The organism is Streptomyces pilosus, assembly GCF_014649835.1.
GTDB lineage: Bacteria > Actinomycetota > Actinomycetes > Streptomycetales > Streptomycetaceae > Streptomyces > Streptomyces pilosus.
The window spans coordinates 1-115,343 of record NZ_BMTU01000017.1 but is presented as its reverse complement, the minus strand read 5'-3'; the positions used below and the strand labels follow the sequence as shown (position 1 = coordinate 115,343).

93 protein-coding genes, 2 pseudogenes and 1 CRISPR repeat array (1 of these 96 running past the window's edge) are annotated in these 115,343 nt (G+C 71.7%); of the genes and pseudogenes, 25 read left to right on the top strand and 70 right to left on the bottom strand.

What is annotated here, in order from left to right; genetic code table 11:
* From cas5e to IE118_RS30200, 10 genes are all read right to left on the bottom strand, one after another.
* Positions 1 to 513, bottom strand: partial view of a type I-E CRISPR-associated protein Cas5/CasD gene (gene cas5e / locus IE118_RS30245; RefSeq protein WP_189561281.1) — the 5' portion only. Its footprint begins 222 nt before the window's first position; 513 of the gene's 735 nt are visible here — the first part of the coding sequence; the start codon lies at positions 511 to 513; its stop codon lies beyond the left edge, outside the window.
* Entirely contained in the window at positions 510 to 1,706 is a 1,197-nt protein-coding gene (gene cas7e / locus IE118_RS30240) for a type I-E CRISPR-associated protein Cas7/Cse4/CasC (RefSeq protein WP_189561280.1), read from the bottom strand. Before cas7e ends, cas5e begins: the two co-directional genes overlap by 4 nt.
* The gene (gene casB / locus IE118_RS30235) at positions 1,703 to 2,377 is read right to left on the bottom strand and encodes a type I-E CRISPR-associated protein Cse2/CasB (RefSeq protein WP_189561279.1); all 675 of its coding nucleotides are present in this window, start codon (positions 2,375 to 2,377) and stop codon (positions 1,703 to 1,705) included. The genes cas7e and casB overlap by 4 nt, the downstream gene beginning before the upstream one ends.
* Positions 2,374 to 4,164, bottom strand: coding sequence for a type I-E CRISPR-associated protein Cse1/CasA (casA, locus tag IE118_RS30230; protein WP_189561278.1), 1,791 nt, complete (start codon positions 4,162 to 4,164; stop codon positions 2,374 to 2,376). Before casA ends, casB begins: the two co-directional genes overlap by 4 nt.
* On the bottom strand, positions 4,148 to 7,009 hold the full coding sequence (cas3, locus tag IE118_RS30225) for a CRISPR-associated helicase Cas3' (protein WP_434100247.1): 2,862 nt from the start codon (positions 7,007 to 7,009) through the stop codon (positions 4,148 to 4,150). Before cas3 ends, casA begins: the two co-directional genes overlap by 17 nt.
* A 285-nt stretch (positions 7,010 to 7,294) precedes the next feature.
* A CRISPR array of direct repeats spans positions 7,295 to 8,788; the repeat unit is 29 nt; unit sequence CTGCTCCCCGCACCCGCGGGGATGGTCCC.
* Positions 8,789 to 9,067: 279 nt separating this feature from the next.
* Complete coding sequence (locus tag IE118_RS30220) at positions 9,068 to 9,616, bottom strand: hypothetical protein (protein ID WP_189561276.1); 549 nt, start codon at positions 9,614 to 9,616, stop codon at positions 9,068 to 9,070.
* Positions 9,617 to 9,745: 129 nt separating this feature from the next.
* Positions 9,746 to 10,027 (bottom strand): DUF6233 domain-containing protein, encoded by a 282-nt coding sequence (locus IE118_RS30215; protein WP_189561275.1) that lies wholly within the window; start codon positions 10,025 to 10,027, stop codon positions 9,746 to 9,748.
* Between the two features lie 492 nt (positions 10,028 to 10,519).
* Positions 10,520 to 10,978, bottom strand: coding sequence for a hypothetical protein (locus IE118_RS34835; protein WP_189561274.1), 459 nt, complete (start codon positions 10,976 to 10,978; stop codon positions 10,520 to 10,522).
* A 328-nt stretch (positions 10,979 to 11,306) separates the two neighbouring features.
* Complete coding sequence (locus IE118_RS30205) at positions 11,307 to 11,666, bottom strand: NUDIX domain-containing protein (protein ID WP_229847008.1); 360 nt, start codon at positions 11,664 to 11,666, stop codon at positions 11,307 to 11,309.
* A gap of 31 nt (positions 11,667 to 11,697) precedes the next feature.
* Positions 11,698 to 12,765, bottom strand: a complete 1,068-nt coding sequence (locus IE118_RS30200; RefSeq protein WP_189561273.1) for a carbamoyltransferase C-terminal domain-containing protein — start codon at positions 12,763 to 12,765, stop codon at positions 11,698 to 11,700.
* Between the two features lie 1,110 nt (positions 12,766 to 13,875).
* Between IE118_RS30200 and IE118_RS30195 the strand changes: the two genes are divergently transcribed.
* Positions 13,876 to 15,564 (top strand): pentapeptide repeat-containing protein, encoded by a 1,689-nt coding sequence (locus IE118_RS30195; RefSeq protein ID WP_373303249.1) that lies wholly within the window; start codon positions 13,876 to 13,878, stop codon positions 15,562 to 15,564.
* 519 nt (positions 15,565 to 16,083) lie between these two features.
* Here IE118_RS30195 and IE118_RS30190 read toward each other — a convergent pair.
* On the bottom strand, positions 16,084 to 16,299 hold the full coding sequence (locus IE118_RS30190; RefSeq protein WP_189561271.1) for a hypothetical protein: 216 nt from the start codon (positions 16,297 to 16,299) through the stop codon (positions 16,084 to 16,086).
* Positions 16,300 to 16,914: 615 nt separating this feature from the next.
* Here IE118_RS30190 and IE118_RS30185 point away from each other — a divergent pair.
* The 3 genes from IE118_RS30185 (at position 16,915) to tpg (IE118_RS30175) (ending at position 21,399) form a co-directional block, all read left to right on the top strand.
* On the top strand, positions 16,915 to 18,384 hold the full coding sequence (locus IE118_RS30185; protein ID WP_189561270.1) for a hypothetical protein: 1,470 nt from the start codon (positions 16,915 to 16,917) through the stop codon (positions 18,382 to 18,384).
* Positions 18,385 to 18,519: 135 nt separating this feature from the next.
* Positions 18,520 to 20,829 (top strand): telomere-associated protein Tap, encoded by a 2,310-nt coding sequence (gene tap / locus IE118_RS30180; RefSeq protein ID WP_189561269.1) that lies wholly within the window; start codon positions 18,520 to 18,522, stop codon positions 20,827 to 20,829.
* A 12-nt stretch (positions 20,830 to 20,841) separates the two neighbouring features.
* Positions 20,842 to 21,399: a telomere-protecting terminal protein Tpg gene (gene tpg, locus IE118_RS30175; protein WP_189561268.1), complete on the top strand. Its 558-nt coding sequence runs from the start codon at positions 20,842 to 20,844 to the stop codon at positions 21,397 to 21,399.
* A gap of 243 nt (positions 21,400 to 21,642) precedes the next feature.
* Here the strand turns inward: tpg (IE118_RS30175) and IE118_RS30170 are convergent, their stop codons facing one another.
* The 4 genes from IE118_RS30170 to IE118_RS30155 all read right to left on the bottom strand — a co-directional run bounded on the left by IE118_RS30170 (position 21,643) and on the right by IE118_RS30155 (position 24,355).
* Positions 21,643 to 22,344, bottom strand: a complete 702-nt coding sequence (locus IE118_RS30170) for an Imm49 family immunity protein (RefSeq protein WP_229847007.1) — start codon at positions 22,342 to 22,344, stop codon at positions 21,643 to 21,645.
* 22 nt (positions 22,345 to 22,366) lie between these two features.
* The gene (locus IE118_RS30165) at positions 22,367 to 22,537 is read right to left on the bottom strand and encodes a hypothetical protein (RefSeq protein WP_229847006.1); all 171 of its coding nucleotides are present in this window, start codon (positions 22,535 to 22,537) and stop codon (positions 22,367 to 22,369) included.
* Between the two features lie 138 nt (positions 22,538 to 22,675).
* Entirely contained in the window at positions 22,676 to 23,680 is a 1,005-nt protein-coding gene (locus IE118_RS30160) for a MerR family transcriptional regulator (protein WP_189561266.1), read from the bottom strand.
* 3 nt (positions 23,681 to 23,683) lie between these two features.
* Complete coding sequence (locus tag IE118_RS30155) at positions 23,684 to 24,355, bottom strand: HEAT repeat domain-containing protein (protein ID WP_189561265.1); 672 nt, start codon at positions 24,353 to 24,355, stop codon at positions 23,684 to 23,686.
* A gap of 201 nt (positions 24,356 to 24,556) precedes the next feature.
* Between IE118_RS30155 and IE118_RS30150 the strand changes: the two genes are divergently transcribed.
* Positions 24,557 to 24,970 carry an ATP dependent DNA ligase gene (locus IE118_RS30150; RefSeq protein WP_229847005.1) on the top strand — a complete coding sequence of 138 codons (414 nt, stop codon included), beginning with the start codon at positions 24,557 to 24,559 and terminating at the stop codon, positions 24,968 to 24,970.
* Positions 24,971 to 25,013: 43 nt separating this feature from the next.
* On the opposite strand, the gene IE118_RS30145 is transcribed toward IE118_RS30150, so the two are convergent.
* From IE118_RS30145 to IE118_RS34785, 3 genes are all read right to left on the bottom strand, one after another.
* A protein-coding gene (locus IE118_RS30145) for an IS5 family transposase (protein ID WP_268248982.1) occupies positions 25,014 to 25,873 on the bottom strand; the annotation gives its coding sequence in 2 pieces (ribosomal slippage) (positions 25,014 to 25,528 and positions 25,528 to 25,873; 861 coding nt in all).
* A gap of 95 nt (positions 25,874 to 25,968) precedes the next feature.
* Positions 25,969 to 26,412 (bottom strand): ankyrin repeat domain-containing protein, encoded by a 444-nt coding sequence (locus IE118_RS30140; RefSeq protein WP_189561264.1) that lies wholly within the window; start codon positions 26,410 to 26,412, stop codon positions 25,969 to 25,971.
* 39 nt (positions 26,413 to 26,451) lie between these two features.
* Positions 26,452 to 27,222, bottom strand: coding sequence for an IS5 family transposase (locus tag IE118_RS34785; RefSeq protein ID WP_373303247.1), 771 nt, complete (start codon positions 27,220 to 27,222; stop codon positions 26,452 to 26,454).
* A gap of 77 nt (positions 27,223 to 27,299) precedes the next feature.
* Here IE118_RS34785 and IE118_RS30130 point away from each other — a divergent pair, with 77 nt between their 5' ends.
* Entirely contained in the window at positions 27,300 to 27,926 is a 627-nt protein-coding gene (locus IE118_RS30130) for a DUF4291 domain-containing protein (RefSeq protein WP_189561263.1), read from the top strand.
* 736 nt (positions 27,927 to 28,662) lie between these two features.
* Here IE118_RS30130 and trxB read toward each other — a convergent pair.
* The 3 genes from trxB to IE118_RS30115 form a co-directional block, all read right to left on the bottom strand.
* Positions 28,663 to 29,622 carry a thioredoxin-disulfide reductase gene (gene trxB, locus IE118_RS30125; protein WP_189561262.1) on the bottom strand — a complete coding sequence of 320 codons (960 nt, stop codon included), beginning with the start codon at positions 29,620 to 29,622 and terminating at the stop codon, positions 28,663 to 28,665.
* A 64-nt stretch (positions 29,623 to 29,686) separates the two neighbouring features.
* Positions 29,687 to 31,213: an FAD-binding oxidoreductase gene (locus IE118_RS30120; RefSeq protein WP_189561261.1), complete on the bottom strand. Its 1,527-nt coding sequence runs from the start codon at positions 31,211 to 31,213 to the stop codon at positions 29,687 to 29,689.
* Between the two features lie 312 nt (positions 31,214 to 31,525).
* Entirely contained in the window at positions 31,526 to 32,446 is a 921-nt protein-coding gene (locus IE118_RS30115; RefSeq protein ID WP_189561260.1) for a 2OG-Fe(II) oxygenase family protein, read from the bottom strand.
* Positions 32,447 to 33,099: 653 nt separating this feature from the next.
* On the opposite strand from IE118_RS30115, the gene IE118_RS30110 reads away from it, so the two are divergent.
* Positions 33,100 to 34,392, top strand: coding sequence for an ATP-grasp domain-containing protein (locus IE118_RS30110; protein WP_189561259.1), 1,293 nt, complete (start codon positions 33,100 to 33,102; stop codon positions 34,390 to 34,392).
* 870 nt (positions 34,393 to 35,262) lie between these two features.
* Here IE118_RS30110 and IE118_RS30105 read toward each other — a convergent pair.
* Together IE118_RS30105 and IE118_RS30100 are read right to left on the bottom strand one after the other, a co-directional pair.
* Positions 35,263 to 35,901, bottom strand: coding sequence for a mycothiol-dependent nitroreductase Rv2466c family protein (locus IE118_RS30105; RefSeq protein ID WP_189561258.1), 639 nt, complete (start codon positions 35,899 to 35,901; stop codon positions 35,263 to 35,265).
* Positions 35,902 to 36,060: 159 nt separating this feature from the next.
* On the bottom strand, positions 36,061 to 36,516 hold the full coding sequence (locus tag IE118_RS30100) for a GNAT family N-acetyltransferase (protein ID WP_229847004.1): 456 nt from the start codon (positions 36,514 to 36,516) through the stop codon (positions 36,061 to 36,063).
* Positions 36,517 to 36,651: 135 nt separating this feature from the next.
* Here IE118_RS30100 and IE118_RS30095 point away from each other — a divergent pair, with 135 nt between their 5' ends.
* The 9 genes from IE118_RS30095 (at position 36,652) to IE118_RS30055 (ending at position 50,001) form a co-directional block, all read left to right on the top strand.
* A complete protein-coding gene (locus IE118_RS30095) occupies positions 36,652 to 37,629 on the top strand; it encodes an NADPH:quinone reductase (RefSeq protein WP_189561257.1) in 978 nt (325 codons plus the stop codon).
* A 227-nt stretch (positions 37,630 to 37,856) separates the two neighbouring features.
* Positions 37,857 to 38,411: an SRPBCC family protein gene (locus IE118_RS30090; protein ID WP_189561256.1), complete on the top strand. Its 555-nt coding sequence runs from the start codon at positions 37,857 to 37,859 to the stop codon at positions 38,409 to 38,411.
* A 130-nt stretch (positions 38,412 to 38,541) separates the two neighbouring features.
* Complete coding sequence (locus tag IE118_RS30085; RefSeq protein WP_189561255.1) at positions 38,542 to 40,110, top strand: class I adenylate-forming enzyme family protein; 1,569 nt, start codon at positions 38,542 to 38,544, stop codon at positions 40,108 to 40,110.
* Between the two features lie 352 nt (positions 40,111 to 40,462).
* The gene (locus IE118_RS30080) at positions 40,463 to 42,442 is read left to right on the top strand and encodes an FAD/NAD(P)-binding protein (protein ID WP_189561254.1); all 1,980 of its coding nucleotides are present in this window, start codon (positions 40,463 to 40,465) and stop codon (positions 42,440 to 42,442) included.
* Positions 42,439 to 43,839 (top strand): nitrosuccinate lyase, encoded by a 1,401-nt coding sequence (locus IE118_RS30075; protein ID WP_189561253.1) that lies wholly within the window; start codon positions 42,439 to 42,441, stop codon positions 43,837 to 43,839. Before IE118_RS30080 ends, IE118_RS30075 begins: the two co-directional genes overlap by 4 nt.
* A 76-nt stretch (positions 43,840 to 43,915) precedes the next feature.
* On the top strand, positions 43,916 to 45,295 hold the full coding sequence (locus tag IE118_RS30070; protein WP_189561252.1) for an MFS transporter: 1,380 nt from the start codon (positions 43,916 to 43,918) through the stop codon (positions 45,293 to 45,295).
* Positions 45,285 to 47,402: a molybdopterin oxidoreductase family protein gene (locus IE118_RS30065; RefSeq protein ID WP_189561251.1), complete on the top strand. Its 2,118-nt coding sequence runs from the start codon at positions 45,285 to 45,287 to the stop codon at positions 47,400 to 47,402. Before IE118_RS30070 ends, IE118_RS30065 begins: the two co-directional genes overlap by 11 nt.
* A complete protein-coding gene (locus IE118_RS30060) occupies positions 47,399 to 48,781 on the top strand; it encodes an FAD-dependent oxidoreductase (RefSeq protein ID WP_189561250.1) in 1,383 nt (460 codons plus the stop codon). The genes IE118_RS30065 and IE118_RS30060 overlap by 4 nt, the downstream gene beginning before the upstream one ends.
* Entirely contained in the window at positions 48,778 to 50,001 is a 1,224-nt protein-coding gene (locus tag IE118_RS30055) for an FAD-dependent oxidoreductase (protein ID WP_229847003.1), read from the top strand. The genes IE118_RS30060 and IE118_RS30055 overlap by 4 nt, the downstream gene beginning before the upstream one ends.
* A 667-nt stretch (positions 50,002 to 50,668) precedes the next feature.
* Here IE118_RS30055 and IE118_RS30050 read toward each other — a convergent pair.
* The 33 genes from IE118_RS30050 to IE118_RS29890 all read right to left on the bottom strand — a co-directional run bounded on the left by IE118_RS30050 (position 50,669) and on the right by IE118_RS29890 (position 87,508).
* Positions 50,669 to 51,253 carry an NADPH-dependent FMN reductase gene (locus tag IE118_RS30050; protein WP_189561249.1) on the bottom strand — a complete coding sequence of 195 codons (585 nt, stop codon included), beginning with the start codon at positions 51,251 to 51,253 and terminating at the stop codon, positions 50,669 to 50,671.
* Between the two features lie 168 nt (positions 51,254 to 51,421).
* Positions 51,422 to 51,586 (bottom strand): hypothetical protein, encoded by a 165-nt coding sequence (locus tag IE118_RS30045; RefSeq protein ID WP_189561248.1) that lies wholly within the window; start codon positions 51,584 to 51,586, stop codon positions 51,422 to 51,424.
* A gap of 50 nt (positions 51,587 to 51,636) precedes the next feature.
* On the bottom strand, positions 51,637 to 53,265 hold the full coding sequence (locus IE118_RS30040; RefSeq protein WP_189561247.1) for a class I adenylate-forming enzyme family protein: 1,629 nt from the start codon (positions 53,263 to 53,265) through the stop codon (positions 51,637 to 51,639).
* Positions 53,266 to 53,438: 173 nt separating this feature from the next.
* Positions 53,439 to 54,083 (bottom strand): NAD(P)H-dependent oxidoreductase, encoded by a 645-nt coding sequence (locus IE118_RS30035; protein WP_189561246.1) that lies wholly within the window; start codon positions 54,081 to 54,083, stop codon positions 53,439 to 53,441.
* Between the two features lie 186 nt (positions 54,084 to 54,269).
* The gene (locus tag IE118_RS30030) at positions 54,270 to 54,653 is read right to left on the bottom strand and encodes a YybH family protein (protein WP_189561245.1); all 384 of its coding nucleotides are present in this window, start codon (positions 54,651 to 54,653) and stop codon (positions 54,270 to 54,272) included.
* 18 nt (positions 54,654 to 54,671) lie between these two features.
* A complete protein-coding gene (locus IE118_RS30025; RefSeq protein WP_189561244.1) occupies positions 54,672 to 55,286 on the bottom strand; it encodes a flavodoxin family protein in 615 nt (204 codons plus the stop codon).
* 116 nt (positions 55,287 to 55,402) lie between these two features.
* Positions 55,403 to 56,548 (bottom strand): MFS transporter, encoded by a 1,146-nt coding sequence (locus IE118_RS30020; protein ID WP_189561243.1) that lies wholly within the window; start codon positions 56,546 to 56,548, stop codon positions 55,403 to 55,405.
* A 426-nt stretch (positions 56,549 to 56,974) separates the two neighbouring features.
* Positions 56,975 to 58,459: an MFS transporter gene (locus IE118_RS30015; RefSeq protein WP_189561242.1), complete on the bottom strand. Its 1,485-nt coding sequence runs from the start codon at positions 58,457 to 58,459 to the stop codon at positions 56,975 to 56,977.
* Between the two features lie 97 nt (positions 58,460 to 58,556).
* On the bottom strand, positions 58,557 to 59,042 hold the full coding sequence (locus IE118_RS30010) for an RrF2 family transcriptional regulator (RefSeq protein WP_221345343.1): 486 nt from the start codon (positions 59,040 to 59,042) through the stop codon (positions 58,557 to 58,559).
* Between the two features lie 88 nt (positions 59,043 to 59,130).
* Positions 59,131 to 60,741 carry an FAD-dependent oxidoreductase gene (locus IE118_RS30005; protein WP_189561241.1) on the bottom strand — a complete coding sequence of 537 codons (1,611 nt, stop codon included), beginning with the start codon at positions 60,739 to 60,741 and terminating at the stop codon, positions 59,131 to 59,133.
* 5 nt (positions 60,742 to 60,746) lie between these two features.
* Positions 60,747 to 61,550, bottom strand: a complete 804-nt coding sequence (locus IE118_RS30000) for an arylamine N-acetyltransferase family protein (protein WP_189561240.1) — start codon at positions 61,548 to 61,550, stop codon at positions 60,747 to 60,749.
* Between the two features lie 10 nt (positions 61,551 to 61,560).
* Positions 61,561 to 62,616 (bottom strand): 3-oxoacyl-ACP synthase III family protein, encoded by a 1,056-nt coding sequence (locus IE118_RS29995; protein WP_229847002.1) that lies wholly within the window; start codon positions 62,614 to 62,616, stop codon positions 61,561 to 61,563.
* Between the two features lie 292 nt (positions 62,617 to 62,908).
* Positions 62,909 to 64,831, bottom strand: coding sequence for an anthranilate synthase family protein (locus IE118_RS29990; protein ID WP_189561239.1), 1,923 nt, complete (start codon positions 64,829 to 64,831; stop codon positions 62,909 to 62,911).
* Entirely contained in the window at positions 64,828 to 65,451 is a 624-nt protein-coding gene (locus tag IE118_RS29985; RefSeq protein WP_189561238.1) for an isochorismatase family protein, read from the bottom strand. The genes IE118_RS29990 and IE118_RS29985 overlap by 4 nt, the downstream gene beginning before the upstream one ends.
* A gap of 119 nt (positions 65,452 to 65,570) precedes the next feature.
* Positions 65,571 to 66,353, bottom strand: a complete 783-nt coding sequence (locus tag IE118_RS29980; RefSeq protein ID WP_189561237.1) for a 2,3-dihydro-2,3-dihydroxybenzoate dehydrogenase — start codon at positions 66,351 to 66,353, stop codon at positions 65,571 to 65,573.
* Between the two features lie 56 nt (positions 66,354 to 66,409).
* Positions 66,410 to 67,579, bottom strand: a complete 1,170-nt coding sequence (locus tag IE118_RS29975) for a 3-deoxy-7-phosphoheptulonate synthase (protein WP_189561236.1) — start codon at positions 67,577 to 67,579, stop codon at positions 66,410 to 66,412.
* Positions 67,580 to 67,727: 148 nt separating this feature from the next.
* Entirely contained in the window at positions 67,728 to 69,362 is a 1,635-nt protein-coding gene (locus IE118_RS29970) for a carboxylesterase/lipase family protein (protein ID WP_189561235.1), read from the bottom strand.
* A 264-nt stretch (positions 69,363 to 69,626) separates the two neighbouring features.
* Positions 69,627 to 70,847: an IS701 family transposase gene (locus IE118_RS29965; protein WP_229847001.1), complete on the bottom strand. Its 1,221-nt coding sequence runs from the start codon at positions 70,845 to 70,847 to the stop codon at positions 69,627 to 69,629.
* A 276-nt stretch (positions 70,848 to 71,123) separates the two neighbouring features.
* Positions 71,124 to 71,315, bottom strand: a complete 192-nt coding sequence (locus IE118_RS29960; RefSeq protein ID WP_189561234.1) for a hypothetical protein — start codon at positions 71,313 to 71,315, stop codon at positions 71,124 to 71,126.
* A 400-nt stretch (positions 71,316 to 71,715) separates the two neighbouring features.
* Positions 71,716 to 75,480, bottom strand: coding sequence for an AMP-binding protein (locus IE118_RS29955; RefSeq protein ID WP_189561233.1), 3,765 nt, complete (start codon positions 75,478 to 75,480; stop codon positions 71,716 to 71,718).
* Complete coding sequence (locus IE118_RS29950; protein WP_189561232.1) at positions 75,477 to 76,415, bottom strand: helix-turn-helix domain-containing protein; 939 nt, start codon at positions 76,413 to 76,415, stop codon at positions 75,477 to 75,479. Before IE118_RS29950 ends, IE118_RS29955 begins: the two co-directional genes overlap by 4 nt.
* 169 nt (positions 76,416 to 76,584) lie before the next feature.
* Positions 76,585 to 76,977, bottom strand: coding sequence for a hypothetical protein (locus IE118_RS29945; RefSeq protein WP_189561231.1), 393 nt, complete (start codon positions 76,975 to 76,977; stop codon positions 76,585 to 76,587).
* Entirely contained in the window at positions 76,905 to 77,201 is a 297-nt protein-coding gene (locus IE118_RS29940; RefSeq protein ID WP_189561230.1) for a hypothetical protein, read from the bottom strand. Before IE118_RS29940 ends, IE118_RS29945 begins: the two co-directional genes overlap by 73 nt.
* A 280-nt stretch (positions 77,202 to 77,481) precedes the next feature.
* A complete protein-coding gene (locus tag IE118_RS29935) occupies positions 77,482 to 78,459 on the bottom strand; it encodes a transaldolase family protein (RefSeq protein ID WP_189561229.1) in 978 nt (325 codons plus the stop codon).
* On the bottom strand, positions 78,456 to 78,620 hold the full coding sequence (locus IE118_RS29930) for a hypothetical protein (RefSeq protein WP_189561228.1): 165 nt from the start codon (positions 78,618 to 78,620) through the stop codon (positions 78,456 to 78,458). The genes IE118_RS29935 and IE118_RS29930 overlap by 4 nt, the downstream gene beginning before the upstream one ends.
* On the bottom strand, positions 78,617 to 79,825 hold the full coding sequence (locus IE118_RS29925) for an IS701 family transposase (RefSeq protein WP_189561227.1): 1,209 nt from the start codon (positions 79,823 to 79,825) through the stop codon (positions 78,617 to 78,619). The genes IE118_RS29930 and IE118_RS29925 overlap by 4 nt, the downstream gene beginning before the upstream one ends.
* A 74-nt stretch (positions 79,826 to 79,899) precedes the next feature.
* A complete protein-coding gene (locus IE118_RS29920) occupies positions 79,900 to 81,006 on the bottom strand; it encodes a 3-dehydroquinate synthase family protein (RefSeq protein WP_221345344.1) in 1,107 nt (368 codons plus the stop codon).
* Positions 81,007 to 81,014: 8 nt separating this feature from the next.
* Positions 81,015 to 82,202 carry a chorismate synthase gene (gene aroC / locus IE118_RS29915; RefSeq protein WP_189561225.1) on the bottom strand — a complete coding sequence of 396 codons (1,188 nt, stop codon included), beginning with the start codon at positions 82,200 to 82,202 and terminating at the stop codon, positions 81,015 to 81,017.
* A 104-nt stretch (positions 82,203 to 82,306) separates the two neighbouring features.
* Positions 82,307 to 83,119 carry a class II aldolase/adducin family protein gene (locus IE118_RS29910; RefSeq protein ID WP_189561224.1) on the bottom strand — a complete coding sequence of 271 codons (813 nt, stop codon included), beginning with the start codon at positions 83,117 to 83,119 and terminating at the stop codon, positions 82,307 to 82,309.
* A gap of 92 nt (positions 83,120 to 83,211) precedes the next feature.
* A complete protein-coding gene (locus IE118_RS29905; RefSeq protein ID WP_189561223.1) occupies positions 83,212 to 84,750 on the bottom strand; it encodes an FAD/NAD(P)-binding protein in 1,539 nt (512 codons plus the stop codon).
* Positions 84,751 to 85,086: 336 nt separating this feature from the next.
* Positions 85,087 to 85,431, bottom strand: coding sequence for a LysR family transcriptional regulator (locus IE118_RS29900; RefSeq protein ID WP_189561222.1), 345 nt, complete (start codon positions 85,429 to 85,431; stop codon positions 85,087 to 85,089).
* An 89-nt stretch (positions 85,432 to 85,520) separates the two neighbouring features.
* Entirely contained in the window at positions 85,521 to 85,898 is a 378-nt protein-coding gene (locus IE118_RS29895) for an AMP-binding enzyme (protein ID WP_189561221.1), read from the bottom strand.
* On the bottom strand, positions 85,895 to 87,508 hold the full coding sequence (locus IE118_RS29890) for a class I adenylate-forming enzyme family protein (RefSeq protein WP_189561220.1): 1,614 nt from the start codon (positions 87,506 to 87,508) through the stop codon (positions 85,895 to 85,897). Before IE118_RS29890 ends, IE118_RS29895 begins: the two co-directional genes overlap by 4 nt.
* 203 nt (positions 87,509 to 87,711) lie before the next feature.
* Between IE118_RS29890 and IE118_RS29885 the strand changes: the two genes are divergently transcribed.
* Positions 87,712 to 88,227, top strand: a complete 516-nt coding sequence (locus tag IE118_RS29885; protein ID WP_229847000.1) for a shikimate kinase — start codon at positions 87,712 to 87,714, stop codon at positions 88,225 to 88,227.
* A 151-nt stretch (positions 88,228 to 88,378) separates the two neighbouring features.
* On the opposite strand, the gene IE118_RS29880 is transcribed toward IE118_RS29885, so the two are convergent.
* A complete protein-coding gene (locus IE118_RS29880; protein ID WP_189561218.1) occupies positions 88,379 to 89,059 on the bottom strand; it encodes a ScbR family autoregulator-binding transcription factor in 681 nt (226 codons plus the stop codon).
* Between the two features lie 171 nt (positions 89,060 to 89,230).
* Here IE118_RS29880 and IE118_RS29875 point away from each other — a divergent pair, with 171 nt between their 5' ends.
* Positions 89,231 to 90,217: a ScbA/BarX family gamma-butyrolactone biosynthesis protein gene (locus tag IE118_RS29875; protein WP_308431857.1), complete on the top strand. Its 987-nt coding sequence runs from the start codon at positions 89,231 to 89,233 to the stop codon at positions 90,215 to 90,217.
* Positions 90,218 to 90,649: 432 nt separating this feature from the next.
* Here IE118_RS29875 and IE118_RS29870 read toward each other — a convergent pair whose 3' ends face one another.
* From IE118_RS29870 to IE118_RS29845, 6 genes and pseudogenes are all read right to left on the bottom strand, one after another.
* A complete protein-coding gene (locus tag IE118_RS29870) occupies positions 90,650 to 91,414 on the bottom strand; it encodes an SDR family NAD(P)-dependent oxidoreductase (RefSeq protein WP_189561216.1) in 765 nt (254 codons plus the stop codon).
* A 188-nt stretch (positions 91,415 to 91,602) separates the two neighbouring features.
* Entirely contained in the window at positions 91,603 to 92,826 is a 1,224-nt protein-coding gene (locus IE118_RS29865; RefSeq protein WP_189561215.1) for an acyl-CoA dehydrogenase family protein, read from the bottom strand.
* A 32-nt stretch (positions 92,827 to 92,858) separates the two neighbouring features.
* A complete protein-coding gene (locus IE118_RS29860) occupies positions 92,859 to 94,355 on the bottom strand; it encodes an FAD-binding oxidoreductase (protein ID WP_189561214.1) in 1,497 nt (498 codons plus the stop codon).
* Positions 94,356 to 95,270: 915 nt separating this feature from the next.
* Positions 95,271 to 95,525: a replication-relaxation family protein gene (locus IE118_RS29855; RefSeq protein WP_189561213.1), complete on the bottom strand. Its 255-nt coding sequence runs from the start codon at positions 95,523 to 95,525 to the stop codon at positions 95,271 to 95,273.
* 129 nt (positions 95,526 to 95,654) lie between these two features.
* A pseudogene (locus IE118_RS29850) lies at positions 95,655 to 96,047 on the bottom strand (replication-relaxation family protein); the annotation flags it as partial.
* A gap of 380 nt (positions 96,048 to 96,427) precedes the next feature.
* Positions 96,428 to 97,429 carry a helix-turn-helix transcriptional regulator gene (locus IE118_RS29845; protein WP_189561212.1) on the bottom strand — a complete coding sequence of 334 codons (1,002 nt, stop codon included), beginning with the start codon at positions 97,427 to 97,429 and terminating at the stop codon, positions 96,428 to 96,430.
* A 169-nt stretch (positions 97,430 to 97,598) separates the two neighbouring features.
* Here IE118_RS29845 and IE118_RS29840 point away from each other — a divergent pair, with 169 nt between their 5' ends.
* From IE118_RS29840 to IE118_RS29835, 3 genes are all read left to right on the top strand, one after another.
* A complete protein-coding gene (locus IE118_RS29840) occupies positions 97,599 to 98,024 on the top strand; it encodes a hypothetical protein (RefSeq protein ID WP_189561211.1) in 426 nt (141 codons plus the stop codon).
* Positions 98,025 to 98,140: 116 nt separating this feature from the next.
* Positions 98,141 to 98,275, top strand: a complete 135-nt coding sequence (locus IE118_RS34540; RefSeq protein WP_268248981.1) for a hypothetical protein — start codon at positions 98,141 to 98,143, stop codon at positions 98,273 to 98,275.
* Between the two features lie 61 nt (positions 98,276 to 98,336).
* A complete protein-coding gene (locus tag IE118_RS29835) occupies positions 98,337 to 98,903 on the top strand; it encodes a helix-turn-helix transcriptional regulator (RefSeq protein ID WP_189561210.1) in 567 nt (188 codons plus the stop codon).
* On the opposite strand, the gene IE118_RS29830 is transcribed toward IE118_RS29835, so the two are convergent.
* The 3 genes from IE118_RS29830 to IE118_RS29820 form a co-directional block, all read right to left on the bottom strand.
* A complete protein-coding gene (locus IE118_RS29830; RefSeq protein ID WP_268248980.1) occupies positions 98,881 to 100,464 on the bottom strand; it encodes an ABC-F family ATP-binding cassette domain-containing protein in 1,584 nt (527 codons plus the stop codon). The two genes, IE118_RS29835 and IE118_RS29830, sit on opposite strands and share 23 nt — an antisense overlap.
* 65 nt (positions 100,465 to 100,529) lie before the next feature.
* Positions 100,530 to 101,792 carry an MFS transporter gene (locus IE118_RS29825; RefSeq protein WP_189561208.1) on the bottom strand — a complete coding sequence of 421 codons (1,263 nt, stop codon included), beginning with the start codon at positions 101,790 to 101,792 and terminating at the stop codon, positions 100,530 to 100,532.
* Positions 101,793 to 101,832: 40 nt separating this feature from the next.
* The gene (locus tag IE118_RS29820; RefSeq protein WP_189561207.1) at positions 101,833 to 103,695 is read right to left on the bottom strand and encodes a YcaO-like family protein; all 1,863 of its coding nucleotides are present in this window, start codon (positions 103,693 to 103,695) and stop codon (positions 101,833 to 101,835) included.
* 444 nt (positions 103,696 to 104,139) lie between these two features.
* On the opposite strand from IE118_RS29820, the gene IE118_RS29815 reads away from it, so the two are divergent.
* From IE118_RS29815 to tpg (IE118_RS34220), 3 genes and pseudogenes are all read left to right on the top strand, one after another.
* Positions 104,140 to 105,852, top strand: coding sequence for an MBL fold metallo-hydrolase (locus IE118_RS29815; protein ID WP_189561206.1), 1,713 nt, complete (start codon positions 104,140 to 104,142; stop codon positions 105,850 to 105,852).
* A gap of 218 nt (positions 105,853 to 106,070) precedes the next feature.
* Positions 106,071 to 107,675, top strand: coding sequence for a multinuclear nonheme iron-dependent oxidase (locus tag IE118_RS29810; RefSeq protein WP_189561205.1), 1,605 nt, complete (start codon positions 106,071 to 106,073; stop codon positions 107,673 to 107,675).
* A gap of 11 nt (positions 107,676 to 107,686) precedes the next feature.
* A pseudogene (tpg, locus tag IE118_RS34220) lies at positions 107,687 to 107,968 on the top strand (telomere-protecting terminal protein Tpg); the annotation flags it as partial.
* Positions 107,969 to 108,631: 663 nt separating this feature from the next.
* On the opposite strand, the gene IE118_RS29805 reads toward tpg (IE118_RS34220), so the two are convergent.
* Together IE118_RS29805 and IE118_RS29800 are read right to left on the bottom strand one after the other, a co-directional pair.
* The gene (locus tag IE118_RS29805; protein WP_189561204.1) at positions 108,632 to 109,591 is read right to left on the bottom strand and encodes a replication-relaxation family protein; all 960 of its coding nucleotides are present in this window, start codon (positions 109,589 to 109,591) and stop codon (positions 108,632 to 108,634) included.
* Between the two features lie 427 nt (positions 109,592 to 110,018).
* Positions 110,019 to 112,124 (bottom strand): tetratricopeptide repeat protein, encoded by a 2,106-nt coding sequence (locus tag IE118_RS29800; protein ID WP_229846997.1) that lies wholly within the window; start codon positions 112,122 to 112,124, stop codon positions 110,019 to 110,021.
* Positions 112,125 to 112,837: 713 nt separating this feature from the next.
* Here IE118_RS29800 and IE118_RS29795 point away from each other — a divergent pair.
* A complete protein-coding gene (locus IE118_RS29795; RefSeq protein ID WP_308431856.1) occupies positions 112,838 to 113,152 on the top strand; it encodes a hypothetical protein in 315 nt (104 codons plus the stop codon).
* A gap of 47 nt (positions 113,153 to 113,199) precedes the next feature.
* Here IE118_RS29795 and IE118_RS29790 read toward each other — a convergent pair whose 3' ends face one another.
* Both IE118_RS29790 and IE118_RS29785 read right to left on the bottom strand, forming a co-directional pair.
* Positions 113,200 to 113,748, bottom strand: coding sequence for a hypothetical protein (locus IE118_RS29790; RefSeq protein ID WP_189561203.1), 549 nt, complete (start codon positions 113,746 to 113,748; stop codon positions 113,200 to 113,202).
* Between the two features lie 524 nt (positions 113,749 to 114,272).
* On the bottom strand, positions 114,273 to 114,773 hold the full coding sequence (locus IE118_RS29785; protein ID WP_189561202.1) for a hypothetical protein: 501 nt from the start codon (positions 114,771 to 114,773) through the stop codon (positions 114,273 to 114,275).
* Positions 114,774 to 115,343: the final 570 nt, after the last annotated feature.

Sequence of the window (115,343 nt, the reverse complement as noted above, 5' to 3'; positions counted from 1 at the left end):
CTGGTGACGTCTGCGGTACCAGGGGGAGGCCTGCCAGGGCACGCTCGCCATGACGTCCTCGAGGCGGGCTTCCTCGTACAGTCCGAGGTCGACCGGTTCGGAGGGCGGGCACGAACGCCGGCCGAGATAGGGCGGGTACACCGGTGTGCGCAGGGCGTCGCGCAGACCGGTGAGCAGTGCGTGGTCGCCCTCGACGGCGGCGACGAAGACGGCGTCGGCGAGGTAGAACCGCTCGGACAGGGGCATGGACGCGCCGGTCACCGCGTGGTGGGCGGTGTGGAAGTCCCGGATGCGGGTGCCGGGCTGATCCATGCGGACGGCGAACCGGAGCGCGGCCAGCGGGGCGAGGCGCGTGTCGTCGCCGCGCTCGATGCCGGCCGCTGCAGCGAGCAGGCCGATGACGCCGCTCTTGGTCGGGGCCGATTCGGTGGTGCGGCGGGTGAAACGGGAGGAGGCCCCCCAGGACTGCAGGGGGCCTGCCAGGCGGAGGGCGAGCACGCTCGTGCGGCTCATGCGGGCTTCTCCAGGCGTTCCGCGACGGCCTGGCCGACCGCGGCGGCGAGTTCGCTCAGCGTGCCGGCCTCGGTACCGAGATCGGCAAGCTTCTGCGTGGCGGGACCGACACGCAGAACCCAGGTGAGGGTGGTCTGCGGGTCGCCGTAGGCCCGCTCGACATCGGAGGCGTAGGCGGCGAGCCGGTCCGCGGCCTCGCGCAGGTGCCCGCCCCCGTCGCTGCGGACCGGGTCTTCGAAGGCGGCGACGCAGCTGATCGGCCGGGTGGTGCGAAGCTTGACGACCACGGCGTCGGGCTCGGTGTGATGCCCGAAGGTGTTGATCTTCCCCGTGGGCAGGGAGGAGACAAATGCTTGCACGAACGCTTCGACGGCGCGGCGTACCGGCTCGGTGGGCGGCTCCTCGTCACGCAGGCCCTGGCCGAGGTTGGCGGCGAGCTGGTGCACACCGAGGGCGGCGTAGCGGTAGAGGGTGGCGGAGTTGAAGTCGACGGTGCCGATCATGCCGGCGCCGGTCTCCTCGTCGGTGTTCTCGTCGTCGACGGCGGTGTAGTAGTCGGACTCGTTATCAACTCGGTGGACGCTGAGGGCGTGTGCGACCTGCACGGCGGCGTCGACGTTGATGTCGGCGACGTCGGCGACCATCCGGCCGAAAAGGGCGATGTCCACGGAGTGACGCGTGTCCGCGAGCTCCCGGGCCCGGGCCTTGTTCTCCTTGGTCTTGAAGAACGCCGTGATGTCGGCGGCACCGTCGAGAGCGAGGCGGGCCAGGCCGTCGAGCTGCCGGGAGCTCAGGAAGACCAGGTACTTGCTCTCGGGGGCGGGGGAGGGGCTCCCGTCCTTCTTCGCTTGGTCGGCCTTCCGCTTGGGAACCTCGGTCTTGAAACCGGCGGCCTTGACCGTCTCGTCGGCGAGCCTGAGCGCCGTCTCCTGCTCGAGGGAATCATCGAGCCCGGTGATCCGGTCGGCCAGGAGTTCCACGATCTTCTTGGTCCGCACGCCCAGCTCGGCGGGGTCGAGCAGATGCTCGTCCTTGAAGTAGGTTCGGATGGCCCGCTTCCACGCCTGGCTGGAGACCCGGGCGCGAGGGACTCCACCGTAGACGGCCGTCTTGGGCGCGCCCGTGTCGTCCCGGTTGAGATTGCTGGGCGGGACGGTCTGCAGGGCGTGCACGTCCAGGAAAATGCGGTTCACGAGGCGTCCTTGTCGGTGTCCGGGCTGATGTTCTCGTCGGAGGCCGGCCGAGGCCGCCGCTGCTCGTGGAAGGAGCGGCCCCATCGGCGGCGGACGGCGGCGGGGCCGTCAGGCCACTGCCAGAGGTAGAGCTGGCCGGCGAGGAGGGCGTAGTCGAGCGGGATGTCCTCGCGTCGCAGCAGCGCGACGATGTCGCGCAGCCGCTGGGTGAGGGAGACGAGGTCGGGGGCGGTACCCGCGCGGACCAGGCGCTTGCGGACGGGTTCGTCGACGCCGTCCGCCGGCATCAGACGCCGGACCGCAGCTCCCAGGCCACCCGGCCGCTCCCGGGTGTGCCGACGGTGCATCGGTGCGCCGCGCGACTGCTGGTGGAAAGCCCACAGGGTGAGGGCCGCGTGCAGCGCGTTCTCGGCACACACCAACTCCTGCTCGCCCAGCGTCCGCGTTCCCGCTGCCGAAGTGTGGAGCCCGTCGGTGTCGATCAGGTTCCACAGGTCGGGCATCTCACCCGCCTCACGACCTGCGCCGCGACGCAGGCGGGCCAGAGCGGCGACGGCTTGGGACCTGTCGTTGAGGTAGCCCTCCTGCCAGGAGCCGATGAGCGTGGCGGTGAGCTCCGCGACCCGCTGGTGGACCGGAGCTGCAGCGGGCGGGGCGGATGCGGATGTCATACGTACACCTCCGGGTCGGTCGGGACGTCATCGGTTTCCGGCAGACCGGCCGGTCCCGGCGTGTGCGGACCGTCGCCGCCGGAGGTGGCGTCTCCTTCGTCGGAGCCCGGGGAGCCCGGGGAGCCCGGGGAGCCAGGAGAACCGGGAGAGCCGGGGTCGCCCAGCGCTTTGGCCAGTCGCCCCCTAAACCACACGTCGGCCAGGCTCGCGTTCAGCCAGTGGGTGCCGCCCTTGTTGTCGATGTGCGTCCGGCCTTCCCAGGCCGCGTCACCCGCAGCGGCGATGAGGCGGTCACCGACACGTCCCACTATCTGCCGTACCTGGCGCTGCCACGTGTGCCGGTGCTCGAAGGGATCGACAGCCTCCGCCATGGCGGACAGCCAGTCGCGGTACGGATGGTCCAGCGAGTCGAACCCTTCGGCACGGGCCGCGGACTTCGGCCCCTCCTCCTCGGATCCGGTAGCTCGGGCCAAGTCGGCCGCGAGGTCACCCAGGGCCCGCACCGCCCGGTCGGCGTCCTCCGCCGCGGAGATGGCCTGTTGGGCGTACGTGGGGTCCTGCGCGTGCAGTAGGACGACCGGCATCACCAAGCGGTCATCGACTACCTCGTCGACCACGGACTGCTGGGTTCCGTATCTGACGCCCGCAACCCGGGCACGGACGAGGAAACGGCGGGAGAGGTGGCCTTCGGTCACCAGCCGTGCGACCCACTCAAGGATCCGCGGCCGCAGACGAGAGGGTCCCTCGGTGCCGCCGGTTTCCTCCAGCCGGTCGGCAAGGAGCGCGGCGATACCCCGCCAGGCCGAACGGGCCGGATCACGTTCCAGAGGCAGGTACACACGTGACTGCCCCAGCTTCTTCTCCTGCGCGGGACTGCGCCGCCACGGAGTCATCGGCTCGAGGCGGTGCATGTTCCGCCAGGCGAGCGGATCACCGTAACCGAGGACGACTCCGTGGACGCCCTCCACGTTGTGGTGCAGGCGTACCCGGCGCGACTGCCAGGTGTACAGGTCACGCAGACCGGTCGCGGAACGCCCGTCGGAGCCCGGACCGCAGGGCTCGCGGCGCCAGGCCGGCCGGTCGTCGGGGGAGAAGTCGAGCTCTTCGGTGTCCGCCGCCACGAGGTTGAGCAGCAGGGTCTTGCGCAGTGTGTCGCCCTCCACGAAGACGCCACCCAGCCCGCCCGCCCAGCCGGTACCGAGCGGATACACCTTGCCGCCCTTGACCCGGTCGTCGTCGACCATGCCGGACTTGATGCCGGAGGTGTCGTAAGCGTGGACGTGGACGACCCAGCGGGCGGCCTCGGCGAAGCTCAGTCGGCTCACGTCCGGTAACCGCGCGCTGAAGAACGGCTCACCGGCAGGCACGTCGGCCACGATCCGGTTGAGGGAGAAGACCTCGTCCTTCGCCGTGCGCAGGCCGGGGGTCTGGAGGAACGGTGTGACCGGGTGGAGAAGGTCGAACCGCTCGCGGTGCTCCTCCAGGTAGGCCCCAACGGAAGCGAAACAGTCCGGATCCTCCCACAGCTCCGCCCACTCCTCGATGTCGCCCGGGCCGTCCAGGGCGTCGTGAGCGACTGCCAGCAGGAGACGGACCAGGGCGAATTCCTGGGTCGCCAGATCACCCAACACGCGCCGCAGCTCACCGGCTTGGGCAAAGACCTGATCCAGCGACAGCTCATCCTGGGAGCCGTCACTGCGCAGTACCTGGATCCACGGCCGGCTGGTCAGATCGAAGGACAGCACCTCGCCCGTACCGGCACCAGGTAATTCAGTCGTCTGCGTCACGGGTCACCTCAAGACCGTCTTCAGGGCTGTACCGGAGCGAGAATCCTGCCAGCCGGGTCTGACAGTCCTCGTCGAGAGCGAGAATCAGCTGGTCGGACAGCCAAGGGCTGTCCTTGCCCTGCCACTTGCGTAGATACAGCTGCTCCAGTTCCTCGATGGCCTGGTCCATGGTCTCGCCGGAAAACTGCAGGGGGAGCCGCAGTCCGCAGCTCGCGGCGGTACGGGCCGCGAATGGCGTCGGCGTCGCGTCCTGCGGAAGCTCGACGCCGGCGCGTGGCCGCATCCTGCGGTCCGGCTTGAGCCATGGCAGGGTCGCGAGGCTTCCGTCATCGCGCCTCTGTACGACAACGACCTCCAGGCTGTCCCGGCTGTCGCGGACCTGAGCACGCCCGGTGGGGGTGTCGTCTGTGTCTCCCACCCCGGCGGCCACCCAGCCGAATAGCGGGCGCCCCGGTTTGCCGACGTCCCCCAGACGGAACACCGCAGCACGACCGGCCTGGTCGTCGCGGTGCCGCTCGAACTGCTCGCCAGCCTCCTTCATCACCTCTTGCCAGTCCTTCGGCCCGACCGGCCCTTCCCCGTACGCACTCTGCACGAGCGGGCTGATGTCCGCCGGGAGCTCCACCGGCCGCTGGGTCCCGCCCTCGAGGTGAGGACGCAGTACCGCGGCCGATCGCAGCAGGGCGTACCGTCCGTAGACCGCAACCGACCCCCGCGCCGGAACGGGTACGTCCGCCGTCCATTCCACCCCGGTCACCAGGCAGCGCGCGGTCCGCAGTCGTGCAGGCCGCCTTTCCTGGTCCTGCCCGCGTTGGTGCCGGTGCAGGCGACCCATGCGCTGCAGCAGCAGGTCGACGGGGCACAGGTCGCTGACCAGCAGGTCGAAGTCGACGTCCAGGGACTGCTCGGCGACCTGGCTGGCCACCACGATGTGCCGGCCCGTGGGCCTGGCGTCCGTCTTCTCCGGAGGCCCGAAGAGACGGAGCAGTGTGCTGTCCTTGTCTGCCCGGTCGAGATCGACGAAGCACGAGTGGGCGACGGTCACGCTCTCAGCGCCGAACCTGTCGCGCAGGGCCCGAGCTGTCGTCAGTACTCGCCTGACCGTGTTCCGGACCACCAGGACGCACCCACCGTCGGCCAGCTCGTCCTCCAGCCGACCGGCGAGGACGTCCAAATCGTCGGAGAGGCGCTCCACCTGCACGGTTGTCGATCGGGCTGATGCCCGCGGGCGGCGGACCTGTGGTGTCCCTCCTGGAGGGACGGCGGTCAGCAGGGGGTAGGCGTCCGGCGTGCCCTCATCCCACTGGGTCTCCGCAACGGCCTGGCCGGCGTAGGCCTCGACGAGCTCACGTCTGCGCGAGGCCGGCAGGGTGGCGGACAGCACTACTACCGGCACCCGGTACGCACCCAGCCAGGAGAGCACGCGGTCCAGGTACACACTCATGTACGTGTCGTAGGCGTGTGCCTCGTCGATGACGACGACCTTCCCGGCAACAGCGAGATGACGGAGCGCCAGGTGCCTGCTCTTCAGCCCGGCGAACAGCAACTGGTCGATGGTGCCCGCGACGAACGAGGCCAGCATGGCCTTCTTGCGGCCACGCAGCCAGGCATGTGCCACGAGCTCGGAACTGGCGCGGTGCCGTTCGTCCAACTTCTGCCTCGACGCAGGCGTCGTTTCGTCCACGCCAACGGCGGCAACCCGTCCCGTACGGGCCATCAAGCCGGCGAAGTCCTCGTTGAGAGCCGCTTTGGAATGGGCCAGATGCACTGAGTGGCGTGTGTCCGCCACGCCTGGCAACCGGTTCAGCCAGTCGAGCAGGCGGGGAAACATGGCGTTGCCGGTGGCCATGGTGGGGAGAGCGAAGAACACCCCACCCGCACCCGAGCGTGCGGCGAAGATCTCGGCAACAGCGAGCGCCGCCTCCGTCTTCCCCTCACCCATCGGTGCCTCGACGATCATCAGACCGGGCGTCTCCATCTCCCGGGCGAGTTCCACAGCCGCTTCCTGAACAGGACGCACTTGCGCCCCAGCAGGCAGCGCGAAGCGAGACGTGAACAGCTCCGGGGCACTTGCGTCCGGCTCTTCGGCCCGCCAGGGGGCGGGCAGGTCCAGCCCTTGCCAGGCAGCTGCGAGACGGAGCTGGTCGTTGTCTGACGCGCCCTCGGGGAAGTACGGAAAGAGGTCCGGGTTGCTGGCGATCCAATCGGAGACGATGACCAGCGCGGCAAGAAGCACTTGCACTGGCTGCGGCAACCTGACCCGCCGCCATTCATCCAGCCTCTCGGTCACACCGAAACGTTCGGCGCAGGCATCCAGCAACTCGGTCTGCACCTGCCGCCAGACGCGGCTGCTCACACCAGGAGTGCGCAACAATTCCTCATGTCCGTACAGGGTCTTGATCTGTCCGTGCTCGGGCGGCACTCCGTGATGCCCGCCCACAGCTACCGTGAACTGACCGGTCCGAGCAGACGCCCACCCGTGTCGTTCCTCCAGCCATTCCCCCAGCAGAACCTGCCCTGCCAGACCGTGCGGCGCGATCCGGCGATCCGGCCCCATCGCCTTCGCTGAGCGCATCTCCAGCCCTCGGTCGCGCATCGTGCTAGCGAGCTGATCCACCTGGCAGGCGAACGCCGGAGTGGCCTTGCCGATGTCATGCACTCCGGCGAGCCATACGGCGAGGGCACGGCCGTCCGGCTCGCCGTGCGGCAACGCCTCGGCGACCAGCCTCCGTACCCCTATGGGGAGCCACTGGTCCCACAACAGGCCGGCCACTGCGGCACTGTCCTCCATATGCCGCCACAACGGCAACCAGCTGTCGCTACGGCAATCGTGCTTGGCCCACACGGACCGAGCCGACTCCCCAAGCCGACTCAACAGATCCGGACGAGCACTCCCCCCAACGCTCATGTGCGATTCATACAGGGAAAGGTCGGCTCCGCACGCCAATATGAGCAGATAGGACTGTTCGCAGAAGAAGCTGCGTCCCCAAGACGTATGATGATCGGCTTGCTGTTGAACTGGTGAGAGATGCCCTACGAGATTAATTGCCGCTACATGTCCCATTTGTCGAAATCTGCAAACGTTACTGTAAGTGCGCTGCGGCGGCGATAAACATGCAGGTCAAACAGTCTGCTCCCCGCACCCGCGGGGATGGTCCCTCGGCAGCGATATACGCGACCATCGCCTCATCCTGCTCCCCGCACCCGCGGGGATGGTCCCTGATCCCTGGGCGACAGCAGCGCTAGTTGCGCACTGCTCCCCGCACCCGCGGGGATGGTCCCTTCGCACGCCGCGTGCGCCGGGCCGCCGAGCCCTGCTCCCCGCACCCGCGGGGATGGTCCCTCATCGCCGCCCACGTCGATCGTTGCGGACGCCTGCTCCCCGCACCCGCGGGGATGGTCCCCCCCATTTCGGCGGTGATGATGATGACGATGACTGCTCCCCGCACCCGCGGGGATGGTCCTGCCACTTGGGGAGCGCCCGGACCACCGACACCCTGCTCCCCGCACCCGCGGGGATGGTCCCGCGAGGCGGTATGGAAAAGGGAGAGGGGTGCTCTGCTCCCCGCACCCGCGGGGATGGTCCCGCCGGCCGGACCGGTAGCGGGACCGAGCGGCCCTGCTCCCCGCACCCGCGGGGATGGTCCCGCCCGCATCGTCCGCGTCCTCATCGAGACACGCTGCTCCCCGCACCCGCGGGGATGGTCCCCGGTCCGCGGACTGGCCAGCGGGCAGCGTGTACTGCTCCCCGCACCCGCGGGGATGGTCCCGCCCCGACCACGCGGCCCGACCTGCGGCGGCTCTGCTCCCCGCACCCGCGGGGATGGTCCCTCATGACGTTCTGGCGCGTCCTGCGTGACCGGCTGCTCCCCGCACCCGCGGGGATGGTCCATACACCTCCAGGCGGCCGTCGACCTTGCGGGTCTGCTCCCCGCACCCGCGGGGATGGTCCCATCCGTTCGAGGTTGGCCCGGACCGCCGGATTCTGCTCCCCGCACCCGCGGGGATGGTCCCCATCCAGACCACCGGCGGACCCGCAGACGCCTCTGCTCCCCGCACCCGCGGGGATGGTCCCGCCTCGTACTCGAACGCCGTGTACCGGCGGGACTGCTCCCCGCACCCGCGGGGATGGTCCCCAGGCGCAGCTACGGATGTGGTGGGTGGGCGGCTGCTCCCCGCACCCGCGGGGATGGTCCCTACCCGCACCCGTCCGACCAGATCATCGGCACCTGCTCCCCGCACCCGCGGGGATGGTCCCCCCGATTCCGAAGACACCGTGAAAGAAGTGAACTGCTCCCCGCACCCGCGGGGATGGTCCCGCGGGCGTGGGCGGCTGCTCAGGCCCTGTGGTCTGCTCCCCGCACCCGCGGGGGTGGTCCCAGGGACGCACCGGTAGCGAGGGTGGACGAGGCCTGCTCCCCGCACCCGCGGGGATGGTCCCATGCCGCAGCGCGCGCATAGGCCGCTGTCTTTCTGCTCCCCGCACCCGCGGGGATGGTCCCGCCCCGGAGGCGATGCCACCGCCGGCCACGTTCTGCTCCCCGCACCCGCGGGGATGGTCCCTTGGCTTCCTCGACCTCTGCCCCGAGTGGTACCTGCTCCCCGCACCCGCGGGGATGGTCCCCCCGAGACCGGCCAGTACGACGAGGAGGCCAAGGCCGCCGGCGACGACCCGGCCCCCGCGGACTGCGACCTGGAGGTCGGCGTGCTCGCGCAGATGGGTGATGTCGTCGATCGGGTGACCGTAGGCGCGGGTGGCGAGCTGCTCCGGCTGCGATCGATCACCCTGAGTACGCCACGCCGCATCGGCTACGTGTACCAGGAGACCATCGAAAATCCTGCGGTCTGGCCGCTAAGCGACCCTCCGACCTCGCTACGTGGGTCGGAGGGTCTGTCCGTGCTGCTACGTCAGGTCCCCCAACGTGGCCAAGCGTGCCTCGCTGACGTGCTCTCGTGGTGCGCCAGTTTCCGTCTTCCACTGCACCCACTCTTCAATGGTGTGGCTTCGAAAGTAGATCGAGTTGTCGCTGGCGCTCATGAAGGAGTATGGGCGCGTGTTACGCGTTCGTTCCCGTTCCCGATACTCCAGGCGTTCTGCCTGCAAGTTGCGTAGCGCCTGGGGAAACTCCAGCACCAGCTGCTCGCCAGGGCCCACACGGTCTTGCAACACTTCCTTCTCCTCGTCGTCAACCGTCACGCGGGCCACGACGTCGACAGCAACATGCGTGCCACGACGCGATAGGACGTATCGGCCTGGCGCAACCCAGCCCCCCTCCCACTTAACGTCATGCTGTTCGACACTGCGTTGCTCATGACGTGAAGCGATGTCGTTCGCTTCGTTGGCGTGCTGGTTCGCCACCTCGGCGAGGCTGTTCGCTTCGCGGGCTATTCGGTTGGACTCGGCGCTCTTCTCGTTGGCCTCATCGGCGTGTTTGTTGGCGGTGGCGGCCAATTTGTTCGCCTTCTTGGCATGCGAGAGACCTCTCCAACTTGTGAGAAAGGCTGCGACCCCCGCGACCCCGCCGACTGCTCCCGCCACCTCGCCCCAATCTGTTCCCATGCCGTGCAGCGTAGCGACGGTTCAGTCGAGGTAGCCCAGCTCCATGTCCGGCTGGCACGTCGAGCGCGCCCGGTCCCCGGCTGCGAGGGCACGCCGCGCTTCCCCGCTCACGCCCCGGCTGCGCTTGCCCGCGTTCCAGCAGCCGCCGACGTGCACCTGCACCGCCGGGGAGTCCTTGTTCAGGACCTGCTCCAGCAGCCACTTCGGTGGCGGCGGCCGGTGCTCGCGCCCGTGCTGCTCCTCGCGCTCCGCTACTCCCAGGCGATCGCCTCGCGCGCCTCGGCGAGGGCGTAGGCGAGCCACGTCTCCAACGCAGTCCGTGGAACGGCTGGCCAACCCGACGTTCGCCCGCCCGGACGCGGACTGCGCCCTGTGCAACGGCACCCGCTGAGAACCCCATGCCCCGTGCCCTTTACTGATGTGCGGTGAACCTTCCGCTCTCGTCTCGTGCCGCGCCGTGCCAGCCTTTGCCCGGACGAACCGCGTGGGCTGCTTCGGACGGCCCGGTGTGCGTCCGATGGCGCTGAGGCCCCAGCGCGACATCGCATTGCGTGCGGTGCCGGTGGCCGACTCGCCCTGGTACCCGAGGTGGTCGGCAACCTGGCTGATCGTCCCCCCTCGTACGGGCGGCGGGCGTAGACGTCGATGCGTCCATGTGCCACAGGGGCAGACGGCCGCCCAGGGCGTGGAGTTGGGGTTCGGGCAGGTGACCGATCTTCCACAGCAGGCTCCACCCGGTTGGCGACACGACCAGGTGGTGGGTGTCGGCGAGGTAGGCGCGGACCGTGTCCAGAGTCAGACAGCGGTCGTCGCGGACGGCATCAGCGGGGGGACGCGGTCGTCGAAGGTGGTGAAGCTGTCGCGAGAACCCGCGATCGAGTATACGTCGTGGGCCAGTCCGTGCGCCTGGCGCTGCAGCCACTCCTCGGGCGGGGTGACGGAGTCGGCGCTCAGCGGTGTGGGGCGGATGACTACGGAGACGGGCTGAGCGGCGATCTCGTCTGCTTCAGGGCCGGTGCCATACCGCCAGGCGAGTTTCGGGGCGTCGCCCTTGGTCGTGCCGGTGGCGCACAGGATGCCGATGGGCCGGTGCGGATGCGTGGAGGGCCTCGGCGAGTGCGCGGCCTTGGGGGTGAGGTTGTCGAGGTCGACCCCGCAGCCGAGAACGAAAAGCCGCCCCCGCCCCGCACACAGGCCGACACGTGGACCATGAACTACCAGGCCGCCCGCCAGCTCTACGAGCGCGAGGGACACCTGATGGCGGGGTGGACGCGGGCCGGGTCGAAGGCCGCGGCCGCGAGTGCGCCGCCGGCAGCCCGTGAGCGTGTTCGATCTCGTTGTCAGCGGGCCACTGCCGCAGGACGCCATCGACGTCGCAGAGTACGGCGGCATACGGCATCGACGTGTGGGGCGGGCGGTGCTGAGTCATGCCCACAGTCTGCTGTCCCGCGCAGGGCGGGGAAGACTCATCCGGCCAGGACGAGAGGGCGCATGGATGCACCGTGTGCGAGGACGCCGGTGAGCAGGTCGGCGAGACAGAGCGGGTAGATGGTCTCGGCCGTGGCCCGCAGTTCGGCGAGGTTCACCAGCGGTGTTCGCGGATGTTGTCGGGCTGCGATGCCCGGGCCGGGTCGACGTCGGCTGCGGAGACTCGGGTGAGGAAGTACTTCTCCACCTGGCGTACCTCACGGCCGCCAACGAGGTGGTCCTTGCTGCGCTCCGCGAGCTGCGCCCCCAGTTCGACCGCCTTCTCGCCGATACCGAATTCTTCACCCAGCTCGCGGAACGTCGCCGTGGCGTGGTCTTCCCCCTCCTCCAGTGAGCCGCCGGGCGTCGCCCAAAAGCCGCCGCTCTCGTCGTAGCGCAGCAGCAGGACGCGATCGTCGGCGTCGAGGACGACGGCTCGGGCGGCTTCCCTCAGCGGCGGAGTGGAGGTCGTCATGCCCTCCAGTGTGGCAGTCCCCGAAGGCAGGTCAGGACCGCTCGACCAGGTACTCGCCCACGCATGCCGCATCCAAATCGCAGGCCTGGAACGTGGCGAGCGCGTGGGCTGGAGTCTCGACGATGGGCTCACGGTCGTTGAAGGACGTGTGCAGCACGACCGGCACTCCAGTGAGCTGGTGGAAGTGCTCGATCAGTTCCCCGTATGTGGGCGCAGCGGCCGGGTCGACGGTCTGGACGCGTGCGGTGCCATCGACGTGCACGACTCCGGCGATCCTGTCGACGTGGTCGGGGCGGACGGGCGGGGCCAGGAGCATGAACGGGCTGGGCACGTCCAGGTCGAACCAGGTGCTGGCGTGATCGGCGAGGATGGCCGGCGCGAATGGCCGAAATGGCTCGCGGTGCTTGATCCTCTGGTTGAGGGCGTCGGAACTGGCGGTGGTGCGGGGATCAGCGAGGATGCTGCGGGCCCCCAGCGCGCGGGGCCCGAGCTCGCTGCCGCCCTGGAACCATCCGATGATCTTCCCGTCGGCGATCATCTGGGCGGCTGTTCGGGCGATGTCGCTCTCGCGGCGCCATGTGAACGGTGTGCGGCGCCGCTCGACCAGGCCGGAACAGAGGTCGCGGCGCAGGGCCTGCCCGATCTCCTCGGACGTGTAGTCGCGGCCGAAGTAGTCGCTGGACAGCGGCCGCCTGGGCAGTTCGCCGGTGAGGCGGTGCCAGGCGTACAGGGCGCAGCCGAGGGGTTGGCCGCGGTCGGATGCGGCGGGTGGGGCGAAGTAGCCCGGGGCACGCTCGACGCGGGCGAGGAGCCACAGTGCGGAGTGCGGGGCAGTGCGGCGGCCGGTGCACCGCCAGCGCTTCAACTCCACCAGGTCGGCGTGCTCGTTCAGCTTGCCCTTGGCGGCCTTCACGCCGCGCCTCGTAAGACGGGCGCGGCGGACGTTGGCGCCGATGAAGGGGCTGAAGAGCGTCAGGAAGATGCCCCGCTTGGTCTTTTTCCTGTGCAGTTCCGATCTGGGCCTGGTCGTGGTGGACGAGCAGCACCGCTTCGGCGTGGAACAGCGCGACGGGTCGAACATCACCAGGACGTCCCCCACTCCGTTGCCCGGAGCGTACTGCTGCTGCCCCGCAATGTCCCTTGCTACTAGCCGACTTGCGGGCCTTGCCGGGGTTGCTCTACGTTTCTGCCCCAGCAGGCGCCACCGCCAAGGCGTCACGATGCTGTCCTCCGGGTGAAGCCAGTGCTTCGCCCAGGAAAGCGGGGCTTCTCAGAGTCCCGGAGTGGCGCGCGTCATCACCGCGTGCCACGTCTGCCGGTGCACGGCTCGTTGAGAAGTGCACGAATCAAGCAGTACCCGTAGTACCCGAAGGTCATTGACCTCAACGAATTCCCGCGCGTCGACACCGGGTGGGGCACGGTCTGGCAGGCGCCGTGTTTGCACGACAGGCACGACGTCTGTCCTTCGTTGAGGTTCGTCGCACCGCTGCCGTGGCGGTGCCCCTCCCTGAAGGCGACGTGACGCACGAGGGGAGTCTGAAGTTGTTGGATACGCAGACAGCAGCGCTGGCCGGGTGCGCAGTCCTGCTCACGGTCGTGGTCGTGATCGCTGGGAAGGTGATCGCGCTGGGTATCGCGTTGCGCCGGACCAGAGGGCCGGACCGACCCGAGATCATCCGCGCACTGAGGGATCTCTTCGACAGGCGCCGGTGACGTCAGTGCTGCCACACGTCGGGGCCCGTCGGCCACCCGGCGTGACCGGCCCGCCTGCCTCTCGCGGGCATGTTCGCGACTTGGGTCCCGGTCCCCGACGCTGGCCGTCATCGTCGAGCCTGGACCGTTCCCGTCCCCAGGGCGTCCATACGGGCACCTGACACCGTGGAGCCGCCGCACCATGAGCACATCCGAACCACCAACCTGGCCGCACTGCGCACACGGCGCAGACCCTGCTGTCGACCCTGTCGGCTGCCGCGGCATCCACGCACCCGGCTACACCGCGTGCCTCGCCCACCTAGCCGGCGCCGACCGCGACGCTTACCTAACCAGCCTGACTCCTGGCGCCAGGATCGACCACCGGGGCACCACCTTCACTGCATCCCTACTCACCGACCTACTCAACGCCCTCAGTGACCCCGCAACCGGTACCGCCCGCTTAGGCAACGCTTGGTTCAGGTCGGCGACCTTCGAAGGCCAAGCCACGTTCCGTCGGGTGACCTTCGAGGGCCAAGCCTGGTTCAATTCGGCGACCTTCGAGCGCGACGCCAGGTTCAATTCGGCGACCTTCAAGGGCCCCGCCGGGTTCGAAGGGGCGACCTTTGCGGGCAACGTCTGGTTCGAATCGGCCATTTTCGAGGGCGACGCCTTGTTCGAGTCGGCGACGTTCGAAGGCGACAAAGCCCTGTTCGACCGGGCGACCTTCAAGAGCCACGCCGGGTTCAGCCAGACGACCTTTAGGGGACAAGCCGAGTTCAGCCAGGCGACCTTCAAGGACAGCGCCTTGTTCGACGAGGCGACGTTCAAGGTGGGCAGCGCGGGGTTCGGCTCGGCGACCTTCGAAGCGGCAACGTTTGAGAACCGCGCGGAGTTCGGCCTGACGACCTTCGAGGGCATCGCCCTGTTCAACTCGGCGACCTTTGAGGGCGACGCTGGGTTCCTTATGGCGATCTTCATGGATATCGCTGGGTTTCTCTCGGCGACCTTTGAGGGCGACGTCTTGTTCATGGATGCGACCTTCAAGGGCAACACCTGGTTCGACTCGGCGACCTGCAAGGGCGACGCCTGGTTCAAGTCGACGACCTTCGAGGCAGCTGACCAGCTAGGACCGATGGCGTGTGCTGGACGGGTTGTGTTGTCCGGTACGACGTTCGGCGGGCCGGTGACCCTCTCGTTCGCTGTGCGCCGTCTGGAGTGCCGTCGCACCCGCTGGTCGTCGACAGCGGAGATCCGCCTGCGCTATGCCACGGTGGACTTCGCTCATGCCGTGTTCGAGTACCCCCTCACGATCGCGGCCGAGCCGGATCCGTTCGTGCTCAACGACGGCCGACAGCTCGCCGAAGATCTCTTTCCGGGTGCGTACGACCCCGGGGTGCGGATGGCGTCGCTGCGCGGGGTGGACGCGGCCCATCTGGTCCTGGCTGACCTCGATCTGCGGCAATGTTTGTTTACCGGCACGGTCCACCTGGACCAGATCCGCCTGGAGGGGGCCTGCACTTTCAACACCGCACCGCCCGCCGTGCACTGGAGGCGCTGGCCGCCCGTGCGGTTCACCGAGCGCCGCGTCCTGGCCGAGGAACACCACTGGCGCGCCAGCCAGCCGGGGGCAGTGCAGGGCTGGGTCCTCGGCACCGGGCGGGCTGGGCCGCTGCAACTGGCTCCGGTATACCGGGCGCTGCGCAAGGCCTTCGAGGACGGAAAGCACGAGCCAGGGGCGGCGGACTTCTACTACGGCGAGATGGAGATGCGCCGCCACGCCGACGACATTCCCCGCAGTGAACGGGGGCTACTGACCGCCTACTGGGCGCTGTCCGGCTACGGCCTGCGCGCCTCCCGGGCCCTGGCCTGGCTCGGGACGGCCATGCTCCTGACCATCATCCTGCTGATGGCCTTCGGCCTCGCCCAGGACACCCCGAAGCAGACCGCGACCGGCACCGTCCCGGCCGGCGGGGGCAAGGTCACCTTCGAGATCGACAAGGACGATCCCCAGAACCCCACCGGCAACCGGTTCACCAGCAAACGCTTCGAAAAGGCCCTGAACGTCACGCTGAACTCGGTCGTCTTCCGCTCCTCCGGCCAGGACCTGACCACCGCTGGCACTTACATCGAGATGACCTCTCGCCTGACCGAACCTGTTCTCCTCGGCCTGGCCGTCCTAGCCATCCGCAATCGCGTCAAACGCTGACAGCCCTGCCCCCACCAAGCGGAACTCTGCGAACGATCCGACCGACCCAATCACCTGCCTTACTTACCTGCACCGCCCTCATGCCTTTGACCAGCGTGGAAGCCTCTCGCTCCTAGATTTAGACGGGGTGGCCCCCTCCGGTTCTGGGGTGGCTGCCAACTGGGCTTCTGCGGTCGAGGTTTCCGGGGTGATGGCGATGTTCTCGCCGGGCTTACGGCGACGGGGCGGCAGGCTCAACGACCGTCGGGGTGGGGGAGGAGCCGGACGGTCCGGCCGACGCTGAGGGCGTGGCGGAGGGAGGAGACGCGCTGGAGTCCCGCTCAGGCGGCACCCCTGGTGCTCCCTGCTTCTCGACTGGCCTGCTGGGTGGGATCGCCTGCGGATGAGTCTGGGGCAGGCGTCGCTGTCTGGCTCGGCGCGGGTGGCTGCGCCGTCCGTTCCGGGCTGTCGGCGTCGGACTGCTGCTCGTCCTCAGGCGCCGGGGTGTCCGCAGAAGCGGGCGGCTTGCTGCCGCCTGACTCACCGGAGGGGGCTGTCAGGGCTGCCTGCTGGAGGGGCGTGCCGTTCCGTGTTCTCGTCCGGTGTCCGGGCCTCGGGCACGGTGACCTGCTGCCCGGGGTAGATCACGTCCGGGTCGGCGGTGGCGGGCGAACCGTCCGGCTGCGGCTTGCCCCGGCTGGCATCGGTCGGTCTCGTGGTCGGGGCGACCACGAGACCGACCACGGCTCCGGACACGGTCGGGCGCGCCTGAGTCCGCGACCGGGCGCGGGAGTTGGCGGCAGCGGGCTGAACGGTCGCGCAGGGCGAAGTCGCCGGCGGGTCGGAGGCGCTCTCAGAGGTCGGTAGGGCAGGTCGGTTGCGCAGACTCTGCCAGTTGCGCAGCCTCACGGCGGACGTGCGCATTCTGCTGTACGCAATCGCATGAGCACGCCGATTGCGCAGGACCTCACCCTCATTGCGCAGAGGTCTGCGCAATGAGGGTGCCCTGCGGTGCGCAGCCGCGATTGCGCAGCCGTCCGCACCACCGTGATGGGTCTCGTAGTTGGGGTGGTGAGGATCGTGGTCGGTGCGACCATGAGACCGACCACGGCAGCTCACGGCGCGTGTTGCCCGATCGTGACCGGTGGTGGGGTCTGGTGGTCGGCCGTCTGGTCGGGGGCGCCCGATGAGCTGACGGCATGGGATCTTGTCCATCACTTTCCACCCAGCGACCCTGGTCATCCTCCGTCGCTACGGTGGCCGCAGGACCTCAGCGCCGGCGCGCTTGTGGTGCGTGGAGGAGCACGGTGAGCCGCTTTGTGGTGCGTGGAGGAGCACGGTGAGCCGCTTTGTGATGCGTGGAGGCGTCCGGTGAGCCGCTTCGGCGCGGGGATCCGGCGCGGGGTGATGGCAGCCGATCAGTTTACCCAGATCGCCAACCGCCTTTTCCGCGACGCCAAGTTGTCATACAAGGCGAAGGGGATCTTCGGCTGCATCTCCACGCACCGCGACGGCTGGCAGGTCACCATCACCGGTCTGGCCGCCGTGGGCCCTGACGGGAAGGAAGCCGTCCGTATCGCCGTGAGGGAGCTGGAGCGCTGCGGCTACCTCATCCGGGAACGCCTGCGCCGCGCGGACGGCACACTCGGCGAGATCGTCTACTCCATCACCGACCGCCCCGCCACGCTCGACGCAGACCTGCCTCAAGCCCTCCCCGCCGTCGCAGTCCCGGACCTCGATGACGGCAGCGGCTTCCCCGGCGGGATCCGGCGCGGGGTGATGGCGGCCGATCAGTTCACCCAGATCGCCAACGGCCTGTTCCGTGACGGCCGGCTGTCGTTCAAGGCGAAGGGACTCTTCGGCTACGTCTCCACACACCGCGATGGCTGGCGCATGACCGTCGCCGACTTGGCGCGCCGCGGCCGCGACGGCGAGGCAGCCGTCACAAGCGGGCTGAAGGAGCTGGAAAAGCACGGCTTCCTGCTGCGCGAACGCCTGCGCAACCCCGACGGCACCCTCGGCCCGGCCGCGTACTGCATCACCGACCTGCCCGCCATACAAAACAGCAGGTCACAACCAGAGTCCGGTTATCCACCAGTGGATAAACCAACGTTGGCTCATCGCCCTACTAAGAACACCATGAGTAAGAAGACCAACAAGCAGAACACCAGACCCCTCCCTCCATGCGCCCACGACACCGCCACGCGCATCCCCGGACGGACGGACCAGCCACACCCGCCGACCGCTCCCGCGCCCGCTCCACCGGCCGATGAGATGCACCCGGGGATCCGGCTGCTGCTGCAGATCGCAGCGAGCCGTCCCGAACTGCTGCTGACGGGCAAGGCACTGACCGACCAGGGCCGCGTGATCACCGTCATGCTGGAAGCCGGCTGGAGCGCCGAGCAGCTGCGCCACGTCATCACCGACCGACCCCTTCCCAGCCCGGTGCGCACCTCGGTCGGTGCGATCATCGCCGCCCGGCTGCGCGCCGCCCAGGCCTATCCGCCGCCCGCCACCACGGCCGGCCACCCGGATCCGCTCCGGCCAACTGAGCCGCTCACAGAGCCGGCCACCGAGCAGTCGTGGGCGGAGCGCTCCTCGACCAAGGCGGCCGCCCGCACCGTCAATGAGGCCCTCACCTACCGGGCGCTCGTCGAGTGCGCCGGATGCGGGGTCCCTACAACCGCACCCGGCGAAGACCTCTGCCCGACCTGCCTGGGCTGGCCACCGTGTCGCACCTGCCCCGGCCCCACCCCCCGCCGCGCCCATCCGGACGGCGACGGCCGCTGCACCACCTGCGCTACCGCACTGACCCACTCCGTCCAGGTGAGCACCTCGTAATGAGCCCGCTCTGCTCACGACACAGAGACAGTCCCGCCGCTCCGCCCTGCCGCTGCCGTATTAGTACGCGATCCGTACGGAAAAAGTGCGCTATCTGTACGATTCAAGGGGTAGGGTGCTGGCCGGAGGTGTTTCATGTCGGAGTTGTTCGAGGCGGTCGACGCACTGGTTGCGTCCCGTGCTCCGCTGCCGTCGGCGCAGGAGCGCAAGCGGCTGCGTCAGGCTCATGGGCTGACGCTGGAGGAGGTGGCCGCTGCGCTGAAGGTGCGTCGGGCGACGGTGTCCGGCTGGGAGTCGTTGAAGAAGACGGTCGAGCCGCGGGGTCCGGAGCGTGAGGCGTATGCGCGGCTGCTGAACAAGCTCGCTGACCTCTACCCCGCGTCGCCCCCGGTCAGGGAGGGGACAGTCGCCCCGGCGGTGCTGGACACTTTCACCGCCGCGCCCGCTCCGACGGAAGCACAGACTCCGCCCACCGGCCCGGCGCCCGATACTGCGACCACGACGGCAACCGAGAACACCCGAATCAACCCGGGCCCTCCTCCTGCTGCTCTGGCTGCCACGCCTGCACCCGAGAACCCTCAGATCAACCCGGGCCCTCCTCCTGCTGCTCTGGCGACCGCGCCTGCTTCGACGCGCACCACCGGGAGCACGTCGACGTCGCGCCGCCCCAGTGCACGCAAGGCGGCCCCGGCCGGCGGCCCGGCGGGTGGCTCCGACCCGCGCTTTGAGAACGGGCCCCTGGCGGTCGTCGACGTCGACACCGACGGCCAGGTCCTGGCGTACTGCACCGGCGGCCTGGTCCTGGACGTGCCCGCCACGTCCCTGCCGGCTCTTGTGGAGTGGACGCTGCAGGAGGCCAGGCTGGGGCAGCCGAGGCTGTCCGGTCCGGGCAAGGACGCCGACCCGCTGCTGGTGCTGACCGAGGCCGCGCTCGAGCGCTACGGCCTGCCCGTGGCCCTCACCGATGAGGAGCGCCTCGCCGGGCGCCTGCCGGAGGGCCACAAAGTCATCAAGCAGCTGTCCCGCGCCGACTGGAAGCTGACCAAGCGCGGGCTTGGACCGTGGGCGCGGATCTACCGCCCCGCACAGGGTTCGGAGCGGGCCTGCGTGCAGCTGTGCATTCCCTCCTGGCATGCGCTCGATGCCCGGCACTGGGGCAACGCCGCCCAGCTTCCGCCGGCGGACCTCGCCCGCGTCCTGGGCGTCTACGCCTCCCGCGTGATGACGCCGCGCGGCTCCACCGCCGTGACGGGCCTGGAGCTGATGACGGCGCTGCACCCGCCGACCCGCGCCTCCGAGCCCGACGCCGACGGCCGCCGGCACTCCGAGCGCAACCCCGGCTCGCTGGGCAAGGAGCCGGTGGACTGCGCACCGTGCGAGGCCCCCGACGGGCACCCGCTGCTGGCGGACCTGCCGCGCTTCCACGTCCGCGGCCCCGACGAGAAGCTGTTCGAGGAGGCGTACGACTGGGCGCGGCCGATGACGGATGCCGAGTGCACCCTGCGGCACCTGGTCGGGATCGACGTGAACATGGCCTTCGCCGCCGGAGCCAACGGCCTGATCGTCGGCCTCGGCGCACCCACCCACGTCACCACCCCGGTCTTCGACCCGAAGCTGCCCGGCTCCTGGCTGGTCGACCTCTCCCACGTCGACCTGTCCAGCGTGAAGGTCGGCAAGGAGTGGGTGGAGCTGGAAGGCGACTTGCTGCCCAGCCCGTTCACGCCGAAGGGCGAGCGTCCCGAGGGTCCGGCCTGGTACGCCACGCCGACGGTCGCCTACGCCCAGGAGCTGGGCTACGAGGTCCGCCCGCTGGAGGCATACGTGAGGTACGACAACGGCCGTTATCTGGACGGTTGGTATCAGCGGCTGCGGGACGCCTACCTCGCCACGATGGCTGACCTCGGCGTCACCGCGGACATGGCGCCGGCGGACTTCCTGGCGGCGATGGACGGCTACAAGTGCCGTGACCCGCAGCTGGCGATCGTGGCCGCGGCGATCAAGGCCACGGTCAAGGGCGGCCTGGGCAAGCTGCGGGAGCGCCCCCGCGGGGAGGGCTGGCGGCCCGGGCAGCCGTGGCGGGCCCTGGCCCGCCCGACGTGGCGGCCGGACATCCGAGCTGCGGTCATCTCCCGCACCCGCATCAACCTGCACCGCAAGATCGTCAAGCATGCGGCGTTCACCGGCCAGTACCCGGTGGCGGTCTTGTCCGACTGCGTCGTCTACGCCGCGAATGGACCGAGCCCGCTGGACTTCCTGCCCTACCGGGAGGACAAGCCGCTGCCTGGCGGCTTCAAGCTCGGCATCAACCCCGGCCTGGTCAAGCACGAGGGCACCCAGAGCCTCCTGTGGGGCGAAGAAGTTCGTGAGCGGTTCAACGCCCCGGACCTCAACCTCGCCCGGTACATCAAGGACGGCACCGTCACCGACGTCGACCACGGAGAGTAGGAGAAGGTCACGATGAGCCTGTTCGGGGACGGCCTGGAAGCCGCGGTGCAGAAATCCTTCACCCGCCCGGCGCCCAAGAGCGCACCCGCCCAGATGCGCTACCTGGTCAAGCAGCTCAAGGGCACCCGCGCGGTCGCCCAGATGTTGCGGATCTCCCAGCGCACCGTCGAACGGTACGTGAAGGACCAGATCAAAAAGCCCCGCCCGGACCTCGCCGCACGCCTGGAACGCGAGGTGAAAAGGCGCTGGCAGCCGCAGGTCCGCGCCCGGGCCCGGCAGAGAGCGGCCACCACCGGCGGCATCGTCATCGACACCCGCGCACGCCTCGGCTACACCGCCCCCATCGGATCGACGGACGAGTCCCGCATCCGGCACCTGACCGTCGCCCTGCCCCCGCAACACGCCGCCCGCCTCCTCGACGCCCAGCAAGCCGGCGCAGGCGACCAGCAGCTCCAGCAGATCGCCGCCGACGCGCTGCGCGAGGTGTACTTCCAAGACGGCGGCCGCCGCGCCGGAAGCCTGGACGAAGTTCGCTTCACCGACATCGAACACCTCGAGTTCGAGCTGTAGCCGCCCCGAACACCACGCGCGCCCCGGACCGTATCGGTCCGGGGCGCGCTCGCCTATCCACCTCCGAGACCGCTGGCCGTAACAGGTCGCCGACGGCGGCCCCGCGCCGACCGAGCGTTCCATGAGTGGCATCCGCGAGATTGAAGCCACTCATTCCTAGTGGCGGGTGCGACTGGCCAGCAGGTCCTCGTGCAGTGCGACAGGCTCGAACACGTTCCCAGACGGATCCAAACGACAGCTTCGTCAGTGCTGCGGGGTGCGCAGAAGGGAGTCGGGCAGGTAAGCCGACCTGATGCCCAGCTGCCATCCATGCGCGAGGGATGCGAGCGCGGCCACTGCGGCGGTTCTGACCGGCAACAGGGTCCGCGGCATCGGGTCGGTGCCCACGCCAGCGCGGTGCTCCAGAAGCCGTACTGCCGGGGCCTGCTCGAAGGCGGATTGGTCGTCGTCCAGCAGGACACGCAGCAGCCGCTGGTCCGCGTCCACGGCGCCGACCGCGTCGAGCCGTTCGGTGGCGCGGAGCCGCGCTTCGGTGTCGGGCTTGGCCAGCGGGACGGGGCCGGGAAGGGCACCGGGGTAACGCCCCTGCACGATGGTCAGGTACTCGCACAGCGCGTCCATCTCGGCGAGGTCGGCTGGGGCGGAGACAGACTCCCGCTTCGAGTAGGGGACTCCGTCACGGATGGCGGGAGCGTAGTCCTTGCGCAGCAGCGGACCGATGACCCAGCTGCGATCCCATACGAGGCCGCTGATTACGCACAGGGCGAAGGCCCTGACCCAGGTCTGGGCGGTGGTAGCCGGAGACGCCGGTTCCCAGGTCTCTTCGTAGTGCATCTCTGCGCTGGTGAGCGCCTCTTCGACGAGGGGCAGAGGGACGTCCCAGTCACCATCGGGGAAGCAGCCCAGGTCCAGCTCTCCAAGGCCTCGGAGTCCTAGCCCAGACACCAGCCGCAAAGTAGCCGGGCGATCACGTGCTCACCGCCTTGGCGGCCTGCTCGTCGTGTTCGCGAAGCATCCGCATGACCGTGGCGGGCGAGGGGTGCTGGCCCTTCTTCGCGCCGGTGGTGATGACGAGCCGCTTGGCAATGTCGCGCAGGCTCATCTCCTGGTCGCGCAGGTGAAGGGCCATGGACAGCATGTCCTCGTCGGTGACGCCCGCGCCACCGATGATCTTGCCGCGCTTGCGGGCGGACTCGTGGCCTTCGAGGGGACGGCGACAGATCCAGGCCCCCTCCGCCCCGCGGGACTCGTGCGGGGCGGAGGGGGAGAGATTCTGTCACCCCACGTCGCGGAGCTGAAGCAGGTATGTGGCGGTTAGCGCAACAGCACGGTCCTCGTCATGGGACAGCTCCACGAGGGCACGTGACGCCGTCGTCCCCGGGATGTCTGCCAGTGCTTGGGTCAGCCGCCCGCGTGCAGGTGCCTTGGTTGTGTCGTCGGCAAGGCGGTCGACGAGCCTGGTCGCGATCTGATCTGCCGTCGCGGTGTCGTTCGCCAGCACGCTCAGTGCATCGGCTGCATCGGTGTCGTTCCTTCCCTCCACGATCATGTCGATGAGCGCCGGGACCGCGTCGGCCACACCACATGTACCGAGCGCCAAAGCCGCATACCCACGGACCACGGCGTCGGGGTTCGCAAGGGCATCCCGCAGCTGCGCGGTAGCTTCATCACCAGGCATCTCAACGAGGGCCTGAACGGCACGCTCCCGCACCGCGGCCACCGGTGAGCTGAGGCCCTCTGCCAGCAGTGCCAAGGGAACTTCGTCCGATCGCGCCAACGCCCATCGCAGGGCTCCCGCAACGTTCGGCTCTGTCTCGCTGAGTGCGGCCTCGACCAGGGCTTCCACCGGCACCGTAACCTCGTCGCCCGAGGAGAGGACCGCGCGCTGGCGTGCGTCGGCGCTCTTCGACCCCAGTGCTTGGAGGAGCGCAACGACCTGAAGCACGTCCTCCCAGCCGACGGGGTCCGCGGCATGGATCCGGCGGAGCTGCGTGAGTAGCTCGGTCTCGGCCGCGATGCGATCACGCGTCTGCCGGATGAGGTCGCCGACGAGCGCCGAGGGCGTGAAATCGGGATCGTCGAGCGCGCGCCCGATCTCACGCAGCGACAGGCCCAGGGACCGCAAGCTCTCGATGTGGAAGATCCGCTGGATGTCCTCCGCGGAGTACTCCCGATAACCGGATCCCGTACGGCCCGAAGGCTGCACGAGGCCCAGCGATTCGTAGTGCCGGAGCATGCGGGCACTGACTCCGGACCGATTGGCCACCTCACCGATCAACACAGGTCAATCGTCTGCCTTTGGGGCTCCGGTGAGGGCCGCGACGCGCTTGGCCTCCTCGATCGCCAGCTCGAATCCGGCGTCGGGGTCCCGCAGCAGCCGTTGGGTGGCGAGCGCGTGTGCGCGCACGCGCGGGTCTTCAGCCGTCGTCGCGGCGTGCAGGGCCGGCCCGGCCACTTCACCCAGTGCCACCAGCGCCTGGCTGAGACTCAGCTGCGTCTCCCGCTCACCGCGCCCGAGCTGCGTCGCCAGACCCGTGGCCAGGGTGAGCGCCTCGCCTTCCGGGACGAGCACGACCGCGGCCCGCCAGGCGCTGCGCGCCACCTCGTCGTCGGCGTCGGACAACAGTGCCCGGGTGATCGCCGGCCACGCCTGCCGGTCCCCGATCTTGGACAGCGTGTGCAGCGCCTGGCTGCGTGCCTGCACACGCTCGGAGCGGACCTCGCGGAGCAGCTTGGGGAGCGTCAGGGACACCGGGTGACGGGTGAGTGCCCAGGTCAGCATGTCGCGGACGAAGAACTCGGGCTCGATCGCGCATCGCTCGATGAGCTTGTCGACGAAGCACGGATCGGGCGCCGTACCGACCGCCAGAGCGGCCCGCAGCCGCACGGACGAACGACTGTCCGCCAGCCCCTGGAGCGCTCGTATCGCATCCGTGTCCCCTCTCATCATGGTCATCGGGACCACCTCCTTGGGAAACAGTCAAGACCTTGTCACCGTGTCAAGGTCAAACGGGGCCGGCTGCCCGATCACGAGTCACTGAGAGGATGCCCCCGGGTGTGCGCCAGATGGTCCGGCTCCAGGTGCTCGATGCTCGCGGCGCGGTCGCGTGCGGCATGGGCGCGCGTCGGGTCGAGCGCTCGCCAGGCGGCCTTACCCGTGAGGGCCTGGAGGAAGTACAAGGCCCGGCGCACCGAGGACGCCATCGTCGCGGCGATCACCGGCTCTCCGGCGGCTCCGCGCGCGCTGCTATTGGGCCGGTATGACACCGCCGGGCGCCTGCGCTACGTCGGGCGTAGCACGACGCTTTCGCAGGCCTCGGGCAGGGCGGTCGCCGGGTTCCTCAATCCGACCGCAGACCATCCGTGGACGGGCTGGACCTTCAGCGCGGGATGGGGCTCGCGCGAGAGTCTGCACGTCACTCTCGTCGTGCCGGAGCTGGTGGTGGAGGTCGGCGTCGACGTGGCGCGAGACGGTGCCGGACGCTGGCGCCATCCGGCTCGCTGGCATCGGATGCGCCCGGAGCTGGTGCCCGCCGACACCCCGCGCTTCGAGCCGGGGCCGACAGGCTGAGCGGCCGCCCGGGCGGCCACGCCGCTAGGCCGTTTCCTTTGGATCACCTCGCCGACCAGATGAAGATGGCGGCGAGGTGGAGTCCGGCCAGGTAGATGGTGGCGGTCTTGTCGTAGCGAGTGGCCAGACCGCGCCACTGCTTGAGCTTGTTGATGCATCGCTCGACGGTGTTCCGCTGTTTGTAGGTCTCGCGATCGAAGGCCGGTGGACGGCCGCCGAGCCGACCGCGCCGCTTGCGGTTCGCGGCCTGATCAGCCGGCTGCGGGATCACCGCCCGGATCTTCCGCTGTCGAAGATGGAGGCGGATCGCCCGTGACGAGTACGCCTTGTCGGCCAGGACCACGTCGGGTGTGACCCTGGGGCGGCCGATCCGCCTGGGTACCCGTAATCGACGCATGACCTGCTCGAATGCGGGTGCGTCACCGGACTGCCCCGGTGTGATGACGAATGCCAGCGGTCGGCATCGGCCGTCCGCCACGAGGTGGATCTTCGTGGTCAGCCCACCACGGGAGCGACCGAGGGCATGGTCTGTTGGCTCGCCGACCGGGGCCCCCTTTGACGAGCCCCGGCGGCGTGCTGGTGGGCACGGACGATGGTGGAATCGACCGCGACGACCCAGTCGAGGTCGCCCTCGGCGTCGGCCTGGGCGAGCAGGGCGGTGAAGACCTTCTCCCAGGTGCCGTCGGCGGCCCACTTCCGCAGCCGGTTGTGGGCGCCCTTCCAGGAGCCGAAGCACTCGGGCAGGTCCATCCACGGCGTGCCGGTGCGGTACTTGAACGCGATCGCGTCGATCACCTGCCGGTGATCACGCCACCGCCCACCCCGCTTCGGCGTCCGGTCCGGCAGCAAAGGCTCAACGCGCGCCCACTGGGCGTCAGTCAACGACACACCCAGACCAACGATCCGATGATCTGAAAGAAACGGCCTAGCCAGGCCACCCCAAAGGTTAAATCCCAAGCTAGGGCCTGTTGGGAAAGTGGGTAGTGAGACTTTCCTGGCTACGGAGCTGGGTGAGCTTTCGTTGTTGGGTGCGCTCCTGCTGCCCTGAGGATCTCGGCAGTGTCGGGGTGGGGGCCATTGTCCGCCCAGTCCAGCGGGGACCAGCCTGCGCCATGGTCTTCGCGGAGGGTGGGATCGGCCCCATGCGCCAACAGTTCCCGGACCGTTGCGGTGTGTCCCCAGCAAGCAGCTGCGCACAGCGGTGTGCCCTCCGAGCCGGGGCCGCTGCTTTCAGTGTCAGGGGAAGCGCCGGCCTCGATGAGCAAGCGGGCCACCTCGACCTCTCCCTGCACCGATGCGAAGTATAGAGGAGTGGTGCCGTCAGTGTTCCTTCTCTCCGGATTTGCTCCACTGCGCAGCAGGGTTTTCGCGCTCCTGGCGTCACCTGACAGGATTGCCTCGAAAAGGCGGTGGGAGAGCTTCTTCTGCTGCCGCTGCTTCATAGCCGGTGAGGCTAGCGATCAGGGGTACGCCAGAACCACTCATATCCATTCGTTGATCATTGCGACCAGCACAGTGGCCTCGTAGCGGACGGCGAGCTTGTCGTATCGCGTGGCCACGGCACGATGGCGCTTGAGGCGATTGATGCCACACTCGACGGCATGCCGCTCGCGGTAGTCGTTCTTGTCGAACTTCGGAGGCCGGCCGCCCCGGGAGCCTAGCTTGTGGCGGTGGCGGACCCGGTCCGCCGGGACCGGGATGGTCGCCTTGATCCCGCGTCTGCGTAGGTAGGCCCGGTTGCGGCGGGAGTCGTACGCCTTGTCGGCCCGTACCCGGTCCGGTCGCCTGCGAGGCCGTCCAGGGCCGAGTCGGGGCACCCGGATCGCGTCCAGGACCGGTTCGAACTGTGGCGAGTCACCCCGCTGACCGGCTGTGATCACGACGGACAGCGGCTTCTGCCCCTGCTTGACGGCAAGATGAATCTTGGTGGTCAGCCCGCCCCGGGAGCGTCCGAGACCGTGGTCGGCAGCGGGGCCGCGACGGGAACGGGGGACCGGTCGCGGCCGCGCGCCGCCCTGCCCGCCCTCTGCGCGACGCAGATCGTGAGCTGGGGCATCGTCCACCACGCCTTCGCCGTCCTCAACCTTCAGATCACCGCCGTGACCGGTTGGCCGGCCGGGGTGACCACCGCGGCGTTCTCCCTCGGGCTGGTCGTCTCCGCCTTCGCCGGGATCCGTATCGGCCGCATCCGACCAGCGTCGCTCCCGCGACTTGGTTTCCTTGCCTTCATGGGCGTCGCCTGCCCCCCTCATTCGCCACCGTAGAGTCGGTGGCTTCCCGCCGCGGTAATTCGGTGGCGTGTGCGACGACGTCTGTTCACCCTGATCCAGTGACAGAACCCAAGTACCAGATCCGAGCCCTGTACCAGGACTCCACGATCACCGTCTACCAGGCGTATTCGCCGGCGATCGGTCTGGCGGCGGCCCGGGATGGCCGTTTCCCGGCGGAGTGGAAGCGGGACCGGATGACGTGGATCAAGCCGTCGTTCCTGTGGATGATGTACCGCTGCGGATGGGGCAGCAAGGAAGGCCAGGAGACCGTCCTCGCCGTCGAGATCACCAGGAAGGGTTTCGAGTGGGCACTGCGGCACGCCTGCCTGTCCCACTACGAGCACGGACTCCACACCGACATCGGCACGTGGAAGCGCCAGTTGAGGCATGCTCCCGCCCGGGTGCAGTGGGACCCCGAACGTGACCTGCGCCTCCAGCCGCTTCCGCACCGATCGCTGCAGCTCGGCCTCTCCGGCGAAGCCGCACATCTCTACGCTGACGAGTGGATCGTCTCCATCACCGATGTCACGCCGCTGGCCCGCACGGTCCACGCCCACGTGCGAGACGGAGAACTGGACGTCGCCCCGTACCTCCTGCCGCGTGAACGCCCTTACCCCGTGGACGATGAGGCTCTGGCCCACCTGTACCGGCAGGCCGGCACCACCATGGAGGTGACTTCTCCATAGGGCCGGGGACCTCCATGGGCCTGCCTGTGGCACCAGGAGGGGAAGACGTCGGGGCATCCATCCGCAGTCGTTGCGGTTGATCTTCAACGAGCGGGTCTGGTCGTTGAGGGTGTAGCCGCGCAGGTCGTGGAGGGAGCCGCCGCTGCGGATCACACACCCACCGCCCTGAGTGCTGACGCTTTGCGTACCCGCGGGCGGTGCGGTCGGAATTGTTGCGTATCGAGCTGCCGCGGCCACGGAGCGGGGAAGGTACATCCTTCACACTGCCGTCCACCGCACGCCGCACCCAGGGCTGCTTCTGCGGATTCGAGGTCTGATAGGGCTGCCTCTGCAACGTCACCCCCGACGAGACGCCGTCACCGCGGCTCCATGTACTGCTCGAGCACAGACCTTGCTGACCTGGCGATAACCGGCCTCAGCCTGCGCAGTGGCTGCGCACAGCCTTTTCAGGAGTAGAGCAGGACACGCTTGCGGAGGAGCTCGAAGCTGGCGTGGCCGTAGAGCTTTACGGAGGTGCTTCTCCTTGATGTCGGGGTGGAGCTCTCTGTGTGGGGGCAGGGGTGGGTGGTGTGGTTGGGGGAGGTGTTGCCTGCGGTTGGGTGGGGTTTCCGTTTGGTGTTTTGGCCGCTGGGGGGGGTGGGTTGGTGGTTGTGGGTGTTTGGGGTTTGGCTTTGTGTGGGTGGTGGTGGGGCTGGTTCGTGTGGTGGGCTCCGGCCGTGGTGTGTGTGGGTGGTGGTCAGCAGAGGTTGATGTTGGGGTGGTGGGTGAGGTGGCGTTCTGTGTCGAGGGCTGCTGCGCAGCCGGTGGCGGCGGCTGTGATGGCTTGGCGGTAGGTGTGGTCGACGGCGTCGCCGGCGGCGAAGACGCCGGGGATGCTGGTGTGGGTGGTGGGGGTTTGGACTTGGATGTAGCCGGCGTCGTCGAGGTCGAGTTGGTCTTTGAATAGGTGGGTGCGGGGGTTGTGGCCGATGGCGATGAAGAGGCCGGTGACGGGGAGGGGGTGGTGTTCGCCGGTTTGGGTGTTGCGCAGGGTCAGGGAGGTGAGGTGGTTGTCGCCGTGGAGTTCGGTGACTTCGCTGTTCCAGGCGAAGGTGATGTCGGGGTGGGCGCGGGCGCGTTCCTGCATGACTTTGGAGGCGCGTAGGGTGTCGCGTCGGTGGATGATCGTGACGGAGTTGGCGTAGCGGGTGAGGAAGGTGGCCTCTTCCATCGCTGTGTCGCCGCCGCCCACGACCGCGATGTCGCGGCCTTTGAAGAAGAAGCCGTCGCAGGTGGCGCAGGAGGAGACCCCGCGTCCGGAGAGGGTGTCCTCGCGGGGGAGTCCCAGGGTGCGGTGTTGTGAGCCGGTGGCGACGATCACGGTGCGGGCGTGGTGTTTGGTGCCGGTGGAGTCGGTGACGGTTTTGATCGTGCCGGTGAGGTTCACGGCGGTGATGTCGTCGTCGATGATGTCGGCGCCGAAGCGTTCGGACTGTGCGCGCATGCGGTCCATCAGGTCGGGGCCCAGTATTCCTTCGGGGAAGCCGGGGTAATTTTCCACTTCGGTGGTGGTGGTGAGGGCGCCGCCGACGAGGAGGGAGCCGGCGAAGACGAGGGGGGACAGCTGGGCGCGTGCGGTGTAGAGGGCTGCGGTGTATCCCGCGGGGCCGGAGCCGATGATGATGACGTCGCGTATGTGGTTGCCGGTGCTGGTCACGGTGGGTCCTTGGGTGGGGAGCGGGCGAAGGCGGGTGGGGGCCGGGGGGGAGGGGTGTGGGGGGTCAGTCGATGGCCTGGGCGAAGTCGAAGAAGCGGTGGGGGTCGTAGGACTGCTTGACCGTCCGCAGGCGGGCGTAGTTCTCGCCGTAGTAGGCCTCGCGCCAGGTGGCGAGGGCCGGGTCCATGTAGTTCTGGTAGGAGCGGTGACTGGAGTGGGTGTCCAGGGTGGTGTACGCGTGGTTCACCCAGGCCTGGGCGCGGGCGCGGTCGTCCGGGGCGGGGGCGGGGGTGGACAGGGTGAGCGCGTATCCGGCGTTGAGTACCGCGTTGCGGTGGACGAACGCGGTGGCGGTGGGGGAGACCTCGTTGATGCGTCCGCCGTAGGGGAACAGGCCGAGGAAGCGGAACTGGCCGGGGGCCGGGTCGGCGGTGAAGGCGTCCAGGGCGGCGCGGGCGGTGGCGGATGTCCAGGGTGTGGCGAAGAACTGGTTGCGCTGGGTGGTGTGGGAGTCGCGGGGGAGCTGCGCCTCGGGGGTGAAGCCGACGCGGTGGCAGGCGTCGACGGTTTTGTCGCCGCAGCCGTACACCTGCATCATCGCTTGCGTGTAGGGGAGTTCGCTGCTGGTGCGGCTGGTGCCGGGGTGGCCGGCCGCGGTGGTGAGACGGTCCAGGAGGCGGTCGCAGTCGCTTGTGGTGCCGTGGAAGGCGCCGGTGAGGACGACGTGGGGCTCGGTGCCGGCGGGGGCGTCGGTGGAGTGCAGGAACATCAGCTCGCAGGCGAGTTCACGGGGTGCGGACGCCATCCAGTCCTGCCAGGCGAGGATCACCTGGACGGCGTCGGTGAAGTGGAAGTTGAGGTTGAACAGGGTCAGGACCGGGATCTGTACGGGCCGCACCTCGTAGGCGGTGACGATGCCGAAGTTTCCGCCGCCGCCTCCGCGCAGTGCCCAGAACAGGTCGGTGTTGCTGGTGGCGGAGGCGCGTACGGTGTGGCCGTCGGCGAGGACGACGCGGGCGGAGACGAGGAGGTCGGAGCCCATGCCGTACTTGCGGGAGGCGTAGCCCAGGCCGCCGCCCTGGATCCAGCCGCCCATGGCGACGGTGGGACAGGTGCCGCCGGCGACCTGGATGCCGTACGGGGCGAGGGCGTTGACGGCGTCGACGCCCTGGCTGCCGGCGCCGAGGTGGATGGTGGAGCCGCCGACGCGGACGCTGTTGAGGCGGGAGACGTCGATGACGAGGCCGGGGCCGGTGGAGTAGCCGGCGGCGCTGTGGCCGCCACTGCGGACGGCGGTGGCCAGGCTGTTGTCCTGGGCGAAGCGGATGCAGGCGGCGACGTCGGCGTCGGTGGCGCAGTAGGCGACGGCCTGGGGGTGAACGGTGTCGAACTGGGCCAGCTGGAGCTGCCGGGCGGTGTCGTAACGGGCGTCGTGGGGCAGGACGAGCGGGCCGGTGAGACGGTACCGCAGGCTGTTCCAGGGCACCGCGGTGTCGGCGGCGGCGAGGACGAGGCCGCCGGTGGTGGCGGTGAGGGCGGCTGCAGCGGTGGTGCCGGCCGAGGCCCGTATGAGGGTGCGTCGGCTGAGCATGGGGATCACTCTCCGTCAGGTCCGGGGCGGGCGGGGGTGGAGGGGGCGCGCGCGGGGTGGTGCGGTTGAGGTGCAGCTTCCGGGAGGCCGGGGGAGATGCGGCGGGATCGGGGCGGAATGTGTCATCTCGGCCCCGCTCGTGCTCAGGGCGCAGGGGCGGAGCGGCGGGAGGGCAGCGCCTGTGCCGGACTGCGCGGGTGGAGGGGCTTCGGCACACCCGCTGCCGGCCCGGCGCCCGGCGAACCGGCAAATGACCGACCGGTAGGCGCAGACGCGAAGCGATGGCCGTTGTCCGTACGCATGCCTGCGCTGTTACGGGGTCAGGTGGTGGGTGCGGTAGGTGCTGCGTTGGACGAGTTCGTCCGCGGTGAGGGTGGCGAAGCGGTGGGGGGAGGGGTCGGTGTCCGGGACGGGGAGGGGAGTGAGGGCGGTCCAGGGGGTGGGGTGGCAGAACTGGGCGAGGGAGAGGCGGCCTCCGCTCTGGCCCGGCTGGGCCATGACCCGGTGGACGGCGGCGCGGGCGAAGCCGTTGGTGAGGCGGTCGAGGGCGGTGCCGACATGGACCACGGTGTAGCCGGACGGCGCCTCGACGGGCAGCCACTCGCCGTCGAGGAGGACTTCCAGGCCGGGCGCGGTCGCCCTGGGCAGGGCGGTGATCAGGTCGACGTCCTGGTGCTCCACCGTCCACACCTGGCGTTGCGAGGGCGCCTGGTCCATCGGCGGGTGCCAGGTGGCCCGGTTGACGGCGGGGCCGTCCTGCAGCATGTCGGTGAAGTAGTCGGGGTGGGCGCCGAGGGCGCCGGCGAGGGTGCGGACGACGTCGTGCTGGAAGCGGAGCAGGCGTGTGTGGAGTTCGCGCAGCGCGGAGCCGATACCGGGCACCAGGTGGTCGGGGAAGTACGGGTCGGGGTAGCGGGCCGGGTAGCGCAGGCGCAGCGGGTGCCGTGCGGGCAACGGCGCTTGCCAGTGGAAGAGTTCCTGCCAGTCGGGCGCGGGGTCCTTCCCGGTGCGCTGCGGCAGGGGTGGGGTGTAGCCGGCCTGTCCGTTGCCGCCCGCCACCCGGCAGGTGGCCTTGGCGTCGGGGGGCAGGGCGAAGAAGGCGCGCAGGAAGGCGTACGCCTCGTCCAGCAGACTTTCGGGAACGGTGTCGCGGACGAGGAAGAACCCGTCGCGCAGTGCGCCGCGCAGGTGCTGCCGGCCGCCGGGCCGTTCCAGGTCGATTTCCTTGAGCATGTTCCGTCCCTTCACGGGCGGCGCGTCGGGCACGGCCTCGGGCTTTGGGCTGTGGGTTCTCGGGCTCCGGGCTGTGGGTTCTCGGGCTCCGAGCGGTCTGTGCGGTGCCCCGCTTCCCGGCGTCCGTGGTGCGGGGTGGCCTGTGACCCGTGGCGTGTGGCCTGGGGCGGCGGTCCGGGCACCGGACCGCGGGCCGCCGGAAGGTAAAAAGGGGTGCGTACGCCGTCTCGTCCTCACCTCCCAAGGGTTCGGTAACGGGGCGCGTCCCGGCTTCCCGCACGTCCGGTGTGCGGGTCCGCCGAACCCCGAAAGTAGGCGGGCGACCTTCCGGACGGCCAGCGGGGGGCCGGGAATCCGGCAACTTCCGGCATTCGCCCCGCACCGTGTCGACGCCCGTCCCGCACCGTGTCGACGGGCGGCTCGAACAGGTCACCTGACCCATTCGTCCCGGCTTCCTTGAGCTACCCGGCGCGCGAGGCGGACGCTGGCGCAACAGCAGGACCGGGCCAGGGAGCCGGGCGACGGGCCCGTGGTTCCGGTGGAGACGACGCCCCCCCCGCCGACCAGGACGGTCCGGTATCCGGCGACAGGCCGCCGGCCGGGGCGAACGCGCTCCTGTCCCTCCCCGCCCCCGGACGAAAGGCCTCGCCATCATGGGTGCCCCTCACGTTCTGCTCCTCGCCGGGATCGGCGGCCACGCCACCGGCGAGGCCCTCGACTCCCTGTCCACGCTGACCGACGCCGTCAGCGTCGTGTACGTCACCGCCTGGCGCCCCGCCGAGCCGGTCCGCGCGGACTGGGAACGGCGCCGGCTGCGCGGCGAGTTCGTGGAGGTAGCCGACCTGGACGCGGCGGTCCTGGCCGCCGTCGCCCTGCACGGCCGGCTGCCGTTGGACGGTGTGGTGACCTACTCCGAACTGCTGCTGCGCCCGCAGGCGGAGATCGCCTTCCGTCTGGGCCTGCCCGGCAACCCGCCCGAGGCGGTGGCCATCGCCCAGTCCAAGTCGCTTCAGCGCCTGCTCTTCGCCGAACGCGACGTGCCCTCACCCGAGTTCGAGATCATCACCAGCGAGCGGGACCTCGCGGCGGCAGCCGCCCGCGTCGGGCTGCCCGGTGTGTTCAAGCCCTCGCTGGGCACGGGCAGCCAGAGTGTCCGGCTGGTGTCGACGTACGCCGAGCTGATCCACGCCTTCACCGCGGCGCGCGCCGAGAAGACCACCTTCCTGCAGTCCGACGAGGCGTACCTGCTGGAGCAGCGCATGGCGCTGGAGAGGGACGGTGACAGCGGCTACGCGGCCTACTGCAGCGTGGAGTCGCTGCTGGCCGGCGGTACCGCCCACCACCTGGCGGTCTCCGACCGGCTGCCCCTGGAGCATGGCTACGCCGAGGAGGGCGTCGTGCTGCCCGGCCGGCTGGACGAGGCGACCCGGGCGGCCGCCGTCGACGTCGCCGACCGGGCGATCAGGGCGATCGGGCTGGTCTCGGGCGCGGTGCACACCGAGATCGCGCTGACGGCCGACGGGCCGCGCGTCATCGAGGTCAACGCGCGGGCGGGCGGCCCGCTGCCGACCATGTTCAAGGTGGCGGCCGGTTACGACTACGCCGCCGAGATCGGCCGCGCCGCGCTGGGTCTCCAGCCGAGCGGGCTGCCGGAGTTCACCCGGGTCGCCCTGTTGCGGTATCTGCCGATCCCGGCGGGCAACTGGCGGGTGGCCACGCAGACCCCGGCCGGGGCGGTCCTGCGCGGCTACCCCGAACTGGTCCACCTCTCCCCGCACTTCGCGCCGGGCCAGCGGGTCAGCAGGCAGCGCACCCTGCACCTGGCCAGCTTCATGGTCGCCGCCCCCGACCGGGGCACGGCCCGCTCCGTCACCCGGCAGGTGGAGCGGGCACTGGGCATCCGGCTGATACCGGGGTTCGACGCGACGGCCGGGGGGCGGCCGTGACGGACCGGGCCGCGGAGCGGACCGGTGGTGTGCCGGTGCGCCGGGCGGCTGCGGAACACCCCGGCATCCGCGCCGTACCGAGCGCGTTGTTCGCGGTGCGCCGCGCGGCCTTCCATGCCCTGGCGGCGGTCTCCTCCTTTGCCGGACGGGAGCGGCGGCGGGGGCCGGTCGATCGGCAGGGCCGGCGGGCATCGGCAGGGCCGGCGGGGCCCGGGGGTGTGGGCGGACCGCCCCGGCTGCGGACTGTGCGGGGCGCGGGCCGGGCACGGCCCGAGGCGTTGTGGTACGTCGCTGAAGGCCGGACGACGAGTCACGACGCCCCCGCCCCCGCTCCGCCGTGACGGCAGTGATCCGCACCGGTGTCGGGCGGGGCCGGCCCGCGTGCCGCGTTGTCGCCACCCGCGGCGCGCTCGGGCGGCCGGTCCGGTCGCGGTGCTCCGGGGACTCGAGGGCGCGCACGGAAGCGTCGACGCCGCGCTCCCCGCGTCGGGGCACCTCGCCGGCGGACACGATGACGGGCCCCCATCCGCGGCGGTGTGGTGCGGTGGGGCAGGAGTGCCGGTCAGGAACTCGGCCGCGCTGCCACAGGGGCGTCGGGTGCGGGCAGCGGACCCAGCGGCTTCGGCCGCCGCCTGCCCCGCGGGGCGTCCGGCGGTGGCCGTACGGACGAGTGTGCCGACCGTGCACCGGGCCGTCCGGCCCGGTGGTGAAGGCTCGCGTTCCGGCTGTGGGAGGTCGGGGCGCGTGAGGGCCCGCGTCGTCGCTACGGGGTCGGGCGACGCGGGCCGGGGGAGGAGGCTTTGGTGGAGGACCGGGTCTGTGGGCGGGCGCAGGTGTGAGCAGAGGACCGGGCCCGTGGAACAGGGTCTGTCAGTCGAAGACCGGGCCGTGGGGGCGGGAGCGTTTGAGTTCGCAGAAGCCGGGAGTGGAGGCCAGGAGCAGCAGGGCGTCCCACAGGTCCAGCGCCGCCCGGCCGCGCGGGGCGGGGGTGAGGACCGGGCCGAAGAAGGCCGTCGTGGTGCCGTCGGGGCCGGGCAGGGCGATCACCGGTGTGCCGGTCTCCTGGCCGACCCGGTCGATGCCCTCCTGGTGGGAGGCCCGCAGCTCACGGTCGTAGGTGTCCTGGTCGGCGTGGTCGATCAGGTGTGGTGCGAGGCCGGCCTCCGCGAGCGCCCCCGCGATGACCTCCCGGCTCGGGCCGAGCCCCTGCCGGTGGATGCGGGTGCCCAGCGCGGTGTAGAGGCGGCCGGTGACGTCGCCGCCGTGCTTGTGCGCCGCGGCGGTCACCACCCGCACCGGCCCCCACCCCTCGGTCAGCAGCCGGCGGTAGCGCTCGGGCAGGTCCTCGCGGCCCTCGTTCAGGACGGCGAGGCTCATGACATGCCACCGGATGTCCAGGGGCCGGTGCGCGGCGACCTCCAGCAGCCACCGGGACGTCATCCACGCCCACGGACAGACGGGGTCGAACCAGAAGTCGACGGGAGTGGGAGCGGGCTCTGCTGCGGGCACGGTCGTGTCCTCCTTCAACGGCGGGTCCCTCACACGCTCGACCGGCCCGGCCAAGCCCCGGCCAAGCCCCGACCGGGCCCCGGCCAAGCCCCGGCCGGGCCCCGGTCGAGGCCCGGTCGGGGCCCGGCTGAGGCGGGGCGGGCCGGGGCGCGGGCACCGTCAGGTCCCGACACCGACGGGCAGGGTGAAGTGGAGGGCCGCGATGGTCAGGCCGCGCACGTGGTAGAAGCGGTGGGCGGTGACGTTGGCGGTGCCGGAGTCGAGTTCGACGCGGTGGCAGCCGCACACGCGGGCGCGTTCGGTGAGGTGGGCCAGCAGGGCGGTGGCGATGCCCGTCGAGCGGTGGCCGGGGTGGGTGACGAGGTCGTCGACGAAGAGGATCCGGCCACGGCTGGTCGCCAGGACGCGGTGCGTGGCGAGCGCGGTGCAGTGACCGCCGGCGTCGTACGCGGCGGTGAACACCAGGCCCTGCGCGTGCGCCTCGGTGACGAACCGGTCGAAGTCCTCCTCGGTCAGCGCGGGCCGCAGGGTGCGCATCAGCGGCCGTACGTGCGTGGTCATCCGCCGGTCGCCGGGCGCCACATCGGACAGTACGAGGGAGCGGGTGAGAGACACGCTGGGGAGCGTAGAGGCGCAACGGCCCTCATGCCGCGTGGAGTTGACACACCAGCGGGCCGACCTGACGGACCGTGTCCCGCGATCACCGCCGGCTGCGCCGCACCGGCCGGGGGCGGTGCAGACTCGGCGACCATGCGTGCCGCTTACATAACCCAGCTCGGCTCTCCCGACGTCATCCGTCACGGTGAGCTGCCCCCGCCCGTACCCGGCCCGCACGACGTGCTGGTCGACATCGAGGTGAGCGCCGTCAACCATGTGGACACCTTCGTCCGCTCCGGAGCCTGGCGCACTCCGGTCGAGTTCCCCTTCGTCATCGGACGTGACCTCGTCGGCACGGTGGCGGCGGCCGGTCCGGCCGCGACCGGTTTCCGCCCCGGTGACCGCGTGTGGTGCAACAGCCTGGGCCACGACGGCCGTCAGGGCGCCGCGGCCGAGCAGGCGGTCGTCCCGGCGGACCGGCTCTACCACCTGCCCGACGGTGTGGACCCGGTGGACGCCGTGGCGCTGGCGCACCCCGCCGCGACCGCGCACCTGGCGCTGTTCACGCACGGACGGCTGCGCGCCGGCGAGACCGTCGCCGTGCTCGGCGCCGGCGGCAACGTGGGCAGCGCGGCCGTGGTGATGGCGGTCCGGGCGGGCGCCCGGGTGATCGCCGTCGCCTCCGGCCGCGACGAGCCGTACGTACGGTCCCTGGGGGCGCACCACGTCGTCGACTACCGCTCGAGCGATGCCGCCGGGCGGATCCGGGACGCCGCCCCCGACGGCGTGGACGTCCATGTCGACACCTCCGGCGGCAACGACCTCGACACCGCGGTGGATCTGCTGGCCGGCCGGGGCCGGATCGTGCTGCTGGCCGGGCTGCGCACCCGCCCGGTGCTGCCCGTGGGCCCGCTGTACCTGAGGGACCGTTCCGTGCACGGCTTCGCCATCTCGCACGCCGACACCGCCCAGCTCGCCGACGCGGCCCGCGGCATCAACGCACTGCTGGCGACGGGCCTGCTGCGCCCGCGCGCCACCGAGGTACTGCCGTTGAGCGAGGCGGCCGAGGCCCATCGCCTCCTGGACGGCGGGAAGGTACGCGGCAAGCTCGTCCTGCGCGTACGCGGCTGAGGGGGGACAGGAGAAGGCGGCAGGAGCGGCGGGGTGCCGCTTCGCCGGCCCGGCTCTGCCCGTCATTTCCTCAGCATTTCCGCCGGACGTGACCGCGGCGCTCCTCACACTCTTCCCCGGAGGGAAAAGGGCCCCGCCGGATTTCCGGCCGGGAGCCGGAAAGGGAACTTGACGGACCCCGAACGGGTTGATTGCCCCGGTTCCGTGCGGGCCGCAGGATTGCCGCCATGACAGCGAACACGGAAACCGTCATCAACAATTCCCCGCTCTTCGAACTCGACGCCCGCATCCGCGTTTCGGCGACGCCGGCAAAGATCTATTCCGTGGTCAGCGATCTGGCCCGCAGCAAGGAGTGGAGCCCCGAGTGCATGGGCGGCGAGTGGATCGAGGGGGAGCCCTCGGCGGTCGGATCGGTCTTCCGCGGTGAGAATCTGCGCAGCGAGGACGTGGTCGGCTGGGCGCCCCTGGTGCGCGGCACCTGGTACACCGAGGCCCGTGTGGTGGCCGCCGAACCCGGCCGGACCTTCCGCTGGATGATGCTCACCCACGCCCGCGAGGACCAGGAGTCGGTCTGGGGCTTCGACGTCGAGGACGCCGGCGACCACACCTCCTGGCTCGTCCACCACTTCCGGATGGGCAAGGCCACCGCCGGAATCCACAAGATCGTCGAAGACCTCGACGAGGACGCCCGCAAGCGGTTCGTCGCGGAATGGACCGCAAAGCTGGGACAGGACCTCGACGACACCCTGGCCCGTATCAAGGACGTCATCGAAAAGAGCTGACGTCCCGCGCACTCCCGTCATCCGCACCTCGGGGCCGTCAGATCGCAGTGCCCTCGGGCCCGCGATCCGACATCCGTACATTCGGCAATGCCCTTCAGGAATCCGCAGCCATTCACGAGAGATCGGTTACATGTTTCTCCAGCGAATAGGAAGCAAGGGAATCAGGCTTGGCACGCTGTTCGACCGAGCGGCGGCCAGGCATCCGGCGAATTTCGTGATCCTCGACCACGACCTGGACATCGCCCCCGGCCTCGGCCGGCGCGTGACGCTGACCGAACTGGCCGACCTGGTGGACGACTTCGCCTCGCGGCTGTGGTCCGTCAAGGTGCGCCCGGGGGACCACGTCGTGGTGCACAAGAGCGACGGCTTCGACATCTCCCTCCTCGCCTGCGCCGTCGCCCGCACCGGAGCCATCCCGGTGCTGCTGTCGTCGAAACTGGACGGCGCGACGGTCGCCGAACTGCTGCGCCGGGTCGGGCAGCCGTTCCTCGTCACCGACCAGGACAAGCTCGAAAACCACCTTCCCGGCGAGGTCTTCGGCCTGTCCCGCAAGGTGCTGCTGACCTCCGGCGAGCACGAGGGAGCGACCTCGTTCGCCTCGCTGGCCGGCGTCGAGCGGGTGCCCGCGGTGAGCATGCCCATCGACCACCCGACGCTCATCACCCACACCTCCGGCACCACCGGCACCCCGAAGCTGGCCGTGCACACCGGCATGAGCTTCCAGTCCCGCTACCGGCCGCAGGCCACCGTCGTGGGCGCCACCGTGCGGCGCCGCGAGCCCGTCGCGGTCCACGTGTCGTTCGTGCACTCCCGGATGTTCACGGCGATGCCCATCTCGATCCTTCAGGGGCACCCGCTGATCGTCCTCAGGGACGACGACCCGCAGACCGTGGGCGAACTGTTCACGCAGATCCCGCCCGGTTTCATCGAGGCCCACCCCAACACCTTCCTGCGCTGGGAGGAACTGGCGGACGACCCGCGCGGGCCGCTGGCGAACGTGAAGTACTTCTCCTCCACCTTCGACGCCATCCACCCGCGCACCGTCCACACCATGCTGAAGGCCTCCCGCCGCCGGGGCCGGCGCTTCGCCCAGGCCTACGGGCAGAGCGAGGTCGGCCCGATCGCCGCGCGCACCTACTCGCTCAAGGACGGCGCCGACTTCAACGGCCGCTGCGTCGGCGTGCCGTTCGTGGGCATGACCGGCATCCGGGTGATCAGCCGTAACGGCGCGCCGGTCTCCAAGGAGAACCCCGGCTTCATCGAGGTCAGAAGCGACGGGCGGATCGTCACCTACCTCGGTGAGCACGAGCGCTGGCAGAAGCAGGTCAACGACGGCTGGTGGCGCATGGGCGACCTCGGCTACCGCACCAGGTTCGGCTGCCTGCACCTGCTGGACCGCGAGGTCGACGAGATCCCCGGTGTGCAGTCCACGCTGGAGATCGAGGACAAGCTGTTCACCCGCCTGCCGGAACTGGTCGAGGTCATCGTCATCTGCGGACCGGACGGGCGGGCGGTGCCGGTGGTGTGCACGCGCGGGGACGCACCGCTGGACGAGCTGGCCTGGAAGACCGCGGTGGTCGATCTGCCGGCGCTGGGCGATCCCGTCCAGTGGCGGCTGGAGGACCTCCCGCAGACCGCCACCACCAAGATCAAGCGCCTCGAGCTGGCCCGGCTGCTGGCGGCCGGCCCCGCCGCATAGCCTCCGGCGGATCAGGCCGGTCCTGCGGCCACCGTCCGCACCCCCCGCCCGGACCCCCGCCCGGACCCCCGCCCGGGTCTCCACCCCGCCCGGATCTCCACCCCGCCCGGACCCCCACCCCGCCCGGGCCACCGCCGCGCCCCTTGACGTCACCCGGCCTGCACACCGGCGGTTCCCGCGCGCCGCGCCCCCGGTGGGGGCCCGGGCACCGGGGGCGCGGCACGCCGGGTCGCACGCCCCGCTGCCCGCGCCTTTCGCCCCCGGCGCCCCCCTCACCGTCCCGCACGGCGGGCGGCCGGTTCCTGCCATCCAAGGACGCCCGCCCTCCCACGCCCAGAAACGGAGTATCCGCATGAGCAGCACCCTCGAGGTCTGCATCATCGGCGCCGGCCCCCGCGGGCTGTCGGTGCTGGAACGGCTGCTGGCCAACGAACGCCGCGCCTTCGCGCACAGCGCGGTCACGGTCCACGTCGTCGACCCCTCGGCGCCCGGCGCCGGCACGGTGTGGCGCACCGGGCAGTCGCAGCACCTGCTGATGAACACGGTGGCCTCCCAGATCACCGTCTTCACCGACGACAGCGCCCGGATCGACGGCCCCATCGAGCCCGGCCCCAGCCTCCACCAGTGGGCGCAGACCCTGGCCCTGCTCGGCAACCCGGCCGAGGCCGACCCCGCCGTCCTCGACGAGGCCCGGCGCCTGGGCCCCGACTCCTACCCCACGCGCGCCTTCTACGGCCGCTACCTCCAGGACTGCTTCGAGCGCATCGTGCGCTCCGCGCCCGCCCACGTCGAGGTCCGGGTGCACCGCTCGCGGGCCGTCGCCGCGGCCGACACACACGGCGTGCCCGGCGGCCCCCAGGGCATCCGGCTTCAGGACGGCACCCGGCTCAACGAACTGGACGCCGTCGTGATGGCCCAGGGCCACCTCCCGGCCCGGCTGTCGGCGCGCGAGGCACGCACCGCGAGCCTCGCGCGCATCCACCACCTCACCTACGTCACCCCGGCCAACCCGGCCGACCTGGACCTGACCGGCATCCGGCCGGGACAGAACGTACTGCTGCGCGGGCTCGGCCTGAACTTCTTCGACCACATGGCCCTGTTCACGCTGGGCCGCGGCGGCCGCTTCGAACGCGCACCGGGCGGCGGACTCCACTACCGCCCCTCGGGCAACGAGCCGAAGCTGTACGCCTTCTCCCGGCGCGGCGTCCCCTACCACGCACGGGGCGAGAACGAGAAGGGCGCCACCGGCCGCTACCACCCCCGCCTGCTGACCGCCGAGTACATCGCCACGCTCCAGGCGCGCTCGGCCACCGGCCGGCCGGTCCGCTTCGGCGAGGACCTGTGGCCGCTGATCTCCCGTGAGGTGGAGAGCGTCTACTACGGCACGCTGCTGGGCGAGCGCGGTGACGGAGGGCTCAAGGAGGAGTTCACCGACCGGCTGCTCGCCCTGGCGCCGGACGCCGACCCGGCCGCTCTCCTCGACTCCTACGGCATCCCGGCCGGGGAGCGCTGGGACTGGGAGCGCCTGTCGCGGCCGTACGGGGAACGCCACTTCGCCGACCGCGGGGAATTCACCGGCTGGCTGCTCGGCTACCTGCGGCGCGACGTCGAGGAGTCCCGCAAGGGCAACGTCAGCGGTCCCCTCAAAGCGGCTCTGGACGTGCTGCGCGACCTGCGCAACGAGATCCGGCTCGCGGTCGACCACGGCGGCCTCGAGGGCGACTCGCACCGCGACGACCTGGAGGGCTGGTACACGCCGCTCAACGCGTTCTTGTCGATCGGCCCGCCGGCCTCCCGCATCGAGGAGATGATCGCGCTGATCGAGGCGGGCGTGCTGACGCTGACCGGCCCAGGCACGCAGGTCCGCATCGACACCACCGGCCAGGTGTACGTCGCGACGTCGACGGCGGTGCCGGGCGAGCCGGTGCGCTCCACCGCGCTGATCGAGGCCCGGCTGCCCGAGCCGGACCTGCGCCGCACCGACGACCCGCTGCTGCAGCACCTGCTCGACACCGACCAGGCGACGCCGTACCGGATCGCGGGCGCGGGCGGCACCAGCTACCAGACGGGCGGGCTCGCGGTCACCGAGCGCCCCTACCGGCTCCTCGACGGCCGGGGCCGCGCCCACCCGCGGCGCTTCGCCTACGGCGTGCCCACGGAATCGGTGCACTGGGTGACCGCGGCCGGCATCCGGCCCGGCGTCGACTCGGTGACCCTCGGCGACTCCGACGCGATCGCCCGCTCGGTGCTGGCACTGCCGCCGGTGGCCCACGTGCCCGTCGGCGTACGGCCGGTGGGAGCCGACGGCGACCTGTCCGGGGTGGTCGTGTGACCGCGGCCTGCGACGGGCTCACGGACGCCGGGCTGCTGTCGCCGGTCAGGGCCGGCACACCCGCCGAGGCGGCCACCGGCGACCGGGCCTGGCTGCAGGCCATGCTGGACGCCGAGGCCGCCCTGGCCCGGGCGCAGGCATCGCTCGGCACCGTACCGAAGGAGGCCGCCCTCACCATCACACGGGCCGCCGACGCCGGCCGGCTCGACCTGCGGGCGCTGGCGCTCGCCGCCCGGGAGAGCGCCAACCCGGTGGTCGGCCTGGTGAAGGCGTTCACCGCGGTGGTGGCCGAACAGGACACCCGGGCCGCCGAGTACGTGCACCGGGGCTCCACCAGCCAGGACATCCTCGACACCGGCACCATGCTGGTCGCCCACCGGGTGCTCGGTATCGTCCGGGCCGACCTCGCACGCAGCGCGCGGGCCCTGGCACAGCTCGCCGCCCGGCACCGGGACACACCGGCCGTCGGCCGCACCCTCGCCCTGCACGCCGTACCGACGACGTTCGGGCTGCGGGCCGCGGGCTGGCGGCAACTGGTCCTGGACGCGGAGGCGCGCCTGGCCCGCGTCCACGAGGGCGGGCTGCCGGTCTCGCTCGGCGGGGCGGCCGGCACCCTGGCCGGCTACCTGGAGTACGCGGCCGTCGGCGACGACGGCCGACGGCCCGAACCGGGCCACTACCTGGACCGGCTGGCCGACGCGTACGCCGCCGAGACCGGCCTCGCCCGGCCCGTGCTGCCCTGGCACGCACTGCGCACCCCCGTCGCCGACCTGGCGTCCGCCCTGGCCTTCACGGCCGGCGCGCTCGGCAAGATGGCCGTCGACGTGCAGTCGCTGGTGCGCACCGAGGTCGGCGAGGTCGCCGAGCCCGGCCCGGACGGCCGCGGCAGCTCCTCCGCCATGCCGCACAAGCGCAACCCGGTGCTCGCCACCCTGCTGCGCAGCGCGGCCCTGCAGGTGCCGGCCCTGGCCGCCGCGCTCACCCAGTGCCTGGTCTCGGAGGACGAGCGGTCCGCCGGCGCCTGGCACGCGGAGTGGCAGCTGCTGCGCGAGTGCCTGCGGCTGGCCGGCGGCGCGGCCCACACGGCGGTCGAGCTCACCGAAGGGCTCGAGGTCAGGCCCGCACGGATGCGGGACAACCTTGCCCTGACGGGCAGCCAGATCGTCTCGGAGCGGCTGGCCGCCCGCCTTGCCCCGCTGCTCGGCAAGGCCGCGGCCACAGAGCTGACGACCGAGGCCGCACGGGTGACGGGCAGCACCGGCCGCCCCCTGGCCGAGGTACTCGCCGGCCTGCCCGGCCTGCCGCCACAGACCGCGGGCGAGCTTGCCGACCTGTGCGACCCGGCCGGATACACCGGAGCCGCCGGCGCCCTGGTGGACCGTGCACTACGGCACTGACCCCCCACCCCACCCGCCGCCGCGGCCCGGTGCCACCGGGCCGCCGCGGCACCACCCGGAGAAAGCCGAGGAGAAAATGGCCAGTGCACGAGCCGCCCGAGGGCGGTGGATGGAGAACTGGGACCCCGAGGACGAGGAGGCGTGGGAGCGGGGCGGGAAGCGCGTCGCCCGGCGCAACCTGGTGCTGTCGGTGCTCGCGGAACACGTCGGGTTCTCCGTGTGGAGCATGTGGTCGGTCCTGGTGCTGTTCATGTCGCCGAAGATCGGACTGGACTTCGCGCCCGACGAGAAGTTCCTGATGGTGGTGGTGCCCACCCTGGTCGGTGCCCTGCTGAGGCTGCCCTACAGCAGTGCCGTGACCCGGTTCGGCGGACGCAACTGGACCCTGTTCTCCTCACTGGTGCTCCTGGTACCGACGGCGGCGACGGTGTACTTCGTGCAGCGGCCGGGCACCCCGCTGTGGGTGTTCCTGCTGATCGGCGCGGCGGCCGGGGCGGGCGGCGGCAACTTCGCCTCCTCGATGACCAACATCACCGCCTTCTACCCGCAGCGCAAACAGGGCTGGGCGCTCGGCCTGAACGCGGGCGGCGGCAACCTGGGCGTCGCCGCGGTACAGCTGCTCGGCCTGCTGGTGATCTCCGCCGCCGGGGACACCCACCCGGCGTACGTCGCGGCGTTCTACCTGCCGCTGATCGCGCTGACCGCGGCGCTGGCCGCGCTGCGCATGGACAACGTCGCCATGGTGCGCGCCGAACCGGGCGCCCAGCGCGAGGCCGCGGCGAACCCCCACACCTGGTGGATCTCGCTGCTGTACGTCGGCACGTTCGGTTCCTTCATCGGCTTCGGGTTCGCCTTCGGGCTGGTGCTGCAGAGCCAGTTCGGGTCGACCCCGCTGGAGGCCGCCTCGTTCACCTTCCTCGGGCCGCTGCTCGGCTCGGTGGCCCGCCCCCTCGGCGGCAGGATCGCCGACCGCTTCGGCGGGGCACGCGTGACGACATGGGCGTTCGCCGGGATGGCGGCCGGCACGGGCGTCCTGCTGTGGGCCGGACAGAATGGTTCGTTCGCGCTGTTCGTGGCCGGGTTCACCTGGCTGTTCGTGGTGAGCGGCATCGGCAACGGATCGACGTACAAGATGATCCCCGCGGTCTTCGCCCGGCAGGCGCAGGACGCCATCACCTCCGGCCACGATGCGACGGCGGCCTTCGCGGCCTCCCGCCGCCTGTCCGGGGCCGTCATCGGCATCGCCGGCGCGGCGGGCGCGCTCGGCGGGGTCGCCATCAACCTCGCCTTCCGTTCGGCGTACGGCGACGCGGGCAGCGGTGCGCCCGCGTTCTGGTCCTTCCTCGCCTTCTACGGGCTGTGCGCCCTGGTGCTGCGGACCGTGTACCTGCGCGGCGAGCACCCGGGCACCCCCGTGCCCGCCACACGGCAGAGCCGGGCCTCCCATGTCCGGTGAGGGGAGGGCCGGCCGGCAGCGGGAGAGCACCACCCACTGCCCGTACTGCGCGCTGCAGTGCTCCACCGTGCTGTCGGGCGAGCGGGGCGGTGTGGCGGTGCGGCCCTCGGCCGACTTCCCCGTCAACCGGGGCGGGCTGTGCCAGAAGGGGTGGACGGCACCCTCCGTGCTGGCCGCCCCCGACCGGCTGCTCACCCCCCTGGTGCGCGCGGCCGACGGCACGCTCGCGCCGGCCGGGTGGGACGAGGCGCTCGACCTGGTGGCCGGGCGACTGCGGGAGATCCGCGCACGGCACGGCGCCGACGCGGTCGCGGTGTTCGGCGGCGGCGGGCTGACCAACGAGAAGGCGTACACCCTCGGCAAGTTCGCCCGCGTGGCCCTGGGCACCAGCCAGATCGACTACAACGGACGGTTCTGCATGTCGTCGGCGGCCGCGGCGACCACGGCGGCCTTCGGGCTCGACCGCGGGCTGCCGTTCCCGGTCACCGACCTGGACGGGGCCGACGTGATCCTGCTGGCCGGCGCCAACCCGGCGGAGACGATGCCGCCCCTCATGCGCCACCTCGAGGGCGCCGACCTCGTCGTCATCGATCCGCGTCGCACCCGTACCGCCGAGCGGGCCGCGCTGCACCTGCGCCCCGCCCCCGGCACCGATCTCGCCCTGGCCCTCGGCCTGCTGCACCTGGCCGTCACCGAGGGGCTGGTCGACCAGGAGTACGTGGACACGCGCACCGCCGGCTTCGACGCCGCCTGGGAGCACTGCACCGCCTGGTGGCCGGAGCGGGTGGAGGAGGTCACCGGCGTACCGGCGGACGAGCTGCGCACGGCGGTGCGGATGCTCGGCGGCGCCCGCCGGGCCTACGTGCTGACGGGCCGGGGCGCCGAACAGCACAGCAAGGGCTCCGACACGGTCGCCGCCTTCGTCAACCTGGCCCTCGCCCTTGGGCTGCCCGGCCGGGACGGCAGCGGCTTCGGCACCCTGACCGGTCAGGGCAACGGGCAGGGCGGCCGCGAGATGGGCCAGAAGGCGGACCAGCTGCCCGGCTACCGCTCGCTCGCCGACCCCGCCGACCGCGCCCACGTGGCCGCTGTATGGGGGGTGGACGCGAAGACGCTGCCCGGGCCCGGCCGCAGCGCCTACGAACTGCTCGACGCCCTCGGCACGGGCGCAGGGCCGCGCGCGCTGATGGTGTTCGGGGCCAACCCGGTGGTCTCCGCGCCCCGGGCCGCCCATGTCACCGAGCGGCTGCGCTCCCTCGACCTGCTGGTGGTGGCCGACTTCGTGCCGTCCGAGACGGCCGCGCTCGCCGACGTGGTGCTGCCCGTGGCGCAGTGGGCCGAGGAGGAGGGCACGCTGACCAGCCTGGAAGGCAGGGTGCTGCGCCGCCGCGCCCATCTGACCCCGCCGCCGGGCGTGCGCACCGACCTGGAGGTGCTGCACGCGCTCGCCGTCCGGCTCGGCCAGAGCGCCGGTGGCTTCCCCGTCCGGCCCCGGGAGGTCTTCGACGAGTTGCGCCGGGCCTCGGCCGGCGCTCGCGCGGACTACTCGGGCATCAGCTACGCACGCCTGGACGCGGGCGAGGCACTGCACTGGCCCTGCCCGGCCGGCGCCGACGGCAACGGCGCCGGCGACGGCCACCCGGGAACGCCACGGGTGTTCCTGGACCGCTTCGCCCACCCCGACGGGCGCGCCCGCTTCACCCCGGTGGACCACCGCCCGCCCGCCCGCGAACCCGACGCGGCCTTCCCGCTGTACGGGACGACCGGCAGGGTGCTGGCCCAGTACCAGTCGGGCGCCCAGACCCGCCGGGTGCCCGAACTGGTCGCCGCCGCACCGGAGGTGATCGTCGAGATGCACCCGGACACCGCCCGCCGCTTCGGCCTGGCCGAGGGGAGTATGGCCGAGGTCGGCTCGGTGCACGGCACCACCCGGGCGCGCGTACGGGTGACCCGCGCGGTGCGCCCCGACACCGTGTTCGTGCCGTTCCACTTCCCGGGCGCCGGACGCGCCAACCTGTTCACCGGCGACGCGCTCGATCCGCGCAGCCGCATGCCGGAGTTCAAGGTCAGCGCGGTGCGCGTCACACCGGCGGGTGAGCGGCCGTGACCGGCGTCGTCATCGTGGGCGGCGGCCCGGCCGCCCACCGGCTGGCCGCCCTGCTGGCGCGGTACGGACACCCGGGCGGGGTGAGCGTCGTCGGCGCCGAGCCCCGGCCCCCCTACAACCGGGCCCTGCTCGGCTCGGTCCTGGACGGCACGCTCGACGCGGACCGGCTGACCCTGCCCGCGCTGCCCGCCGCCGTACGGCAGCTGACCGGCGTGCGCGTCACCGCCGTCGACCGGGCCCGCCGTGCCATACGCCTGGACGACGGCCGCGAACTGCCCTACGGCGTCCTGGTCCTCGCCACCGGGGCCCGGCCGCGCACACCCCGGGTTCCGGGACTGCAGACGCAGCCCGGCCGGCTCGCCGACGGGGTGCGCGCGGTGCGAACCGCCGCCGACTGCCGGCCGCTGTCCGAGGGGCCCGTCGTGGTCGTCGGCGGCGGGATCCGCGGTGTCGAGACGGCGTGGGCGCTCAGCGGGACCGGGCAGGAGGTGGCGCTCGTCCACCCCGCCGGGCAGCTGATGGAGCGCCACCTGGACATGGTGGCCGCCGCGCTGCCGGCTGAGTGGCTCGCCGCCCGGGGCGTCGCACTGCACCTGGGCCGCAGGGCCGCCGAGTACACACCGGGCAAGGTGGTGCTCGACGACGGCCAGGTGCTGGCGGCGGGCACCGTGCTGCTGTGCACCGGCACCGTGGCGGAGTCCGCGCTGGCCCGCGCGAGCGGTCTCGAGGTGCGCGGGGGAGTGGTCGTCGACGACCTGCTGCGCACCGGCGACCCGCACATCCACGCCATCGGCGACTGCGCCGAGCACGCGGGCACCACCGGCACGACGGTGCTGCGGGCGTGGGAGCAGGCGGAGACGCTCGCCCGTAACCTCACCGGGCGGGAGCGGCCGTACGCCCCCGAGCGGCGCGTGCTGCGACCGCGCACCCCGGGCAGGGACATGGTCGTCCTCCCGCCGGCCGCCCCCGTCCGGCCGGACGACACCGACGCGACCGTCTCGCTGCTGGACCGGGCGCGGGGCCACCACGCCCGTCTCGTCCTGCGCGGCGGACGCATCCACGAAGGCACCGTCATCGGCTCGCCGTCCGCCGTCGCCGAGGTGAGCCGGCTGTACCTGCGCGACGAACCGGTCCCCGCCGACCTGCTCGCGCTGCTCACCGGAGCCGACGGCACCTACGCGGGCGACGGGACACCGCCCGACGACACCGTGGTGTGCCACTGCAACAACGTCACCCGAAAGGCACTGAAGGACGCCTGGCACCGCGGCGCGCACGACGAGGCGGCGCTGGCCCGGGCGACCCGGGCGACCACGGGCTGCGGCGGCTGCACCGCGGCCGTACGGAGCCTGTGCACCGCACTGGAAGGAGCGACACCGTGACGACCCGCACCCTGGTCGTGGCCGGCCACGGCATGGTGGGCCACCGGCTGGCCGGGGAGATCCTCGAGAACGACCGGGAGGGCCGCTGGCGCGTCGTCGTGCTCGGCGAGGAACCGCGCCCCGCCTACGATCGCGTGGCGCTGTCCTCCCTCCTCGGCGGAGCCACCCCCGACGACCTCACCCTCGCCGGACCCGGCGCCCCGGACGACGGCCGCCTGCTGCTGCGCCCGGGCACGACGATGACCGGCGCCGACCGCCCGACCAGGACGGTGACCTGCCACGACGGCACCGAGATCGGCTACGACGCGCTGGTGCTGGCCACCGGTTCGCGGCCCTTCGTGCCGCCCGCGCCCGGACATGACCTGCCGGGATGCTTCGTGTACCGGACGGTGGAGGACATCGCGGCGATCCGCGCGGCCGCCGTACCGGGCCGGGAAGCGGTCGTGGTCGGGGGCGGGCTGCTCGGCCTGGAGGCCGCGAACGGGCTCCGGCTGCTGGGCATGCGGCCCCACGTGGTGGAGAGGGCGCCGTGGCTGATGGCCCAGCAGATCGACGAGGGCGGCGGACGGGTACTGGCCCGGGCGATCGAACGGCTCGGGGTGGGCGTGCACTGCTCCAGCGCGCTGCACGCGGTCGGCGCGGGCACGGACGGCCGGGCCGGGCGGGTCGAACTGGCCGACGGCACGGTACTGGACGCCGCGCTCGTCGTCTTCGCCGCCGGAGTACGGCCGCGCGACGAACTCGCCGCCCCGCTGGGCCTCGAGCGCGGTGAGCGCGGTGGCTTCCTGGTGGACCAGTGGTGCCGGACCGCCGACGAGCACATCTGGGCGATCGGTGAGTGCGCGGCCGTACGGGGCCGCTGCCACGGGCTGGTGGCGCCCGGCTTCCGGATGGCCGAGACCGTGGCCCGCCAGCTGACCGGCGGGGCACCCGAGCCGTTCACCGGCGCGGACACCTCCGCCAAGCTCAAACTCCTCGGCGTCGAGGTGGCCGGCTTCGGCGACGCGCACGCCCGCTCCCCGGGTGCCATCGAGTACGTACGCGACGACCGGCGCGCCGGCACCTACGCCAAGGTGGTCCTCGCCGCGGACGGCCGCACCCTCCTCGGCGGCGTCCTGGCCGGCGACACCCGCGCCTACCCGGCCCTGCGCGCCCTGACCGCCCGCGAACTGCCCGCCTCCCCGGACGAGCTGCTGGCCGGGGCGGCGGGAGAAGCCTGAGCGGGCCCGGCTCCGACCGGGGCGGGGAACGCGGACCACCCCGGCGTCCCGGCACGCTCCGTCCTGCCCGGCGGCACCGGCACCTGTCCGCCACCGTGCGAGCACGCGGTCCGCGGGCCGAAGAACAAGCCCCCGGCGTCTTCGCCGTCCCTCTTCGCAGGGGTGCCTGAGCCGGGGCGCCGCTGCCCGTCCCGCCCGCAGCGCGGCACCGCCCGCCGCAGCGCGCAGCCCGCGCGTGGGCAAAACACCGCACGGACCGGCCGGAAGGGCCGGTCCGTGCGGTGGGCGCGGCAGGCGATGCCATCCACGTCGCCGGATCCGCCGAGCGTCCGGCGCCTGGGCGGGAGCAGGACAAGAGCCCGGCACGAACCGCCCCGTCGTGCCGGGCCCTGCTCCGGTGGGCCGGCGCACTCACCCTCGTTCGGTGCGCCGGCCCACACGGCCCGGACCCTGCCGAGCCGGGTACGGAGGAGTCCGGATCCTCGGCAGGGTCTTCCTCGCGGGCCCGCGTCGGGGGTGGTCGCGGGCCCGCGGTCCTGGGGGGTGGTGCGGTGCCGTCCCGCCGGCGCCGGGTGGGCGCGGGGCGGGGACAGCCGGTCAGGCTCGTGATCCGGCCGCCGCCCGGGGTGGTGGGGCGGCCGGTGGGGTACGGGGTGTCCCGAGGAGGTCAGTTGTCGTACGGGCGGCGGGCCTTGGCCTCCTTGGTGGCCAGCGCCCACCAGCTCAGCTTGTCCCAGAGGACCTTGGCGGCGGCCTCCGCGTTCGTCGGGTCGGTCAGCGTGCCCGCGGAATCGAACTGGGCCCAGGGGCTGTGGAAGCTGATGGCGTCCCGGACCGGGACGGCGTGCAGCTCGTTGAAGATGTGCCGCAGCTGCTGGACGGCGCGCAGACCGCCGGCGAGGCCGCCGTAGCCGACGAAGCCGACGGGCTTGGCGTGCCACTCGTACTGGGTCCAGTCCGCGGCGGCCTTCAGGGCGGCCGGGAAGCTGTGGTTGTACTCCGGTGTCACCACGACGAAGCCGTCCGCCGCCGACAGCCGGGCCGAGAACGCCCCGAGCACCTCGGAGACCTCGGGCGACGGTTCGTCGGTCAGGGCGGTCGGAAGCGGGAAGTCCGCCAGGTCGACCAGGTCGACCTCGATGTCGTCGCGTCCGTCGGCGGTGCCGACGAACCAGTTCGCGATCGTGGGCCCGAACCGGCCCTTGCGCACACTCGACAGGATCACGGCCACGCGGATGCGGTCACTCGACATGTCAGCCCTTTCACGGCGGTTCATTCCTCCACCCACAGAAGAACAAACCTGCATGCCGGTTTCCAAGTGGTATCGAAAACTTCGATCGGACGACGCGCCGCTGCCGGGCCCGCCGCGGGAGGGGCGGGCCCGGCAGCCGACATGCGTCGCACGGGCAGGCAGAGCCGGTCAGTCGACGCTCTGCAGGATGTGCGGTTCGGCGAGGTCCTCCTCGTAGCCGGCCAGGCGGATCGGCGCGGACCTCGCCCAGACCTCCAGGAACCCGGGGTCCGGAGGTAGCGGGCCCCATCCCGTGCGCTGCGCCGGCTGTCCGGGCGTCTGATGAGCTGCCACCCGTTCTCTCCCTTCTCCTCGTTCCGTTCGGTCCGTCCGCCGGAGCCGTTTCAGTGTGCGGCGGCTCCCGCACCCACCGGGGGAGTGGTCCGCGGTTCGCCCGCCGCCTCGGCCTCGCCCGCCGCCTCGGCCAGCTGCCGGGCCAGCTCGAGCCGGCGGATCTTCGCGGTGGCCGTGCGCGGCAGGTCGGACAGCCGGCGCTGGACGGGCGCGCCCAGGGCGGGCCCGCCGGCGACGGCGGCCTTCCAGCGCTCGAGGTCGAGCGGCTCGTCCCCGCGGGTGCACACCACCGGCACGGGCTTCTTGTCCGGGCCGGGCACGATGACCAGTTCGGTCAGCTCGTCCAGCTCGTGCAGCACCGCGTCCTCGATCTCCAGGGTGGAGCCGATGCCCGGGATGACGTCGACCTCCCGGTCGAGCAGGTGCAGACAGCCCCACTTGGTGCGGTAACCGACGTCCCCGCCCCGCCACCACTCGCCGATGACCTGCCGGTCGAAGCGCTCCTGCTCGCCGTAGTACGTCAGCGCGCGGCCGGCCGTGGCGACGTCGATGTAGCCGGGGTTCTCCCTCGTCGGCCTGCCGCCGCCCCGGGACACCAGCCGGTACTTGGTCATGCCGGGCGTGGAGTAGCCCTGGCAGCGGCCGTCGGCCTTCAGGGCGTTGCGGCGCCGGTAGGTGCGGCCGGCCAGCGGACCGCACTCGCTCTGCCCGTACACCTGGAGGAACACCGGGCTGCGGCGTTCCGAGGCGTGCAGGAACTTGTGCATCGTGCTCGGGTGGATCGCGTCGAAGGTGCTGTTGAAGTACTTGACGTTGGCGATCGGCCTGCGGGGGTCCTCGAGCATCTCCTCCCACTCCAGGAAGGAGTTGGGGTGGGTCTCCAGGACGCCCGGGCGGTGCCGGACCAGTATGTCGGCGACGTGCGCCGGGCTGCCGTCGTCCATGAAGACCATCGGCATCCCCCGCATCTGCAGCACGGCCAGGCCCAGGTACATCCGCGAGTGCACGTACGACACGTGCATGGCGACCGTCTCCCGCTTGCGGATGAAGGAGACGACCTTGTCCTGCCAGTTGCCGCGGGCGCCCAGCGAACGGGCCGAGTGCACCACCAGCTTGGGAACGCCGGTCGTCCCGGAGGTGTGCGTCATCAGGGCCGGCTGGTCGGGGTCGAGGAGGACCGGCGTGCGCTCCGGCGCGCCCGCCAGGTCCGCGAGCGCAACGGCGCCCGGGTGGGGGCCCGTCGCGCTGAGCACCCGCTCGGTCAGCTCCCGCAGCGGCAGGCCGGCCAGCGAGCCGGTCAGCTTCGCCGCGTCGGTGAGGAGGGTGGGCCGCTCGAGCCGCTCCAGCAGCTTGCCGATCGTCTCCCCGTCCAGGTGCGGGGAGAGCATCACCGGCACCGCGCCGATCCGGGCCACACCGCAGGCCAGCACCGTGATGTCGAAGCTCGACGTCTTGTGCACGGCCACGTGCTCGCTGGGGCGCACGCCCGCCGCCCACAGCCGGTTGGCGGTATCGGCGACGAGGCCGGCGAACTCCCCAACGGTCAGCGTCCGGCCCACCTCCGGGAAGGCATCCATACCGTGGTCGAGCGTGATCGGGGTGTCGCCGTACTTCTGGGCGGCTCGTTCGGAGACGACCCCGAGATAGAGGAACTTCTTGCTTTTCGGCACCTTGAACATCAGGACTCTTCCTCTGAGAACCGACACGCGAAAACAGGAACTCGTCCGGAAAACCTCTCATGGTAATTCATCGCCGGAAAGGAGAGGGCGGTCAATGCGTCATATCGCCGGCAAAGGAAAAGGCCGGGCCGCGCAAAATGCGCGGTCCGGCCTTTTCCTGGAGACGAGCGACGTCAGTCCTTCAGCCCCTGCTTGAGCGCCTCGGCCACCCGCATCGTGCGGACGGTCTGGTAGCCGACGGCGGCGAGGTTGTCGTCGGTGACGTTCTGCGCGAGGTGGCCCGGGATGGCCTGCAGGCCGGAGGTGGCGCTGACGCCGTAGGGGTTGCCGTTGCTCGGGGCGAGCAGGATGGAGTCGGTGACGCCGGGCGGCACGATGACCGCACCCCAGTGGTAGAAGACGTTGCTCAGGGACAGGATCGTGGACTCCTGGCCGCCGTGCGGGGTGCCCGTCGAGGTGAACGCGGACATCGCCTTGTTCTTCAGGCCGTGCCGCGCGTGCAGCTCGAAGGTCTGGTCGATGAAGTGCTTGAGCGGGCCGGCCAGCAGCCCGTAGCGGCCCGGCGTGCCCCAGACGACGGCGTCGGCCCAGTCCAGGTCGTCGATGGCGGCCACCTGGACGTTCCCGGCGGCGGCCGCGTGCTCGGTGTTCGCCTGGCTCCATTCCCTGTAGTTGGGCGCGAGCGGCTCGTCGGTGATCTCGGCGACCCGGCGCAGCCGTACCTCAGCCCCTTCCTTCTTTGCCGCCTCGGCGGCGGCGACAGCCAGCTTGTGGATGTTTCCGGTGGCCGAATAATAGACAATGGCGACATTGGTCATGGACGTACTGCTCCCTCATCGGGTCGAGTGCTCGTACCGTTTCCGGCTGTGGTTCGCGCTCCATGGTGTCGCGGGCGCGGCAGGACGGCCACCGAAATCCATTAGTCCGTCAAGTCTCCTCCCATTCCGGCCGGCCGACCGGTTTCCCGGAAACGGACAGCCGGACTGCGGCGGCGGGCCCGGCGGTCAGTCCCCGCCCACCTCCACCCCCGGCGGATTGTCGATGATGTAGCGCCACAGGCCGTCGGGGCCGCGCCGGGCCACGTCGGTGGCGGTGCCCTCGATGTGGACGTGCTCCCCGTCGGGCCTGGTGCCGTCGATGACGAAGTCGCCGATCACCAGGGCCGTGTCGCCGTAGACGTACGTGTGCCGGACGGTGATCTCGATCGGGACGCCCAGGGCGAGGAAGCTGCTGGTCGCCTGCCGGCGGCCGTCGCCGGTCACCACCACACCCGGCCGCAGCACCCGCACCGCATCCGGTTCGAACAGCCGGTCGATGGCGCCGAGGTCCTTGGCGTTGAAGGCCTCCACGAAGACCGAGGGCAACCGGGCCGGGTCACTGACTGCCATGATGTCTCTCCCCTCCGGTCAGACGGCGGCCGGGGCGGCTGCGGCCGCCTTCAGAGCTGCGGCGACCTGGATGGTGCGGCGGGTCTGGTAGGCGATCGCGCCGACGTTCTCGTCGTGGATGAAGCCGGGGCGGTTACCGGCCACCGTGCTCGCGCCGTACGGATTGCCGTTGTTCTTCTCGTACAGCACCGGATCGGCGGAGCCGGTGGCGACGATCACCGAACCCCAGTGGCAGATCGCGTTGTGCAGCGCGAGGATCGCCGTCACCTGGCCGCCGTGCTCGGCGGAACCGGAGGCGAAGGCGGAGACGGCCTTGTCGAGCAGCTTGCCCTGGATCGACAGCGGCGAGGACGTGTTGATGAACTGCATCAACTGCGGGGCGGCCAGACCGAAGTGGACGGGCGAGCCGAGCAGGACGGCGTCCGCCCACTCCAGGTCGTCCAGGGTCGCCTCGGGTATGTCCGCCACACTGGCTGCGTGCTCCTGGGAGCCGGGCCGGCCCGTGGCGGCGAACTCGGGCACCCGGCGCAGCCGCACCTCGGCGCCCTCCGCGGCGGCGGCGTCCGCTGCCGCCCGGGCGAGCCGGTGGGTGGAGCCGGTGGACGAGTAGTAGATGACGGCGACGTTGGTCATGATCGAGGGCTCCCTGGGCGTACGGGGTCATGAGTACGTGGGCGGTGCGGTGCACGGCGCTGACCACATCGTTGTGCGCCGGGCGAGGGTGCGGCAACGAAGCGGCCGCGAGTGCGTCAGGTCGTCCGCCTGCCGCGCAGGACACCGCAGGCGGCGACCGTCAGGGCGAGCGCGAGGAACAGCGCCAGCGAGGCGAAACCGTCGAAGACAGGAGCGAGTTGGGCGCCGGCCCCGGCTCCCACGTTGAGCGTGAAGCCGTACAGGGCGATGGCCGTGGTCTGGGCCGCCGCGCCGGCCCGGGCGCCGACCGATTCGATGAGCGCCGGACCGAGGGTCGAAAAGCCCGCCATGAACGCGAACAGCGCGGCCCCCAGCACGACGGCGTCATTCCCGCCGGCAGTGGCGACCAGCAGCGCGGCCACGGTCACCAGCAGCGCCCCGGCCGCCCGGCGCGGGGCGGGGAAGCGGGCGAGGAGAGGGGCGGCCAGCACGGCGCCCAGCAGGGCCGGCAGGGCGCTGGCCCGCAGCGCGAGCAGCGGCGCACCGCCGTCCGCCACGGCGTCGGGCCCGTACAGCTGCACCCCGGTGTAGACGGCGGTGAGACTGCCCGCGCCGACCAGGATGATCAGGTACAGCGGGACCATCCGGGAGCCCAGCGCGCTCTTCAGGCCCGAGAGGCCGCTCCCGCTGACCCGCTCCTCGGGCAGCAGGACCCGCCAGGAGACGACCGCCCCCGCCAGTAGCAGCGGCACCGTGCCCCAGAACGTCCACACCCAGCCCCACCACGCCGCCACCAGCTGCGCCTCGACCTGCCCGATCACCACCGTGGCCCCCATACAGGCCGAGACCACGGTCAGGGCCAGGGAGACGCGGTGCGGAGCGACGCGGGCATGGATGTAGGCGTACGCCATGGGAATGAACGAGCCCGCGAACAGGCCCTGCAGGGCGCGCAGGGCGACCCCGTCGGTCAGGGAGGCCGCCAGCGGCAGCAGGGCGGTGACGACGGCCATGGCCAGGACGCTGGCCACCATCACGGTGCGCCGCCCCCAGCGGGTGGACAGCGGCCCGCTGACGAGCGAGCCCACCGCGTGGGCGAAGGCGAACGCGGTGGTCGAGGCCGCCGCCGCCCCGGTCGACACGCCCCAGGCGCCGGCGAGCTCCGGCATGAGCGGGATGGTCACGTACATCTGCCCGACCACGAGCACACCCATGACGGACACGGTGGCGACGGTCGCGACGAGCGGCGCGGTCCCCGCTGTCACGGGGGGCGGTGCCTCGGCAACCGGTGATTTCGACATGCACCCAGCGTCGGAGCGCCCCCACGGCCCCAGCAACCGGCCGCACGACGATATGTCAGGTCCCCGCCCCGAATCCCGCACCTCTTGAAGGCAGTGAACCCGGCGGTGCCGGGCGCACCGGACGGACACGGCGGCGCGATCACCACCGTGATGGAGGTGGCCGGCGGCAAACGGGGAAGGCGAGGAGCGGCCGGACCGAAGTCTGGTGTGAATGCGGCGGGTTGCCCTGTCCCCGCGCGCCGGACCACCCCCGCGCGTCGGCGGAACCGTGGTGCCGGCCTGATGCCCCGTCGGCCGGGGGCGGACATGCCGAACCCCCGCACCCGCGGGGGAACGAGTGGTGCGGGGGCCGGCGGCCGACCCGCCCGGATGGGCGGACCGGAGCGGGGGTCAGACCTGGACGGCCTGGGGCTTCTCCGAGGTGGTGGCCGTGGGCTCCCCGCCCTGGGCGACGGTCCGCTTCCTGGGCTTGTCCAAGCCGAGGGCGACCAGCGCGGTCAGGGCGATGCCGGCCGCGGCGATGAACACCGCGGTGCGCAGTCCGTCGGTGGTGGCCGAGCGCAGCGCCTCGCCGGTGAGGCCCTCGAGGCCGGAGTTGGCGACGGCGACCAGGACGGCCAGACCGACCGCACCGCCGATCTGCTGCGTGGTGGAGGCCCAACCGGAGGCGATGCCCTGCTCCATCGGGTCGACGCCGACCGTGGCGGCACCGAACATCAGCGTGTAGCCGGCACCCTGGCCGAGACCCATGACGACCATGCCGGGGATCAGGGCGACGTAGGAGCTGTCCGTGGCCAGGGTCAGGCCCAGGATCACGGTCCCGACGAGGCCCACCACCAGGCTGGCGATCATGATGGCGCGCAGCCCGTACTTCGTGGCCAGGCGGCCGGCCGTCTGGGCGCCGATGGCGATGGCGACCATCGGGACGAGGAACGCCAGGCCCGTCTCCAGCGCGCTGTAGCCGTGCACGCCCTGGAAGTAGACGGTCAGGAAGTAGAGCAGGGTGCCGAAGGTCGCCATGTAGAAGAAGGTGATCCCGGCGCCGGTGCTCAGGTTGCGGTTGCGGAACAGGCGCAGCGGCATCAGCGGGTCGCTGCTGCGCTTCTCGATCAGGACGAACGACACCAGCAGGGCCGCGCCGAGGACGAGCGCGCCGACGATCAGCGGCGAGCCCCAGCCCGACTCCGGGCCCTGGACCAGGGCGAAGACGACCGAGGTGGTACCGACGGTGGAGGTCAGCGCACCGGCCAGGTCGAAGGAGCGGCGGCTGCCGCCCGTGGCGTCGGGGGCGATGAGAGGGAGGGCGGCCAGGATCGCGAGGACGGCCAGCGGGACGTTGACGTAGAAGACGGACTCCCAGCCGAACGCCTCGGTGAGGACGCCGCCGAGGAGGGAGCCGAGGATCATGCCGGAACCGCCGGCGGTGCCCCAGATGGCGAAGGCGCGGTTGCGCTCCTTGCCCTCGGCGAACTTGGTGGAGACCAGGGTCAGCGTGGCCGGGAAGAGGAACGCGCCGCCGACGCCCTGCACCGCGCGGGCCGCGACCAGCACCCACGGGTCGGTGGCCAGGCCGCCGAGCAGCGAGGACACCCCGTACAGGGACAGGCCGAGGATGAAGATGCGGCGCGGCCCCCACAGGTCGCAGGCCCGGCCGCCGAGCAGCAGGAACCCGCCGAACGCGACGGCGTAGGCGCTGATCACCCACTGCAGGGTCTGGGCGGAGAACCCGAGCCCTTCACCGATCTCGGGGAGGGCGACGTAGACGATGTTGTAGTCGATGGAGATGATCAGCTGGGCGAACGCCAGCAGCGCCAGGAGGAGTCCGAGGCGCCGGCGCGGCGCCTCGGTGGCGGCGCCTGTGGCCGAAGACGGCATGACTGTGCCTTTCACTACGGGGTCAGGGATTCGACAGGCGCACGGGGCGCCATCGCCGGGGGACGGCCCCGACGCGTACAGGGAGTGCGCTCTTGGTTCAGGTGCGGTCGAACCAGCTGCGTACGTGGTCCGGTGCCGCGGGGTTGGCTTGCCGGACCGCGTCCGCCAGATCGGCGATCGTCCGGCTCGCCAGCTGGTGCCGCCAGGCCAGTTCTGCGTGGGAGAAGGCCTGGGCCACGGTGCAGGGGGTGCGGCGACCGGCCGGGCCGGCGATGCCGCCGGCCGGTCCCTGGTGACGGATGCCCGTGCACAGGAAGGCCTGTGCCGATCCGTCTATGGCGACCGCCACGTCCATCAGGGTGATCTTCTCCGGTTCGCGGCCGAGACGGAATCCGCCACGAGGGCCGGAGCGGGCCGAGACGACACCCGCTCGTCCCAGAGCGTGCAACTGCTTGTTCAGATAAGCCGCGGGCAGGTTGTGGAACTCGGCCAGCCTCGCGGCCGGCACCGCCCTGTCAGGGGCGAGCCAGGACAGGTTGATGCAGCAGTGCACCGCCCATTCCACGCCCTCTCGCAGCTTCATGTCCTGGACATTACGCATCCGCGATGTCCGCCAGAAGGGCCCGCCTCTTTTAATGTCAAGTCGCCCCGGGCGGGCCTGTTCCACCTGGTCAGCGCCTGTTTCGGCCGGTGCCGGTCAGCGCCTGCCTCAGCTCGGCCTCCAGGCGGCCGAGGTCGGCCCGGTGGCCGTGTGCGGCGATGTGCCCGTCCGGCCGCACCAGCCAGTAGCCGGCGCTGCGGCAGCCGGTGGCGAAGGCGCTCTCGCGGCGCCGCAGCACCACGGTGCGCACCGCCCCGCCGTGGCGGGCCACGACGTGCCCCGCCTCCGCCCGCCAGGCCTTCGACGGCGGCGCGAGGACCAGGGTCCAGGCGTGCGGGTCGGCACCGGGCCCGCTGATGCCGTACGCCAGGGCGGGCCGCCGCGGGAAGACGGCGCCGTCCTTCAGTCCGCCCGGGACCCGGCCCCGCACCCGGCAGGCGGCGGCTCCCGAGGGGAGCTGGGTGTCGCGCACCGGCGGGTAGGCCAGGCGCCGCCCGGCCATCACCGGGGTGTAGAACCGTGAGACGGCCCCGGTGCGGTCGAGCAGCTTGAAGACGGCGTCCCGCGCGAGGACCTTGGCCCGGCTGTTCGCCACCCAGGCACGGGTCTGCAGATCGGTGTCGCGCACGATCTGACGGGTGACCTCCGAACGCTCGGCGCCGTAGCCGGCGAGCAGCGACGCCGGGGACTCGCCGCGGATGACGGCGGCCAGCTTCCAGCCCAGGTTCTGGGCGTCCTGCAGGCCGTTGTTCATGCCCTGGCCGCCGGCCGGGCTGTGCACGTGCGCGGCGTCGCCGGCGAGGAAGACCCGTCCGACGCTGAAGTCGCAGGCGTGGCGGGCGTGCACGCGGAAGACCGCCTGCCACACGGCCTCAGTCAGCCGCACCCCGCGCGGCCCGCGCTCCTCGAGGAGCCCTTGCATCATCTCCAGGGAGACCTCGTGGCGGCCCTGCGGCATGACGGACAGGAACCGGTAGACGCCGCCGGGCATCGGCACGACGACCAGGGCACCGCTGGGCGCCTGGTAGAACAGGCATTCGTCCGGGGGGAGTTCACCCTCGATCCGCGCGTCGACGAGCGCGAAGGCCATCTCGTACGTACTGCCCTGGAAGCCGATGCCGAGCTGGCCGCGGACCGCGCTGCCGGCGCCGTCCGCGCCCACCACGAAGGGCGCACGGATACGGTCGAGGCCCCCGCCGGGCAGTTCCACCACGGCGGTGACGCCGTCGCTCGCGCCGATGTCGCCGGAGAAGTCCACGCCCTCCAGGGCCAGCAGCCGCACCCCGCGCTCCACCTTGCCGCCGAGCTCGGCCAGCCGCTCGGCCAGCAGCCGTTCGGTCACGTGCTGCGGCAGCACCCGGCAGGCGGTGTCCTCGGTCAGGGCGAAGGAGGCGAGCGGTGTGCGTTCGGAGAAGTAGCTGAGCCGGTTGACCAGGCCCGACTCGCGCCTGATGCCGTCGGCGAGCCCCGCGTCCTCGAGGATGTCGAGCGCGCGGGGCCACACGGACAGCGCCTTGGGCGTGGTCGACGGCTGCTCGGCGCGGTCGATGACCCGCACCCGTATGCCGCGGCGCATCAGTTCCACGGCGGTCAGCAGACCGGTGGGCCCGGCACCGACGACCAGGACGTCCAGATCGGACGTGCCGGCGGCCGGCCCGGTGGTGTGGGTGTGGTCGGCCATCGTGCTCAATCCGTCCGCACGCCGGCGGTGACGCCCCCGGCGGGCTCGTCGGGCAGCCGGTCCAGGCTGATGCCGAAGTACTTCTTGTACGCCTCCAGGGCCTCCGCCCCGCTGTCGAGGGTGAACTTGGAACGCTCCTCGCCGGCGACCATGCTCACCTGCTTGTTGCCCTTGACGGTGACCAGGCCGTCGGGCGTGCGCATGGAGCAGAACAGGCCCTGCAGGAAGGAGGAGTCGGGCGAGGTGCGGTACCACCACAGGGCGGGCGCGAAGTCGGCGACCGTCACCGGCCGGTCGGCGACCCGGTACAGGGGCTTGCCGCCGAGGTGGATGTCGACGACGCCGTCGCTCACGTCGTGCAGCTGGTAGTCGCCGTGCGGGTCATGCTGTACCTCGCGCGAGGCCAGATTCAGCGGGAAGCGGCTGTTGCGGCCGAAGCCGACGTCGACCAGCCAGTCCTCGCCGTCGGCCCTCACCCGCAGCGCCAGGTGGCCGAGGAAGGGGCCGAGGACGCCGCCCGGCCGGTGCACCCAGCCCGGCAGGATGTCGACCTCGTAGCCGAGCGAGGCCAGCAGGAACGACAGGGCGGGGTTCACCTCGAAGCAGCCGCCGCCGCGGTGGTCGCGCACGATCTTCTCCAGGACGCGTTCGTCCATGAAGATCTCCTCGCCGAGGTGGTAGCCGAGGTTCTCGAAGGGGACCGTCAGGATGTGCCGCTCCATCAGGTGGCGCAGCCCTTCGAGGTCCGCGCGCTCGGGCCGCGTCGCGCCGATCCGGCGCAGATAGTCCTCCATGATGCCGTCCAACATCGCTGTCTCCTTAGGCGCGTGTGGTGCTGTGTGAGGGGTGGTTGTGCTGCCAGCGCAGCAGCGACAGGCCCATCGCCATGCCGCCGCCGAAAGCGGCCAGCAGGACGAGGTCCCCGTCGTCGAGCTGTCCCGAGCGGACCGCCCGGTCGAGGGTGACGGGGACCGAGGCGGCTCCGGTGTTGCCGAAGTCCTCGTAGCTGAAGCGGGTGTGACCGGCCGTGATACCGACCGTGGCCGAGAGGTCCTCGAGCATCCGCCCGTTGGCCTGGTGCGGCACGAAGTGGTCGACGGCGCGGGGGCTGAATCCCGCATCCTCGACGAAGCCGGTGATCGCCGGGGCGACCGTGGAGTTCACGAAGTCGCGTACGCCGCGGCCGTTCATGGTGAAGTAGTGCAGGCCCGCGGCCAGGGTCTCGGCGCTCGCCGGCAGACGGCTGCCGCCGGCCGGCACCTCGATCAGATCGCGTTCGGCGCCGAACCCGGCCAGCCGTCCGGCCAGTAGGCCGCGCCCGGGCCGGGCCGGGCCGAGCACCACCGCTCCGGCACCGTCACCGAAGAGGATGGCGGTGCGCCGATCGGCGGGGTCGAGGATGCGGGAGTACACGTCCGCGCCGATGACCAGCGCGTACGGCGAGTCGGAGCCCGCGAGGACGTGCTGGGCGGCGTTCAGCGCGAACACGAAGCCGCTGCAGACGGCGTTGACGTCGAAGGCGGCGGTGCCGTGGCCCGCGCCGAGGCCGTCGGCGACCACGCTGGCGGTCGGCGGCTGCGGCTGGTCGGGTGTGGAGGTCGCGACCACGATCAGCGAGAGGTCGGCGGCGACGATGCCGGCGGCCTCCATCGCGGCCCGTCCGGCGGCCACGGCCAGGTCGGAGGTGGCCTCGTCCGGTTTGGCCCGGCGCCTGTTGCGTATTCCGGTCTTGGTCCGGATCCATTCGTCGGTGACCCCGGCGGCGGCCGCCACTTCGTCGTTGCCGACGACGTGGGAGGGCAGACAGGATCCCGTTCCCAGGATCGCTGTGCCTGCACTCGTCCGGCCGGACCGGGCCATGCCCGTGGTGATCATGTGTGACCCTTCCATGAGAGTTCGGGCCTTCCCGCGCAGGCCGATGCTCCCGATCCCGCCCGGCAACCGGCAAAGGCCGGGGGCGGAACCCGTCAGGTTCCGGGGGAGTACGTCATATGGCGGCCGGGCCGGGCTGGTTGTCGGCGTACCGGAACGGCCGCCGGCTGCCCCGCAGGGGCGTGTCGGTGGTGTTTGCCGGCCCGTGCGGCACAGGGGCGTCGGCCCCGAGCCGGGGCCGGGGGACAGGGCCGGCGGCTGCGGGACCGGGCACCGGCCGGTCCCGCAGCCCCCCTCACGCGGCCGGCGCCAGCACGGCTGCGCCCAGCAGGGAGCGCACCAGGTCGCCGGTGATGGCGACGCCGTTCTGGGTGAGCACCGACTCGGGGTGGAACTGCATCGACGCGAAGCGGGCGCCGCGCAGCGCGTGGACCTCCCCGGTACCGGGATCGCGGGCGATCTCCAGGACACCGGCCGCCTCCGCCTCGGTCTTGTCCTCGCAGCTCACGGCGGTGAACGTGTTGTAGAAGCCGACGCGTTCCCGCCGCCCGAACAGGTCGATGTCCCGCTGGACGCCCTGGTTCGGCACGGCCCGGCGCATCAGGTCCAGGCCGAGACGGCGGCTGAGCACCTGGTGGCTGAGGCAGATGGCCAGGAACGGCCGGCCCTCCTCCAGCAGCCGCGCGATCGTGCCGTCCAGGTGGGCGATCTTGGGATGGCCCAGGTCGCGCGGGTCCCCCGGGCCGGGCCCCATCACCACCAGGTCGTACCCCTCGACGTGGTAGGGCTCGTCGAAGCGTCTGACCGTCACCTCCAGTCCCAGCGAGCGCAGTTGGTGCCCGATCATCGAGGTGAAGGTGTCCTCGGCGTCCACCACCAGGACCTTGCGGCCCGGCGGCAGGGCCGTCTGCCCGGCCGGGCGTGCCCCGTCCGCGAGCCAGAACCCGGCGATGGTGGCGTTGCGCGCCTGCAGCGCCCGGCACACCTCCGGGTGGGCGGCGAACCGGGCCGCGCCCGCACCCTCCAGGGCGGCGAGCAGCCCGGCGGCCTTGGCGTGGGTCTCGGCCACCTCGGACAGCGGGTCGGAGTGGCGTACCAGCGTGGCCCCGACGCCGATGCGCACCGTGCCCCGCGCGTCGATGTCGGCGGTGCGGATGCAGATCGCGGAGTCCAGGGCGGAGCCGCCGGCGGCGTCCCGGCCGATCAGGGCGAGGACGCCGCTGTAGTAGCCGCGGCCCTCCGGCTCGTACCGCCCGATGACCCGGCAGGCGCTCTCCAGCGGGGAGCCGGTGACCGTCGGTGCGAACAGCGTCTCGCGCAGCACCTCGCGGGGATCGCTGGCGGTCTCGCCCTCGATGAAGTACTCGGTGTGCGCGAGCCGGGCCATCTCCTTGAGGAAGGGGCCCGTCACCCGGCCGCCCCCGGGGCAGATCCGGGCCATCATCTTCAGTTCCTCGTCGACGACCATGTACAGCTCGTCGGCCTCCTTGCGGTCGGCGAGGAAGTCCATCACCTCCGGGAGGGTGGGGCCGGCCGCCGGGTACCGGTAGGTGCCGGAGATCGGGTTCATCACCGCGGTGCCGTCGTGCACGCTGATGTGCCGCTCGGGCGTGGCACCGACCAGGGTGCGCTCGCCGGTGTGCACGACGAACGTCCAGTACGCCCCCTTCTCGTGCTCCAGGAGCCGCCGGAAGAAGGTCAGGGCGCTGCGCGGGGTGTAGTCGGAGATGTCGACGGTGAAGGTCCGCTTGATGACGAAGTTGGCGCCCTCGCCGGTGCCGATCTCGTCGTCGATGATCCGCCGGACGGTCTCCGCGTAGGCGTCGTCGTCGACGTCGAAGCGGGCTCCGGTGGTGCGGATGGACTCGTCGGGCAGGCGTTGCAGTACGGCGGCCAGCGGCGCGGTCTCCTGCCGGGTGACGCTCAGCGCCACCAGCGGGGTGCCGTCGTCGTGGCCCGTGAAACCCCGCTCGGCGATCTGCCGGTAGGGGACGAGGGCGAGCACGTCGTGTCGCGCGGCGCCGGTGGGTCCGGACGGCTCGGGCAGCGGGATGCCGGCCAGGGTCCCGGGGTGGAACACCTCCCCGACGAGGAGGTCCAGCACTCCGGGTCCGGTGGCCTCGGGCCGGTGCAGCAGGGCGAACGGCGGCGGGGTGGGACCGAGTATCTCGTCGAGCAGACCGCCCTCGTACGGGCGGCCCGCGCGGGTGCCGGTCATGCCAGGACCTCCTTGGCGGTGGTGACGACCGCGCAGCGCGCGGCCGCGTACTCGACGGCCATCCGGTGACGGCTCTCGTCGAAGTCGGCGACGGCGTCGGCGACCAGGAACGTCTCGATGTCGTGGCTGAACGCCTCCACGGCGGTGATCAGCACGCCGACATGGGCGTAGACCCCGCAGACGATGAGCTGGTCGCGCTGGTGGAAACGCATCCGGGTGAGCAGGTCGGTGTGGTGGAAGGCGCTGTAGCGCCACTTGGTGACCAGCCAGTCCCCGTCCCGGGGAGCGAGGGCGTCGACCACGGCGCGGTCCGCGGGCGCGGGACGCATGCCCGGCCCCCAGAAGTCCTTCAGCAGGCCACGCTGGTGGGTGGTCATGCCGCCGGGCTGGGCGGTGTAGGCGACGGGGATGCCGAGGTCGGCGCAGCGTTCGCGCACGTGGGCCGCGTTGTCCACGAGCGCGCCGCGCAGCGGCTCGGGGAACGGCTGGAGGAAGTAGCGCTGCATGTCGTGGACGAGCAGCACCGCCCGGCCGGGGTCGGGGGTCCACGGTGCGGTGTTCGCCGGCAGCTCGGAGGCGGTCGGCAGGGGGTAGGACTCGATGGGCGGAAGGCCGGTCATGAGGGGCTCGGTGTCCTTTCTCATCACTTCTCGTCGCTTCTCGTCACGGCGGATCGCGCCCGGAAGGGGCGCGGGGGCTGCGCGGCCGGTACGGGCCACCGGCCGCGCCCGGCCGGGCGCTACGCGCCCAGGGCGGCCCCGCCGTCGACGGTCAGGGTGTGCAGGGTGATGTGGGCGGCCTCGTCGGAGAGCAGGAAGGCGACGGCGTGCGCCACGTCGGCGGGCCGGGCGAGCTTGCCCAGCGGGATCCCGACCCGGAACGCCTCGGGGTTCCCGGCGATGGTGGCGTGCGGGCCGGACGCGTCCTGCCACATCGAGCTGAGCATCGGCGTGTCGGTGGAGCCGGGCGCGACGATGTTGCAGCGGATGCCGTGCCGGGCCACTTCCAGGCCGAGGCTCTTGGTGAACATCTCCGCGGCCGCCTTGGAGGCCGCGTACGCAGCCATCCCCGACCGGGGCGTCACGGCCGCGTTGGACGCGACGGTGACGACGGCGCCGCGCCCGCGTGCCACCATGCGGCCCACCACGGAGCGCGACAGATGGAAGACGCCGGTGGTGTTGACGGCGAAGGTGCTGTTCCAGTCGTCGTCGCTGAAGGTGCTCACCTCGCCCAGGCGCAGCACGCCGGCGGCGTTGACGAGGTAGTCGACGGGGCCCAGGCGCTGTTCGATCTCACCGACGACGCGCTCCACCGCGGCGCTGTCGGTGACGTCCGCGGTGAAGGACGTCACCGGCAGCCCGTCCGCGCCCATCTTCTCGGTCACCTCGTCGAGCTGTCCGGCGTCCCGGTCCACCGCGGCCACCGCGACACCCCGTTCACCGAGGACACGGGCCACGGCCGTGCCGATGCCGCCGGCGGCGCCGGTGACCAGGGCCAGTCTGCTCTCGCTTGTACTGTGCATTCGTGCGTTCCTCCTTCACATGCCGTGCGGGCGGGGACTGTCACGTCCGGTGCGGCTCATTGGTGCCAGGCGGACACCACGGAGACGGCCTGGCCGGCGTTGAGCCGCGGGTCGCAGAAGCTCTCGTAGGCGTCGCCGACCCTGTCCGCCTCCGCCGCGTCGGCCACGCACTCCAGGACGGCGTCCGGGGTCGCCTCCAGGTGCAGACCGCCGGCGACGCCGCCGTGGTCCACGACCGCCCGGTGGAACGCGACGACCTCACGCTCGGCCGCCTCCACGTAGCGGGTCTTGAACCCGCCGGGGGTGGTCACGGTGTTGGCGTGCAGCGGGTCGGTCAGCCAGATCACCGGGTGGCCGGCCTCGCGCACCGCCTCGACCAGCGGGGGCAGCGCGTCGGCGACGGTGTCGGCACCCATGCGGGCGATGAGGGTGAGCCGTCCCGCCTCGCGCCCCGGATCCAGCAGCCGGCACAGCTCGAGCACGTCCTCCGGGGTGGTGCTCGGGCCGACCTTGCAGGCCACGGGGTTGGTCACACCGGCCAGCAGGGCGACGTGCGCGCCGTCCGGCTGCCGGGTGCGCTCCCCGATCCACGGCCAGTGCGTGGAGGCCAGCAGCGTCCCGTCGTGCTCGTTGCGCAGCAGCGGGACCTCGTAGTCGAGCAGCAGCGCCTCATGGCTGGTCCACATCGCCGGATCGATGCGGTCCGTTGCGGACGGCCCGCTCCAGCCGAGGTGGCGCATGATGTCGTCGGCGGCCATGTAGCCGGTCAGCAGGCGCAGCGGATCGGGGCGGCGGCCCTCGGGGGTGGGGACGGGGTCGTTGACCATGTGGCCGCGGTAGACGGGGAGTTCGAGACCGCCGACCTGCTCGGTGGACTGCGAACGCGGCTTGGTGAACTGTCCCGCGATGCGGCCCACGCGGAGCACCGGCTTTCCGGCGACCAGTCTCAGCGCACCGGCCAGCAGATCGAGCAGGGCCGCCTTGCGGGCGACGTGCCCGGCGGAGCTCTCGTCGGGGTTCTCCGCGCAGTCTCCGGCCTGGATCACGAGGGCCTCGCCGGCCGCGACCCGGGCGAGCTGGCGGCGCAGGGTGCGCACGTCGTCCCCGCGCACCAGCGGGGGCCGGCTCGAGAGGTCCGACCGGACCCGGCGCACCTGCGCCGGGTCGTCCCAGTCCGGCTGCTGTGGGGCGAACTTGAGTTCGATATCGACAAGGGAGTTGTCCACGAAGGTCTCCAGATGCGAAGAGTGATCGATGCGGCCACGGATGCGGGCGCGCGGAGGGTGGGGAAAGCGGATGGTAGGGAAACCGGCTCCGCAGGAGGAGCCGGTCCATGCGCCGTGCGATGCGCCGTGCGTGACGACTGACGGCGGGTCAGAGGCGGGGCTCCCAGCCGACGGTGTCCCAGAAGCCGAGCTGGGCGAGCTTCGGGGTGCGGGCGACCTCGGCGATGCGGGGCCCGCCGAGGACGAGCGTGCTGGGTGCGCCGGGGGTGAACGGCGGCCAGTCGGCCGTGTTCGGGGTGCGCGGGACGGACGTACGGGCGAAGGCGGCCACGGCGTCGGCGAGGATGTCGGACAGCAGCCGCTCGACGGGCCAGTCGCCGAAGACCGGGGCGAGCTGCGGCAGCCGGTGGGTGCCGAACAGGAACGGTGACGTCGCCTCGTGCGGGGTGCCGAAGTGGGGCGGCAGCACGGGGTGGGCGAACTCCATCGCGTACAGCGGACTGGTGCCGGACCGGGCGTGGCGTTCGGCGAACCGGACGATCTGGTGCCGGAAGAACGCGTCCCCCAGGATCTCGGTCCACAGCGACAGCGGGTCGTCCGGCAGCCCGGCGTCGCGGGCCGCGTCCCGGTAGGCGGTGGCGCAGGCGCGCGCGAGATCGTCACCGGCGCCCGGCCGGCCGAGGTCCAACACCTCGCGTACGACCCGCCTCAGCTCGGTGTCGTCGCGCGGGGCGGGTGCGGGCTGCGGGGAGCCGGGGCCGGTGTAGAAGGAGCCCTCGGTGCTGGTGTGGACCGACAGCACCGGCATGTCCGGCGTCGGCAGGTGATGGTCGTGGGCGGGCAGGGTGCGGCCGTCCAGGACCGGACCGCGGTACCAGCGCCCGCTGCCGACGATCCGCTCCTCGGGTCGCGGGGCGAAGATCTCCTCCCACGCCCCGGCGAGCGCGGCGGCCGGCACCGTACGCAGTCCGGCGACGGTGGTGCCCAGCCGGCGGGCGACGGCCTCGTAGGCGGTACGGGAGTCCTGCGGCGTCAGCGAGGTGGCGGGCGGGGCGACATGGCTGGGACTGATCGGCACGATACGCCGGATCAGGCCACGCGTTTCGGGAAGCAGGGCGAGCTGCCAGGCCGCGGCGCCGCCCGCGGAGGTGCCGCACACGGTGATGTTCCCGGGGTCCCCGCCGAAGGCGGCGGCGTTGGCGTGCACCCAGTGCAGCAGCGCCTGCTGGTCCTGCAGCCCCCAGTTGGCGAAGTGCCCGCTCTCCGGGTCGGCGAGCTCCTCGTGCAGGCCGAACCCGAGGACCCCGAGGCGGTAGTTGAAGGTGACGACCACCAGATCGCCACGGTCCGCGAGCCGGCCCCCGTCGTACACGGGCAGGCTGCCCGCCCCGGCCTGCCAGCCGCCGCCGTGGATGTAGACCAGGACAGGCCGGCTGCCGCCGGGACCGGGCGTCCAGACGTTGGCGTACAGCGAGTCCTCACTGCCGGGCGGCACCGGCCGGTTGGGGACGGCGCTCTGGAAGGACACGTCGGAGAACCGCACCGCCTCACGCACACCGGTCCAGGGCACGGGCGGCCGGGGGGAGGCGAAACGCAGGGCACCCACCGGCGGTGCCGCGTAGGGGACACCGCGGAAGACAGCGACGCGGCCTGAGCGTTCGCCGGCCACCAGCCCGCTCTCCGTACGCGCCACGACCCTGTTCCCGGTCGTGGCGCGCGACGGTTCCGTGACGGCGGCGGACGTGCCCGCACGCCTGGCTGCGGCCTGTGGCTGGCTGGCCATGGTGACTCCTCGGACACTCGGTCGGGATCGGTCCGCCGATCGTGTGCCGCCGCTTCGGGGGTCGCCAAAGACCGGCCCGGCAATCCGTCAGCTGCCCCGCGGAGTCCGTCAGCTCACCGGCCGGACCGGCCGGTGAGCTGACACAACGGGCGACGAGTTTCCGCCAGATCCTTTACCTGTCCGTACACTGCGCCGCCGTCCCCGGCGCTCCTGGTGCACCCGGGCGCCTCCGCCCTCCCGGCCCTCCCCGGGGCCTTCCGGCGCTCACGCGGGTATGCGGGTCGCCTCCGCCGGCTGCTCGGCCGTGCCGGACAGCACCGCGACGGCATGGGCGGCCGAGGCGAGGGTGGCGTGCCGGTGCCAGCCGCTGAAGGAGCGGCCGGAGAAGTCCTTGATCCCCACCCGCTCGGCGATCCCGGCGAAGTCCCGCTCCACGCGCCGGGTCACCCGGGTCAGCCGCAGCAACTGGGCGGGGTGCAGATCGGCGAGGTCGGTCAGCCACAGCTCGCCCGGCCAGCGCCCGCCGTTCTCGCCGACGCCGAGGAGCACCAGGTCGCCCCTCGGGGACGGCCGGCGGGCGCCCCGCAGCGGCAGCCGCACCCGCACGGCCGCGGTCAGGCCCGCGTGCACCCCGCCCCCGTCCGGCCCGCGCTGGATGACCGGCTGCCGCAGCGGGCGGGCCACCAGCATCAACCGGTGCGCCGTCATCTCCGCCTCGGTCGCCGTACGGGGCAGGCCCGGGTCGGTCGCGGTCAGCCGCAGGTTGGCGCTGACCCGCAGCAGCATCGGCGCGCCCCCGGCCTGGAGCCGGCTCACGACGGCCGGGACATCGGCCTGGCGGGCGTCCATGACGGCCGGCCGGGCCGGCAGACCCCAGTCCCGGACGATGCCCAAGTAGGCCTCCACGCAGCACTGGTCCATGGTCTCGGGTGCGGCGCTCTCCGGGATCGACGCCTGCCGGCGCCGGGTGGCGTCCTCCAGCCAGGCCTCGGGCAGGTGCAGACGCCAGTTGACGGGGGTGCTGTGCTCCTCCGAGACCGCCCACACGCCGACGGCCTGCTGCGCGTTCATCATCTGCCCGCGGCCGGGGTCGAACCGCCGGTCCACACCGACCGAGTTGTCGCCCGCCTTGGGTATCACCATCGGCCGCAGCAGGTAGGCCCGGGTCGGCAGGATCTCCTCCAGGTGACGGGCGAGAGCGCGGCGGACGGGGCTCCAGTCCCAGGTGGAGCCGCTGATGAAGTGGTGCAGGCTCTGCTCCGCCGCCTCCCCGCCGAACAGGGAGGAGATGTTCCGTATCGACTTGCGCCCCTCGACACCGAGCAGGCCCTGTACGTACTCCACGCCCCGGCGCCGCTGGTCACTGCGCGGCAGGGACTCGAAGAGCACCGCGCTCAGCTCCTCCAGCACGCTCCCCGGTGAGGTCCCCCGCGCCGGGGGAAACAGCTCGCCCCGCATGGTGCGCCTGTGCAGCCTGGTCTGCATTCCGTCCCCACCTCGCCACTCGTTCCCGACTACCTGCTCCGGCAGCCTCGGCCGGGGCGTCCAAGGGGGGACCAAGGGGTGGTGAACGTGCAGGTCATAGGCGGTGGAGGGGGTTGGCGGCGGCCTGCGCGAATGGCCCGGCGAAGAGGGCTCCCCCACGCCCCTGAGGCAGTGGAGGAACCCGGAGACCGTTCACCGCGGCGCGGGCCTCGGCCCGTCTCCGCGCGGGTGCCGCTGTCCCGCCACGACCCCCGGCGGCGGGGGCCGGTTTCCTCCTCAGGCCCCGCCGCGCGACGGCTGCGGTGCGCCGCAACGACGGCAGACGACCGCGTGCCGCGCCGCGTACTCCTCACCCGGGCGCCGGCCTCCGGGCCGGCCGGACCCGCACGGCGGATCGAGGTCGATCTCCACCCCCGCGGGCACCATCAACCAGCGGGCCGGTGCCCTGTCGTGCTCGTCATGCCGCATACCGTCTCCTCACCTGGACCGGGCCGTACCGGCGTGCCCGGACGGGCCCCGCCTCGCTCACGGTGGACCCGTCCGGTCCAGGCGGGGTGAAGCCCCGGCCAATGACCTGGCCCGGCGGGAGGTGTGGTGACCGCATTCACCGCATCGTGTGGCGACCACCTCACCTGTACGCGGCGTACGGCCCGTCCATACCGGCAACCTCAACCGGCAACCCCACCACCGGTCGTCCGCCACGCCGGCACCGGCGCCGCAAGCGGTCGTGGCCCCTTCCCCGCCGACCGCCTCACCGCCGCCCACGGCGGTACCCGGGGAACCGGCAACGACGGGGCCGCCACCTGGTGCCGCCTCCCTGTCCCCGGTGGCCGGCCATGACTGCCGGTCGTGGGGGTCCTGACCGCGGTCACCCGGCCGAGGTCAGGACCCCGGAGACCGTGCGGCCGTCGAGTTCGCGGCCGGTGCCCGGGAGGATGTGGAGTTCGGCGTCGTCGGGGGAGGGCAGGGTCAGGCGGATCAGGTCCGGGACCCGCAGGACGAGGGTGGAGGGGTCGGGATGGTCCAGCCGTACCACCACGTGGTGGTCGAGGAGCCGGCCGATCAGGGACTGCACGGTCCACGCGTCGCCGGCCAGCAGCCGGCCGGCCCGCTCCATGTCGAAGGGGGCCGCTCCGGCCGATGCGAGCAGGGCCAGTGCCCGGCGCAGCGGTGCGGGCAGCCGGGCTACGGCGGCGGACGCGCGGGCCAGTACGTCGCAGGCCTCGTCGTGGAGCTCCGCCGCCAGATGGCCGTCATGGACCAGGCCGAGGGCCAGGTCGGGGAGCGTCCACATGGGGCGGGCCGCGAACTTCTCGCCCACGGCGCGCAGGGTGAGGGGGTAGTGGCCCATCAGTTCCGCCACCTTGTCCAGGGCGCCCGGCCCGCCGGCCATGCGCTCGGGACCGGCGACGCCCGCGAAGAAGGCGGCCGCGTCCTGGGCCGACAGCGGCCCCAGCTGCAGTGACCGGGCGCCGGGCAGGCCGGGCAGCCGGACCCGGGAGGTCACCAGCGCCAAGCTCGCGTCGTCGGCCGGGAGCAGCGGCAGTACCTGGTCGGTGCCCGCGGCGTCGTCCAGGAGCACCAGCAGGGACCGTCCGGCGCTGAACGCCCGGAACATCCCGGCGAGTTCGTCGGTGTCGTCGGGCAGTTCCGCCGGGCCCGTGCCGCAGTCCCGCAGCAGTCCGCGCAGTACGGAGGCCGCCGTGCGCGGGCGGTCGTCGCCGTCGTGCAGCCGGGCGTGCAGCACCCCGTCGGGGAAGTCCCCTGCCAGCCGGTGCGCCCCGTGCACGGCGAGCGCGGTCTTGCCCACCCCGACCGGGCCCAGCACCACCACGACCCGCGGGCCCGCACCGTGCCCTCCCGGCGGTGTCCCGTGCCGGTGCCCGTCGCCGCCCGCCAGCGCGGACAGCTCGGCCAGTTCCCGGGTGCGGCCGGTGAAGTCCGGTGTGTCCAGGGGGAGTCGGCCGTGGGCGGGCTGTGTGGGGCGTGCGGGGGGCCCGGGGGTGGCGGCCACCGTCCGCGCGGGTGCCGTGAGGGGGAGGGGCTCCGGTGCGGGGAGCACCTCGCTCAGTACGTCCCGCTGGAGCCACTGGAGTCGTTCGCCCGGTTCGATGCCCAGTTCGTCGACGAGCCGGCGGCGCAGCCGCGCGAAGGCCTCCAGGGCGGTGGCACGCTGCCCCGACCGGTGCGCGGCGAGCATCAGCTGCGCGGCGAACTCCTCGTTCAGCGGGTGGTCCGCGGTGAGCTGGCGCAGCTCCCCCACCAGGCCGCGGTGGCGGCCGAGTTGCAGGTCGGCGGTGATGCGCAGCTCCAGTGCGCCGAGCCGGGATTCGGCGATCTGGGCGATCTGCGCGCCGAGCAGCATTCCCGTCTCCAGCCCGGCGAACGGTTCGCCGCGCCACAGGGCGAGCGCCTGGCGCAGCAGGGTCGCGGCGGTGCGTGGATCGCCCTCGTCGAGCGCGGTGCGGGCGCGCGCGACCCCGTGCTCGAACTCCCACAGGTCCAGTTCCCCCGGCCGGAGGTCGATGCGGTAGCCGCCCGGCCCGGTGCGCACCCGCTCGACCGGATCCCCGGGGCAGCGCAGCGCCTTGCGCATCTGGTAGACGTACGTCTGCACGGTCTTGCGGGCCAGGCGCGGCGGTTCCGTCTCCCACAGTTCATCGATCAGGGTCGAGGTGGAGACCAGGCGGTTGGCGTTGAGCAGCAGCATCGCCAGGGCGCGCCGGGTCATCGGCGCGGTGGGTGTGCGGTCCTCGTCCCGGCCCCCGTCCTGCGAGCTGATGTCCAGCGGGCCGAGCACCCCGATCCTCAGCGCACCGCCGTCCGCGGCGTGGCGTGCCGTGTCTGTCATGACGTTGACTTCCTTTCCTGCCTGCGGTGCGGGCGCCTCGTTCACGACGGCGGTGGGGCGGCGGTCCGTGTCCGTGCGGTCGGTGCGGCCGTCCCTTGCCTCGTACCACTGCCGTAGCCGGGCTCTGCGGAGCTTGCCGATGCCGGTCCTGGGGATGTCCTGGGTGTCCACCGGCACCACGCGGGTCACGGTCAGGCCGAGACCGGCGGTGACGCGGGCGCGGATGGCGGCCTCCGCCCGGTCCGGCGGGGTGCCGGGGCGTGGGTGGTAGAAGACGGCGAGCTCGTCGCCGGCGGTGCCGGTGACGGGGCAGGCCACGGTGTGGGACGGGGTGACGAAGTCCAGCTCCTCCACCGCTGCCTCGATCTCATGGCTGTGACAGCGCACCCCGCCGTGCTCGATCAGGTCCCCGGCGCGGCCGGTGACGGTGAGGACGCCGTCCCTGACGAACGCCAGGTCCCCGGTGCGGAACCAGCCGTCCGCGGTGAAGGAGCGGCGGGTGTGTTCGGGGTCGTCGAGATAACCGGCGGTGACGGAGGGGCCGCTCACCTGGAGGTGACCCACGGTTCCGGCGGGAACCTGCTCGTCGCGGTCATCGACGCAGCGTACGGCGGTGCCCGGATGGGGCCGTCCGGCGGGTACGCAGCGGTCGTAGCGGCCGTCGGCGGTGTTCAGGTCGGAGAGGCGGCAGTCGACGACGCCGGCCGCCGTCTCGGACATCCCCCAGCCGGGGAACATGGCGTCGCCGGGCAGCCGGAAGGGGGCGAGCAGTTCCATGAAGCGCCGGACCACCGAGGCGTGGACGGCCTCACCGCCGTTCATGAGGTAGCGCAGGCGGCTGAGGTCCCAGGTCCGGCCGGTGAGCCGGTGCGCCTGGTCGTTGACGAGGGAGAAGGCGAAGTTGGGCGCCCAGGTGGTGCAGGCCCGGTGCCGGTCGGCCAGGGTGAGCCAGCGCAGCGGGTCGGCGAGGACCCAGTCCCGGCGGGCGTGCACCTGGTAGGCGCCGAGGTAGACGTCCCGCACGTGGAACAGCAGCAGCCCGCCGGCGTGGTCCAGTGGCATCCAGTTGACGGTGCGGGTCGCGCGGCCGAGTCCGTTGGCGCGGGCGGTGGCGGCGCTGCGGCTGAGGATGTTGCGGTGGGTGAGCGTCACGGCCCTGGGCGCGCCGGTGGAGCCGGAGGTGAGCAGCAGGACCGCGAGGTCGTCGGGGCCGGCCGGGTGCCGGTGGTGGTCGGGGGCGGCGGCGCGCAGGTGGTGCGGGTGGCCGAGCCAGGCCCTGCCCCAGGCGGGGTGCGTCCGGGTGGCGGCGAGGATCCGCTGGTCCCGGCCGGTGACGACACGGGGGTGGCCGTGGCGGTCCCACACGGAGTGCAGCAGGCCGGGTGCGGCGTCGCGGTGGCCGCCGGTGCCGACGAGCAGCGGGACGAATCCGCCCAGTACGCACGCCCAGAACACGGTCAGCAGCTCGGGTTCGTCGGCGATGTGCAGTACGACCCGTTCGCCGGGGCGGACCCCGGCCTCCCGCATCCCGCCGAGGGTGCGGGCCGCCTCCCGGAGGAGACGGGCGTAGCTCCAGTGGGTCTCGCCGCCGTCGGCGCCGACGAAGCACATCCCCGCGGGGGCGGGGACGAGCGAGGCCCGTACGAGCGCGGTGCCGAGCGTGGCGCACTCCGGGCGCGGGGCGGTCCCGCCGTCGAGCAGGGAGAGGTCCGCCGGGGAGGGGCCCGCCGGGGAGAGGACTCCCGGGGAGAGCTCCCCCGGGGAGAGGTCTGCCGCGGTCATGAGCCGTCCCGCTCTCTGCGGTATTCACGGGGAGTGATGCCGTAGCGGTCGCGGAAGAGCCGGCTGAAGTGGGACGCCCCGTACAGTCCGGCCCGCTCCCCGATGAGCGCGACGGGCAGGTGGTCCAGGGAGGCGTCGGCGAGTTCGCTGCGGCAGCGGGAGAGCCGTTCGTCGCGTATCCAGCGGGCAGGGCTGATCCCGTGCTCCTGGAAGATCTTCTGCAGGTAGCGCAGGGAGATGTTGTGCTCGCGGGCGATCGTCACCGGGCTCAGCCCGGGGTCGGCCAGCCGCTCGCGCACGTAGGTCTGGACGTTCAGCATCAGCGTCTGGCGGGCGATCTGCGGGTCCTCGGCGACCTCGCGCATGCGTTCCGCGAAGAGCGCCGCGGTCAGTCCCACGACGCTGCCGCCGAGCAGGTCGACGGCGGTCTCCACCTCCCTGCCGTGCCTGCCGAGCCCGTCGAGCAGGGAGGACAGCAGGGCGGCGAGCCCTTCGGCGCCGGACCACGGCCGGGCCGTCAGGGGCTCGGCGTCGTGGGCGGTCAGGCCGACCAGACGGTGCGTCACCATGATGTCGACCAGGCGGAAGTTCTCCGGCATGACCACCTTGTAGGGGCGGGTGCTGTCGAAGCAGACCAGGTTCGGGGCGCGGACGATCGCGTGCCGGCCGTCCTGGAACACCCAGACCGTGCCGGTCAGCGGCCGTACGACGCGCAGGCAGCCCGCCGTGCGCGTGTCGATCTGCCGGGCGGGGCGGATCAGTTCGGCGGGTCCGTCGCCCTTGACCAGTGCCACCCGCACCCCGCCGAACTGGTGGGTCCGCACGGTCCCGGCGATCGGCTCGTAGTGCCCCCTGACGATCTGCACCCCGCCGTGGCCGACACGAAGAGGTACGGACATGGCGTGCGTCGGCTTCAACTCGTCGATGCGTGGCACCGCATCAGCCTCCATCCGTGGCTGCGGGACGGAACCGTGCCACCCGCGCGGGTGCGACCGTCACCTCACAGAGAAACATACCTGCATGCTGGTATTGTAGCTCTATCGGAGAGTTCGATGAAGCCCGTATGAAATCGAACAGCCCGGAGACGGTGGAGAGTTCGGCGCGTCAGGGTGCGGCCGGTGGCACGCACGAGGGGACGGCGGAGGTCCGGCGGCGGGAGGCGGCGAAGACGTCCAGCACGTCGCGGGCGGGACCGCGCTCCGCCAAGGGCACCGGCCTGGTGCCGGTCACGTCCTCCTCGGCGCGAACGGAATCGTACGAACCGGAGGCGACGGGGCGGAGGAAGACCTCCTTGAGGACGTCCACCCCGCGGGTCTCCCCGGTGGCCGGGCGGGTGGGCACCGGGTTCCCGGTGGCGACGTCGAGGTCACGGCCCGGGCGGGCGAGGAGTTCGCGGGCCCGGACGACGGCGTAGCCGCCCGTGATCACCAGGGGATGGGGGGAACCGACGGACAGGACGTCCGCGAGGAGACGGGCGTGCAGGTCGGGGAGGACCACGCGGCGGACGCGCCCCCGTGCGGGCGGCGCTGGGTGAGCGGCCGCGCGGCGGGGGCGTCCGCCGGCGCCCGCAGCTCCGGGAACGCCTCCTCCCACACGCCGCGGACCGTGGTCGGGACGAGGATCCGCGGGGTGGGCCACAGCCGCAACAGGAGGCCGCGGTCGAGCAGGGCGCACAGGTCCCCACGCCTGCCTCCGGCGCGGACGGTGCGGTACTCGCTCATGCGCTGCCGCTCGTTGCCGAGGCCGAAGGCACGCAGCCCGGACCACCCGGCGGTGGCCGGCGGCTCCACCACCCCGCCCGCGGGCCCGCGCAGCTCCGAGGCCGGAGGGCAGACGGCGCCGGAACTCCTCCCGGTACAGCCGCAGAGCCCTACCGCCCGGGCCGACGGGCTCGCCTGCGCGGGCGTCCCCGGCGGAAGCTGGTCGCTGCGGCGCCGGCACGGATGACATGCCCCCACTACGGCCGCTCGGCCGGTATCCGCGCAGGTCCGGGTCCAGGACTCACCCCCGTCCCTGTTCGCTGGTGAGGAACGGTTCTGCCGGCGCTCCCAGCAGGGCGGTCCCCACGAGGTGTGCCGTCCGTCGTTGCCGGTGGGCGGCGCGGGCCAGGTCGGCCGCTTCCGCGGCGGCGGTCAGCTCGCGGTAGCAGAGGCCGTACGAGGGCAGCGCGTCGAGGATCCGCCAGGCACGGGTGTGCGTGGTGTCGTGGGCGTGCGGCCCGGGTGGGAGGTCCCACGACAGCCGGTGCGGGCGGGCGCCCAGCCCGGCGAGCGCGCGCCAGCGCTCCGAGCCGTGGATCTCCTCGCGCATCCGGCGCGCCAGGTGGACGGTGGCGGCGCCCAGGCCCACCGGCCGCTTTGGCCCCGCGTCCGCTCCCGGCTCACCCGGGCGGCGGGCGGACGCCCCGTCGAGGGCGCCGGTCGCCAGGGAGACGGCCAACGGGACGGCGGCGGGGTCGAGGCCGCCGTCCGCCGCACGCTCCAGCCCGGTCAGCGCGGCGTCGACCAGACGGGCGTACCGCTCCAGGGAGACGACGGACACGGCGTGCACCCCGATGCCCGCGGACAGGCATGCGGTGATCGCCGCCAGCCCCGGCTCGGTGGCCGGGACGCTGATCATCAGGTTGGGCCGGCCGACAGCTGCGTGCAGGGCCCGCGCGCCTGCTTCGGTGGCACCGGGGGAGTGGGCCAGGGAGACGGGGACGGCGGCGCAGACATGGCCGTCGGTGCGACCGGAGGCCTCGTAACGGGGCCGCAGCCGGTCGGCGGCCCGGCGCGCGCCGTGGACGACCAGTTCGGCGAGCGCCTCCGCGACCGGGCGCCCCCGCCGGGCCAGTACGCGCAGATGGGCGTCGTACAGGGGATACGACGGCACCGAGCCGTCCGCCTCGTGGGTGCCGTGGGTGTGCAGCAGCCCGTCGAGTGGGCTGCCGGGCGTCACGTCCCGGGCGGGGGACGCGGTGAGCAGCGCGGCGGTCACCGCGGAGCTCCGTGCCGGGCCGCCCGGGCGGCTCCGGGCACCGCCGGTTTCCCGGGCAGCACGCCCGAGCGCTGCTCCTCGTCCTGTCCGGGCGGGCGGGGCGCCGTCATCGGGGCGGATACGGTCCAGTGGGCCGGCGGTCCGGGGGGTGCTGTGCTCATCGTGGCTCCTTCGGGTGTAGCCGGCGGCCGGCGGGGGATGCCGGTCGGCGGGACTCGCCCCGCTCCCGGGGGTGGAGGAGCAAGGCGGCGGCATGGGCGGCCGAGGCGAGCGTGACGTGGCGGTGCCAGCCGGCGAAGGTGCGGCCCTCGAAGTCGTACAGGCCGGTGCGGCGCCCGGGACCCGACGCGTCCCGGGCGACCCGCGCCGAGGCGGCGGCCAGCTGGACCAGGGCACTGGTGGGCCAGTCCGTCAGGTCCGTGAGCCAGAAGGCGGTGTGCAGCGGGCTGAGCACGTCCCTTTGGGCCAGCAGCAGTTGTCGGCGCTGCGGCCCGGGCGGGGTGTCGGCCGCCCGGCACGGCACCCGGGCGACCTCGTGGTGGCCCGTCCAGAGGCCGGGAGCGCGTACGAGGCCGAAGCGCCGCGGCGCCAGGCCACCCGCCAGCTGCCGGGCCGTGATGACACGGCCGGTGCCGCGGCCGTCGGCGGTGAGCGGGGTCAGCAGCTGCGAGCCGCTGATGCGCAGGAGGCAGGGGAAGTCCCCGTCGCCGAGCAGCGCGGCGACCCGGCCGGCCGGGGCCTGCCGGGCGTCCAGGAGGACCGGGCGGTGCGGTGCCCCCACGGTACGGGCGGAGTCCAGGACCATCTCGAGACCGGCCTCGAGGGCGTCCAGGGCGACCGTGCCGGCCGGGATCGCGGCCTGCTCGCGCAGCCGGGCGTCGCCCAGCCAGCGGGAGCTGAGCCGCAGGTGCCAGTCGACCGGGTAACCACCCCGCTCGGAGGCGGCCCACAGGCCGACGGCCCGCTGCGCGGTGCGGGACCGTCCCGTGCGCGGGTCGGCGATGTGATCGGTCCCCACCCCGCCGTGTCCGGTACGCGGCAGGGTCGCGGTGTGCACGACCCAGGCGCGCGGCGGTGCGAGGGCGGCCATGTGGCGGGCGAGCGCGGCGCGCACCGGGCCCCAGTGCCAGGTCGAGTCGCTGATGAAGTGGTGCAGCCGCTGGGCGTCGGCCGGTACCCCGGTGTGCGAGGCGATGTTGCGGATGGTCTTGCGTCCGCTCGCCGTGAGCAGGCCCCGGATGTACAGCTCACCACTGCGCCTCTGGTCGCGGCGGGCGAGGGAGTGCAGGACCTCGTGGGAGAGGTCGGCGAGCACATCGGCTTCGGGGTCCACGCCGGTCAGGGCCACCTGCCCCGCACCGGCCACGGGACGGTCGTCCGGACAGGGGGCGGAGGAGGTGCCTCCCCCGGCCCCGGCGCCTTGCCAGGCCGCGGACCCCGTCACGTGCCCACCCGTGCGTACGCGGCGTCCAGCAGCTCCGCCGCGGGGTCCGCCAGCACGCCGGGGCGGCCCGGCGCGTCGAGGACCACGAACCTGGGCCGAGGACCGCCACCGGCCGTGCCCCCGTCCGCGGCGAACGCCGTGCGCAGCCGCTCCCAGGCGTAGCGCGGGTAGGACACCGGCAGCCCCAGGGACTCCAGCAGGGCCCGGTGCCGTGCCACGTGCCCGGTGTCCAGCCGGCCCGCCTCGCGGGCGAGTTCGGCGGCGAACACCATGCCGATGGACAGGGCCCGGCCGGGTCCGACCCGGTAATTCTCGGCGTGTTCGACGGCGTGGGCGAGCGGGTGGCCGTAGTCGAGGAACTCCCATGGGCCCTCGCCCGGCGCGGCGTCCGCGACCACGGCGGCCTTCGCGCGCAGCGCGCCCTCGATCAGCTCCCGGGCCCGCCCGTCCGCCGGGTCGGCGGCCGCCCGCGGGTCGTCCTCGATCAGGTCGAGCAGGGCGGGATCGCCGATCAAGCCCGCCTTGACGACCTCGGCGAGGCCGTCGGTGTAGTCGGCACGCGGCAGCCGGGCCAGCAGGTCCAGGTCGCACACCACACCGGCCGGCTCGTGCCGGACACCGACCAGGTTCTTGCCCTGCGGGATGTTGAGGGCGGCGCGTCCGCCGACCGCGGCGCCGACCATGGCCGCCGGTGTGGTGGGGGCCAGGACTAGGGCGATGCCGCCCCGCCAGGTGGCGGCGAGGACACCGGCGAGGTCGGCGGTGGCGCCGCAGCCGAGGGCGACCACGGCGTCGGAGCCGGTGAAGCCGGACTCGGCGAGCTGCGACCACAGGTAGACGAGGACGCCGGCGTCCTTGGCCCCCTCGCCGGGCGGCACCACCAGCGGCAGCACCTGGCGGCCGTGGCGCTCGAGGTCCCCGCCGATCCGGTGGGAGGCCTTGGCCAGCTTCGGCGGGTGGACGAGCGCCACGCGCCGCACGTCCGGCCCGAGCAGGCGCCCGGCCTGCTCGGACAGTCCGCTGCCGACGACGACGGGATACGGCGCGGGGCCGGCCGAGAGCAGGGTGGTGGACGTGGGGGAGGACTGGAGGGGAAGGGTCACGGTCTGCCTCATTCGACGGCCAGGTGGGTGAGATAGGCACGGTGGTTGCGGGCGGTCTCCGGCACGCTGTCGCCGCCGAACTTCTCCAGGGCGGCATCGGCGATCACCAGGGCGGTCACGGCCTGGGCGACCACGGCGGCGGCCGGTACCGCGCACACGTCGGACCGCTGGTGGTGCGCCACGGCGGCCTCGCCGGTGGCCGTGTCGACGGTGGCCAGGGCCCGCGGCACGGTGGCGATCGGCTTCATCGCGGCGCGTACCCGCAGGAGTTCGCCCGTCGAGATGCCCCCCTCGACACCGCCGGAGCGGCCACTGGCGCGGCGTACACCGCCGCCGTCGGCGGGGACGATCTCGTCGTGCGCCCGCGATCCGGGGACGGCGGCGAGCGCGAAACCCGCCCCGAACTCGACGCCCTTGATCGCCTGGATGCCCATGAGGGCGCCGGCCAGGCGCGCGTCCAGCCGGCGGTCCCAGTGCACGTGCGAGCCCAGGCCCGGCGGCAGTCCCCGGACCACGACCTCGACGACGCCGCCGAGGGTGTCACCGGCCCGGTGCGCCCGGTCGATCTCGGCGACCATGGCCGCCGACGCCGTGGTGTCGAAGCAGCGTACGGGGTCGGCGTCGAGCCGTTCGGTGTCCTCGGGGCCGGGCAGTGCGGGGGACGCGGAGCGCTGTCCGCCGAGTGCCACGACGTGGCTGACCAGTCCGATCCCGTACGCCTGTCGCAGGAAGGCCTCGGCGATGCTGCCCAGCGCGACGCGGGCGGCGGTCTCGCGGGCGCTGGCCCGCTCCAGGACCGGGCGGGCGTCCTCGAACCCGTACTTCTGCATGCCGGCCAGGTCGGCGTGGCCGGGGCGGGGGCGGGTGAGGGGGGCGTTGCGCGCCTGGCCGGCCAGTGCCGCGGCGGGGACCGGGTCGGCGGCCATCACGGTCTCCCACTTCGGCCACTCGCTGTTGCCGACGCGGACGGCGATCGGGCTGCCGAGGGTACGGCCGTGCCGTATCCCGCCGACGAAGTCCACCTCGTCGCGTTCGAACCTCATGCGCGCGCCGCGCCCGTGCCCCAGGCGGCGGCGGGCGAGGGCGTCGGCGACCTCGTGGGTGGAGGTCCGCACACCGGCCGGCAGTCCTTCGAGCACGGCGGTCAGGGCCGGCCCGTGCGACTCGCCGGCGGTGAGCCATCGCAAAGCAGACAAAGCGCTTCCTTCGGTGGGGTGCGGGGCGCCGGAGCCGGCGCGGCGGTGGACACGCGGTACGGAGAGCCCGTACGGAGGGGAGGCTGCCGACGTCGGCTCGTCGGCTACTCCTCGAGCAGGTCGGGCTGTTCGGCGACGATCTCGTCCCACAGCAGCTGGAAGCTGAACCGGCCCAGCTGCTCGTCCCCGAAACCCTCACGGGCGGCCAGGGCCTGCTCGTGGGTGAGGGTCTGCGGGGTGCCGGCGGCGTGGGCGAGCAGCTGCACCTGGGCGCAGCCGTCGTAGGTGAGGAACCAGTGCACGGCCTCGTCCAGGGAGCCTCCCACGGTGATCAGCCCGTGGTGGCGCAGCAGGACGGCCCGGTGGTCGCCGAGGCTCTCGGCGATGGCGCGGCCCTGGGCCACCGAGACGGAGGGGCCCTGGTAGTCGCCGTAGAGCACCTGGAGGCCGTAGAACGCGGCCGATTCCTGGTCGAGGGGTTCCAGCAGCCGGCCCAGCGCGCCCAGGGCGCGGGAGTGCGGGGTGTGGCCGTGGGCGGCGGCGGTGGCGCCCGGGTGGAGTTCGTGGATCTGGGAGTGGATCACGAAGGCGCTGGGGTTGACCGGGTGGCGGCCGCTGACGACGTGTCCGGTGGAGTCGACGCAGATCAGGTCGGCGACGCGCACCCGGCGGAACGAGACGCCGAACGGGTTGACCCAGAACCAGTCCCCGTGCTCGGGGTCGCGCACGGAGATGTGACCGGATATCCCTTCGCCGAACCCGTACTTGCCGAACAGTCTCAGCGCGGCCGCGAGCCGCTGCTTGCGGTGCCGGCGGGCCTCCTCGTACGACGCGAAGGACGGCTCGCCGGGAATCGGCAGCCCGGTGGCGGTGTCGGCAAGGTGGGCGGGGCGGGGCCCGGTGGCGGTCGTGCTCATGTGCGGTGGTCCTTCCTGGGTCCTGGCGGGCGATGGTCCGCTCCGGCGGGGTGGGAGGCGACTGCCGGACGGCGGCTGTCGGACGGCGGCCGTCAGGCGGCGGCCGGCTCGGCCTCGCCGCGGGCGGCCTGCACGGTGGCGGAGTGCTCGAGGATCGCGGCGACGATGTCCTGGCTGCGGTCGACGAGGGAGGGGATGCCGAAGGTGAAGAACAGGGCCCCGGCGGCGATGTTGCCGAGTCCGTACAGCCGCGGGTCGGGACGGCCGTTGCTGGTGAGCCGGCTGGTGGCGCGGGCCAGCTGGAGCCCGCCGTGCGGGTGGCGGCCGGCCGCGCGGGCCCGGATCAGCGAGGTGACCAGGGACAGCGCCCCGGCCGGAATACGCCCCTCGGCGGCGTTGACGGCGCTGATCACCCGGTCGGCGCGGAAGGCGGTGCCGTCGGCCGCCAGCACGTCGAAGCCGCTCCCCTCGGCGGGGGTGACGTCGAGCAGACCGGAGAACATCTCCAGCTGCCCCGCCTCGACCAGTTCCAGCAGGACTGCTGCGCTGCCCGGCGGCATCGGGCAGCACAGACTCATGATGGTGCGGTAGTGGGCGCGCAGGACCTGGATCCTGTCCGCCTCGCGCAGCATCGGCCATACGTCGGGCCCGGTCTCCGGCACGGCGCGCTGCAGGATGCGCAGACCCATGTGGGGCGAGTCGACCTCGTGGATCTGCCGTCGCAGCCGGTCGACCGGGTCCTCCAGGTCGACGCGGATGATCTCGTGGATGACGGCGTCGAGGTCGGCCCCCGCGTCGCGGAACTCGGCCCGCATCACCGTGGCGACGTCCTCGAGGGCCAGCTCCCGCCGGCCCCTGGCCGTGCCGCGCATCCGGTCCGGCGTCAGATGGCGCAGCTCCATGTGGACGGGGCGCTGCCGCACCCCCGGCAGCACCCCGCGCCGCGACATGAGGCTGATCGGGCCCTGGTGGCCCCGGGAGACCAGCGACAGCACGATGTCGACGGCCGTCAGGCCACTGCCGATGACGGCGACGTGCTCGTCCTCGCCGATGTCGCCCAGCGCGCGGGAGACGGGGTAGGGGTCGCCGACGAAGCCGGGGGTGCCGCCGAGACCGTAGATGTCCTTGGGAGCGTCCCCGCCGACGGACAGCACCACGTAGTCGAAGGCGCGGGAGGAGCCGGGACCGGTGCGCAGCAGCACCTGGCCGGGCAGCCGTGCGGCGGAGGTGACGGCCTCGCCGATGATGTCCACGCGCCAGCCCTTGCGCCGCAGTTCGCCGAGGGCCGTGTACGCGGAGTCCTCCAGGTAGGCGCCGTAGACCGGGCGGGGCGCGAACCGGGCCCCCGACATCCGGTCGACGCCCTGGCGGACACCGGTGACGCGGTCGCGGGTCTCCAGCCAGCGTTCGAAGTGGCCCGGGTCCCCGGCGCGTACGGACATGTCGTCGGGGGTGGCGTTCACGCGCAGCGTCTCCGCGTCCACCTGGTAGGCCCGGCCGCGCCACAGGTGGGGCGACGGCTCGAACACGGTGATACCGCCCGGGGCGCCGTCGCCGCGGGCCAGGGCGTCGATCAGGCAGACGGTGGCCGCGCCGCCGCCGACGACGCCGATCGAGATTCCAGAGGACATGTGTCAGTCACCTATCGGTATGCGGAGGGTCCGGGCCGGGAGGCCGGGGGCCACCGGGACGGAGCGCACGGGAGGGGGAGACGGGCGCGGATGTCGGACGGCGGCGAGAACGATCCGCTGCCGGTGACTGTAGAAACGAATCCGATCCGCTATTTGCCGCCCCGCGCACGGGCCCTTGCGGAATCACGCCGCCCGGCCGCCCCTGCCCGTACGCACGACAGCCGGCCCCGGGGAGGGCCGGCCGGTGGGAGGGAAACAGCGGAGGAGGGCGAGCGGACGGAGCGGCGGCGCCGACCGTCCCCGAGGGCGGGGACCCGGAGGCAGCTCAGGGGCGACTCAAAGGCGGCCGGCTTCCACGGGCCCGAGGGGCCGTCCGGTCGCCGTGGGGACCCCGTGGCCGCCGTGCGGGCGCCGTGCGGGCGGTGTGGACAGGATGACCTCGCGCCGGGCCGTCTCGGCGATCTGGATGATGCGTTCGGCGTGCGGCAGCAGTCGCGCGCCGGCCTCGGTCAGGGCCAGCCGGCGCCGGCTGCGGTCGAACAGCTCGGTTCCGACGGCCTCTTCGAGGTTCTTGATCTGCGCGGTCACGGTCGACTGGGCGTAGTGCAGGTTCTTCGCCGCCCGCGTGAAGCTCAGCTCGGCCGCCACCTCGCGGAAAGCCCGTAACTGGTGGAACTGCATGCCATGGCCCCTTTCGCCGACCACGTTCCCGAGACCAATAAAGATACCAGCATGCCTGTTTCTTTTCGACCCCTGCTCGAGGGTCTCGTTCAGTCGGACATCGCCATCGGCGACATCAGATCCCGGGCGAGCTGCGGCATCACACCGTCCAGCAACTCCCCGTCCCGCACGGCCCCTTCCGCGGTGCGCGGCAGCTCGTCCACGGCCACGGCATGGGCGTACAGGGCGGGCAGATTGCGCTGGCAGGCCGCGAGCACCGCCCGCCGCCCGGCGATCTCCTGCTCCGGCGCGAGCGGCACGAACGCCACCACCAGCGCGCCGCCCAGCTCGGGCAGCTCGGTGTGGACCACGGCGCACTCCCGCACGCAGGCCAGTTCCAGCAACTCCCCCTCCAGGGCGAAGAAGCCGCTGTCCAGGTCGGCGTCCGGGGCGTCCTCGAAGAGGCCGGGCGAGGGGAGGAAGGTCATGTGGGGATCTCCTGACGCTCGGACTGCTCCAGCTGGAGACTCAGGGTGATGATCGGGACCACTGCTTCCAGCAGCTCCGCGGTCCGGATCCGGCCCATGGGGCTGTAGGGGATGTGGTCGACCGCGATGACGTGAGCCGGGAGCGACGGAACCCGGCGGGCGCAGGCGGTGCGCAGCGCGGTGTGGCCCGAGACCTCGCGGCCGACGGCGACGGCGATGAACGGCACGACGAGCGCGTCGCCGAGCGTGGGCAGACTGACCCGCACCACGGCGGCGTCGCGCAGACAGGGCAGGTTGAGCAGGTCCGACTCGAGGCGGAACAGCGCCGCGTCGAGGGCGTGGTCGCGGGCGGGCGGCGTCACGCCCGAACCGCGCCCGGTCAGGGTGAGCCGGCCCTGCTCGTCGAGGACGCCCAGGTCGTCGGTGACGAAGAAGCGCCGCTCGCCCGCCCCCGTGTCGAGGGTGACGAAGGCGTCGTCCTCGCCGTCGAGGTAGCCGTCCATCACATGGGGCCCGCCGACGGCGACCCGGCCGGGTCTTCCGGCCGGCAGTACGGCTCCCTCCTCGTCCAGCACGGCGATCGTCGTGCCGAGCGTCGCCCGACCCGTGCGCATGCGGGAGACCTGCCCCTCCTCGGGGCCGAGGATCACGCTCGGCCCGGTCCCGGGTGTCGTGTACGCCAGGTGCAGCGCGGGGCCGAGCCGCTCCCAGGCGGCGTTGACCGTCCAGCGGCCCAGGTGCCGGCCCGGGGTGATCACACAGCGCAGGCGCCCCAGGCGGGCCAGCGGCGCGGACGCGGGGTCGGCCAGCAGCCGGCCGAGAACGGCGGGGTCGAACACCGCGGTGGTGACGTGCTCGGCGGTGACGAGCCCGGCCAGGGTCCGCGCGTCCTGCGTGGCGTCCAGCACCACGGTCGCGCCCACCGCGAGGAGGGTACGCGCCAGGTTCAGGGAGAGCGGCAGCCACAGCGGCGCGGCCACCAGGTGGATGTCGTACGCGTCGAATCCGAACTCGTCGATCAGGGCGACCAGTCCACGTCCCTCGGTGGCGGCCCCGCGCACCGCGACCCGCTGCCCGCCGGGCACCACGTCGAGGGACTCCCGGTGCCGCGGCTCGGGCAGCCGGCGCAACGGCTCGCTCTCCGACAGGCGGCGCAGCGACACCTCCGTACGCGGCGCCCCGGAGGCCTTCGGGGCATCGGCCTCGCCACCCGGCGCGGTGTCCAGCGTGATCCACGAGCACCCGGGCCCGTTCGGCCAGGTGCGCCCCTCCAGCAGCGGCCGGTACCGCGACTCGACGAACACCGCGCACGGGTCGAGCATGCGCAGGAGGGCGTCGAGCCGGTCGCCCTCCTGCGCGGGGTCGAGTCCCGTGCAGGGGACGCCGAGTGTGGCGCAGGCGGCCAGGGCGACCGTGAGCTCCCAGCTCGGGCGGGCCAGGAACACCGCGCGGACGGGGCCGGTGTCCGGCAGCCGGGCCATGAGACCGGCCGCGCACCGGTCCGCCGCGTCGGCGAGATCCGCCCAGGACAGCCGCGTCGCGCCGTCCGCGACGGCGATCGCGTCGGGGCGGGCCGCCGCGTGCCGGCGGATGTCGTCAAGCTTGATCATGTGGCGTCTCCGTGGTCGGTGAGCCCGGACAGCGCCCAGAAAAACAAACCCGCATGCGGGTTTTCAATGTCTATCGGAAAGTGCGATGCACGGCCCCGGTGTGTCAGGTCGCGCGCCCCGCCCCGCCCCTGGGCGCCGATCATCCGGGTACCGGCCCACCGACCCCGGAGGACCTCGTGCCCGACCCCCTGACCCGACCCCGCGTGAGGCCTCTCGCCGTGCTCGTCGGTCTGCCAGGGGCGGGCAAGTCCACAGTGGGGCGGCTGATGGCCGGACGCCTCGGTGTCGGTTTCCGGGACACCGACGAGGACGTCGAGCTTGCCGCCGGACGGTCCGTCGCGCAGCTCTTCGCCGTGGATGGGGAGCGCCGGTTCCGGGAACTGGAAGCGGCGGCGGTGCGCACCGCGCTCGCCGAGCACACGGGAGTACTCGCGCTGGGCGGGGGCGCCGTCGTGGACCCGGACTCCCGTGCGCTGCTGGCGGGCGGTCCGGTGATCCATGTCGACGCCGAGGTCCAGGACGTGCTGAGCCGGCGTGGAGGCACCGCGGGCCGTCCGCTGCTCGCCGGGGACGCCACCGCCCGGCTGCGGCAACTGGCCGCGCGGCGCGCGCCGTTCTACCGCGAGGTCGCCCGGGTGACCGTTCCCACCCGGGGCCGCGACGCCGCACAGGTCGCGCAGGCCGCTCTCCGGGCCCTGTCCCTGCGCCCGGTCCGCTGACCCCCGGCACCGAGTCGGCGGAAGATCACCGATCCTGCCGAGCGGCAGGGCGCGGCCCCCGAACCGGACGGTGGTGTCCCGCGCGGCGGTATCCCGGCCGGAAGCGTGTGCCGAGGGGCCGCCGCGGTCCCCCTGCCTGCGGCGGACCCGTTCACTCGGCCTCGGCCTGCTTCTGCCGCTGTTCCTGTTCGACCCGGGCCATCAGCCGCTTGCCGCGGTCGACCGTGATGTCCAGCTGCTCGAAGGTCTCGGGGGTCGCGATCACCCGGGCGAGCCCTCGGTAGAGCACCGCTATCCGTTCCTCCAGGTCGTTACGGTCGCTCATCACCTCCGACATCAGCTGCACGCCGCTGAACGCGCCGACGATCATCTGCGCGGCGTCGCAGATGTCGACGTCCGGCAGCAGCTCGCCCCGCTCGTCCGCCTCGGTGAGGATCCTGAGGTGCGCGTCGATCCATGCCTGGTACGGGACCCGGCGGTTGAGCTCGTGCACCTGGTCCACCGCCAGCCGGATGCTGCCCTGCAGCATCCGGTCGAAGGTGAGGCGGTGCGCGACGAGCAGTCCCATGTCGAGCGCGTCCTGGAGCTTGACCGTGCGCTCGCCGGGCGGCACTTCCAGGTAGCCGATCTGGCCGCCCACCTGCTCGTCCAGGACGGCCTGGGCGAGTTCCACCTTGGACGCGAAGTGGAAGTAGAAGGCTCCTTTCGTCACCCCGCACCGCTTGTAGACGTCGTAGATCGTGGCCCCCGCGTAGCCGTGTTCGGCGAAGACCTCACCGGCTGCGTCGAGGATCGCTTTCCTGGTCCTGACCGCACGCTCCTGTCGTGCCACGCGGCCTCCCATCTGTCCTCAGCCGTCCCGGAAGGACGGCTTCCTGTGCGTGATCGGCGGGCCCGTCGTCGACCTCATTGAAAAACAAACCCGCATGCCTGTACTTTATCGACCGCGGGGGGCGATCAGCCATACCTCACCGCGCGCACCTTCACCGACGAAGGGACAGCAATGACTTCGAGTGCTATGGCCCCGCAGACCCAAGAATTCCGCAAAGGGGCGTACCGCACCTTATTTCCGCAGGTCACTGCCATAAGACCGTCCGTCGCCCCGGCACTGCCGGTCGACCGGCAACTCGTGCACCGGGCGCGACCGCAGGATGTGCTCCCCACCGGATCGACCCGTCACGACGACACCAGCTTCACAGTTTCTGCACGTCTGCCCCATCACCACCGGCTCTTCATGACGTCCGACGGCCGGTACAAGGCCTCGTACGTGCTGGAGGCGATCCGGCAGACGACGCTCCTGGTCTCGCACGCCGAACTCGGCGTCCTCCTGGGCCACCACTTCGTGATGTGGGACATGGGCCACCGCCTTGACGCGGAACTGCCGGCCTTCGGCACCGCCCCCGAGGAACTCACCCTGGACGTCGAGGTGACCGAGCTGCGACAGCGCGGGGCCGTACCGTCCGGGGTGGCGCTGGAGATGACGATCCGCGCGGCGGGAGACGCCATCGGCTCCGGCTTCATCCGATTCAACATCACCTCGCCCGCCGCGTACACCCGCATACGCGGGACCCGCCCCACCTCCGCCCTCCCGGCCCCGGCCCTGCCCGCCCCGGTGGACCCGCCGTCCGTCCACCACACCCGGGAGTGCGACGTCGTCCTCGCCGCGTCGGACCGGCCCGGCCGCTGGCAGCTGCGGGCCGACCCGGCCAACACGCTCTTCTTCGACCGGGTCAACGACCACATCCCGGCGATGGTCCTGGTCGAGGCCGCCCAGCAGGCCGCCGGTCTGCTCGTTCCCCGCAACAGGGGCCGGTTCCTCCCGTCGTCCTCCAGGATGAACTTCAGCCGCTACGTGGAGCTCGACCAGCCGTGCTGGATCGAGGCCCACCAGGACACCACCGAGGACGGAACGCCCTCGGTCCGCGTAACCGGTCACCAGAGCGAGCAGCTCGCCTTCGTGATCGAGTTCGCCGACACCGCCGCCCGGTAGGGCACCGCGGCGCGCACGCCGCCTTCCCGCGGGAGACCGCCCGGCAGGGCCGCCGTCCCGCTCCCCGACGGAGCCGGACCACCGTCGTCGCCGTCGTACGAGTCCGTGAACGAGCCCCTTCCCGGGGTGCCGCCCCGCCGTCCGCTCGTACCGCAATTCCCCCACGGTCTGTCCCGGCGGAGCACGTCATCGGCTCTTCCCCGTGCCCGCGACATCCACGGATCACCCCGCGAGTCCCCCCACGGGCTCCTCCACCGATCCATCCACGGGTCTCCCCACGGATCCCACCGGCCCGTCACCGCCCGCACCCCGGCGGAAAAGCCCCCGGTCGCACCTGCACGCCGAGGGGGCCCACCGTGCGCTCCCGGATCCCGCCCGCGCCCCACCGCGCCGGGACCCGGGAGTCCCTCCTGCGCGCGGCGCCGTGTCCGGTCACCGAACCGTCCAGCCGCCGTCCACCGGCACGGTGGCGCCGACGACGAACGAGGCCCGGTCGCTGCCCAGCCAGGCGGCCGCCTCGGCGATCTCCTCCGGATCGGCCAGCCGCGGCAGGGGCGTCGCGCTGCGGATCAACTCCTCGGCCCCCGGCTGCCGTTCGAGCCAGTCGTCGAGCATCTCGCCGCGCGTCGAACCCGGCGCGATGGCGTTGATACGGATACCGTGCGCCGCGTACTCGGCCGCCGCCGCCTTCGTCAGCCCGACCACGGCATGCTTGGAAGCGATGTACGGGGCCGCGACGGGGGTGGCGACCAGCCCCGCCGTACTGCTGGTGTTCACGATCGCACCACCATGCGGCAGCATCGCGCGGATCTGGTGCCGCATGCAGTTCCACACCCCGCGCACATTGGTGTCCATGATCAGGTCGTACAGCTCGTCCGCCGTCTCGTGCAAGGGGACCTGGGGGGCCGCTGCGCCGGCGTTGTTGAAGGCGACGTCCAGTCGTCCGAAGCGGGCGAGCATACGGTCCACCGCGGCGGCCACCTCGCCACCGTGCCTGACGTCGGCGGTCGTGAACTCCGCCTCGTAACCCGCACCGCGCAACTCCTCGGCGAGGGCCCGCAGTCTCTCCCCGCGACGGGCCACCAGCATCACCGCCGCGCCGTCGCGGCAGAACACACGGGCGGCCGCGGCACCGATCCCGCTGCTCGCCCCGCTGATGAAGACGCACTTACCTGCCAAAGGGCCGTCCTGCTGCATGATCCCCAAACTATCGGAGGAGCGTCTTCCGCTATCGCCCGTGCCGTCGATTGACCTGATCTCTCCGCCCTTCCGCCACACTTCACCCCGACGACACCGGCCGGACGGCCTCCCCAGCAGGGCACCGACCTGACACCCGTGGCCGGATACGGGCTCCGGCACCTCGTCCGAGGAAGCCGGCCGGCCCCTCAGCCGACGAGGCCCACGCTGTAGGCGTTGTGCGGGACACCGCCCAACAGACGGGCACCCGCGGACTGCATGACCTGGTCCTGGGCGACGACGTGCTGGCACATCGTGTTGAGGTCGCGCAGCCAGCGGTCCAGCACGGACGGCCGGTACACCGCCGCGGTCGCCACCAGGTCGAAGAGGGAGGCCACCACGGAACGGGCCGTACGGAAGGCGCCCGCCCGGGCCAGCACCGTCGCCACCTGCTCGTCCGGCGTGGGTACGTCGCCGGCCTGGAGGATCTCCCACTGTTCGCGCAGGCTGCCGTAGACGGCGTACCGGGCCGCGGCCAGGTCCATCTCCGCCCGGGCGACGGCCGTCTGGACGCGGTAGCTCTCCGACCACGGCGTCTGCGTGGCACGGTCGATACGGGTCGCGGCCATCCGGCGCACATGGTCGATCGCGGCACGGGCCACCCCGAGCGGCACGCCCGGCATGTTGCGCAGCACCGCGTCGGACGTGGCGGCGGCCCCGGTGGCCCGCGGCCGGGCGAAGCTGAACGTGTACTCCTCGGGCACGTACAGGTTCTCCGTGCGGTAGTCCCTGCTGCCGGAGCCGGCCAGACCGGTCGAGTACCAGGTGTCCTGCACCTCGAAGTCCTCGACGGGAGCCACCACGATGCGCCAGTTGCCCGGCGCTCCGGGCGGGCCGGGCTCGAGTTCGCCGCCGCGGGTGACCAGCACACCCCCGACGACCCAGGTGCTGTGGGTGATGCCGCTGCCGAAGTGCCACTGCCCCGTGACCCGGTAGCCGCCGGGCACCCGCTCGGCCCGCCCCATCGGCATGATCGCCCCGGCGGTGGCGGCGTCCGGGTCCGCCAGCAGCCGGCGCGCGACGTCCTCGCCGAGGAATCCCGCGTAGATCGGAGTGTCCATGCCGATCATCGCGCACCAGGCGGCGGAGGCGTCACCGACGGCCAGGGCCTCCACGACCTCCGTCTGCTGCACGGCGTCGAGTTCGGGACCGCCCCACGCCCTCGGACGGGCCATACGGAAGACACCCGTCCCGCGCAGCAGTTCGACGACGTCCGGCGGCAGCTGCCGACTGTTCTCGATGTCCTCGGCCCGCTCCCGCAGCCGGGGCGCGACGGCACGGGCCCGCGCCAGGATCTCCTCCGCGGTCAGGGCGGAGGCGGGGGCCGCACTCTCCCCGACGGAGACGGAATCCAGCAGGTCGATGAGGCTCATGGGGCGCTCTCCTTCCCGACGCGGTGCGGCAGTCACGCGTAGCGCCCCGCGGCGATGACGTGATGGGGGTCGACGGCGTCCTTCAGCCGCCGGGCGAAGGCCCGCGCACCGGTACCCGCGGGCAGCCGGCCGGCCCAGTCGGTGTGATCGATGTCGAGGCGGTAGGGAATGAACCCCTCGCCGGTGAACAGTTCGTAGAGCCGGTCCAGCGCCCGGTGGGCCCGCCCGGCCTCCCCGCCGTCACGGGCGTCACGGGCGAACCTCATCGTCACGACACAGTCGACGACATCGGCGCCGAGCGCGTTGAACGTGACCCCGCAGCGGATCCCGCTCTCCACACGCACCTGCTCGATCAGTTCGTGCGCCCGAGCCAGCGCCGCCCCGCTGAACGGCACCAGCGGGAGGAAGAACAGAAAGCCGCCCTCCTCGTCCAGCCGGGCGGCCGGGCGGCCGGTCTTCGCCTCGAACAGCGCGTCCGTCGGATCGGGATCACCGGCGTACGCGCGCTCCACACGCACGGCGACATCATGGTGGGCGGCGGACGGATCGACCGCGTCGAAGTCCGACACCGCGGTGAACGCGCGGGACCTGACCGCCTCGACGGTGAGGATGCCGCTCAGCGCGTCCACGACCTCCGGCGTCCCGTCGACGCACACATGGACCAGATACCGGCCCGGTTCGCCGCCGTACGCCCCGGCGGCCACCTCGTTGTAGATCTTCACCACACCGCGTGCCAGCCCTTGTGCCACCCAGCGCCGCACCTCGGCGGTGGCCGCCTCCACCTGGTCGGGGGCGAAGTTGAGCCGGACCACCCGCAGCGCCTCCGGCCTCGGCAGCAGCCGCACCGTGGCCGCGGTGACCACGCCCAGGGCGGACTGCACGAACAGCTGCACCAGCGAGGGGCCCAGACCGTGGGTGTAGACCGGGGTCGCACGGTCCGGATCGGGCCACCAGCCGACCCTGATCAGCTCACCGTCGGGCAGGACGACCTCCAGGCCCGTCAGGTCCTCCACCCGCTGGTGGCGCAGGCCCACACCGCGGTCCAGGGCGTTGCCGACCACGCTCGTGTGCGCGGAGGAGGCGGTGACGTTCAGCATGCGCTCACTGCCCTCGAGGAGCCGGGCCAGCCGCGCCTGGGTGACGCCGGGTTCCACGACGGCCCAGCCGCCCGCGACGTCGACGTCGCGGATCTGGTCGAGACCGGACAGGTCGAGCACGACCGCCCCGTCCTGCGCGGGCTCACGCGAGCCGAGTCCCCAGTTCCCGCCGGTGCTGAAGGCGTGCAGCACGGCGGTGGTCTCCTCGGCGGCGAACAGCTCCACGACGCGCCGCACCTCCTCGGCCGTGTGCGGCCGCACCACCCCGAAGACGGAACGCGAGCGGTACAGGCCGACGTTGGGCCCGAGCCCGGTCACCGGGCAGGTGACCCGGTCCGCCCCGACCACCTGCGCGGCCCTGGCGAGCACGGCCCTGAGGCGGTCGGCGGCGGACGCCTCGCGCCTGGTGCCCGCTTCGGGAAGAACGGTCATCGAAACACCTCGAAGGTCGGGCCGGCAGCGGTATGGGCGTGAGTGGACTCCGGACCCCCGGCTGCGGACGCCGGACGGCCAGGTGCCCACGCCTCGCCGGGTGAGCCTCTCCACGCTAGGAAGCCCGGCGCGTTTCTTCTCCCGCGTTCGCGCACACCCATTAAGTGGTTCGCGCACACCTTCCGCTGCCGGAACCGACATCCACCCCCCGACCCCGGCCCCCGAACGGACGGTCCGGATGATCTCGTTGCCGAGGCATGGCGCGTACGCGGGGTGGGGAGCACCCGTTGGAACCGTTCCGGCCCGACCCCCGCACAGACGGTCCGGGCCGCGCAGCGTGCGACCGCGCCGAGTTGTGACGGTTCTCGGTCGCGGCCCGAAAGGCAGGTGTCCCGTAACTGCGTAATCACCTGTGCAACGCGCTGACCTGGATGGTCGGGGTCGTGGTTGGGGTGGGGCGTATTTCTGGGTGCGTCGGGCTGTTCCGTGCGCAGTGAGCGGGTGACTGCGCAATCCGCCGTCCTGGTCTGCGTAGTGTGCTGACCCGCGTGGTTGGGGTCATGGGCGATTCGAGGTCGGGGTGGGGTTGCTCCCTGCGGCGGGGCGGTGGTGTGTGACCTCCCCAGGTCTTGTCCGCCACCGCCCCGTCGTGTTCCCGCCAGCCTTCCGGACGTCTGCCATGTTGTCCGACCGCTCGTCCTACCACCCCGCCTCGAGCTCCCCATGCCTGCGGGGGCGGCGGCATGGTGCCCCGCTGCCCAGCGGGCTTCCCCTTACTCGCGCGCTCGACGGCTGCGCGATGGTGTGCGCATGGCGTTGGCCTGCCGTGGGGGTGTGGTCGGGGTCCCGGTGTGGCCGCGGCCGGGTGGGCAGTGCCTGGTCGGGTCCCGACCACGGGTCTGACCGTGGTGGTGGCTAGAGATGTCGGGTGTGCATCCAGTCGACGCGGTGATCGGTGTCGTGGACGGGCCGCCAGATGGGTGCGGTGGGGCCGTGTCCGGCGAGCTGCGCCCCGTACTGGGTGGAATGCCACACTCGGGTTCGCCCGGCTTGGGGGAGGGTGATGCGGTCGATGAGGCCTTCCCGGCGGAGTTTGGCCAGCGGGCGTCTCGTCTGCTCGATCCTTACCTCGGGGCTATTGATGTGGTGCATCTGTGCGGTGGTGGTCATCCGGTACTGGACCAGTACCGGATGACCACCGGCAGCCGAGGGGTGGATCGGAGCGGGAGGCGACGTTGTAATCGCGCTCGTCAGCGACCCACCCACAGGACGGGCCGCCGGCAGTGGCGGTCGGCAGCGTTACAGGTCGGTTAAGGGGCGGGGCGTGTCGCCGGTCATGGGTGTCCACGCGTTGTGGGTGGGGCTGTGTTGTTCGAGGTCTTCGTGGACGGCGGCTGCCAGCGGTACTTCGCGGGCGAGCGCGGTGACGAGGGGGTGCTGGGCGGTCGTGGCTTGCAGGTCGCTGATCCTGCCGTCCAGTCGGGTGGGGGAGGCGCCGGTGAGGGCGAACAGCAGGCGGTGGAAGACCGGATACGGGCGCATTCAGCCGGGCTCTGCGGCAGCGCGCCGGCGCCGGCAGGGTTGGGCATTGTGTTGATGCAGCCGCGCGTACCTGGTCAGCTTCACCGCCAGGCGCTCGCCGCTCATGGTGGTGAGGTCGGTCTCCACGAACGCGCGCACCTTGCGCCGTTGTCCGTCGGTGCTGGGTTGTGGAGGGCTGGCTGCTGGTTTTGTTGAAGACGGAGCAAGTACCAGACCTTGCCGGGGGGACGCCAGGGTGACCCTGTGTTGTGAAGGCGTGTCAGCGCAGCGGCGTCTTTGATGTGAAGGTCTTCCTTCGGTGTGGCGCTGGTTTCCCATGTGTGGGCTGGTTGCTTGCAGTGCCCGGCCGGCCGGCTGGGGGGTAAGGTCTGCGCCTGCGTCAGCAGGATCCTGGGCGGCAGGCCCCTCGATTGGTCGGGTCTGTCGGCAGTGTCTTTCTTGAGTGGGGCCGGGCGTTTTCATCGCTGAGCGAGGGGTGTTGTGGTATCGCTGACGCAGCGGGGTGGTGAGGGCGTCTTGGGGGGGCGGGTTCAGTCTTCGCCGGTGATCCAGCCTTTGGCGACGGCGCGGCTGCCGGCTTGGAAGCGGCTTCTGGCTCCGAGGGCTTCCATGAGGTCGGCGGCGATGCGGCGGGCTGTGCGGGGTGATACGCCCAGGCGTTTGGCGATGGCTTCGTCGGTGAGTCCTTGGCTGAGGAGTGTGAGTGCCGTGGATTCCTGGGGTGTTAGGCCGTGGTCGTCGCGGTGTGTGCTGGGTGTCTGTCCGAACGGGCGTGCCGCGGACCAGAAGGTGTCGAACAGGGCGCACAGGGCTGCCAGTGCGCCGTTTCCGGTGAGTTCCAGGGCGCCGAGACTGGAGTTGGCGTTGTGGGTGGGCAGGACTGCGGTGGTGCGGTCAAAAATGATCATGCGTATGGGCAGTGCTGCCACGGTGCGTACCTGCGCGCCGAGGTCGGTCAGCCAGGTGGCGTAGTCGAGGGTGGGGCGGTGGTTGCGTACGCTGTCGAGATAGATCGTTTTCATGCGGACGCCGCGCTGGAGCAGCTCTTTGTCCTGGGGTTTGGCTGCTTCCATGTTGGCTTGGCTCTGGCCGCCGCCCGGGGCGAAGGTCATCACCGAGGACGTGACGTCCGCGCACAGATCCTGGATGCGTTCGCGGATCTCTTCCAGCCCGTGCAGCTGGCTGGCGCCGGGATGGGAGCTCGGTTGCTGTTGTGATGCGAAGTCGGCGATCAGCTGAGCCGCCGCGATCTTGGACTGTTCGGTGCGCTGCTGCTCCAGGGCCAGGCGTGCCTGCTGGCGGGCGAGGAGGATCTGCATGCCGAGGTCGGGCGGTACTGCTCGGTACAGGGGGGGAGTTGTCGTTGAGCGGCGTACCAGTGCTAGTTCGTGGAGGCGGTCGAGTACCGCGCGCAGTATGTCGTCCGGGAGGTCGAGGTGTTCGCCGATTCCGGTGAGGTCGGCTGCTGGATGGTCCAGCATCGCGCGGTAGACGCTTTCCGCCGCCTCGTCCAGACCCAGTGCCTGCAGCACGTTACCCCCCGGTAGTTGTGCCAGGACTTTAAGCGATCTTTGTGGGGCGGCCAAGGCGTACGTGGGTGATCGGCCAGGTCTCCGCGGTGCGTGGCCGGTTTCTGCGGAGGCCTGAACCGTCCAGGCTTTCGGCCTGTTGCGTCAGGGTCTGCTCCCCAAGGATGGGCGCATGCACCTCATTCATGTGCGTCTGTCTGCACGGGACTTTCCCTCGCCTTCTTCCATGTCCGATGGGGAGGGCCAGTTGGCCGGCACGGCCGCTCAGCGGCCGGCCGTGCCTGAGGGCTTGCTCCGTGCTCTGCGGGAGCAGGCGTCCGGCGTTCCCGCCGTGGAGCACGTCAGCGTGGCAGCGGATGAGTCGGGTGAGTGCGTCATGGGGCTGTTCGTGACCGATGTTTCGGTCACTGCGGCCGAATCGGTCGCCCAGACCGTCGTCGAGCGTGCTCTGGCGAGGCTGGTGCCCGCGGTCGATCTGCAGGTGGCCAGCAGTCGCGCCACGCTGGTCCCGCGGCTGCTGACACGGCGGCTGGAGGGCGAGGGCAGTGGACGTTCTATGCCATGGCCCGATCAGTCCACTTCAGATCACTGGTCCTGACCGTACGGGCCAGGAAAGCTGATCGACGTCAGCCCGAGGCGGAGTGAGCCGCGGAGGGCGACCGGCTCCGCCGGACACGTCATTCCCCCCTTTGTCGACCACAGGAGTACTTCGTCATGCCCAAGAAGGCTGCCCGCGCGCTCGTTCTGTTCCTGCTGGCCCTGGCACCGCTGGTCACGGCCCAGGCGGCAGTGGCAGACACCGCTGTCTCCACACCGGCGACGTCGAAGAACACCACGGGCTGGGAGTGATTCGTTCACCCCGGCGGCGCAGTGGCGGCCGGCCGGACCGACGGCGGAGGAATGCACGGCAATGTATCGCGTAGGGGTTCTGCACAGTCACCCGCTGATCGCGTGGGCGGTGGACCGCGCGCTGGCGACCGTTCCTGACTTGCAGGTGAGCGTGCTGGACCCAGCCGGCCCGGACCGCGCTGCTGAGCCGGCCGCAGCTCCGCCTTTCGACGTGCTCGTCACCGACCATGCGTCAACGGCCGGGAAGCAGCTGGCTGCACGTGTGCTGCTCATGTGCCCGGCGCGCCCTGTGGCGCTGGGGGCGGATGAGTATCTGCACGACCGCTCGTCCCCCGATGACCTGATCAAAGCCGTGCACGGTGCCGCGCTGAAAGTCCGCTCCTCGGCCGGCGCTGTGCCGGCCCGGGGGGCACTGTCCCCCCGGGAGCAGCAAGTGCTGGACTTCATCGCCGCCGGTCTCACCCATGCTCAGACCGCGCGTCGTCTGGGCATCAGCCAGCACACCGTCGACACCCATGTGAAACGGATACGGACGAAGCTGGGTGTGGGCAACAAGGCCGAGATGGTGCGCCTGGCCCTGGCCCGGGGGACGAGGGCGCTGGCTGTTACGGCTGCCGGTAGTCACTGACGTCGACCGTGCGGTTGACGCCGACGGCGTCGGCCAGGCGCCGGTCGTGGGTGACCAGCAACAGCGTGCCGGTGAACGAGGCGATGGCCTGTTCCAGCTGTTCCACCGCTTCGATGTCCAGGTGGTTGGTGGGCTCGTCGAGGACGAGGCAGTTGACTCCTCGTGCCTGCAGCAGCGCGAGGCCGGCCCGGGTTCGTTCACCCGGCGACAGTGACGCGGCCGGCCGCAGCGCCAAGTCCTGGCCGAGCCGGAACTTGGCCAGCAGCGTGCGGGTCTCGGTGGTGTCCAGTCCGGCTGCCTCGCCGACGATGTCGGCGCAAGCCCGCTCGGAGTCCAGCACGGCACGTGCCTGGTCGATCTCGCCCAGCCGGGCGGCGGTGCTGGTGTGCTGGGTGCCCGCCACGAGCGGAACCCGGCCGAGCAGGGCGCCGAGCAGGGTTGTCTTGCCGCTGCCGTTGGGGCCGGCGATGCGCAGCCGTTCACCGAAGCCGACGTCGAGGGTGAGGGGCCCCAGGCGGCAGGACCCGCGGTGGACGACCGCCTGGTGCAACGACAGTGCCCTGCCGGAAGGGGCGCCTGCCGGGGCGATGGTGAACTGCAGCCGCCATGGTTCCCTCACCTGCTCGGGGGCGGCCGCGTCAAGGCGCTGCACGGCGCGTTCGGCCTTGGCGGCGGCGGCACCGGTGTTCTGCGCCCCGGCGAGCCGTGAGGCCTTGCGGAACTTGTCACCGTCGGGCTGACGCCGTGGGTTGACCGCTCTGGCCGCTCCCTGCCGAGCCCACTCCCGCTGGGTGCGCGCGGTGCCGGTCAGCTGCTGCCGGGAGGCTTCGTAGGCGGCGTAGGCCTCGACGGCGCGCTGGCGTGCCGCGGCGCGCTCGGTGACGAAGCTGTCCCAGCCGCCACCGTACTCGCTGGTGCGGCGGGTGAACTCGTCCAGTTCCACGACCTTGTCCACCGTCGCCGCCAAAAAGGCCCGGTCGTGGCTGATCAGCGCAATGCCTGCCCGGCTGTGCCGCACGTGCTGCTCCAGCCTGGCCAGGCCGTCGTCGTCCAGGTCGTTGGTCGGCTCGTCCAGCAGGAGGATGTCCGGCTGCGCCAGCAGCACGGCGGCCAGCGCCAGCCGGGCCCGCTGCCCGCCGGACAGCTCGATGGTGGCCCTGGCATCGAGCCGCAGACCCAGATCGGCCGCGACATCGGCGGCTCGCTCGGGCAGATCGGCTCCGCCCAGCGCAAGCCACCGGTCCCACGCCTGGGCATAGGCATCGTCCGCTCCGGGCGCCTGCCGCTCCAGCAGCTGGATGGCAGCATCGAGGTCCTGCTGCGCCTGCGCCACGCCGGTGCGGCGGACGAGATAGTCGATCAACGGCTCACCGTCGCGCATGTCCCGCTCCTGAGCGAGGCGGATGACGGTGGCGTCGGCCGGCGCGCGGGTCACGCTGCCGCTGTCCGCAACCAGGTCAGCGGCGGCTATCCGCAGCAGGGTGGACTTCCCGGTTCCGTTCGGGGCGACGATCCCCACGCGTTCTCCGGCCGACACCGACAGATCCGCACCGTCCAACACGGTGAGAGCGCCATAGGCGTAGGTAATACCGGTGCAACGAAGCTGGGCCACGGTGTGAGTGCTCCTTACGACGCGGTCGCCGGCGTGTGGTCGAGTTGGTCCTTGACCGCCGCAGGCGATGCCAGCTGGACGGTACCGGGCACGATCAGCACGGCATAAGTGGACGTCAGCAAAATGATCACTGAGAGTACGGCGAACGGCGTGATTCCCATGACCGCGACCAACAGAGGAGCGGCGGCCAGCGCGACGGGCTGCAGGCCGAAGCTCGCCAGAGCCTCCAGAGCAAAGACGCGGCCCTGGATCTCGTCGGGGAACTCATTCTGCAGCGAGCTGTACCACAGGACCATGAAGCAGCCGACGCCGACCGAACCGACCCCCACCGCCGCACAAAAGCCCCACAGCGGAACATCGACCATCAGGCACACGGGCGTCAGCAGACACGGAGCCAGCGCGTTCATGGCCCACAGACCCGGGCGCTTGGAGGTGACCCTGGCCCCGACGACGGACCCGAGCACCGAACCGACGAACGTGGCGGCACTGACCCAGCCGAACGCCTCAATGCCGTAACGCTCCTGACTGACCATCGGTACCAGCACATAGTTCGGACCGAACAGGAAGAAGACCTGAGCGGTGCCTTGCAGCATCAGCGCTGCCACCCACGGGCGGCGACGCACCTCCACCAGCCCGGTCTTGGCTTCGGCGAAGACGGCACGTAGTCCTTGTTCCTGCTGTTCGTCTCCCACCCGGATACGAGGCAGCCTCAGCCACACCAGCGTCACCAGACTGATGACGAAGGTGACCAGGTCGACCACGAGCGTCCGCGGCGGTGCGATGCCCGAGAGCAACACACCGGCCAGCAGTGCCCCGACCAGCCCGCCCACCCGCTTGGTGGCGGCGTCGATGGCGTTGGCGCGCTGCCGCAAGTCCTCGCTGACCACCTGGGCCAGTGCCGCCCGGTGGGCCGGCTCGTACAGTGCTGCACCGGCGCCGGTGAGGGCAGCGGCGACGAGCAGCGGGCCCACGGGACCGTCGGAGGCGAAGAGCAGGAAGCCGCCGACGCCGATGATGCGGAAGATGTCGGCTGCCGCCATCACAAGACTGCGGGAATAGCGGTCGGCGACGACTCCTCCCAGGAGGAGCAGTACGCCCATGACCGCGGATTCGACGGCGAGGAGCAGACCGAACATGCCGGCGCCCCTGCTGGGCACGACGAGCGCCGGCAGTACGACGATGGTGAGCTGGTTGCCGAGAGTGCTGGTGGCCTGGCCGAGCCAGAACATCTGGTAGCGGCGGTCACGGAGCAAAGTCCGCACACTGGCTTGTGTCATCCGAAGGTGTCCAATGCTGTGCAAGCTGCGAGGGGCGACGCTATCCGAGGGGATGGGGCCAGCGCGCGTCGATATCGACGCCGTCGCCGAGGACTGTCCTGATTCGTTCGCGGAAGGCGGGGGAGGGGCTGCCGAAGTCCACGGTGAGCAGTTCCTCGGAAGTGGCTCGCGCGATCTTCCAGACGGCTTCGTCCGGGCCGTGGCGGGACAGGTCCGCCACCGCAGCCACCGTGCGCAGACGCTCGAGCGACATCGACCCCGATGCCACAGCGCGCTGACCGGCTCCGGCCGTCAGGAAGCCGGTCAGCTCCGGCGGCACCTGCTCGTGCGCGAAGTAGGCCTCGTGCTCCCAGGGCGCGGTAATGGCCGCGGTGACCGGATTACTGCTGGTGAACGCCTCCGTCTTGCGCAGGACACGGCGATAGAACAGTGCCTTGGCGATCTCTCTGAGGGCACGCTCAGCTGCGGTCGCCTCGCTCGTACCGGCACCGGAGGCGGTGATGATGCCTCCGTGCCGGAGACTGTGGACGACGGCCATCACGGCAGGCACATGATGCGCTGGATCAGCCATGTCGATCAGCGTGAGCTGCACTCCGGCTGAGCGGCACAGACTGCCCACGATGGCGGCCAGCGGTGTGTCCGGCACGCTCAACCGGGTCGCGGGGATGGCCGAAAACCACGTTCGCAGGTAGCAGTGACGCTCATACAACTCCAGCAGTGCGGCGTCCGCGGCCGCGCTGAAACGCGTGTGGGCGGCCATGCCGTTGCTGTTGCCCAGCACGTCACGGGAGCGCACCAGCGTCAGGCGTTCGGCCAGCTCACCGCGTGCACGAACCCGGGCTCCTTCGGCGGTGACGTCGACGCCGAAGCCGCACTCGCGCTGATTGCCCTTGACCTTCGCTCCGAAGGCGGTCGCGTAATACAGGCTCTGCCCGTTGACCAGGATGGAACGAAGCTCCTCCGCCTCGACGAAGGATTCACCGCCCGGGCGCGGCACGGCGCCGACGGCGCACACGGGCACCCACCCGTCGGGCAACTGCAGATGCCGGGCAACGGCCGCATCATCGAACCCGCCGAAGGGACGTGTCTCGGCGCCGGCCTGCTGCAATACCTGGATGAGGGTCTGGGCGGCATGGCCGCCCTCGACGAGCGCGTAGCGGTAGCCGCGTGAGCCGTACTTCGCGGTGACGTCACGCAGGTCGGCCACGAGCCAGAAGCGGGTGGGAACTGCCGCCAGCGTGGGGTCGAGCCTGAGCAACTCCTGCTCACCCGCAGCCCGAACCTGCTTCCGCTGCCGGAAGGTCGCCGAGAAAGCGTCGTACTGCGTCTGCACGGACGCGTGCTGCTGCATCTGCTCCGCGATCAGCCGCACCGGATACAGCGCGCCGGCAGACGGGTACAACCGCATGTCGGGATCGTGCAGCGTACGCAGGACCGACATCACGGTCGAGACGGCTAGGCACGCGGCCTGGGGGCCATCGAACGGTGCGAAGCTCGGACGCCGCCGCAGCGCCGGCGGCAGATCGACCGTTCCCGACGCCGTACCGGGAACGAACCGCGCGGTATGGGCCCGCGCCTCATAGCCGGCCAAGTCCTCGGGCGAGTAGGGCAGACCGCGGTTGAGGGGCATCGACGCCTCCGCATGCACACGAAGGCTCTGCAGATGCGCTGGATGAGCGGTGGTGTCCGTGACGAGGCGGTGCTGCCGGAGGAACGCCATGGTGGCGGCGGACACGGAGTCTGCCGCAACAGGCTCCCTCGCCATCGCCAGAAGACAGCGGCGGGCCTGCTGATCCGCAACGCGTGCACGCATCCGCAGATGCGCGGCCTCAAAGGTCAGGTCCTCCCCGTCGGCGGTCACGGAAACGCCCGGCGCGTATCCGACCGATGCGAACTGCTTCACATGTCATCCCTGGGTGGTGTGTACAGAAAGACCGAGGGGCCCGCTACGAAGCCCGTTCAGGCGTCGCAGCGGGCCCTCTGCTCGTGCTGTGATTACTGGCAGCGGGAATTCGCCGGCGCCATGACCTCGTCAGTGTCGAAGTGCTCGATCTCCTCGATGACGATCTCGGAGTTGTTCACTTCGGCACCGTTGGGCGTCTGCTCCATGAGAATGCTCCTCGCTCGGACGATCGCCGGAAAGGCGATTGATTTCCTTCACCGGTCGGCGACCGGCGAGCCACACTCGATCATCTTTCCGCGTCTCACGTCAATGCCCGCCAAGGCCGTTCCCTGTCCCCGGTTTAGGGGACTGCAACCAGAGAAGAAAAGGCGCGAGCATGGGTGGCATTCCGGCCGCGGAACGCCTTGACGGGCATCGCCTACCTTTCACACGTTCGGGGTCCTCATGCAGATCACACGGGTTCAGCACACCTGCTTCGTCTTCGAAACCGACGAAGGGCGCCTGGCCGTCGACCCCGCCCTGGACTACTTCGGCAACCTGTGGAGCCCCCGTGGCAGGAACCGGCTCGCCAGCCAACTGCTGAGCGACATCTCCGCTGTCGTCATCACCCACTCGCACTGCGACCACTTCCACCCGCCGACCTTCCTCCACTTCGACAAGGAAACCCCCATCGTTATCCCGGCGGCCGACCGGGACAGCGAATTCCCCATGGTCAAAGAGCTCGCCGAGCACGGGTTCCGGAACGTCATAGAAATAGAAGCCGGAGGAAACGTTCAGCTCGCCGGCCTGAGCATCACCTCCATCGCCTCCCCGAATTCGATCGAGGGAATCGCGCAGCAATCGATCCTCATTGACGACGGAAAAAACAGAATCCTGCACGGCGCCGACACACTCGAAGACTTCGAAACCTTCAGGCGACTGCGAGAAGAAGGCCCGATACGCCTGGCACTGCTGCCGCTCAACTGCAGCCTCAACTACCAAAACCTCCGCAACCAGATGTCACCGGGCACCTGGCTGGAAGCCGCAGCCGTCCTGAGGCCGCAAGCGATGGTCCCGCTCGGCATCAACGAAGGCCAACGAAGCGGCGTCTCGGCCCTCGACGCTCCCTGGTTCCCCCACAACGAAGCCCTCTACCGCGACCGCACCCTGCGCGCCGGCATGCCCGAGGAAACCCACCTCCTGGCTCTCGACGACGGGCAGAGCATCGTCCTGGACGACGCCCCCCTCACCACAGACACCCCCATCACCACACAAAGCGACACCGACGACAGCGGCGCGACAGACATCGAAACAGCACTCGGCCGGCTCTGGTCGATCCTCCTCGACATCCACATCCGCGACCGGCACTACTTCGGTCTCGTCCGGACCATGCCCCACGACGCCTGGCGCGACGCCTGGCTGGAGTGCCGCGCCCGGATCGAGGACCTCCTGCCTACCTGGCACACAGTCCTGCTCAACGCCACCAGCAGCCTCCCGGACAGCCGCATCACCGCGCCCGTCCTGCGCTGGTTCCCCACCACCAGCCGACACCTGATGTCCCGAGGCGACGCCGCCGGCCAGATCGTCCTGGACAGCCTGTGGCTGCTGGACCACACCATGACCGAGACCGACTACGCCCAGGCCCTCTACACCTGGCTCGCCGCACAGGTCCGCGCCGAGCCCACCGCGCTGTGGCGCTGCCGACTGGAGTACTCCAGCTGGCTCCAGCAGCGCCAGGAACCCAAGCGCGCGGCGCTTCCCCGCGGCTTCGACCCCGCGACCACACAAGAGTGGATCAACCGCCAGGCCGCCGCAGACGTCCGCTCGGCACCATTCGTCTACCCCCGCTTCCACCCGGCCTTCGGCCCCTTCGACACCGCAACCGCCCCCGACAGCACCACCACGGCCGCGCCCCTCGCCCTGCACAGCCTCAGGCGACACGAGGGCCGACTGCAATCAGCCGTCCTCGTCCTCAAAGACGCCGACGCTCTACTCGGTCGTGCCATCGACCAGGCCAACGGCAGTCTCAGCATCACCGACCTGTGCACCCAGCAGGGCCTGTCCCCACATGACTACGAGACGTTCTACGTCCGCCTCATGCGCTTCGCGCCGTACTGCATCGAACACCACTGGTACCCGAGCCAGGCCATGGTCTGGCGCCCGGACTACCGCGCCTGACCCCCTTCAACCCAGGAGCACTCTTGACCACCCTCATGCACCAGCGAAGCGTCCACCTGCCGACACGCGAGCACAGCCCCCGACAGCCGAAGCAAGCAGCCCTCAAGCAGCCCCACGGATCCACCACCTGCTGGGACCCCCACCAGCAACTGACACAACAGGCCGACCTGCGAATCTGAACCGCCGCCCACCTCCTCCCAACGGCAAAGGTGACTTCGATGCCCTTCGGCCCCGACTACTTCGCTTCGCTGCCGCGCTACGGCCTAGGCCTGGGTGTCAACCCCTCAGACCTGCACCAGACCTACCTCGAGGCCACCACCGCCGTCGACTTCTTCGAGGTCACCGCGCCCGCCGTCCGCCATCAGGGGCCCGCCAACTACCGGGAGATCCAGCGGCGGCGCAGCACTCCCGCAGGCTTTCGCCACCTGCGCATTCCGGACCTCGTCGGTGACCACCGGGTGCTGGTGCACAGTACCGACCTCAACCCCGTCTACCCTCACGCCGTCACCCCGGCCGACCTGGCGGACCTGCGACACCTGGTCGAACTATCCAACGCTCCGTGGGTCACCGAGGATCTGGGTGTCTGGCTGATGAGCGAGCGCCACGTCTACCCGTACTTCATGCCGTTTCCCGTCACCGAGGCCACGCTCACCGTCGCCATCGACAACATCCGCCACATCCACAAGCACCTGCACGTGCCCTTCAACGCCGAGTTCCCCCCCATGCCCATGGTCACCGGCGGCATGCACGCCTTCGACTTCTTCCGCACCCTCGTCACCGAGACCGGTGCAGGCATGTGCCTCGACATCGGCCACGTACTCAGCTACCAAATCGCCCGCGGAGCCTCACCCACCAGCGACTTCCACCGGCTGCCGTGGGAGCACATCACCGAGATCCACATAGCCGGCGGCGGCATCGACCTGCACAGCCACGGCTACCAGTACGACGACAGCCACGGCGACGCTCCCATCGTCTCGGTGTGCTTCGACATGCTCGACGAGATCATCCGCTACGCACCCCACCTGCAAGCCATCACGCTGGAAATCTTCGGCGCCCGCAACCCGCGCAAAGCGCTGCAAAGCCTTCGGACCGTCCGAGAACGAGCCTCCGTAGCCGCATGGCTGGACAAGACCCCCCAGCCAGAGCCCGTCCTGCCCGCCCTCGAGGAAGCCAAGCAGCACACCCGTGCGGCCGTCACCGGGCTGCACGACCTCATCCACGGAGCCACCCCGGTCAACGGCCAAGCACTGGCCGCCGCAGGCGCACCCCTTCTCGATACCTTCGCCACCCAGGAACAACAGCGCTGGGAGTACGAACGCACCCAGCGCCTGCGCCTGCACGGAACCAACGTCTCCAGCTACTACCCGCTCACCAGCCGATGGCTGATGCACCGCGAGAACGTCGATGAGATGCACTTCTTCGAACGACTCGTGCCCGGCCTCGCCGGCGCCGACACCACCATGTGGGACAAGGTCAAAACCAGCTTCCACAAACTCATCACCCAGGACCCCTCCGACCAGGTCGGCCCCGAACTCCTGCGCGCCGAGCAGTGGATGAACGAATGCGCCCAGCAGCCCGCCACACCGTCCTCGGCCCAGTTCGGCATCCGCATCCAGCGCGTCATTGAAGGACTGCGCACGGGATGCCTCGCCCCTCGCCGGCTCCTGGCCCCCTCTCCGGTGACGGTCCGGCACCTGGGCGAATGCCGCTTCGAAACAGACGAGGACCCCTCCACCACCAGCCCGCTCAACGCACTCGAACTGCCCCTTGCAGCCCCCGCCCCTACCGAACCCGGGCGCGCCGCCTGCTGCACCGGACAGTGAGCCTGTCGTTCGCGGCCGGCGGCGGCATGGTTATTGACACCCGCGCCCGCCTCGGCTACACAGCCGCCCATAGGGTCGACGGACGAGTCCCGTGTCCGGCACCTGACCGTCACCCTGCCCCCGCGGCACGCCGCCCGCCTCTTCACGCCCAGCAAGTCGGCGTCGGCGACCAGCAGCTGAAGCAGATAGCCGCCGACGCGCTGTGCTAGGTGTACTTCCAGGACGGCGGCCACCATGCCGGAAGCCTGGCAGAGATCCGCTTCACCGACATCGAGCATCTGAACTTCGAGCTGTGGCCAGCGCCGCAAAGCTCGCGTGCCCCGGACCGTATCGGTCCGGGGCACGCTCGCTTGTCCACCAGAAGAGACCAGGACCTGCCCGAACTCGGTGCGGACCGCTATCCAGTACAGCTTGTGTCGGCCATAGCGCACTCGGTCTTGGCGAGGGCGGCCCGGGACCGCGGGTGCGGGAAGCAGGCCGCGGTAGGACTGCTGACGGAGCTCATTTTGGGACCACCCCCGCGGGTGCGGGGAGCAGAAACGGCGCTCCGGGTCGTTGCGGAGCCAGGAGGGACCATCCTCGCGAGTGCGGGGAGCAGCCGGCCGACACCGACGCGGGCCAGCGGTTCGTGGTCGGGTCTGGTTGCTTCCATGGTGGGGCGGTGGTGTGTGACCTCCCCAGGTCTCTTGTCCACCACCGCCCCGACATGTTCCCGCCAGCACCCGGGCATCTGTCACTTCGTCCAGCCGCTCGCCCTGGTACCCCGCCTTGAGCTCCCCATGCCTGCACGGGTCAGCGGCATGGTGCTCACCGGCCGCTGGGCTTCCCAGACCGTGCGTTCGACGGCTGCGCGGTGGCCTGCTGTAGTGAGGGCCGTGGTCGGGTTCTGGTGGCCGCAGGCGGGGTCTGCGCAGTGCCTGGTCGGATCCCAACCACGGTCCTGACGATGGTGGTGGCTAGAGATGTCGGGTGTGCATCCAGTCGACCCTGTGGTCGGGGTCCTGGATGGGCCACCACACGGGTGCGGTGGGGCCGTGTTGGAGCAGGTCGGTCATCGAGGCTGCAAGAACGGGGACCTCGCGCAGGAAGCCGGCCAGCGACACATCGCGGGCGGCTGTGCGTAGGGCGTGGATGCGGTTCTCGACGCCTGTGGGGCCGGTGCTGTCGAGGATGAACAGGAGGCGTGGGAAGAGGGGGTAGCGCTGGCGCCAGGTCTCCTGTGCTGGTTCGGGGAAGGGTTGTTGCCGCGGGCGGGTCACGGGTGTGGGCGTGTAGCTGTGGAGTCGGGCGTAGTGGCCGAGTTTGGCGGCGAGGCGTTCGGGTCCCATGGTGGCCCGGTCGACTTCGACGAACGCCCGCAGCATCACCCCACCCCTCGTCCCCTCCGCACCGACGGCACCATCCCCGTGGTCCGTGCCGGCTGTATGGTGCGCGCCGTCCGCAGTGCGGCGTTGGTAGTAGAGGAGGGCGTCGGGGATGACGGCTTCGCCGCCGCCGAGGGGGTGGTGGACTTCGGGGATCCAATCCAAAGGCTGGCACAGGTCGCCGCGGTGGCGGGCGTCTTTCAGGAACGCCAGCGCGGTCTGGGTGACGGTCAGCCCGTGTCCGACTTTCAACCGCACCGCCGTCCGGTCCACCGCGCCCCGCGGGGGGCGCCGTCCGCGGAGCTCGGGCCACTCACCGGCGACCTGGACCCCGTACTGGGTGGGGTACCAGACCCGGGTGCGTCCGGCCTGGGGGAGGGTGATGCGGTCGATGAGGCCTTCCTGGCGGAGTTTGGCCAGCCGGCGCCGTGTCTGCTCGATCCTTACCTCGGGCGCGATGATGTGGTGCATTTGTGCGGTGGTGGCCATCCGGTACTGGACCAGCACCGCCACCGTCAGCCGGTCCCGACCACCGGTGTCGACATCCGCCATCGTCGGCTCCCTCCTCCAGCGGCGCCCCTCCGTATCAGGCGCCGCGCGCATACGAGGCAGATCAGCAGCCAACCCCGACCGCACCACCGACCAGGAAGGCCCGACCACGGTCACGATGCGACAACACCACCCCCGACCACGCCGACACCCCCTCCGGCAACCGACCCGGGGCATCTCCGGGCTTGGCTCGCATACTCGCAGGCCACCGCACTGGTCTGGCCGTGGACGAGAGCCCGACCCTCCTGCACGCACCCCATGACCACCTCACTGCCAGAAGCGGGGGGAACCACACGGACGAGGGCGGGCGGTCTACGACCCGAGGGAAGCGAGGTGGCCTTCGCTCGGCCGCGCGTACGCGCGTAGGCCGTGTATCCACGCCTACGCCTGACGGCATACCCAACAGACCAGGTCACGGTGCATGCGCTACCTACGGCCGTCCGCGTCGACGCAATCGCGACCACCAGCTGCTCCCTGCTTGTGTCATTGCGGCCTCCGCGCGGGCGAGATTGTGGCGACTGGCGAGGGTGTCGGGGTGGTGGAGGCCGAGGGTGCGTTCGCGGTCGGTGAGGGTACGCCGGTGGAGGTCGGCGGCTTCCTGGTACTGGCCGAGGCTGCCCAGGGCGTTGGCGAGGTTGTTGCGGCTGATGAGGGTGTCGGGGTGGCGGGGGCCGAGGGTGCGTTCGCGGTCGGTGAGGGTACGCCGGTGGAGGTCGGCAGCTTCCTGATGCTGGCCGAGGTCGTTCAGCGCGTTGGCGAGGTTGTTGCGGCTGATGAGGGTGTCCGGGTGGCGGGGGCCGAGGGCGCGTTCGCGGGCAGATAGGTTCTGGCGTTGCAGGTCGGCGGCCTCCTGATGCTGGCCAAGGCCGTACAGCGCGTTGGCGAGGCTGCCGCGGCTGGACAGAGTGTCGGAGTGATCAGGGCCGAGGTGACGGGTCTCAGCATCCAGGACGTGCTGGCGTAGCAGGTGTTCTTCGGTGGAGGTGCCGGCTTCGTGCAGCGTGTCGGCCAGGGCGTCGAGTGTGTCGCGGGCATCGGTGAAGGTCTGGTCGGTGGCGCGGTCTAGGAGCGGTGGGAGGTGGGGAGCGAGGAGACGGGCGGTGGGCCAGCCGGGGCGGCCGGCGGCGACGGTGTCCTGGACGGCTTGGGTGAGGTGGGCATCGAGGACGGTGTGCCAAGGGGCGGGGTCGCTGCCGGGCAGGCTGATGGCCATGACCTCACGAACCACAGGGTGCAAGACCACCTGCCCCACGCTGACTGCAGCACCGTCTCCGGCAGACGTGTCCACCGCGGTACGAGGACTGCCCAGCAGGGCGTACTGGTGGAGCCCGGCCAGAGCGGCGTCGAGTGCGGCGGCAGTGACGTCCTGCCCGGTCGCATCGGCCAGCAGCGCGGGGATGATCAGGGAGCGGGGGACGGGAGCGGCTTCCAGCAGAGCCAGCAGGCGCAGCAGCGGACGGGCGAGGGTATAGCCGTCAGCGTGGAGCTGCTCCAGAGACAGGTCCCAGGTGTGCCGCACGACAGTGCGGGCGATCTCCGGATCGGCAGCCTGGGGGTGCTCGGCTCCCAGGAGATCACCGAACTCCCGGTCCAAGGCCTCTCGATAGGCGATGAAGCTGCGGTAACGGCTCGTCGCGGTGGCGAGATAGCGGCCGGCTGCCTCAAGCGCCAGCGGCAGACCCCCCAACCGCACCGCCAGCGCCCGCGCCTCCGCTTCACTGCCGGCCGACGGCGCCGCATCAGCCAGAACAGCGGCCGCAGCCATCTCCTCGAGCGGCTCCAGATGCACCAGCTGTACCCGCCGACCCCACGTCCCCACCGCAGTGTCCCGACTGGTGACGACCAACAGCCCGGCCCCATCAGGACGCAACCACCCCCGATAAGACGCCACCGCATCCCTACCCGGCCCAACCCGTGCGGGAGTGTCGACGTTGTCCACGACGACCACCCACCCGGGCACCGACGCCAGGTGCTCCCACACCACATCGACCAGCACCGCCCGCCCCCGCCGCGCCGCCTCCAACCGCTCCTCGGCAAGCCCCAGATCCTGCGCTACCCGGGCAAGGTCCTCGGCGAGGCGACTGGGGTCGTTCTGCCAACGAATCCAGAACACCGCCCTCCGCGCCTGCTGCGCTTGGTAGGCGGCCTCGGCGGCGAGGGTGGTCTTGCCCAACCCGCCGGCGCCGCACACCACCGCCATCCCTCTACCACTACGTGCCAGACGGTTCACCAGCGCGAGCTCACTGTCCCGACCCCGCACCCGCGCCGTCGTCACCGGCGGCCGCAGCGAAGCATCGACCGCGGCAGCCGGCACCCACTCACGCGCCGCTGAACCGCCGTCCACCGCCGCACCAGCCCCCGCCCCAACAGGAGCGCGCAGAGCATAAAGGGAGATCGGCAGGCTGAGCAGTGCGACGGTGCCACCCACGACACTGGCCGTCTGATCCGCCGCCTCCAGCCCGAAACGGGCAACCGCCCAGACCACCGCTCCCAGGAAGGCGGCCAACGCCGCAACCAGCACCCACCGGACCAGCACGCGCGCCCACCCGCCCGGCATCGCCCCACGCACCGGCATCCCCCTTCACCCGTCACCGTGAAGCGAGAATGCCCCGAACCAACCGCACCAAGAACCTGGATCAATCAGCCGGTACACAGCCGTGACGACTCGCCACACACTCCGAACGCCAGTGCCGCTCCGTATCGGGCGCCGCGCGTACGAGGCAGGCCAGCAGCCGACCCCGACGGGGCCCCCGACAACCAGGGCCCGACCGCGGTCACGATGCGACAACACCGCTCTACACCGGGCTGATATCCCCGCCGACAACCCCTCCCGTATCTGTCCGCGTACCCTCGCGCTCCCAACCACATTCCTGCAGGTCACCACGCCTGTCCGAGGCTGGTCGGCAGCCCGACATGTAGGAAGAAGAAGGGGGGAGGGAAAAGGGAGCAGGGGAGAGGGTGAAGTGGGCGGCTGCGCGGGCGAGGAAGCAGAGGGCTTGAGCTAGCTGATCGCGGAGAGCGATGGCGTTTGGGCCGTGCTCGCGGCCGGCAGGATCTGCGGGGCGGTCGAGGGTGTTGGCTCGGGGTCGGTGGCGAAGAGCAGGTCTGGAGGGCGGGTGTGGGGACGATCCTCAAGGGCATGAGCCGCGTTCCATGGCACGAGTTGACGCATGCCTACGGGTCCGCAGAAGGCGTTCCAGGCCGACTGTCCCGAGTGGCTGGGGTGATGCCCGGACAAGCCTTGAGGCGTTGAGCGATCTCGGCCTGTGGCTCGGAGAGCTGGCCGTCTTCGACGCGACCGTCGCAACAGTGCCGTGCCTCTGGGATCTCGCCGCAACCGAGACCGTCACCTGCCGACCCGAAGTGATCGAGCTACTCCAGACGATCCTCGAACACAACGCCGCCCAGATCGACGTGCAGCGCCAGGCCCACCGCGCCGTGCTGGACGGCGCGAGTACAGCGAACCGGCTGACCGGTGACGCAGATCCCGCGGTCCGGAGAGCAGCCAGCAAACTGACGACAGCGATCAACAACCATCTCTGCGACGCCTGCCACCCGACCTAACCCCAACCCCCATCAATCTCAGACCGCAGCAGCGCCCCGCCAGCACGTCACGGCACAGGCTGGGCGGCGCCGGCTTCCCGTTTCCCGTCTGAGCTCCGCTCCGCGGTGTAGCCCTGGCTCTGGCTGTCCTCGTGTCCGTACAGGGTGCGGGCTTCGGCTACGGCGCGTTGCCAGCTGCGTTCGTTGCCGCCGTGTTCGCGCGCCAGCCGTGTGGCCATGCCGCGCTGGTAGCCGCCGGCGTGTTTGAGTTCCTCGAGGGCGGTGGCGACGGCCTGGTCGCGCCGAGCGCGGCCCCACCCACCTCCGTGGTTGCCCCTCCCGTCCCCGCGGGGACGCCCCGCACGCCGCAACCGGCCGGTGCCGACATCCTCCCGCCACGCCGCCCAGAACGCTTCCACGGCTTCCTGGTCGTAGTAGTGGACGCGCTCGATCGTGCACGCCACCTCCGGAAACCGCAGCCCCTCCGGACACTGGGCACGCTGGCCGTACCAGCGGGCGACGGTGGCCGCCGAGGCTCCGGTGTGCTCCATGACCCAGGCCCGGCTCACCACCCACCGACCACCCTCAACCCGACGCAGCGCCTCGTCCCCACTCATCCTTACTGACACTCCCTCACCCGTACGCGGCACTGCGTCATGACCGTCCAGCTCCCGTACAATAGACCAGTCTCATCTGAGAGACGCTGGCGGGAAATGCAGAAGAGGGTTTGCCGACCCGTTCGTATTCTTCATTTCTCGCCAGCATTTTATCTCCGCCTCCACCCATAAAGCGATCCCAGCTCTCGCGCAATGCAGCGCGCAACATGGCGCGGCGATTCTTCTCTTTTTCTTTTGCCCCCCCGCGGAGCGGGGTTCCCGGGGCGCTGCGCGCCCTGGGGAAGCGAGGGGCGGCCGGCTGCGCCGGGCCGCAGGAGGTGTGGCGATCCGCTGCGCTCCTCGCCCAGCGCGGGCACGGTCCGCTGCGCTCCCCTCCCCGGTGTTGACGGCCAGGGAGGGGAGCTGTGCGGCAAGGGGATACCGGGTCGCCATCCGCAGCACCCCCTCGGCCGCGCCCCGTACGGGCACCGGGGCATTGAAGACGGGCCCCGGGGGCAGTTCAGCCCCCCAGGGCCCGCAGGGCTCTACAGGACGGTGTAGGCGACCGGCGGATAGACCGCTTCGCCTCCGTCGTCGTCTCCCTCGTCGACGGCGTGGAGCCCGAAGGCATCCACGTAGACGCCCGGCTCACGACCTTCGAGCAGCTCGGCGGCCTCAGCAGCCGGGCACTCGTTCAACGCCCCCCAGCACAGATGCCAGGCCCGCACACTCACCTGCCCGTCCGCACCGCAGGAGCGCAGGTACAGCACACCCGAGCACAGGGTCTGCGCCAGCCCGCAGGTCAGCAGGAACACGAAGTTGTCCAGCCACTTCGCCTCCGCGCCGACCAGGTCGTCCGCACCACCGTCACCCTCCACGGTGATCGGCAACGTGGCACTCAAGGGCTGCTCCTGCCCCTCCATGTCCACCCCGAGCCGCACCACGTGCTCGCCGGGCGCCAGCCGCGCCATGAGGGTCGCCAGGACCGCGTGCGCCTCCTCGCGGGCCTCTGCGATGACGTCTAAAGAAACCGGCTTGAGCTGCATTCTTTTCCCCTTTGTGTTTCATCTGAGAGATCACTTTCAGGAGCGGTTGCCGCCACTCCCGACAGTTTTTATTCTAGCCAATAGAGGCAGCGAGGAAACCAAAATTCGCGACTCAGTCAGGGATAATTACAGCCACACTGCCGGGCACCCTCCGCCCGCACCGTGGGTGGACCACGGTTCCAGACTCCATCCAGAGGAAAGTTTGATGCATCAGCGGCCAAGCCCACCAGAGCTGCACCAAACGTCACCTGACACAAAGTCACCACCCCCAGCCACCCCCTCCCCGTAGCCGCCCGGGCCGAAGGCCCGTCACCGGCACCGCGCAGCGGGGCCGGCCCCAGGGCGCGCAGCGCCCCCGTGGCTGAAGCGCAGCGCAAGCCACGGGGGGCCGCAGGCCCCGTAAGTCCCGGGAGCGCAGCGGACGGGACGTCACCCGCCCTGCGCAGCAGGGCGGGTGAGCGGAACGCGCAGCGTTCCGCCAGCGCTCACGCGGAGCGGGAGCGCAACACCCGCGCGCAGCGCGGGTGTTCGCTTGCCCATCGCGCAGCGATGGGGGACCCGCTCCGCGGG

What these genes read in the sequence shown, in the direction of transcription:
- IE118_RS30085 (WP_189561255.1), top strand. Translation starts at nt 38,542, where the DNA reads ATGTTTCTCCAGCGAATAGGAAGCAAGGGAATCAGGCTTGGCACGCTG.
- IE118_RS29980 (WP_189561237.1), bottom strand. Translation starts at nt 66,353, where the DNA reads ATGCACAGTACAAGCGAGAGCAGACTGGCCCTGGTCACCGGCGCCGCC.
- IE118_RS30030 (WP_189561245.1), bottom strand. Translation starts at nt 54,653, where the DNA reads ATGGCAGTCAGTGACCCGGCCCGGTTGCCCTCGGTCTTCGTGGAGGCC.
- IE118_RS30090 (WP_189561256.1), top strand. Translation starts at nt 37,857, where the DNA reads ATGACAGCGAACACGGAAACCGTCATCAACAATTCCCCGCTCTTCGAA.
- IE118_RS29840 (WP_189561211.1), top strand. Translation starts at nt 97,599, where the DNA reads ATGCACCTCATTCATGTGCGTCTGTCTGCACGGGACTTTCCCTCGCCT.
- IE118_RS29955 (WP_189561233.1), bottom strand. Translation starts at nt 75,480, where the DNA reads ATGACCGCGGCAGACCTCTCCCCGGGGGAGCTCTCCCCGGGAGTCCTC.
- IE118_RS30115 (WP_189561260.1), bottom strand. Translation starts at nt 32,446, where the DNA reads ATGCTCAAGGAAATCGACCTGGAACGGCCCGGCGGCCGGCAGCACCTG.
- IE118_RS29785 (WP_189561202.1), bottom strand. Translation starts at nt 114,773, where the DNA reads ATGCAGCTCAAGCCGGTTTCTTTAGACGTCATCGCAGAGGCCCGCGAG.
- IE118_RS34540 (WP_268248981.1), top strand. Translation starts at nt 98,141, where the DNA reads ATGCCCAAGAAGGCTGCCCGCGCGCTCGTTCTGTTCCTGCTGGCCCTG.
- IE118_RS29805 (WP_189561204.1), bottom strand. Translation starts at nt 109,591, where the DNA reads ATGGCGGATGTCGACACCGGTGGTCGGGACCGGCTGACGGTGGCGGTG.
- IE118_RS29825 (WP_189561208.1), bottom strand. Translation starts at nt 101,792, where the DNA reads ATGACACAAGCCAGTGTGCGGACTTTGCTCCGTGACCGCCGCTACCAG.
- IE118_RS29875 (WP_308431857.1), top strand. Translation starts at nt 89,231, where the DNA reads ATGACTTCGAGTGCTATGGCCCCGCAGACCCAAGAATTCCGCAAAGGG.
- IE118_RS29965 (WP_229847001.1), bottom strand. Translation starts at nt 70,847, where the DNA reads ATGCAGACCAGGCTGCACAGGCGCACCATGCGGGGCGAGCTGTTTCCC.
- IE118_RS30005 (WP_189561241.1), bottom strand. Translation starts at nt 60,741, where the DNA reads ATGGCCGACCACACCCACACCACCGGGCCGGCCGCCGGCACGTCCGAT.
- IE118_RS29835 (WP_189561210.1), top strand. Translation starts at nt 98,337, where the DNA reads ATGTATCGCGTAGGGGTTCTGCACAGTCACCCGCTGATCGCGTGGGCG.
- IE118_RS30070 (WP_189561252.1), top strand. Translation starts at nt 43,916, where the DNA reads ATGGCCAGTGCACGAGCCGCCCGAGGGCGGTGGATGGAGAACTGGGAC.
- IE118_RS29870 (WP_189561216.1), bottom strand. Translation starts at nt 91,414, where the DNA reads ATGCAGCAGGACGGCCCTTTGGCAGGTAAGTGCGTCTTCATCAGCGGG.
- IE118_RS29905 (WP_189561223.1), bottom strand. Translation starts at nt 84,750, where the DNA reads ATGTCCTCTGGAATCTCGATCGGCGTCGTCGGCGGCGGCGCGGCCACC.
- IE118_RS30140 (WP_189561264.1), bottom strand. Translation starts at nt 26,412, where the DNA reads ATGAAGCAGCGGCAGCAGAAGAAGCTCTCCCACCGCCTTTTCGAGGCA.
- IE118_RS30205 (WP_229847008.1), bottom strand. Translation starts at nt 11,666, where the DNA reads ATGACGACCTCCACTCCGCCGCTGAGGGAAGCCGCCCGAGCCGTCGTC.
- IE118_RS30165 (WP_229847006.1), bottom strand. Translation starts at nt 22,537, where the DNA reads ATGCTGTCCATGGCCCTTCACCTGCGCGACCAGGAGATGAGCCTGCGC.
- IE118_RS29895 (WP_189561221.1), bottom strand. Translation starts at nt 85,898, where the DNA reads ATGACCTTCCTCCCCTCGCCCGGCCTCTTCGAGGACGCCCCGGACGCC.
- tap (WP_189561269.1), top strand. Translation starts at nt 18,520, where the DNA reads ATGTCGGAGTTGTTCGAGGCGGTCGACGCACTGGTTGCGTCCCGTGCT.
- IE118_RS29865 (WP_189561215.1), bottom strand. Translation starts at nt 92,826, where the DNA reads ATGAGCCTCATCGACCTGCTGGATTCCGTCTCCGTCGGGGAGAGTGCG.
- IE118_RS30110 (WP_189561259.1), top strand. Translation starts at nt 33,100, where the DNA reads ATGGGTGCCCCTCACGTTCTGCTCCTCGCCGGGATCGGCGGCCACGCC.
- IE118_RS29810 (WP_189561205.1), top strand. Translation starts at nt 106,071, where the DNA reads ATGCCCTTCGGCCCCGACTACTTCGCTTCGCTGCCGCGCTACGGCCTA.
- IE118_RS29985 (WP_189561238.1), bottom strand. Translation starts at nt 65,451, where the DNA reads ATGACCGGCCTTCCGCCCATCGAGTCCTACCCCCTGCCGACCGCCTCC.
- IE118_RS30015 (WP_189561242.1), bottom strand. Translation starts at nt 58,459, where the DNA reads ATGCCGTCTTCGGCCACAGGCGCCGCCACCGAGGCGCCGCGCCGGCGC.
- IE118_RS29995 (WP_229847002.1), bottom strand. Translation starts at nt 62,616, where the DNA reads ATGATCACCACGGGCATGGCCCGGTCCGGCCGGACGAGTGCAGGCACA.
- IE118_RS30000 (WP_189561240.1), bottom strand. Translation starts at nt 61,550, where the DNA reads ATGTTGGACGGCATCATGGAGGACTATCTGCGCCGGATCGGCGCGACG.
- IE118_RS30035 (WP_189561246.1), bottom strand. Translation starts at nt 54,083, where the DNA reads ATGACCAATGTCGCCATTGTCTATTATTCGGCCACCGGAAACATCCAC.
- IE118_RS30155 (WP_189561265.1), bottom strand. Translation starts at nt 24,355, where the DNA reads ATGACCATGATGAGAGGGGACACGGATGCGATACGAGCGCTCCAGGGG.
- IE118_RS29940 (WP_189561230.1), bottom strand. Translation starts at nt 77,201, where the DNA reads ATGAGCGAGTACCGCACCGTCCGCGCCGGAGGCAGGCGTGGGGACCTG.
- IE118_RS30120 (WP_189561261.1), bottom strand. Translation starts at nt 31,213, where the DNA reads ATGCTCAGCCGACGCACCCTCATACGGGCCTCGGCCGGCACCACCGCT.
- IE118_RS29960 (WP_189561234.1), bottom strand. Translation starts at nt 71,315, where the DNA reads ATGCGGCATGACGAGCACGACAGGGCACCGGCCCGCTGGTTGATGGTG.
- IE118_RS29815 (WP_189561206.1), top strand. Translation starts at nt 104,140, where the DNA reads ATGCAGATCACACGGGTTCAGCACACCTGCTTCGTCTTCGAAACCGAC.
- IE118_RS30025 (WP_189561244.1), bottom strand. Translation starts at nt 55,286, where the DNA reads ATGACCAACGTCGCCGTCATCTACTACTCGTCCACCGGCTCCACCCAC.
- IE118_RS30065 (WP_189561251.1), top strand. Translation starts at nt 45,285, where the DNA reads ATGTCCGGTGAGGGGAGGGCCGGCCGGCAGCGGGAGAGCACCACCCAC.
- IE118_RS30040 (WP_189561247.1), bottom strand. Translation starts at nt 53,265, where the DNA reads ATGTTCAAGGTGCCGAAAAGCAAGAAGTTCCTCTATCTCGGGGTCGTC.
- tpg (WP_189561268.1), top strand. Translation starts at nt 20,842, where the DNA reads ATGAGCCTGTTCGGGGACGGCCTGGAAGCCGCGGTGCAGAAATCCTTC.
- IE118_RS29860 (WP_189561214.1), bottom strand. Translation starts at nt 94,355, where the DNA reads ATGACCGTTCTTCCCGAAGCGGGCACCAGGCGCGAGGCGTCCGCCGCC.
- IE118_RS34785 (WP_373303247.1), bottom strand. Translation starts at nt 27,222, where the DNA reads ATGAGGGGGGCAGGCGACGCCCATGAAGGCAAGGAAACCAAGTCGCGG.
- IE118_RS29855 (WP_189561213.1), bottom strand. Translation starts at nt 95,525, where the DNA reads ATGACCACCACCGCACAGATGCACCACATCAATAGCCCCGAGGTAAGG.
- casB (WP_189561279.1), bottom strand. Translation starts at nt 2,377, where the DNA reads ATGACATCCGCATCCGCCCCGCCCGCTGCAGCTCCGGTCCACCAGCGG.
- IE118_RS30080 (WP_189561254.1), top strand. Translation starts at nt 40,463, where the DNA reads ATGAGCAGCACCCTCGAGGTCTGCATCATCGGCGCCGGCCCCCGCGGG.
- IE118_RS30095 (WP_189561257.1), top strand. Translation starts at nt 36,652, where the DNA reads ATGCGTGCCGCTTACATAACCCAGCTCGGCTCTCCCGACGTCATCCGT.
- IE118_RS29930 (WP_189561228.1), bottom strand. Translation starts at nt 78,620, where the DNA reads ATGAGCACAGCACCCCCCGGACCGCCGGCCCACTGGACCGTATCCGCC.
- IE118_RS29970 (WP_189561235.1), bottom strand. Translation starts at nt 69,362, where the DNA reads ATGGCCAGCCAGCCACAGGCCGCAGCCAGGCGTGCGGGCACGTCCGCC.
- IE118_RS29790 (WP_189561203.1), bottom strand. Translation starts at nt 113,748, where the DNA reads ATGAGTGGGGACGAGGCGCTGCGTCGGGTTGAGGGTGGTCGGTGGGTG.
- IE118_RS29900 (WP_189561222.1), bottom strand. Translation starts at nt 85,431, where the DNA reads ATGCAGTTCCACCAGTTACGGGCTTTCCGCGAGGTGGCGGCCGAGCTG.
- IE118_RS30050 (WP_189561249.1), bottom strand. Translation starts at nt 51,253, where the DNA reads ATGTCGAGTGACCGCATCCGCGTGGCCGTGATCCTGTCGAGTGTGCGC.
- IE118_RS29910 (WP_189561224.1), bottom strand. Translation starts at nt 83,119, where the DNA reads ATGAGCACGACCGCCACCGGGCCCCGCCCCGCCCACCTTGCCGACACC.
- IE118_RS29890 (WP_189561220.1), bottom strand. Translation starts at nt 87,508, where the DNA reads ATGATCAAGCTTGACGACATCCGCCGGCACGCGGCGGCCCGCCCCGAC.
- IE118_RS30010 (WP_221345343.1), bottom strand. Translation starts at nt 59,042, where the DNA reads ATGAAGCTGCGAGAGGGCGTGGAATGGGCGGTGCACTGCTGCATCAAC.
- IE118_RS29990 (WP_189561239.1), bottom strand. Translation starts at nt 64,831, where the DNA reads ATGACCGGCACCCGCGCGGGCCGCCCGTACGAGGGCGGTCTGCTCGAC.